This window comes from Streptomyces sp. NPDC049887, from assembly GCF_040656535.1.
Taxonomy (GTDB): Bacteria; Actinomycetota; Actinomycetes; order Streptomycetales; family Streptomycetaceae; genus Streptomyces.
Genome location: NZ_JBFAMM010000009.1, coordinates 34,812 through 148,416 on the forward strand (window position 1 = coordinate 34,812; position 113,605 = coordinate 148,416).

General features: G+C 72.0%; 97 protein-coding genes, 8 pseudogenes and 1 riboswitch (1 of these 106 running past the window's edge). Of the genes and pseudogenes, 51 read left to right on the plus strand and 54 right to left on the minus strand.

Annotation, left to right across the window (positions count from 1 at the left end; genetic code table 11):
* Positions 1-284: 284 nt before the first annotated feature.
* On the plus strand, positions 285-1,505 hold the full coding sequence (locus AB0J10_RS13500) for an IS110 family transposase (protein WP_363061031.1): 1,221 nt from the start codon (positions 285-287) through the stop codon (positions 1,503-1,505).
* Between the two features lie 283 nt (positions 1,506-1,788).
* Here AB0J10_RS13500 and AB0J10_RS13505 read toward each other — a convergent pair whose 3' ends face one another.
* The 4 genes and pseudogenes from AB0J10_RS13505 to AB0J10_RS13520 all read right to left on the minus strand — a co-directional run.
* Positions 1,789-3,438, minus strand: a complete 1,650-nt coding sequence (locus tag AB0J10_RS13505; protein ID WP_363061033.1) for an ATP-binding protein — start codon at positions 3,436-3,438, stop codon at positions 1,789-1,791.
* Positions 3,438-3,947, minus strand: coding sequence for a hypothetical protein (locus tag AB0J10_RS13510; RefSeq protein ID WP_363061035.1), 510 nt, complete (start codon positions 3,945-3,947; stop codon positions 3,438-3,440). The genes AB0J10_RS13505 and AB0J10_RS13510 overlap by 1 nt, the downstream gene beginning before the upstream one ends.
* A 913-nt stretch (positions 3,948-4,860) precedes the next feature.
* Positions 4,861-4,995, minus strand: a complete 135-nt coding sequence (locus AB0J10_RS13515) for a hypothetical protein (RefSeq protein ID WP_363061400.1) — start codon at positions 4,993-4,995, stop codon at positions 4,861-4,863.
* A gap of 92 nt (positions 4,996-5,087) precedes the next feature.
* A pseudogene (locus AB0J10_RS13520) lies at positions 5,088-5,607 on the minus strand (IS701 family transposase); the annotation flags it as partial.
* Between the two features lie 149 nt (positions 5,608-5,756).
* On the opposite strand from AB0J10_RS13520, the gene AB0J10_RS13525 reads away from it, so the two are divergent.
* Positions 5,757-6,305, plus strand: coding sequence for a hypothetical protein (locus AB0J10_RS13525; RefSeq protein ID WP_363061037.1), 549 nt, complete (start codon positions 5,757-5,759; stop codon positions 6,303-6,305).
* 46 nt (positions 6,306-6,351) lie between these two features.
* Here AB0J10_RS13525 and AB0J10_RS13530 read toward each other — a convergent pair.
* From AB0J10_RS13530 to AB0J10_RS13545, 4 genes and pseudogenes are all read right to left on the minus strand, one after another.
* Positions 6,352-6,721 (minus strand): annotated as a pseudogene (locus AB0J10_RS13530) (site-specific integrase); the annotation flags it as partial.
* A gap of 20 nt (positions 6,722-6,741) precedes the next feature.
* A pseudogene (locus AB0J10_RS13535) lies at positions 6,742-6,953 on the minus strand (replication initiation protein); the annotation flags it as partial.
* Positions 6,954-7,112: 159 nt separating this feature from the next.
* Entirely contained in the window at positions 7,113-7,523 is a 411-nt protein-coding gene (locus AB0J10_RS13540) for a VOC family protein (RefSeq protein WP_363061039.1), read from the minus strand.
* Positions 7,524-7,743: 220 nt separating this feature from the next.
* Positions 7,744-7,910 (minus strand): annotated as a pseudogene (locus AB0J10_RS13545) (haloacid dehalogenase type II); the annotation flags it as partial.
* Positions 7,911-8,509: 599 nt separating this feature from the next.
* Between AB0J10_RS13545 and AB0J10_RS13550 the strand changes: the two are divergent.
* The 3 genes from AB0J10_RS13550 to AB0J10_RS13560 all read left to right on the plus strand — a co-directional run bounded on the left by AB0J10_RS13550 (position 8,510) and on the right by AB0J10_RS13560 (position 10,612).
* Positions 8,510-8,887 (plus strand): hypothetical protein, encoded by a 378-nt coding sequence (locus AB0J10_RS13550; RefSeq protein WP_363061041.1) that lies wholly within the window; start codon positions 8,510-8,512, stop codon positions 8,885-8,887.
* A gap of 234 nt (positions 8,888-9,121) precedes the next feature.
* Complete coding sequence (locus tag AB0J10_RS13555) at positions 9,122-9,658, plus strand: hypothetical protein (RefSeq protein WP_363061043.1); 537 nt, start codon at positions 9,122-9,124, stop codon at positions 9,656-9,658.
* A gap of 51 nt (positions 9,659-9,709) precedes the next feature.
* Positions 9,710-10,612: a hypothetical protein gene (locus tag AB0J10_RS13560; RefSeq protein WP_363061045.1), complete on the plus strand. Its 903-nt coding sequence runs from the start codon at positions 9,710-9,712 to the stop codon at positions 10,610-10,612.
* 325 nt (positions 10,613-10,937) lie between these two features.
* On the opposite strand, the gene AB0J10_RS13565 is transcribed toward AB0J10_RS13560, so the two are convergent.
* From AB0J10_RS13565 to AB0J10_RS13585, 5 genes are all read right to left on the minus strand, one after another.
* The gene (locus tag AB0J10_RS13565; protein WP_363061047.1) at positions 10,938-11,591 is read right to left on the minus strand and encodes a potassium-transporting ATPase subunit C; all 654 of its coding nucleotides are present in this window, start codon (positions 11,589-11,591) and stop codon (positions 10,938-10,940) included.
* Positions 11,592-11,614: 23 nt separating this feature from the next.
* Positions 11,615-13,753: a potassium-transporting ATPase subunit KdpB gene (gene kdpB, locus AB0J10_RS13570; protein ID WP_363061049.1), complete on the minus strand. Its 2,139-nt coding sequence runs from the start codon at positions 13,751-13,753 to the stop codon at positions 11,615-11,617.
* Positions 13,750-15,414 (minus strand): potassium-transporting ATPase subunit KdpA, encoded by a 1,665-nt coding sequence (gene kdpA / locus AB0J10_RS13575; RefSeq protein ID WP_363061051.1) that lies wholly within the window; start codon positions 15,412-15,414, stop codon positions 13,750-13,752. Before kdpA ends, kdpB begins: the two co-directional genes overlap by 4 nt.
* 8 nt (positions 15,415-15,422) lie before the next feature.
* Positions 15,423-15,512 (minus strand): K(+)-transporting ATPase subunit F, encoded by a 90-nt coding sequence (kdpF, locus tag AB0J10_RS13580; RefSeq protein WP_363061053.1) that lies wholly within the window; start codon positions 15,510-15,512, stop codon positions 15,423-15,425.
* Between the two features lie 737 nt (positions 15,513-16,249).
* Positions 16,250-16,576 (minus strand): carboxymuconolactone decarboxylase family protein, encoded by a 327-nt coding sequence (locus tag AB0J10_RS13585; protein WP_363061055.1) that lies wholly within the window; start codon positions 16,574-16,576, stop codon positions 16,250-16,252.
* 468 nt (positions 16,577-17,044) lie between these two features.
* Here AB0J10_RS13585 and AB0J10_RS13590 point away from each other — a divergent pair, with 468 nt between their 5' ends.
* A complete protein-coding gene (locus tag AB0J10_RS13590; RefSeq protein WP_363061057.1) occupies positions 17,045-18,034 on the plus strand; it encodes a serine hydrolase in 990 nt (329 codons plus the stop codon).
* Positions 18,035-18,371: 337 nt separating this feature from the next.
* Here the strand turns inward: AB0J10_RS13590 and AB0J10_RS13595 are convergent, their stop codons facing one another.
* Both AB0J10_RS13595 and AB0J10_RS13600 read right to left on the minus strand, forming a co-directional pair.
* On the minus strand, positions 18,372-18,794 hold the full coding sequence (locus AB0J10_RS13595; protein ID WP_363061059.1) for an excalibur calcium-binding domain-containing protein: 423 nt from the start codon (positions 18,792-18,794) through the stop codon (positions 18,372-18,374).
* Positions 18,795-18,998: 204 nt separating this feature from the next.
* Positions 18,999-19,733, minus strand: coding sequence for a histidine phosphatase family protein (locus AB0J10_RS13600; RefSeq protein WP_363061061.1), 735 nt, complete (start codon positions 19,731-19,733; stop codon positions 18,999-19,001).
* A 711-nt stretch (positions 19,734-20,444) separates the two neighbouring features.
* Between AB0J10_RS13600 and AB0J10_RS13605 the strand changes: the two genes are divergently transcribed.
* On the plus strand, positions 20,445-22,520 hold the full coding sequence (locus AB0J10_RS13605; protein WP_363061063.1) for a sulfatase: 2,076 nt from the start codon (positions 20,445-20,447) through the stop codon (positions 22,518-22,520).
* A 709-nt stretch (positions 22,521-23,229) separates the two neighbouring features.
* On the opposite strand, the gene AB0J10_RS13610 is transcribed toward AB0J10_RS13605, so the two are convergent.
* Positions 23,230-24,021: a CDP-alcohol phosphatidyltransferase family protein gene (locus AB0J10_RS13610; protein ID WP_363061372.1), complete on the minus strand. Its 792-nt coding sequence runs from the start codon at positions 24,019-24,021 to the stop codon at positions 23,230-23,232.
* 115 nt (positions 24,022-24,136) lie between these two features.
* Between AB0J10_RS13610 and AB0J10_RS13615 the strand changes: the two genes are divergently transcribed.
* The 5 genes and pseudogenes from AB0J10_RS13615 to AB0J10_RS13635 form a co-directional block, all read left to right on the plus strand.
* On the plus strand, positions 24,137-25,117 hold the full coding sequence (locus AB0J10_RS13615) for a zinc-binding alcohol dehydrogenase (protein WP_363061065.1): 981 nt from the start codon (positions 24,137-24,139) through the stop codon (positions 25,115-25,117).
* A gap of 222 nt (positions 25,118-25,339) precedes the next feature.
* Positions 25,340-25,738 carry a 6-carboxytetrahydropterin synthase gene (locus tag AB0J10_RS13620; protein ID WP_363061067.1) on the plus strand — a complete coding sequence of 133 codons (399 nt, stop codon included), beginning with the start codon at positions 25,340-25,342 and terminating at the stop codon, positions 25,736-25,738.
* A complete protein-coding gene (locus tag AB0J10_RS13625) occupies positions 25,735-26,928 on the plus strand; it encodes a glycosyltransferase family 4 protein (protein ID WP_363061068.1) in 1,194 nt (397 codons plus the stop codon). Before AB0J10_RS13620 ends, AB0J10_RS13625 begins: the two co-directional genes overlap by 4 nt.
* Entirely contained in the window at positions 26,925-27,878 is a 954-nt protein-coding gene (locus AB0J10_RS13630) for a class I SAM-dependent methyltransferase (RefSeq protein ID WP_363061070.1), read from the plus strand. The genes AB0J10_RS13625 and AB0J10_RS13630 overlap by 4 nt, the downstream gene beginning before the upstream one ends.
* A 26-nt stretch (positions 27,879-27,904) precedes the next feature.
* Positions 27,905-28,855 (plus strand): annotated as a pseudogene (locus AB0J10_RS13635) (lysylphosphatidylglycerol synthase transmembrane domain-containing protein); the annotation flags it as partial.
* Here the strand turns inward: AB0J10_RS13635 and AB0J10_RS13640 are convergent.
* Together AB0J10_RS13640 and AB0J10_RS13645 are read right to left on the minus strand one after the other, a co-directional pair.
* Positions 28,796-29,710 carry a RibD family protein gene (locus AB0J10_RS13640; RefSeq protein WP_363061072.1) on the minus strand — a complete coding sequence of 305 codons (915 nt, stop codon included), beginning with the start codon at positions 29,708-29,710 and terminating at the stop codon, positions 28,796-28,798. The pseudogene AB0J10_RS13635 and the gene AB0J10_RS13640 overlap by 60 nt on opposite strands.
* The gene (locus AB0J10_RS13645) at positions 29,707-30,480 is read right to left on the minus strand and encodes a creatininase family protein (protein WP_363061374.1); all 774 of its coding nucleotides are present in this window, start codon (positions 30,478-30,480) and stop codon (positions 29,707-29,709) included. The genes AB0J10_RS13640 and AB0J10_RS13645 overlap by 4 nt, the downstream gene beginning before the upstream one ends.
* A 137-nt stretch (positions 30,481-30,617) precedes the next feature.
* Between AB0J10_RS13645 and ribA the strand changes: the two genes are divergently transcribed.
* The 5 genes from ribA (at position 30,618) to pstB (ending at position 35,925) form a co-directional block, all read left to right on the plus strand.
* A complete protein-coding gene (gene ribA / locus AB0J10_RS13650; protein WP_363061074.1) occupies positions 30,618-31,289 on the plus strand; it encodes a GTP cyclohydrolase II in 672 nt (223 codons plus the stop codon).
* A 926-nt stretch (positions 31,290-32,215) separates the two neighbouring features.
* Positions 32,216-33,193, plus strand: a complete 978-nt coding sequence (locus AB0J10_RS13655; protein ID WP_363061076.1) for a PstS family phosphate ABC transporter substrate-binding protein — start codon at positions 32,216-32,218, stop codon at positions 33,191-33,193.
* Positions 33,190-34,140 carry a phosphate ABC transporter permease subunit PstC gene (gene pstC, locus AB0J10_RS13660; protein ID WP_363061078.1) on the plus strand — a complete coding sequence of 317 codons (951 nt, stop codon included), beginning with the start codon at positions 33,190-33,192 and terminating at the stop codon, positions 34,138-34,140. Before AB0J10_RS13655 ends, pstC begins: the two co-directional genes overlap by 4 nt.
* Positions 34,137-35,036, plus strand: a complete 900-nt coding sequence (gene pstA, locus AB0J10_RS13665; protein WP_363061080.1) for a phosphate ABC transporter permease PstA — start codon at positions 34,137-34,139, stop codon at positions 35,034-35,036. The genes pstC and pstA overlap by 4 nt, the downstream gene beginning before the upstream one ends.
* 37 nt (positions 35,037-35,073) lie before the next feature.
* On the plus strand, positions 35,074-35,925 hold the full coding sequence (pstB, locus tag AB0J10_RS13670; RefSeq protein ID WP_363061082.1) for a phosphate ABC transporter ATP-binding protein PstB: 852 nt from the start codon (positions 35,074-35,076) through the stop codon (positions 35,923-35,925).
* Between the two features lie 70 nt (positions 35,926-35,995).
* Here the strand turns inward: pstB and pstS are convergent, their stop codons facing one another.
* Positions 35,996-37,084 carry a phosphate ABC transporter substrate-binding protein PstS gene (pstS, locus tag AB0J10_RS13675; RefSeq protein WP_363061084.1) on the minus strand — a complete coding sequence of 363 codons (1,089 nt, stop codon included), beginning with the start codon at positions 37,082-37,084 and terminating at the stop codon, positions 35,996-35,998.
* 268 nt (positions 37,085-37,352) lie between these two features.
* On the opposite strand from pstS, the gene AB0J10_RS13680 reads away from it, so the two are divergent.
* Together AB0J10_RS13680 and AB0J10_RS13685 are read left to right on the plus strand one after the other, a co-directional pair.
* Complete coding sequence (locus AB0J10_RS13680) at positions 37,353-38,123, plus strand: DUF72 domain-containing protein (RefSeq protein ID WP_363061086.1); 771 nt, start codon at positions 37,353-37,355, stop codon at positions 38,121-38,123.
* A 106-nt stretch (positions 38,124-38,229) separates the two neighbouring features.
* Positions 38,230-38,595, plus strand: a complete 366-nt coding sequence (locus AB0J10_RS13685) for a PH domain-containing protein (RefSeq protein ID WP_363061088.1) — start codon at positions 38,230-38,232, stop codon at positions 38,593-38,595.
* A 74-nt stretch (positions 38,596-38,669) separates the two neighbouring features.
* On the opposite strand, the gene AB0J10_RS13690 is transcribed toward AB0J10_RS13685, so the two are convergent.
* Entirely contained in the window at positions 38,670-40,016 is a 1,347-nt protein-coding gene (locus AB0J10_RS13690) for a phytase (RefSeq protein WP_363061090.1), read from the minus strand.
* 272 nt (positions 40,017-40,288) lie between these two features.
* Between AB0J10_RS13690 and AB0J10_RS13695 the strand changes: the two genes are divergently transcribed.
* From AB0J10_RS13695 to AB0J10_RS13705, 3 genes are all read left to right on the plus strand, one after another.
* On the plus strand, positions 40,289-40,840 hold the full coding sequence (locus tag AB0J10_RS13695) for a DoxX family protein (protein ID WP_363061092.1): 552 nt from the start codon (positions 40,289-40,291) through the stop codon (positions 40,838-40,840).
* A 121-nt stretch (positions 40,841-40,961) separates the two neighbouring features.
* Positions 40,962-42,128 (plus strand): magnesium and cobalt transport protein CorA, encoded by a 1,167-nt coding sequence (locus AB0J10_RS13700; RefSeq protein WP_363061094.1) that lies wholly within the window; start codon positions 40,962-40,964, stop codon positions 42,126-42,128.
* Between the two features lie 108 nt (positions 42,129-42,236).
* Complete coding sequence (locus AB0J10_RS13705; RefSeq protein WP_363061096.1) at positions 42,237-42,977, plus strand: protein phosphatase 2C domain-containing protein; 741 nt, start codon at positions 42,237-42,239, stop codon at positions 42,975-42,977.
* A gap of 109 nt (positions 42,978-43,086) precedes the next feature.
* Here AB0J10_RS13705 and AB0J10_RS13710 read toward each other — a convergent pair whose 3' ends face one another.
* Both AB0J10_RS13710 and AB0J10_RS13715 read right to left on the minus strand, forming a co-directional pair.
* Positions 43,087-43,617 carry a hypothetical protein gene (locus AB0J10_RS13710; protein ID WP_363061098.1) on the minus strand — a complete coding sequence of 177 codons (531 nt, stop codon included), beginning with the start codon at positions 43,615-43,617 and terminating at the stop codon, positions 43,087-43,089.
* Positions 43,618-43,916: 299 nt separating this feature from the next.
* Positions 43,917-44,330 (minus strand): STAS domain-containing protein, encoded by a 414-nt coding sequence (locus tag AB0J10_RS13715; protein ID WP_363061100.1) that lies wholly within the window; start codon positions 44,328-44,330, stop codon positions 43,917-43,919.
* 225 nt (positions 44,331-44,555) lie between these two features.
* Here AB0J10_RS13715 and AB0J10_RS13720 point away from each other — a divergent pair, with 225 nt between their 5' ends.
* The 4 genes from AB0J10_RS13720 (at position 44,556) to AB0J10_RS13735 (ending at position 48,534) form a co-directional block, all read left to right on the plus strand.
* On the plus strand, positions 44,556-44,957 hold the full coding sequence (locus tag AB0J10_RS13720; protein WP_363061102.1) for a hypothetical protein: 402 nt from the start codon (positions 44,556-44,558) through the stop codon (positions 44,955-44,957).
* 293 nt (positions 44,958-45,250) lie between these two features.
* The gene (locus tag AB0J10_RS13725; protein WP_363061104.1) at positions 45,251-45,991 is read left to right on the plus strand and encodes a hypothetical protein; all 741 of its coding nucleotides are present in this window, start codon (positions 45,251-45,253) and stop codon (positions 45,989-45,991) included.
* Positions 45,992-46,049: 58 nt separating this feature from the next.
* Complete coding sequence (locus tag AB0J10_RS13730) at positions 46,050-47,171, plus strand: sulfite oxidase (protein ID WP_363061106.1); 1,122 nt, start codon at positions 46,050-46,052, stop codon at positions 47,169-47,171.
* A gap of 79 nt (positions 47,172-47,250) precedes the next feature.
* Positions 47,251-48,534 (plus strand): phosphoribosyltransferase, encoded by a 1,284-nt coding sequence (locus AB0J10_RS13735; protein WP_363061108.1) that lies wholly within the window; start codon positions 47,251-47,253, stop codon positions 48,532-48,534.
* Positions 48,535-48,651: 117 nt separating this feature from the next.
* Here the strand turns inward: AB0J10_RS13735 and AB0J10_RS13740 are convergent, their stop codons facing one another.
* Both AB0J10_RS13740 and AB0J10_RS13745 read right to left on the minus strand, forming a co-directional pair.
* A complete protein-coding gene (locus AB0J10_RS13740; RefSeq protein ID WP_363061110.1) occupies positions 48,652-49,842 on the minus strand; it encodes an acetyl-CoA C-acyltransferase in 1,191 nt (396 codons plus the stop codon).
* A gap of 321 nt (positions 49,843-50,163) precedes the next feature.
* Positions 50,164-50,292 (minus strand): annotated as a pseudogene (locus AB0J10_RS13745) (succinyl-CoA--3-ketoacid-CoA transferase); the annotation flags it as partial.
* A 172-nt stretch (positions 50,293-50,464) separates the two neighbouring features.
* Between AB0J10_RS13745 and AB0J10_RS13750 the strand changes: the two are divergent.
* A complete protein-coding gene (locus AB0J10_RS13750; protein WP_363061112.1) occupies positions 50,465-52,102 on the plus strand; it encodes an IclR family transcriptional regulator C-terminal domain-containing protein in 1,638 nt (545 codons plus the stop codon).
* A 58-nt stretch (positions 52,103-52,160) separates the two neighbouring features.
* On the opposite strand, the gene AB0J10_RS13755 is transcribed toward AB0J10_RS13750, so the two are convergent.
* The 5 genes from AB0J10_RS13755 to AB0J10_RS13775 all read right to left on the minus strand — a co-directional run bounded on the left by AB0J10_RS13755 (position 52,161) and on the right by AB0J10_RS13775 (position 55,157).
* A complete protein-coding gene (locus tag AB0J10_RS13755) occupies positions 52,161-52,706 on the minus strand; it encodes a vitamin K epoxide reductase family protein (protein ID WP_363061376.1) in 546 nt (181 codons plus the stop codon).
* A gap of 472 nt (positions 52,707-53,178) precedes the next feature.
* Positions 53,179-53,682 carry a DUF5949 family protein gene (locus AB0J10_RS13760; protein WP_363061114.1) on the minus strand — a complete coding sequence of 168 codons (504 nt, stop codon included), beginning with the start codon at positions 53,680-53,682 and terminating at the stop codon, positions 53,179-53,181.
* A gap of 211 nt (positions 53,683-53,893) precedes the next feature.
* On the minus strand, positions 53,894-54,181 hold the full coding sequence (locus AB0J10_RS13765) for a hypothetical protein (protein WP_363061116.1): 288 nt from the start codon (positions 54,179-54,181) through the stop codon (positions 53,894-53,896).
* A 328-nt stretch (positions 54,182-54,509) separates the two neighbouring features.
* Positions 54,510-54,749 (minus strand): chaplin, encoded by a 240-nt coding sequence (locus AB0J10_RS13770; protein ID WP_363061118.1) that lies wholly within the window; start codon positions 54,747-54,749, stop codon positions 54,510-54,512.
* A gap of 168 nt (positions 54,750-54,917) precedes the next feature.
* Positions 54,918-55,157, minus strand: coding sequence for a chaplin (locus AB0J10_RS13775; protein ID WP_363061120.1), 240 nt, complete (start codon positions 55,155-55,157; stop codon positions 54,918-54,920).
* A gap of 453 nt (positions 55,158-55,610) precedes the next feature.
* On the opposite strand from AB0J10_RS13775, the gene AB0J10_RS13780 reads away from it, so the two are divergent.
* The gene (locus tag AB0J10_RS13780) at positions 55,611-56,708 is read left to right on the plus strand and encodes a glycosyltransferase family 4 protein (RefSeq protein ID WP_363061378.1); all 1,098 of its coding nucleotides are present in this window, start codon (positions 55,611-55,613) and stop codon (positions 56,706-56,708) included.
* A 176-nt stretch (positions 56,709-56,884) separates the two neighbouring features.
* Here AB0J10_RS13780 and AB0J10_RS13785 read toward each other — a convergent pair whose 3' ends face one another.
* The 3 genes from AB0J10_RS13785 to AB0J10_RS13795 all read right to left on the minus strand — a co-directional run bounded on the left by AB0J10_RS13785 (position 56,885) and on the right by AB0J10_RS13795 (position 58,629).
* Entirely contained in the window at positions 56,885-57,694 is an 810-nt protein-coding gene (locus AB0J10_RS13785) for a chaplin family protein (protein WP_363061122.1), read from the minus strand.
* A gap of 112 nt (positions 57,695-57,806) precedes the next feature.
* Positions 57,807-58,040, minus strand: coding sequence for a chaplin (locus AB0J10_RS13790; RefSeq protein WP_363061124.1), 234 nt, complete (start codon positions 58,038-58,040; stop codon positions 57,807-57,809).
* A gap of 178 nt (positions 58,041-58,218) precedes the next feature.
* The gene (locus AB0J10_RS13795; RefSeq protein ID WP_363061126.1) at positions 58,219-58,629 is read right to left on the minus strand and encodes a rodlin; all 411 of its coding nucleotides are present in this window, start codon (positions 58,627-58,629) and stop codon (positions 58,219-58,221) included.
* Positions 58,630-58,960: 331 nt separating this feature from the next.
* Here AB0J10_RS13795 and AB0J10_RS13800 point away from each other — a divergent pair, with 331 nt between their 5' ends.
* Entirely contained in the window at positions 58,961-59,371 is a 411-nt protein-coding gene (locus AB0J10_RS13800; RefSeq protein WP_363061128.1) for a rodlin, read from the plus strand.
* Between the two features lie 127 nt (positions 59,372-59,498).
* Here AB0J10_RS13800 and AB0J10_RS13805 read toward each other — a convergent pair whose 3' ends face one another.
* A complete protein-coding gene (locus AB0J10_RS13805) occupies positions 59,499-59,741 on the minus strand; it encodes a hypothetical protein (protein ID WP_363061130.1) in 243 nt (80 codons plus the stop codon).
* 201 nt (positions 59,742-59,942) lie between these two features.
* Between AB0J10_RS13805 and AB0J10_RS13810 the strand changes: the two genes are divergently transcribed.
* Positions 59,943-60,350, plus strand: coding sequence for a rodlin (locus AB0J10_RS13810; RefSeq protein ID WP_363061132.1), 408 nt, complete (start codon positions 59,943-59,945; stop codon positions 60,348-60,350).
* A gap of 120 nt (positions 60,351-60,470) precedes the next feature.
* Here AB0J10_RS13810 and AB0J10_RS13815 read toward each other — a convergent pair whose 3' ends face one another.
* From AB0J10_RS13815 to cobN, 3 genes are all read right to left on the minus strand, one after another.
* Positions 60,471-61,631 (minus strand): methyltransferase, encoded by a 1,161-nt coding sequence (locus AB0J10_RS13815; protein ID WP_363061134.1) that lies wholly within the window; start codon positions 61,629-61,631, stop codon positions 60,471-60,473.
* Positions 61,632-61,643: 12 nt separating this feature from the next.
* Positions 61,644-62,207: a DM13 domain-containing protein gene (locus tag AB0J10_RS13820; RefSeq protein WP_363061136.1), complete on the minus strand. Its 564-nt coding sequence runs from the start codon at positions 62,205-62,207 to the stop codon at positions 61,644-61,646.
* A 225-nt stretch (positions 62,208-62,432) separates the two neighbouring features.
* A complete protein-coding gene (gene cobN / locus AB0J10_RS13825; RefSeq protein ID WP_363061138.1) occupies positions 62,433-66,041 on the minus strand; it encodes a cobaltochelatase subunit CobN in 3,609 nt (1,202 codons plus the stop codon).
* Between the two features lie 36 nt (positions 66,042-66,077).
* Positions 66,078-66,213: riboswitch (cobalamin riboswitch) on the minus strand.
* A gap of 47 nt (positions 66,214-66,260) precedes the next feature.
* Here cobN and AB0J10_RS13830 point away from each other — a divergent pair.
* From AB0J10_RS13830 to AB0J10_RS13840, 3 genes are read left to right on the plus strand one after another with little or no spacing between them, the layout of a single operon-like run.
* Positions 66,261-67,583: a hypothetical protein gene (locus AB0J10_RS13830; protein WP_363061140.1), complete on the plus strand. Its 1,323-nt coding sequence runs from the start codon at positions 66,261-66,263 to the stop codon at positions 67,581-67,583.
* Complete coding sequence (locus AB0J10_RS13835) at positions 67,580-68,221, plus strand: precorrin-8X methylmutase (RefSeq protein WP_363061142.1); 642 nt, start codon at positions 67,580-67,582, stop codon at positions 68,219-68,221. Before AB0J10_RS13830 ends, AB0J10_RS13835 begins: the two co-directional genes overlap by 4 nt.
* Entirely contained in the window at positions 68,218-69,759 is a 1,542-nt protein-coding gene (locus AB0J10_RS13840) for a precorrin-2 C(20)-methyltransferase (RefSeq protein ID WP_363061144.1), read from the plus strand. The genes AB0J10_RS13835 and AB0J10_RS13840 overlap by 4 nt, the downstream gene beginning before the upstream one ends.
* A gap of 182 nt (positions 69,760-69,941) precedes the next feature.
* Here AB0J10_RS13840 and AB0J10_RS13845 read toward each other — a convergent pair whose 3' ends face one another.
* Positions 69,942-71,069 (minus strand): cobalt-precorrin-5B (C(1))-methyltransferase, encoded by a 1,128-nt coding sequence (locus tag AB0J10_RS13845; RefSeq protein ID WP_363061146.1) that lies wholly within the window; start codon positions 71,067-71,069, stop codon positions 69,942-69,944.
* Positions 71,070-71,080: 11 nt separating this feature from the next.
* Here AB0J10_RS13845 and AB0J10_RS13850 point away from each other — a divergent pair, with 11 nt between their 5' ends.
* The gene (locus AB0J10_RS13850) at positions 71,081-71,827 is read left to right on the plus strand and encodes a cobalt-precorrin-6A reductase (protein ID WP_363061148.1); all 747 of its coding nucleotides are present in this window, start codon (positions 71,081-71,083) and stop codon (positions 71,825-71,827) included.
* Positions 71,828-71,843: 16 nt separating this feature from the next.
* Here AB0J10_RS13850 and cobM read toward each other — a convergent pair whose 3' ends face one another.
* Entirely contained in the window at positions 71,844-72,593 is a 750-nt protein-coding gene (cobM, locus tag AB0J10_RS13855; RefSeq protein ID WP_363061150.1) for a precorrin-4 C(11)-methyltransferase, read from the minus strand.
* Positions 72,590-73,831 (minus strand): precorrin-6y C5,15-methyltransferase (decarboxylating) subunit CbiE, encoded by a 1,242-nt coding sequence (gene cbiE / locus AB0J10_RS13860; RefSeq protein ID WP_363061380.1) that lies wholly within the window; start codon positions 73,829-73,831, stop codon positions 72,590-72,592. Before cbiE ends, cobM begins: the two co-directional genes overlap by 4 nt.
* A 173-nt stretch (positions 73,832-74,004) precedes the next feature.
* Between cbiE and AB0J10_RS13865 the strand changes: the two genes are divergently transcribed.
* Together AB0J10_RS13865 and AB0J10_RS13870 are read left to right on the plus strand one after the other, a co-directional pair.
* Entirely contained in the window at positions 74,005-74,508 is a 504-nt protein-coding gene (locus AB0J10_RS13865) for a TrkA C-terminal domain-containing protein (protein ID WP_363061152.1), read from the plus strand.
* A 2-nt stretch (positions 74,509-74,510) separates the two neighbouring features.
* Positions 74,511-75,752, plus strand: a complete 1,242-nt coding sequence (locus AB0J10_RS13870; RefSeq protein ID WP_363061154.1) for a cation:proton antiporter — start codon at positions 74,511-74,513, stop codon at positions 75,750-75,752.
* Positions 75,753-75,851: 99 nt separating this feature from the next.
* On the opposite strand, the gene AB0J10_RS13875 is transcribed toward AB0J10_RS13870, so the two are convergent.
* Positions 75,852-75,992: a DUF6126 family protein gene (locus tag AB0J10_RS13875; RefSeq protein ID WP_363061156.1), complete on the minus strand. Its 141-nt coding sequence runs from the start codon at positions 75,990-75,992 to the stop codon at positions 75,852-75,854.
* Positions 75,993-76,132: 140 nt separating this feature from the next.
* Between AB0J10_RS13875 and AB0J10_RS13880 the strand changes: the two genes are divergently transcribed.
* Together AB0J10_RS13880 and AB0J10_RS13885 are read left to right on the plus strand one after the other, a co-directional pair.
* Entirely contained in the window at positions 76,133-77,242 is a 1,110-nt protein-coding gene (locus tag AB0J10_RS13880) for an LLM class flavin-dependent oxidoreductase (RefSeq protein ID WP_363061158.1), read from the plus strand.
* 2 nt (positions 77,243-77,244) lie between these two features.
* On the plus strand, positions 77,245-77,868 hold the full coding sequence (locus tag AB0J10_RS13885; protein WP_363061160.1) for an FMN reductase: 624 nt from the start codon (positions 77,245-77,247) through the stop codon (positions 77,866-77,868).
* A gap of 231 nt (positions 77,869-78,099) precedes the next feature.
* Here AB0J10_RS13885 and AB0J10_RS13890 read toward each other — a convergent pair whose 3' ends face one another.
* From AB0J10_RS13890 to AB0J10_RS13905, 4 genes and pseudogenes are all read right to left on the minus strand, one after another.
* Positions 78,100-78,954: an ABC transporter permease gene (locus AB0J10_RS13890; protein WP_363061162.1), complete on the minus strand. Its 855-nt coding sequence runs from the start codon at positions 78,952-78,954 to the stop codon at positions 78,100-78,102.
* Positions 78,951-79,937, minus strand: coding sequence for an ATP-binding cassette domain-containing protein (locus AB0J10_RS13895; RefSeq protein WP_363061164.1), 987 nt, complete (start codon positions 79,935-79,937; stop codon positions 78,951-78,953). The genes AB0J10_RS13890 and AB0J10_RS13895 overlap by 4 nt, the downstream gene beginning before the upstream one ends.
* Positions 79,938-80,110: 173 nt before the next feature.
* Positions 80,111-80,452, minus strand: a pseudogene (locus tag AB0J10_RS13900) (NAD(P)H-dependent oxidoreductase); the annotation flags it as partial.
* Between the two features lie 48 nt (positions 80,453-80,500).
* Positions 80,501-80,878 (minus strand): hypothetical protein, encoded by a 378-nt coding sequence (locus AB0J10_RS13905; RefSeq protein ID WP_363061166.1) that lies wholly within the window; start codon positions 80,876-80,878, stop codon positions 80,501-80,503.
* A 280-nt stretch (positions 80,879-81,158) separates the two neighbouring features.
* Between AB0J10_RS13905 and AB0J10_RS13910 the strand changes: the two genes are divergently transcribed.
* Complete coding sequence (locus AB0J10_RS13910) at positions 81,159-81,581, plus strand: hypothetical protein (protein ID WP_363061168.1); 423 nt, start codon at positions 81,159-81,161, stop codon at positions 81,579-81,581.
* Positions 81,582-81,983: 402 nt separating this feature from the next.
* On the opposite strand, the gene AB0J10_RS13915 is transcribed toward AB0J10_RS13910, so the two are convergent.
* The gene (locus AB0J10_RS13915) at positions 81,984-82,811 is read right to left on the minus strand and encodes an MBL fold metallo-hydrolase (protein ID WP_363061170.1); all 828 of its coding nucleotides are present in this window, start codon (positions 82,809-82,811) and stop codon (positions 81,984-81,986) included.
* A 283-nt stretch (positions 82,812-83,094) separates the two neighbouring features.
* On the opposite strand from AB0J10_RS13915, the gene AB0J10_RS13920 reads away from it, so the two are divergent.
* The 4 genes from AB0J10_RS13920 to AB0J10_RS13935 all read left to right on the plus strand — a co-directional run bounded on the left by AB0J10_RS13920 (position 83,095) and on the right by AB0J10_RS13935 (position 87,404).
* Positions 83,095-83,781 (plus strand): TetR/AcrR family transcriptional regulator C-terminal domain-containing protein, encoded by a 687-nt coding sequence (locus tag AB0J10_RS13920; protein ID WP_363061172.1) that lies wholly within the window; start codon positions 83,095-83,097, stop codon positions 83,779-83,781.
* Positions 83,782-83,928: 147 nt separating this feature from the next.
* Positions 83,929-84,387: a hypothetical protein gene (locus AB0J10_RS13925; RefSeq protein ID WP_363061174.1), complete on the plus strand. Its 459-nt coding sequence runs from the start codon at positions 83,929-83,931 to the stop codon at positions 84,385-84,387.
* A gap of 114 nt (positions 84,388-84,501) precedes the next feature.
* A complete protein-coding gene (locus tag AB0J10_RS13930; protein WP_363061176.1) occupies positions 84,502-85,455 on the plus strand; it encodes an endonuclease/exonuclease/phosphatase family protein in 954 nt (317 codons plus the stop codon).
* Positions 85,456-85,490: 35 nt separating this feature from the next.
* Positions 85,491-87,404, plus strand: coding sequence for an FUSC family protein (locus AB0J10_RS13935; RefSeq protein WP_363061382.1), 1,914 nt, complete (start codon positions 85,491-85,493; stop codon positions 87,402-87,404).
* A 190-nt stretch (positions 87,405-87,594) separates the two neighbouring features.
* Here AB0J10_RS13935 and AB0J10_RS13940 read toward each other — a convergent pair.
* Positions 87,595-87,966: pseudogene (locus AB0J10_RS13940) on the minus strand (RNA-binding S4 domain-containing protein); the annotation flags it as partial.
* Positions 87,967-88,123: 157 nt separating this feature from the next.
* Here AB0J10_RS13940 and AB0J10_RS13945 point away from each other — a divergent pair.
* Both AB0J10_RS13945 and AB0J10_RS13950 read left to right on the plus strand, forming a co-directional pair.
* On the plus strand, positions 88,124-89,599 hold the full coding sequence (locus AB0J10_RS13945; RefSeq protein WP_363061178.1) for an APC family permease: 1,476 nt from the start codon (positions 88,124-88,126) through the stop codon (positions 89,597-89,599).
* Positions 89,600-89,620: 21 nt separating this feature from the next.
* Entirely contained in the window at positions 89,621-90,583 is a 963-nt protein-coding gene (locus AB0J10_RS13950) for a hypothetical protein (RefSeq protein ID WP_363061180.1), read from the plus strand.
* Positions 90,584-90,661: 78 nt separating this feature from the next.
* Here the strand turns inward: AB0J10_RS13950 and AB0J10_RS13955 are convergent, their stop codons facing one another.
* Positions 90,662-92,728, minus strand: coding sequence for a PhoX family protein (locus AB0J10_RS13955; protein ID WP_363061182.1), 2,067 nt, complete (start codon positions 92,726-92,728; stop codon positions 90,662-90,664).
* Positions 92,729-93,044: 316 nt separating this feature from the next.
* Between AB0J10_RS13955 and AB0J10_RS13960 the strand changes: the two genes are divergently transcribed.
* Together AB0J10_RS13960 and metG are read left to right on the plus strand one after the other, a co-directional pair.
* Positions 93,045-94,733, plus strand: coding sequence for a VWA domain-containing protein (locus AB0J10_RS13960; RefSeq protein ID WP_363061184.1), 1,689 nt, complete (start codon positions 93,045-93,047; stop codon positions 94,731-94,733).
* Between the two features lie 402 nt (positions 94,734-95,135).
* Positions 95,136-96,752 carry a methionine--tRNA ligase gene (gene metG / locus AB0J10_RS13965; RefSeq protein WP_363061186.1) on the plus strand — a complete coding sequence of 539 codons (1,617 nt, stop codon included), beginning with the start codon at positions 95,136-95,138 and terminating at the stop codon, positions 96,750-96,752.
* A gap of 277 nt (positions 96,753-97,029) precedes the next feature.
* On the opposite strand, the gene AB0J10_RS13970 is transcribed toward metG, so the two are convergent.
* Together AB0J10_RS13970 and aspS are read right to left on the minus strand one after the other, a co-directional pair.
* The gene (locus AB0J10_RS13970) at positions 97,030-97,827 is read right to left on the minus strand and encodes a L,D-transpeptidase family protein (RefSeq protein ID WP_363061188.1); all 798 of its coding nucleotides are present in this window, start codon (positions 97,825-97,827) and stop codon (positions 97,030-97,032) included.
* Between the two features lie 368 nt (positions 97,828-98,195).
* Positions 98,196-99,983 (minus strand): aspartate--tRNA ligase, encoded by a 1,788-nt coding sequence (aspS, locus tag AB0J10_RS13975; RefSeq protein ID WP_363061190.1) that lies wholly within the window; start codon positions 99,981-99,983, stop codon positions 98,196-98,198.
* 188 nt (positions 99,984-100,171) lie between these two features.
* On the opposite strand from aspS, the gene AB0J10_RS13980 reads away from it, so the two are divergent.
* Positions 100,172-102,355 carry a SpoIIE family protein phosphatase gene (locus AB0J10_RS13980; protein ID WP_363061192.1) on the plus strand — a complete coding sequence of 728 codons (2,184 nt, stop codon included), beginning with the start codon at positions 100,172-100,174 and terminating at the stop codon, positions 102,353-102,355.
* Here the strand turns inward: AB0J10_RS13980 and AB0J10_RS13985 are convergent.
* The 4 genes from AB0J10_RS13985 to AB0J10_RS14000 form a co-directional block, all read right to left on the minus strand.
* Entirely contained in the window at positions 102,277-103,383 is a 1,107-nt protein-coding gene (locus AB0J10_RS13985; RefSeq protein ID WP_363061194.1) for an AI-2E family transporter, read from the minus strand. The two genes, AB0J10_RS13980 and AB0J10_RS13985, sit on opposite strands and share 79 nt — an antisense overlap.
* A 283-nt stretch (positions 103,384-103,666) precedes the next feature.
* Positions 103,667-105,118: a hypothetical protein gene (locus AB0J10_RS13990; protein ID WP_363061196.1), complete on the minus strand. Its 1,452-nt coding sequence runs from the start codon at positions 105,116-105,118 to the stop codon at positions 103,667-103,669.
* Positions 105,119-105,355: 237 nt separating this feature from the next.
* On the minus strand, positions 105,356-106,315 hold the full coding sequence (locus AB0J10_RS13995; protein ID WP_363061198.1) for a pirin family protein: 960 nt from the start codon (positions 106,313-106,315) through the stop codon (positions 105,356-105,358).
* Positions 106,316-106,531: 216 nt separating this feature from the next.
* The gene (locus tag AB0J10_RS14000; RefSeq protein ID WP_093653707.1) at positions 106,532-107,029 is read right to left on the minus strand and encodes an SseB family protein; all 498 of its coding nucleotides are present in this window, start codon (positions 107,027-107,029) and stop codon (positions 106,532-106,534) included.
* A 533-nt stretch (positions 107,030-107,562) separates the two neighbouring features.
* On the opposite strand from AB0J10_RS14000, the gene AB0J10_RS14005 reads away from it, so the two are divergent.
* From AB0J10_RS14005 to AB0J10_RS14015, 3 genes are all read left to right on the plus strand, one after another.
* On the plus strand, positions 107,563-109,389 hold the full coding sequence (locus AB0J10_RS14005) for an acyl-CoA dehydrogenase (RefSeq protein ID WP_363061201.1): 1,827 nt from the start codon (positions 107,563-107,565) through the stop codon (positions 109,387-109,389).
* A gap of 157 nt (positions 109,390-109,546) precedes the next feature.
* Positions 109,547-110,860 carry a M18 family aminopeptidase gene (locus AB0J10_RS14010; protein WP_363061203.1) on the plus strand — a complete coding sequence of 438 codons (1,314 nt, stop codon included), beginning with the start codon at positions 109,547-109,549 and terminating at the stop codon, positions 110,858-110,860.
* A 110-nt stretch (positions 110,861-110,970) separates the two neighbouring features.
* Positions 110,971-111,201, plus strand: coding sequence for a DUF6458 family protein (locus AB0J10_RS14015; RefSeq protein ID WP_363061205.1), 231 nt, complete (start codon positions 110,971-110,973; stop codon positions 111,199-111,201).
* A gap of 605 nt (positions 111,202-111,806) precedes the next feature.
* Here AB0J10_RS14015 and AB0J10_RS14020 read toward each other — a convergent pair.
* Positions 111,807-113,605 carry the 3' portion of an NHL domain-containing thioredoxin family protein gene (locus AB0J10_RS14020; RefSeq protein ID WP_363061207.1) on the minus strand. Its footprint extends 19 nt past the window's final position, so 1,799 of the gene's 1,818 nt are visible here — the last part of the coding sequence; its start codon lies beyond the right edge, outside the window; its stop codon occupies positions 111,807-111,809.

A 113,605-nucleotide genomic window follows, 5' to 3' on the forward strand; every position in this document is an offset into this window, starting at 1 on the left:
GGCCGGTCCGCGCTCATGCCTTCGTCCCGCGCGGACCGGCCCCACCACCCCCGCTCGCACACAATCAGCGGCATCGTGGACTCTCGTGGTCCAAGCCCCCGCCAGGGAACACCTCTCACCGCTCGGCGAACGCCCCAGTTCCGCAGCTGACCGAGACCCCTGACGACCGCTGGGATTGCGAACGGCTAATCGGATGACGGGCCCCGAGCCCTGCCATTAGGGAGACGCGCAACCCCGCCACGGCGACGACCTCACACCACTGCCACCCACCCGAGGACACCCCTATGACCAGCGTGTTCTGCGGCATCGACTGGGCCACCGACCACCACGACATCGCACTGCTCGACGAGGCCGGCACCCTCCTGGACAAGCTCCGCATCGACGACACCCCGGAGGGCCTGGGCCAGCTCCTGCAGCTGCTGGCCCAGCACGGCGACAGCCCAGAGAACCCGATCCCGGTCGCCATCGAAACCTCCCACGGACTCCTGGTCGCCTGCTTACGCGCCACCGGCAGAGCCATCTACGTGATCAACCCGCTCACAGCGGCCCGCTACCGCGACCGCTACGCCCTCAGCCGCAAGAAGTCCGACCACCTCGACGCCAAGGTCCTGGCCCACATCTTGCGCACCGACCCCGCCGAACACCGCCCCCTGCCCGCGGACAGCCACCTCGCCCAGGCCATCACCGTCCTGGCCCGAGCCCACCAGGACGCCGTCTGGGACCGCGTCCAAACCGGTAACCGGCTGCGCTCCCACCTGCGCGAGTACTTCCCCGGCTTCCTACCCGTCTTCCGCCACTTCCGCGAAGGCCTCGCCTCACCCGTCACCCGCACCCTGCTCGCCGCAGCCCCCACCCCCACCCAGGCCGCCCAGCTCACCCGCCCGCAACTGCGAGCGATCCTGAAGAAGGCCGGACGCCAACGCGAGATCACCGGAGAAGTCGAACGTCTCCATGCCCTGCTCCGCGAACCACAGATGCACCAACCACCCCTGATCGAGCAGGCCATGGGCACCAAGACGCTGGCTCTGCTGCAGCAATTCGACGCGGCCTGCGCCAGCGCCGACGACCTGGAAACAGCCACCACCACGGCATTCGCCACCCACGAGGACGCCGAGATCATCGCCAGCTTCCCAGGCCTTGGCGCTCTGACCGGAGCCCGAATCCTGGCCGAACTCGGCGACGACCACACCCGCTTCACCACTCCACGTGCACTGAAGGCCTACGCCGGCTCCGCCCCCATCACCCGGTCCTCCGGACGCAAGACCACCGTCCTGGCCAGGCACATCAAGAACCAGCGTCTCGCCTCGGCCGGCTACATCTGGGCCTTCGCCGCCCTCACCGCATCCCCCGGAGCACGCGCCCACTACGACCGCCGCCGCGCAGCCGAGGACCGACACGTCGCAGCCCAGCGCAACCTCTTCAACCGCCTACTCGGATGCCTGCACCACTGCCTCACCCACCGCACCCCCTACGACGAGGAGACCGCCTTCCCCAACACCGCTTGACTGATCAACCGCATCGGATGTCTGTCTCCGCCCCGCTCCGGGCCCCGGCTCCGCCGGCCGCGCGGCTGGAGCGAGCACACCTGATGCCGTGGACGGTAGCCCGCTGTGGCTGGGACCGGTCGGCTCCACGGCTTTAGGCAGCCACCATGGGGCGAGCCTCGAAGATCGGGGCCCACATCGGGCTATTGCGGGCAGGTCCAGAGACTGCCCGATTCGCTGACCAGCGTACGGGCCCCAATCTCTCGCCCCATGGCAGCTCCAGCCCAAAGCCGTTCCGCCGACCTCACTTTGTGTTCAAGCCAGCATGTCGTCCAAGCGCTTCTAGATCAAGCACAGGCGATCGCCGCAACTCGTCCCTAAAAAGAGTGCTTTTCAGTTTCTTGAGCGTATTCGCCTTGCCGCTCAGCCTGAATGTCCACTGACCGTCCTCAAGATCAAGTACATGCAATCCTCGCTTCAAGCGCACGTCTGAGTACTGACTCAGATCGAGAATATACGCCTCATACTTCACTCCCTGACGGTGCTGATCAGAGAGCGTAGCCTGAATCAGGTGCGCGAACCGGAGATCAACAAGGCGGGCGAGAGTTTCATATGCACGATGTGACTTCTGAGCGACATCGACCCGGAAGTAGGTGTACCCCTCACCCCGGACATACGAGGAGAGATAATCGAGGGCCGAAGTAAGGGGAGAAGCGCTGTCCGCAGAAACATCCTGCTCCAGATCCCTCAACTTCCCTCGCGCTGCCTTGCCGGCGGCATCCGCGACATCTTCTTGCCCAACCTCACGAGCGTTAGTGCGAGATCTAGCCGCCACAATGGAAGAGGCGAACAGGTTTAGATAGTCCCTAGGGACTCCACCTGAACCGAGAATAAGCCTGCCAAGCGCCGCACTGCGGGTGATGCTCGACGGCTTAGCAATTCCCACAGTTTCAGTGTAGTTCTTGAGCACGGACTCCAGAAACTTCTGCGTGGCTCCGGGATCCTCCAAGGTTACGTCGAGATCAATCTTCGACGCATCGTGTGGAATCTCAACGCCGATTCGAGATGATGGCTCGAAAGGCCGTGTCAGGCGTTCGATGCTAGTAACCTTCAGCCATCCATCACAGTCGCGCAGCATACTGGCCAGGTAGTCAAGCAAGTGAGGCTGCGACGAAATAGGGAAAAGATAGAAGTCGTCGAGATAGAGGTAGAGGCGGACGATACCTGCCCGCAGAACTGTTCGCAATGCCTTGTTCAAATCGGCAATTGTTTCACCGAGTACCGCATCCCCGCCGGTGGCTCGGAGAGACGCCACTATTTCGCTGAGCTCCTTCAGGCGAGCGAAAGACTCACCCTGAGAAGTACCTGCGTACTGAGACAACGAGGTCAGCACACTTTCGGCGATCGTAAGGAAAGCGGTAGAGGCACTCATCAGCCGTAGGGTATGAGCATTAACCCAGGCTGTGACATGCCCATCCCTCTCGGCGAGACGCTTTGCCTCCAGAAGGAGTGCTGTCTTCCCTACGCCACGACGGCCGTATACGAGATGGTGGCGTGACGCTCCAATAGCGGCGAGGCTTGCTCGCGGGTCTTCCATGTACTTGAGACTGGGAAGTGCGTCAGACGTGCGCGACCTAGCTTCCAATAGCTGGATCAGTTGATCAACCTTAGAAGAAGCCAGGGTACTGTTCGACGTGGGAGTCCGGGGCTTTTCGACCTCGGTACGATGCGGCCTAAAGGTGACGACAAGTGACTCGTTTTCCGTTTCGTGGACGGAATTTAGTTCCTGCTCAATAGTTCCAGCCAGACTCTGAGCTGCGGCTATCGAGTCTTCGACCACCCAAACGAGGAACCACCGTTCACCCGGGAATGCCCTTTCCTCGACGCGCACAATGGAGATATCCGCATCGTTGAGCACCCGAGCGATACGCGATACATAATCGCTTGCCGACATCAGATATATCCGTTCGATAGAGCGAAAGCTTCACACATCTGGACGAAGTTCGCTGCCGTTGCAGAAAGCGCCCGGGCGTCGCCCTCCCAATCCGATTCTTTGATTGGGTAGACGTCGTAGTCAGCCTGGTTCCGCAGCAGGCGGGCATCTACGAGTTCAGCCTCACGCGCGGTCGGGCTATCGATGTTTGCCGGAAGTCTTCGCGGCAAGACATTGTGGCGCTCGTGATCATCGCCCTTGGTTTCTGCGAAAGTTATAGCACGAGCGGCCTGATACATTGCGTAGTAGAACCGGCTGATGGCAGATCTGTATTGCGACGTAAAGAGAAGGGCATCACCGGCTCGGAGGTGCCCACCCGCTAGAAGCAGGCGATCTGAGACGACCTGTTGCAGCAGCTGAGTCGTGGGGAAAGGATACTTACTTCCGCTAGTTGGAAGAGCGGAGATCGTCGCACTCTTGCTGGTGGAAATATGCAACAGCATTTGATCGGCAAGCGTGACTGTCGGCATGTAATCTGCGCTACCCCCCTGCGTAACCCTCGCCAGGGTCGCAAGGATAGTCGGCCATGACTCTCCGCACTAGCCAAACGCATCGACGTGCGCCCGCGCACACTCGATAGTTTCGACGCGCGCCTTCCCTGCCGACAGGAGCTGAGCCACGGTTCCTAGAGCTTCACGTACTGCGTGGCGAGACCGGAGGGGGAGGCAGCGTGGCGAAGTGTGGCGCCCCGACCAAGGCGGGTAGACGGTGCCAGCGAACCGTAGTGACCGGAACATCCCGGTGCCCGGTTCACCAGGGGCCTTGGTCCGCGTACGGTACGGCGCAGCGCAAGGAGAAGGAAGCCAAGGAGAAGAAGCGCAAGATCCGGAAGAAGCGGTAGCCCTGGCTGACATCCACGGGTGACATCAACAGCACCGGGCATGGGCACCATGCACGGTTCGGCACGTCCGACCCGACCGCGCGCTGACGCCACCGGGCCTCACTTGGATCGAACCTACAAAGCAGGTGTCAGCGGCAGCTCGCGTGCCAGATGCGTGCCAGAACGAGCGGTCAGCCACGGTCAACCGCGGGACGACAGAACGCTTCGCCGCAGTGGTCATCCAAGGACTCCGTCCTGCTCAGCGGCCCGATGGTGCCGATCCAGTCGGTGATTCCCAAGCTCAGAGCGCGGGTTCGATTCCCGTCACCCGCTCCAAAGAGAAGCCCCAGGCCATCGGCCCGGGGCTTTGTTGTTGTCTAGCACTCCAGCTGTAGATGACAATCATGCCTTGCCCGCGGCTTGGCGGCCGTAGTGGCTGGCGCGGGAACGGGCTTGGTGACGGCTCCGCCAGTGGGACCATCCGAGCCAGTGCCCGGCCTCATGGATGGGCCGGGCGATGAGGGCGATGAAGAGGTGCTGGATTTCCTTGCAGGTCAGCGAGGTCAGATCCTTGGGACCTGGGCGGAGGCGGTGCTCGTCGGCGCGGACAACTGCCAGGCCCGCTTGGGGAGCTTTTTGGCCAGGGTGTCCGCGCAGAACTTCCCCGCCCCGGCGGCGACCTCGTGGGTGCGGGCCACCGCGAGCGCGTATCCGGTGGCCAGGCCCTCCAGGGCGGCGCGAAGTGCGGGTTGCCGCCGTAGACCTCGTCCCCGGCCACCCAGGGGGCCCGGTGGCCGGAGTCCAGGAAGCGGGTGATCATGCGGGTGGCCAGCTCGGGCTTTGTGGCGAAGACGGTGTCCTGGTCGAGTCCGGCGGCCCGGCAGCGGTCGGGCTGCTTGGTCCACGAGCGTGGGGCGTAGAGCTCGAGGTCCACTGCTGCATGTCCTCGCCGGCTTGCGTAGGCGAGATAGACGGCGACTTGGGCGTTTGCGGTTCTGCCCGCGGTGCCGGTGCTGCACGCCGACGGTGTGGCTGCCCTTCTTCACATCGCCGGTCTCATCGACCACGAGCACCGCCTGGTCGTCCTGCAGGTGCTCGACCACGTAGTCGCGCAGGTCGTCGCGTACGGCGTCGGCGTCCCACTCGGCGCGGCTGAGCAGGTGCTGCATGGCGTCGGGAGCGGCCTCGCCAGCCCATGCGGCGATGGTCCAGCAGTTCTTCCGAGGCAGGTCGGCGAGCAGTCCCAGGACCAGGTGCCGTATTCGCCGTCGGGGTTCGACCCGGGCGAACCTGCCCGCGATGCGGCCCATCAGACCCTCGAACGCTTCTGCCAGCAGGAGGCTTCTACGCTGTGACCTGTAGTCACAGCGTGAATCGTTTGCCTTCACGCACTTGATGATCAACGGTGACCGCACCTGCCAGTGCCAGCAGGGTGGAACGGCTCGTCGAAGGAGACGCGGTGCTGGGATTGCTGGGCTTCTACGACGAACTCGTCGCCCGACCGGGCCAGCCGAACGGAGCGATTCGCGACGCCGTCCAGCCCGTCGGCGAGCCAGACGAGGCGGACCTGGTGACCTACCTGGACGCCGGGCACGTTCTTATGGACGTCATGGAAGGGGGCCACGACGTCATCACCGGCAGCGGCCATCGACACTCTGCGGGATGCTCGTCCCTGTTGACCGATGGTTCGTGGCTGTGGCGCCAGGACTTCCCGCATTACCTGGAAACCCACCATGTCTCACTGCCCCAGACGTTCCTCGAACACGTCCGAAGTCTGAACTACCAGATGCCCGCCATCGCCGTCGCACAGTTCGCCCCGCACTACGACCAGACCATGCCCCTGGTCGGTTGGGCCTCGGCCGTCCCGTGGCGATCGACGGCGACCATGCTCCTACCCGAACCACGAGCAGTGACCAGCAAGGCCCAATTCGACGCGGCGATGCTGGCCCGGGACCGAATCCGACCGCAGGGCAGATGGCACAAGCGGCGCAAGCCACGGAAGGCGTAGGTGCCAGCAGCTCAAGAGCAATCTACAGCTGGAGTACTAGACCGGGTCAGGTGTCGCGTGCCCGTTCCGTGCCCGATGGCTGCTCGTCGGGCAGGTCGGCAGCCTTCTGCCGCTCGGCGCGCACACAGGCGTCGATAGCGCGGCTACTTCTCTCTGCCGCTCCAGGTTGGAATGCTGATAGATCAGCGCGGCCCGCTCGGTCGACTGCCCGGCCCGCACCATCGTGTCCTTGAGCGTCGCACCGGAGCGGGTCGTCAGGGTGTGTCCGGTGTGACGAAGATCGTGGAGGCGGAAGTCGTCGGGAAGACCCGCCTTGGTACGAGCCGTGCGCCCCTTCCAACCGAGGTCGACCGACGGAACGGCTTGCCCTTCTCCCCCACGAACAGGAGTCCGTCCGGGCTTTTCTTCGCTTACCAGACCCAGGCCCTCAGCCGCCTTTCGGATACGCGGCGGCGAGGTCGCAGCACGCTTCGACGAGGCGGCGCGGGTAGTAGTCGGGGACCTCGAGGAGGACCAGGACCTCACGGTTGCCGATGCGGCGGTCCACCGTGCCGGTCATCTCGCGGCCTTGGTCACCTACTTGGCGACACAGGAGGCGACCGCCTGCTCCGTGATGGCGGTGCCGGTTTCGAAGGCGCCGGCAGGTCGGGGCCTTCGTGCGGCCGTCCGAGGGTGCCAACGGTGACAGACGACGACAGCGGCCGACCTTGAACGCGCGGGCCAGAGGTGGGCCGCTGTCGTGTGCGCAGGTCGGCGGCGGACGGGAGAGATCTGGGAGGAGTGGTGGGTGCGGAAGCGGACGGCCAATTAGTCGCGCTTGGGCCAGATCGGTCCCTGGTCGGTCCAGATGACGCCCCTGTTGCGGCACAGGCAGAAGGGGTGGCCGATCGGGTCGGTGTAGACCTGCCAGCCGTAGCCGTCAGGGCCGATGAAGTCCTGCCTGAGCGTCGCGCCGAGGTCGAGGACGCGGCGCTGCTCGGACTCGAACTCGTCCACTTCGAAGTCAAGGTGGAACTGCTTGGGGTGCTCGCTGTCGGGCCACTGCGGAGCGCGATAGTCGTCCACCCGGATGAACGCCAGCTCGATCTCGCCGAACTGGATGCCGGCCCAGTCCTCGGAGCTGCCTTCCTTGATCGGACGGCCCGTCACCTCGGAGTAGAAAGCCGCCAGCTTCAACGTGTCCGGGCAGTCGATGATGAAGTCGGTGAGTCGCAGCATCCCGCGATCCTGTCACAAGCTGCCGCTTCGAACAGGCCCGAACATCGAGGGACGATCCATCGAGGCCCAGAGCGAGTTGGTCGACGTCCACGCCCCACATGATCGGCCTGACAAAGACGGGGCAGGCCGCATCCGATCCTGAGGCGGAGCTAAGTGCCCCCGCCTTACAGCATCGGAGTACAGCAACCACGGTGGCCGCAGCTGCCCTCTGCTCACAGTCACGTTGCTCGCGGTCGATGTGCTGCTGCCACAGCGTCAAGAGCCGGTCGATTTGGATTCATGGAGCGACGGAACGAGTTCCCGAATGCCGGCGCGGATGCCCGCGGGTTCGTCGACGTGTGTTCCGAGCACATCGAACACGACGGCGTCGATCTCTGGCTCTGACATGGAGAGGTCTCCTGGACGAAGCGCGGGCGTGGTGGTGGTGGGACGAACGCGGGGGGGGAAGCCCCACTGATTCCCGGCACGCACCCCGAAACCGAACCGCGACGAGTCCGACGCGGAAGTGGGCTGGGGCGTCGACACCGCCTCGGCATACCGAACCCGCGCGCCGGCGGACCGTGAGCCTCGGGCGTCCCGAATCGCGTCCTCCGGCCCGCCCGCGTGAGTGGTGGTCGCCTCCTCCGGCCCGTGTGAGCGGCGCATGGAAGCATCTCGGCCTCTCACGGCATCGTCGCCGGAGGCCCCATGCCTTCGGTGCGTGTGCACGCCATGGTGGACGCGACAGGCGGCACCGTCGTGTCCTTCTGCCCGTGGGGACGTTTGACTTCTGTGTCGTCGCCGACCGGACGGAGCGGCCGGGAGCGTGAGGGTAGGAGGCTGCACTGAGTCCCCTGAGCTGGCCTGACGCGGTGGAGAAGGCGTTCGGTGTGGTGCTCACCACCGGAGGCCTCACGCTGGCGGTGTCCGGCGGTGCCGCAACCGCAGAGTCCTCACAGGCACCGTATGCCGCCGCGTCAGCGGTGTTGCGGCAGCAACCGATCACCATGTCCGATCTCACGCCTGGCTTCCAACTCGACGGTTCGCCCAATCAGGTGGTGTTCCGCGAGGGAGCCGTGACCCTGAGGGTACGCACACCCGATCGGGACGGTTACAGCGTCAGCGTGCGTGCCGAGAACGCGGCCATGAGGCCGGTCCGCGGTGGCAACCCCGACCGGATCCCGGTTGACCGACTCGCCGTGAGGAAGACGGGGACGGAGCCGTTCCAGCCGCTGAGCAGCAGCTCCGCCGTCACCGTACATGCCCAGTCCACACGTTCCGCTCCGCGGGGAGACGACATCAGCACGGACTACCGCGTGAGCATCCCGTTCGTGCGGTCCGACACCTACCGCGTCATCCTGACCTACACGGCCACCACGCGGTGATGCCGCAGTCGGCAGTGCCTCCTCCTCGATGACGAGTTCCTGATCGGCGCCGCGCTGTGCTCGGACCCTCGGCCGTCGCACCCGTCGGCAACGGGAATTCGCTCGAGGCGCCGGGCAAGGCGCCAGGTGGGTGAAACGCGCTGAGGCCCGCGTCTCCTTCATCGGTCCTCAGGGGAAGGAATGCCTTCTAATTGCGAGAACGACGAGTGAGCCCGAAATACAGGTGGTTGAGCGATGAAGCAGCGGTGGTACCGCCTCAGTGCCAGGCCCCTGGTGGCTGCCGTCCTCCTTGCTGCCGGTGGTCTGACCGCCGCTGCGGGTGACAACCGGGCAGCGCATGCGGACGAAGCGAGCGACACCGTGCAGGCCAACGTGAATGTTGCCTCCGCGATCTCGCTGACCGTGCACACCGAGGCGTTCACCCTCAGCGGTCCGCCGAACACCACGGTCACGGAGCCGAACGCCATTTCCTTCACGGTGACCACGAACAACGCCGGCGGCTACACGGTCGGTGGGCGCTCGACGCAGGCCGCGCTGCAGCCACAGGACCCGGAGAATCCCGACGTGATCCCGATCTCCAGACTCGAATTCCGTCCGAGCGGCGAGACGCTGTGGGTGCCCATGACAACGTCGCACCAGGTCACACGGAACGTGGACGGTCCCTCGGCCCCCGACGGAGACGACTTCTCCACCGACTTCCGCGTGCACATCCCGAACGTGCGCTCGGACTCCTATCGCACCACCCTCATCTACACCGCAGCCACCAAGTAGATGGTCTCGGTCGTCACACTCAGGCGAGCGACGCGTCGAACCCAGCGTCTCGTGGCCACCGCGTTGGCCATCACCCTGATTCCCCTGCTGGCTGCCGCCTCCGAGCCCGGCCGGGCAGCGCCACGGGCCGACGAGCCCATGTCCCTCACCGTATGGCCGGCTCGCACCGTGCTCCCCTCCACCACCCGGAGTCATCACCGCGTCGTCCACGTGGTGAACGGCACCTCGTCCCCCCAGCGCATCGACACGGAGCAGGCCGAGTTCGGCCAGGCCGCCGACGGGCGGATCGACTTCCGCCCCCCGGGACCGCTCTCTGCCGCCTCCTGGGTCACCGTCAGTCCATCGGCCTTCCGTCTTGGGCCCCGGGAGAGCAAGAGGGTCCGGGTCGATGTCAGGGTCCCCGACCGGCCAGAACCGGGCGAGCGGTACGTCGGGGTCCTGTTCAAGACGCAGCCAAAGCCGGCACGGGGAAACGTCCAGGTGGCGGGTGCACTGGCCAGCCAGTTCTTGATCAGCGTGCCGGGCAGAGCCACCCACAGGATCATCGCGAATGAGATCCGGGCACCCCGCTTCGCGTTCTGGGGGCCTATCCGGCTGACCCTCCCCATCCGCAACGCCGGTAACGTGCATCGCAGCTACACCGGTCCCCGGCGCGTCGTGGCGAAGGTGGGCAACGACAGCCTGGCTTTCCCCGAGTTCACGATCCTGGGAAACTCCCGGCGGACCGTGACCTCCCAGTGGGTCGACCCGCCGCTGTTCTGCTTCTGCACCGCGTCGGTGACGCTGGCGACGGGGGACGGAACGTCGGTCACGAGGACCGCCCGCATCGCCGTCATCCCGCTGCCGCAGATGGTCGGCCTGCTCGCCGCGGCACTCGGCCTGTTCCTGCTGACCCGCAAGGCAGTGCGCTATCAGCGTGCTCTGCTGGCAGCCGCACGCCGTGGGCGACATTGAGCGAAGGCGTCCGCCTGCCCTCGGTGCCAACGGCACGCCCGCGTGTCAGGTCCGTGCCGTGACAAGCGGTCGCCCACCGTCAGTGGCACTTGAGGACGCACACACCGGCCGGCAGGGCGGCACCACCATCGGGCCGCGACCGGAACACCGGCTGGTGCGGGTGCGCAACGGGCCTGCAGAGCCGTGTTGTCGCGGGGCTGGCCCCCATACGGGCCGGTGCGGCGGGGCCCACTGCCGGCCGATCGAGGCAGGCCGGGCGGGTACGGGAACCGCGGGGCGGGACAAGTCCCGGCCCGCGGTTCCCAGTCGTCTTGCGATGGGACCGTCAGTGCGCGGCCAGGTCCTTCAGCGCGAGATTGAGCCTGAGGACGTTGACGTGCGGCTCGCCGAGGAAGCCGGCCGTGCGGCCCTCGGTGTGATCGTCGACCAGCCCGCTGACCTGCTGCTCGGTCAGGCCGTTGGCCTGGGCCACCCGCTTGATCTGGATCTCCGCGTACTTCGGGGAGATGTGCGGGTCGATCGCGGAAGCCGAGCCGGTGACCGCGTCCTTGGGGACCTCGGACTCCGGTACGCCGTTGAAGGCGGCCACGGCCCTCCTGGTGTCGCCGACCAGCCTGGTCAGCGTCGGATCGGACGCGCCGAGCTGGCCGGAGCCGGTGGACAGCGGGTCGTAACCGCTGTTGGACGGGCGCGGCTGGAACCACTTCGGGTCCGGCCGCGCGACCTCGTCCTCGGCGTCCCCCGTCGCTGCGTCGGATGCCGCCCTCTTCGGCAGGTCCCAGGTCTGGCCGATGAGCTCGGAGCCGACCTCCCTGCCGTCGGCCTGCACGATCGAGCCGTTGGCCTCGTCGCGGAAGAGGGCCTGGGCGATGCCCGTGACCGCGAGGGGGTAGAGGACGCCGGTCACGACCGTGAGGACGAGCAGCATGCGCGCCGCGGCCCAGGCCAGGCGTCCCGTGTTCGCCACGGAGTTGTTCATAGCCGATCAGTACGCTTTCTGGGTTATCGAAGCCCGGGGACGAGGGAGAGGAGCAGGTCGATGAGCTTGATGCCGACGAACGGGACGACCAGGCCGCCCAGGCCGTAGAGGGCGAGGTTGCGTCGGAGCATCCTGTCGGCGCTGGACGGCCGGTAGCGGACGCCCTTCAGGGCGAGCGGGACCAGCGCGATGATGATCAGAGCGTTGAAGACGACCGCGGAGAGGATCGCGGACTCCGGCGAGGCCAGGCCCATGATGTTGAGCTTGTCCAGGCTCGGGTGGGCGACCGCGAACATCGCGGGGATGATCGCGAAGTACTTCGCGACGTCATTGGCGATGGAGAAGGTGGTCAGCGCGCCGCGGGTGATGAGCAGTTGCTTGCCGATCTCGACGATCTCGATGAGCTTGGTCGGGTTGGAGTCGAGGTCGACCATGTTGCCGGCCTCCTTCGCCGCCGACGTGCCCGTGTTCATGGCCACGCCGACGTCCGCCTGGGCCAGCGCCGGGGCGTCGTTCGTGCCGTCGCCGGTCATGGCGACCAGCTTGCCGCCGGCCTGCTCCCGCTTGATGAGGGCCATCTTGTCCTCGGGGGTGGCCTCGGCGAGGAAGTCGTCGACACCCGCCTCCTCGGCGATGGCCTTGGCGGTCAGCGGGTTGTCGCCCGTGATCATGATCGTCTTGATGCCCATGCGGCGCAGCTCGTCGAACCGCTCGCGCATGCCGTCCTTGACGACGTCCTTGAGGTGGACGACTCCGAGGACGCGGGCGCCCCGGGCGTCCTCGGCGGCGACGAGCAGCGGGGTGCCACCGGCCTGGGAGATGCGGTCGGTCAGGTCGCGGACGTCGCTCGCCACGGTGCCGCCCTGCCTCTCGACCCAGGCGATGACCGAACCGGTCGCGCCCTTGCGGATCCTCCGGCCGTCGAGGTCCACGCCGGACATCCGCGTCTGTGCGGTGAACTCGATCCAGTCCGCGTCGGCCAGTTCGCCCTGGTGTCGTTCGCGCAGCCCGTACTTCTCCTTGGCGAGGACGACGACGGAGCGGCCCTCGGGCGTCTCGTCGGCGAGTGAGGAGAGCTGGGCGGCGTCGGCGACCTCGGCCTCCGTCGTCCCGCGTACGGGGACGAACTCGGCGGCCCGGCGGTTGCCGAGCGTGATGGTGCCGGTCTTGTCGAGCAGCAGGGTGGACACGTCACCGGCGGCCTCGACGGCCCGGCCGGACATCGCGAGGACGTTGCGCTGGACCAGGCGGTCCATGCCGGCGATGCCGATCGCGGAGAGCAGCGCGCCGATGGTGGTCGGGATGAGGCAGACGAGCAGGGCGGTCAGCACGATCATCGACGTCTGCCCGTCGGCCCCGGCGTAGACAGCGAAGGGCTTCAGCGTCACCACGGCGAGCAGGAAGACGATCGTCAGCGAGGCCAGGAGGATGTTGAGGGCGATCTCGTTGGGGGTCTTCTGCCGGGCGGCGCCCTCGACGAGGTTGATCATCCGGTCGATGAAGGTCTCGCCCGGCTTCGTCGTGATCTTGATGACGATCCGGTCGGAGAGGACCTTCGTGCCGCCGGTGACCGCGGACCGGTCACCACCGGACTCGCGGATGACCGGGGCCGACTCGCCGGTGATGGCGGACTCGTCAACGGACGCGACGCCCTCGACGACGTCACCGTCGCCGGGGATGATGTCGCCCGCCTCGCAGACCACCAGGTCACCGATCCGCAGCTCCGTACCCGGAACCCGCTCCTCGTCCTCACCGATGACCCGGCGGGCGACGGTGCCGGTCCTGGCCTTGCGCAGGGTGTCGGCCTGCGCCTTGCCGCGGCCCTCGGCCACCGCCTCGGCCAGGTTGGCGAAGATCGTGGTCAGCCACAGCCAGACGGCGATCGCCCAGCCGAACCAGTCGCCCGGGTTCCCGACCGCGAGCATGGTGGTGACCACCGAACCGACCAGCACCACGAACATGACCGGCGACTTGACCATCACGCGAGGGTCGAGCTTGCGCAGGGCGTCCGGGAATGACCTCAGGAGTTGCTTCGGGTCGAACAGACCCCCGCCGACCCGTCCGCCACCGGGCTTGTGCCCGGTGGGCACGTCCGAGTGCGGCGCCGGGAGCGTGGTCGTGGTGGACATGGCGTCCTCGTGCTTCTCTACGTCGATGGTCATGCCGCGAGCCCTTCGGCGAGCGGGCCCAGCGCGAGGGCCGGGAAGAACGTCAGACCCGTGATGATCAGGATGGTGCCGACCAGAAGCCCGGTGAACAGCGGCTTCTCGGTCCGCAGGGTGCCCGCGGTCTCGGGGACGGGCTTCTGCTCGGCGAGCGAACCGGCCAGCGCGAGCACGAACACCATCGGCAGGAACCGGCCGAGCAGCATGCACAGGCCGAGCGCCGTGTTGTGGAACCCGGTGTTCGCGCCGAAACCGGCGAAGGCCGAGCCGTTGTTGTTCGATGCGGAGGTGTAGGCGTAGAGGACCTCGGAGAAGCCGTGCGCGCCCGTGTTGGTCATCGACGACTCGCCGTTGCCGGTGGCCATCGCTGTCGCCGTGCCGATCAGGACGAGCGCCGGGGTGATCAGGATGCAGCAGGCCGCGTACTTCATCTCGCGGGTGCCGATCTTCTTGCCCAGGTACTCCGGCGTGCGGCCGACCATCAGACCGGCGATGAACACCGCCACGACCGCCATCATCAGCATGCCGTAGAGGCCGGAGCCGACACCGCCGGGCGCGATCTCGCCCAGCATCATGCCGAGCAGCAGCACACCGCCGGACAGACCGCTGAAGGAGTCGTGGAACGAGTTGACCGACCCGGTCGACGTCATGGTCGTGGAGACCGCGAACAGGGAGGAAGCCCCCTCGCCGAACCGCTGCTCCTTGCCCTCCATCGCACCGCCCGCGAGCTGCGAGGCGGAGCCCGGGTGGGCGTACTCGACCCAGGTCACCAGGACCACGCCGACCAGCCAGAACGTGGCCATCGCGCCGACGATCGCGTAGCCCTGCCTCACGCTGCCGACCATCTTGCCGAAGGTGCGCGGCAGCGAGAACGGGATGACCAGGAGCAGGAAGATCGTCAGCAGGTTCGAGAAGCCGTTGGGGTTCTCGAAGGGGTGGGACGAGTTCGCGTTGAAGTAACCGCCGCCGTTCGTGCCCAGGTTCTTGATGGCCTCCTGGGAGGCGACCGCGCCGGGGCTGATGGACTGCGTCCGCCCGGTGAGGGTGGTGATCTCGTGGATGCCGGCGAAGTTCTGGACGGCGCCGGCGGCGACCAGCAGGATCGCGGCGATCACCGAGATCGGGACGAGGACGCGGACGACACCGCGGACCAGGTCGGCCCAGAAGTTTCCCAGCTCACCGGTGCGGGACCGGGCGAAGCCGCGGACCAGGGCCACGGCCACGGCGATTCCGACTGCGGCCGAGACGAAGTTCTGCACGGCGAGTCCGGCGGTCTGGGCGGCATGGCCCATGGACGACTCGCCGGAGTACGACTGCCAGTTCGTGTTGGACACGAACGAGGCGGCCGTGTTGAACGCCTGGTCCGGCGTGATCGCCGCGAAGCCCAGCGACCCCGGCAGATCGTCCTGCATCCGCAGGACCAGGTAGAGGAACAGCACGCTCACCGCGGAGAACGCCAGGACGCCGCGCAGGTAGGCGGGCCAGCGCATCTCCGTGTCGGGGTTCGCTCCGACGGCGCGGTAGATCCACTTCTCCACTCGCAGGTGCTTGCCGGAGGAGAAGACGGCGGCCATGTGGTCGCCGAGGGGGCGGTGCACAAGGGCGAGCGCGCCGATCAGCGCGGTCACCTGGAGCACGTCGGCAAGAGCGGGGCTCATATCCGTACTCAGAACCTCTCCGGCTTGACGAGGGCGAGGACGAGATAGCCCAGCAGGGCGACGGCCACGACGAGGCCGACGACGTTCTCGGCGGTCACAGCTGCGCCACCCCCCTGGCGATGAAGACCACCAGCGCGAACACCGCGACCGTGGTGACGACGAAGGCCATGTCGGCCATCGCATGCTCCTAGGAAAGGGTCGGAGAGGAACGGACACCATGAGCGAAACTCACCCCTGGCGCGAAACCGACCCCGTTGACGACGCCCTTACGCCGCCGACGGCCGCCTTGACGGCATCCATACGCCGCAGTGCCCTGCGTCACGTCCGCGGCGGGCGGCTTCGGCCCGGCCGTCCATGAGCTGCTGCGTGCCGCTCTCGGCTGCGGCTACGCGACCGAGGCGGGCCCGGTCCGTGTCACATGGGCGAGCGAGACGGGCAGGCGGGCTACCGGCACATCGTCCGGCGCGTCCGTGCAGGCGCACTCGCCGGCGCTTCCTCGAACGCCGGGCGCGGGCCCGGCGCGAGCGGGACCGCGACGGTTGCGGTTCGACCGCGGGGCGTCCTGGACGCCGGCAAGTGGTTGCCCGGGCAGGGGGCGACGTGGGGCTGCTGCGAGCGCCGTCTGGTCGCCGACGGGCCGCGCACGCCGGTGAGGACACGGCGGGCGCGATCACCCTGCTGCGGCGCTGAGGAGGCCCCGCGAACGAGCCCCGATGCGAGGTCCGCGGCGCGGCCGGCCCGTGGAGCCAGGCGCGCCGGACCATTGGTGCCGGGCGCGCCTGGTGGCGTCGGACTGGGTGCGGTTCCTGAGCTCCGGCCCTGGCCGGAGCGGTTCCTACGCTCCGGCCTGGGCCGCGGCTTCGGCGACGGCGATCTCGATGCTGAGCGCCTCGGCGATGTTGCCGGCTGCCGTCATGACGCGCGCCGTGCCGACGATGGGGGCGATGGCGACCAGGACGTCCTGCAACTGGTCGGCGGTCAGGCCGGTCTGGAGGGCGGGGTCGATATGGGCGACATAGGAGATCGGCGGAGCGTCCGAGGCGGCGAGAGCGGCGATACGGGTCAGCATGAACATGTCCGGGGCCAGTCCGCACCGCTCGATCGAGTCGACCGTCATCGCGGCGAGGGTGTCCAGTACCGGGGTTTCGGATGCTGTGGCCATGGCAGGTCGTCTCCTGACGGTGTCGTGACGAGGATCGGCCGGGGCGGAGGCGCGGCAGGGCTCCGCATCTCGGTGCAGCGTCCTCCTGCTCGACCGTAAGTCGGATTGCCGCGGATCGCCCGTCGGGGTGGCCTCACAGGGGCAGGGCGGGCCGGCGAGGCGGTCACGACAGCGCGCCGGGAGAGGGGCCGGCAGGCGCCCGAACGGGCGGCCGGCTGCTGCCGACCCAGCGGCACCCCGCCCCACCCCACGATGGGGCCCCGCCGCCCCCTGCTCCGGCCTCCGGAGAGGGGTCGTACGCCTATTGGCCGGTCCCGCGAGCAGGGCGCGGCGCGGGCTTGTAGCGTCGGCGCACAAGCAGTGATCAATCGGATCTTCCCACCAGTACCGGCGGCGCCCGGAGAGGCCCGGCCGGTGAGGGCGCAGTGCGGTGTCCACACCCGTGGAGCGGTGCGGAGAGGAGGCGAGTTGGCACGCCGCAAGGCCACATCGATGGCCGCGTTCGGGCTTGTTGCCCTTGCGATCGCCGTCAACCCCGTGATCCCGATCGTCCCGAAGGGCGCCCCCCAGCACGCCCCCAGGACGGAGCACGCGACCCAGCGGTTCAAGGGTCGGGCCGTCGAATGCACCTCGGGAAAGCCCAAGCTGGCGGCGACGCTCGTCCGGCACATGGTGAACTCGCTGGAGCGGCGGTCCAGTCGGGTCTCGATCGCGCTCTACGACCGCACGTCCCGGACCTCGTGCACATACCGCGCCGATGTGCACTACGACTCGGCCAGCACGGTCAAGCCGATCGTCCTGGGCGCGTTGCTGCTGGCCAGGGGGACCGACCTGTCCAGGGAGGAGAGGTCCCTGGCCAGGGAGATGATCGTGAACTCGGACAACGACGCGACGTACGCGCTGTGGGACCTGCTGGGCGAGGCGAAGATCCAGGACTTCCTGGACAAGGCCGGGTTGGAGGACACCGACCTGAACGACGCCGGCTTCATGGGGCTGACCCAGATCACCGCTCGCGAACAGGTGAAACTGCTGCAACTGCTCACGGGGGAGGACGAGTCCGTGCTGAACTCCCGGGAACGCGCCTACGTTCTGCGGCTGATGCGGGAGGTGCAGGACGACCAGCGCTGGGGCACGCCGGCGGGTGCTCCGTCGGACGCCGTCGTCCAGGTCAAGAACGGATGGCTGCAGCGTTCCGAGGTCGGGGTCAAGAGCCGCTGGGACCGCGGGGACTGGAAGGTCCACAGCATGAGCGCCGTCACCGGAAGCTCCTACGACTACGGTCTCGTGGTCCTGACCGAGAACAACCGCGTCCCCGAGGGTGCGTCACCCGAAGTGGGCTGCGACTACGGGATGGAGACGATCGAGCGGGTGGCCAGGGCGATCCACCGCGACCTGTATCCGGAGGGGACACCCGAGGTCCGCCGGGCGTCACGGCCGCTGGTGAGTGCCGCGCGATAGGGCACGCATCGGGATGTTCCCGACCACGGGCTCGGCCTCGGGCTCGGCCTCGGGCTCGACCTCGGGCTCGGGCTCGGCCTCGGGCTCGGGCTCGGGCTCGGCCTCGGGCTCGGGCTAGGGCTCGGCCTCGGGCTCGGGCTCGGCCTCGGGCTCGGCCTCGGGCTCGGGACCATGGTCGGGGTGCGTCCGGCCGGCTTACGGCGCCGGGACCGTGGTCGGGTTGTGTCAGAGGTCCCGGCTCACGAGCCCGGGACCGCGATCGGGTGTGTCAGGTCCCGGCCCGCCCCGGGGCCGGGCGGCCCGGCGACCTCGGGACAGCCCGGCGGTTCTCGGGCGCTCAGCCCCAGTCGCAGCCGATGCCGTCGTTGTCGCGGTCGAGGTGGCTGCCGTAACCGGGCTCGCCGCGGCGGACGGGTGCGGCACCGGCGGCGCGGGCCGCCGCGCAGTTCTCGTAGTGGACGTCCGCGGAACCTCCTCCGCCGCCGCTCGCACTGCCGCCGTCGCCGCCCGACCCGCGCACCTCCACGGTCCTGGTCCTGGTGACGGTGACCGTGGGCCCGGGCTCGGTGACCGTCGCCGAGGGCGCCTCGGGGGTCGCGGTGACCGTCGCCGTGGCCGTCACGGTGGCGGTGACCGTCGGGCCGGGGCCGGCCTCTGCCGCCGCGGAGGCCGGACGCCCTTCCCCGGACCCGTCCGCGGCTCCACCGCAACCGAAGCCGATCGCCATGAGGAGCAGGCCGCCGGCATAGGTGCGCTTCATCCTCCACAGCGGCCGATGCCTTCCCGAGGGCTGCGGTCCGGGCTGCGGAGAGATGGTGTAAGGATTGCTCAAGGCCCCCCCTTGTGCAGATTCAGTGAACGATGCGTGGTGACACGGTAGTGTCAAGTTCCGGCCCCGGGGAGGGAAGTGACAGACATTCCGCTTCCGATCCGGGACCACCCCGCGTCCCCTTCGGCCGTCCGCTCAGCCGGTCGCGTTCACATCGTTCCGTTCCGCGCCCGCACGCGCCCCGGAGGCGATCCTGCGTCGTGCGGCGCTCCTCACCTCCGTAGCCCGTGCGGCGCCGACGTGCTGGACGACGGCGGCGACGTCCGCCACGCCGGAGACGCCCCAGCCCCCCGGGCCGGGGTGGCAGTGGACGGGGAGGCGGCCGGGCCGGACGGCCCAGCGGCCGTCGCGCGCCGGGAACGAGATCGTGCACAGCGCTGGTGCGTCGAGGCGCCAGAAGGCACGCGCCGGTGAGGACAGGGCGTGGACGAGCAGGGCCCTGACGGTGGCAGGTTCGGCGATCACCAGGGCGCGGCCGGTGTCCGGCGGGAGGCCGTCCAGCCAGTCGGCGGTACGGCGGCACAGCCGGCGTACGGACTCGCCGCCGTGGGGCGTGGCGTCCGGGTCCCTCAGCCAGGCGGTGTAGCCGTCGGGGTCGGCCGCCGCGACCTCCTGGACCGTACGGCCCCGCCAGGCGCCGTAGTCGATGTCGCGGAGCACGGACTCGACCTCGGGTTCCAGTCCGAGGGCGGCGGCCACGGTCGCGCAGCGCGCCGAAGGCGCCCGGAGGGAGGGCAGGTACGAGGGGAGGGCCGCCCTGGCCGCCCCCGCGTCCCGCAGGACGCGCTCGCTCGGGGGCCCGTCGCCGAAGACAGTGCCTCGGGTGCCGTCCCCCGCAGCCGCGCAGAGAAGCGTCAGGCGGACCGTCATGACGACCGACCTCCTTCCGGTCCGGCGAGTGCGCCGGACTCCTGCCGCCGGTCAACTGATCAGCGGACGGGTGGGTGGCCGCGTGCAGCAGGTGCGCGAGCGGCCCGGTCGGAGACCCGACCGGAACGCGGTCATGCCGAGGACCGCCGGGTCGGACACGGCCCGGCCGCGCGAGGACGCCTCCCGGCGAGCCGGGCCGTCGGCGGTTCCGGCGGACGGGAGGCGTCCGCAGGAACCGCGGCAGCCGCCGGGGCTGCCTCGGACATCACGGCCTGCTGTACCTCGGGCCTCATGTGCTCCAGAGTCCGCCACGGCGTCCGGGGCCGACCATCCGGCAGGTGTCCGGACCACCCCCGCCGACCGGCCGGAGGGCTGTGTTGGGGTGGTGGTGCAAACCCTGGGACGGGCACCCGCGGGACGGGGCAGTCACAGGGCATGACCGTGCCGGTACGTGGTGGGGCCGCGTACGGCCGTACTGTGCCCTTGCCCGTGCCTTCCGTGCTGTCCTCCTGCCTGCCGGGCCCGTGCACGGCCGCCCGCGGTCGTGCACCCGAAGCCGCGGGCCGGCCGAGGCGGGGGCGGGGCGTGATGCCGTGGCCCGCCGGCACCGGCGCTTGAACCGAATCCGGCGGCGGGCCGTACAAGTGGACGCCGGCGTGGCGGCCCCCGTCGTCATGCCGATCACCGGCCCTGCGCGGAAGGAACCTACGGGTGGCGCTCTGGACACGCTCAAACCGGCTGCCGGCCCAGGCCACGGCTCCGGCCGTGGAAACCGGGACGGATGCCGGAACGAACGCCGGGGAACGGCCCGTGCCCGACGGCTCCCGGAACCGCCCCTCGGCCCACCGCCCGGACGGCGGCACCGAGGCGGAGGGAGGCGCCCACCGCGCCGGCGACGGTCAGGACGTCCCCGGGACGGACGACGGGGACGCTTCCGCCGGCGCCGACGTGGACGCGAACACCCGCCTTACCGCCTCCGACGCCGGAGCAGGCGCCCGCACCACATCCGGCACCGACAACCCCTCCGGCACCGGCACCGAAACCGGCACCGAAACCGGCACCGACGCCCGCGCCGACGGCGAGACGGACCGCCCGGTGGGACCCGGCACCGGGGACCGTCGTGGCCTTCGCCCGTTCGCGGCACGCGCGGTCCACCACGGCGCCACCGCCATGGCCGCCCTGGTCGTCCTCGCCGCGCTCCTCCTGCCGACCAAGCTCGGGCATCTCACCGCGCCCATGTTCCTCCGCATACCGGTGGAGGGGATCTTCGGCGTCGCCGTGCTGCTGCTCCTCGGACCGGGCCGGAGCGGCCGGGTGAGGCGCCTCGTACCGGCGTTCGCCGGCTCGGCGCTCGGCCTGATGGTCGTGCTCAAGCTGCTCGACATCGGCTTCGACGCCGTCTACAAACGGCCGTTCGACCTCGTGCTCGACTGGATCCTCCTCGACGACGGCCAGTCCTTCCTCCGCGACTCCATGGGCCCGGCGGGCGCGATCGGCGTCGTGGTCGGGGCACTCGTCCTCGTACTGCTGCTGATGGTGCTCCTGACGTGGGCCGCCGTACGGCTGAACCGGGTCCTGGCGCGTCACGGCGCCGCGGCGGCCGGAGGCACGCTCGTGCTCGGGACCGTGTGGATCGTGTGCGCCGCGCTGGGTGTGCGCAACACGGCGGTGCCCGTCGCGGCGGGCGGTTCGGCCGAGTTCCTCCAGGACCGGGTGCAGCAGTTGCGTGCCGGGCTGCGGGACAAGGAGGAGTTCGCCGGTGAGTCCGCCGGCGACGCCTTCGCCGGCGTACCCGCCGACCGGCTGCTCACCGGACTGCGCGGCAAGGACGTCCTCTTCGCCTTCATCGAGAGCTACGGGCGCAGCGCGGTCCAGGACCCGGAGATGGGGCCGCGGGTCTCGGCCTTCCTCGCGGACACGGACCGCCGGCTGCGGGCGGCCGGCTGGTCCTCCAGGAGCGCGTTCCTCACCTCCCCGACGTACGGCGGCGGGAGCTGGCTGGCCCACTCCACCTTCAACTCGGGCCTGTGGATCAAGAACCAGCAGCGGTACCGCAACCTCACCTCCAGCGACCGTATGACTCTCACCAGTGCGTTCCGCAAGACGGGGGCCTGGCGGACGGTCGGCATCATGCCCGGCGTCACACGGTCCTGGCCGGAAGGGAAGTTCTACGGCCTCGACCACGTCTACGACTCGCGCAGCATGGGCTACAAGGGCCCGAAGTTCAGCTGGACGCCGGTGCCCGACCAGTACAGCCTCTCCGCGTTCGAGCGCCTGGAGCACGGAAAGCCGGGCCGGGGGCCGATGATGGCGGAGATCATGCTCGCGTCGAGTCACAACCCGTGGGCGCCGATACCGCGAACACTCGGCTGGGACGAGATCGGTGACGGATCCGTCTACGACGCCGTCAAGGAGGAGGGCAAGGACCCCGAGGAGGTCTGGAAGGACCCCGCGCAGGTCCGTACGGAGTACCGACGCGCGATCGAGTACTCGCTGACGAGCCTCATCACGTACGTGGAGAAGTACGGCGACGAGAACACCGTGCTGGTGTTCCTCGGCGACCACCAGCCCGTGTCCACGGTCACGGATGACAAGCTCGGCCGGGACGTGCCCGTCACGATCCTCGCCCGCGACCCGGATGTCCTGGACCGGATCTCCGACTGGGGCTGGCAGCCGGGCCTCAAGCCCGGCCCGGACGCCCCGGTCTGGCGTATGGACGCCTTCCGCGACCGGTTCCTCTCCGCCTACGGGGACCGGCCGGGGGCGGCGCCGTCGAAGGGGCGCTGAGCGGACGCGCATACGGGCGGGGCCCTCCCCGCGGGCCACGGCATCCACCGGACTGCGGTGCCCACCCGGCCGGAAGCCCGTACGCCGCCTGCCCGGGAGCACGTGGGCCGGGAGCACGTGGGCATGGAAGACGTGGGCCGGGAAGACGTGGGGCGGGAGGACGTAGGCCGGGAAGACGTAGGCCGGGAAGACGTAGGCCGGGAGCACGTGGGCCGGGAAGACGTAGGCAGGGAGGACGCCCCGCTCGGGCGGGCACCTTCGGCGCCCTCCCCGAGGGCGTCGCACCGCCCCCCGAATACGCCCGCTCCTTCTCCGGGAGTCTCCGGCTCGGTCTCCCCCGCGTCCGCCGACCGCGCACGAGCCGTCGGGCCGCGGCCTGGCCGACGGCCCGGACCGCCGGAGGCCCGCTCACACCCCGGGCCCGTTCCCCGGCCTCCCCGCCGAACGGCCGCGCAGACCAGGCGACCACGCGACCACGCACATGTGTCCCCGGCCGAGCGGCCCCACCGGACGCGCCCGCGGGAGGTTCCGTCGCAGTCCTCCGGACTCCCCGGCCCACCCAGCCCACCCAGCCCACCCAGCCCCCCGAGCAACGCTCGTCCGGCCCCATGCGAATGGCCCCGGCCCGTCCCGGCCGGGGCACCCGCCGCACCGGCCGGGACGGTGGCGGGCCCCCCGTGCCCGCCGCCCGTGGCCCGACCGGCGGGTCTCAGACCCGCTCGCCCGCCGGCTCCCGTACCGCCGCCGTGCGGGGCCGGGACGTACGCGCGACGGGAACGCCGTCGCGGGCCCTGACACACCAGAGGCCCCTGATGTCACGACCGAAGGACCAGACGAGGGACGCCAGTGCGCCGAGGACGAGCAACCAGGCGGCCAGGAAAGGCAGTAGGCGGGTCGCGGCGAGGAGCAGGACGATGCCCTGGAGCGCGGCCACCGTCTTGCGGGCCATGCTCGGCGGCAGCGGGCCGTTCAGCCACGGCAGTATCCGCGCGGCGGCGACGAACACGTACCGCATCGCGCCGATCAGCAGTACCCAGGCGCCCAGCGAGGCGGCCACGTGGACGCTGAGCACCAGGATGAGGAACGCGTCGGCCTCCATGTCGAAGCGCGCGCCCAGCGCGGACTCCGTCCCGGTGCGCCGGGCGACCTGGCCGTCGACCGCGTCGAGTACCAGCGCCACCGTGGTCAGCGCGACCAGGGCGGTGATGCGGGGTCCGCTCGCGAAGGACTCGGCGACCAGCGCGGTCACCCCGCCGACGAGCGTCGTACGGACCAGTGTGACGGCGTTCGCGGGACCGAACGGCCTCGGTGGCCACGACCGGTGCAGGGCGCGGGTGAGCAGCGCCCACGTCGCGACCGTGAACACCGCGCCCGTCAGCCAGCCGGCCGCGCCGAGTCCGGTCGCCGCGTCCAGCAGGACCAGCAGGACCGTCTGCGCGCCGGCCCCTGCCACCGTCTCCGGGCGCAGCAGCCGAGTCTCGTAGGTGCCGATCAGGGCCACCGCGGTACCACCCTCCGGACGTGTGACAGAGTCGACGAGTGCCGCGTACGGTGTGCGCGGTCTCATGATTTTCAGAACGTAAACCGTCGCGGGAGTGTTCAGCGGGAGGTCGTGAATGGAGCGCGTCGCACGCGCCTTCTGGCTCAATTCCCCAGGTCAGGGCGAGATTCGGGATGTTCGTCTGAAGGAGCCCGACGAGGGCGACGTGGTCGTGCGCAGCCTCTGCTCCGGGGTGAGCCGCGGCACTGAGAGCCTCGTCTTCCGGGGCGGCGTGCCGGAGAGCCAGTACACGGCGATGCGGGCGCCGTTCCAGGAGGGCGAGTTCCCCGGACCGGTCAAGTACGGCTATCTCAGCGTCGGCGTCGTCGAGGAGGGCCCGCCGCACCTCCTCGGCCGGACGGTGTTCTGCCTCCACCCGCACCAGAGCCACTACGTCGTTCCGGCGAGTGCGGTCACCCCGGTTCCGGACACGGTGCCCGCCGGACGGGCGGTGCTGGCGGGGACGGTGGAGACCGCGGTGAACGCCCTGTGGGACGCCGCGCCCCTGGTGGGCGACCGGATCGCGGTCGTCGGCGCCGGGATGATCGGCGGCTCGGTCGCCGCGCTCCTGGCCGGGTTCCCGGGCGTACGGGTGCAGTTGGTCGACGCGAACCCGGAGCGGGCGGCCCTGGCCGAGGCGCTGGGCGTCGACTTCGCCCTCCCGGAGGAAGCGCTCGGCGGCTGCGACCTCGCCGTCCACGCCAGCGCCACCGAGGCCGGCCTGACCCGCTCGCTGGAACTCCTCGCGCCGGAGGGCACGGTGCTGGAGCTGAGCTGGTACGGCGACCGGCGGATCAGCGTGCCGCTGGGCGAGGCGTTCCACTCCGGCCGGCTGGTCCTGCGCGGCAGCCAGGTGGGGCGGGTGGCGGAGGCCCGGCGTTCGCGCCGCAGCTACGCCGACCGTCTCGCGCTCTCGCTGGACCTGCTCGCCGACCCGGTGTTCGACGCACTGATCACCGGCGAGTGCGCCTTCGAGGAACTGCCGTCGGTGATGCCGCGGATCGCCTCGGGTGAACTCCCGGGCCTGTGCCACCGGGTGGTGTACGACGCTTCGTAGCCGGCGCCGGGTCGCCGCCTCCGCGGCCCCGTTTCGGCTCCCCGCCGCGCCGGCCCTCCCCGGCCCGGCACGTCCGCCGCCGGTGAGACACCGCCGTGACGTGCCCGATCCCCGCGGAAATCCGAACGACCTGCACCTTTGAACACGCAGTACTCTCCGGCCGTACTGATGGACACGGCCGCCCGCCGGCGGCCGAGCCGTACGACCGGGAGGTCACAGCCGTTGTTCAGCGTCACCGTCCGTGAGCACCTCATGATCGCTCACAGCTTCCACGGCGAGGTCTTCGGGCCCGCGCAACGTCTGCACGGAGCGACGTACCTCGTGGACGCCACCTTCCGCCGTGCCGAGCTGGACGCCGACGGCCTCGTCGTCGACATCGGCCTCGCGACCGCCGAACTGGGCAAGGTGGTCGGCGAGTTCAACTACCGCAATCTCGACGAGGTGCCCGAGTTCGCCGGGACCAACACGTCAACGGAGTTCCTGGCCAAGGTCATCGCCGACCGGCTCGCGGACCGGGTCCACTCCGGGGCGCTCGGCGAGGGGGCGCGCGGACTGTCCGGCGTCTCCGTCACGCTGCACGAGTCGCACATCGCGTGGGCGAGCTACGAGCGGGATCTGTGAGAGCGGGCTCCGTGAGCACGCGTCCCGAGGAGTGCGGTACCGCGGCCGCGCCCGAGCGCGCGGTCCGGTTCGTCATGCCGGGGGGCGTGGACGACCCGGCCGCGCCGAGCGGCGGCAACGTCTACGACCGCCGGGTGTGCCGGGAACTGCCCAGGATCGGCTGGCAGGTCCACGAGCACGCCGTCGCGGGCGAGTGGCCGCGGCCCGGCGCCGGGCCGCGGTCCGAACTGGCCCGGGTGCTGCGCGAGTCGCCCGACGGCAGCCTGGTCCTCCTCGACGGACTCGTCGCGTGCGGGGTCCCGGACCTCGTCGTGCCCGAGGCGGAACGGCTGCGGCTGGCGGTGCTGGTGCATCTGCCGCTGGGCGACGAGACCGGGCTCGCCCCGGCGGTCGCCGCGGAACTGGACGCCGCGGAGCGCATGACGCTGCGGTCCGCGGCGGTCGTCGTGGCGCCCGGCGAGTGGGCGGCTGGACGGCTGGTGGAGCACCACGGCCTCCACCCGGACCGGGTCCACGCCGCCGCCCCCGGCGCGGATGTCGCACCGCTCGCGCCCGGCACCGCGACCGGGGCACCCGTCCTCCCAGGACGGGGTGCCGCGCCGGACGCCGTGGGCCCCCGGCTGCTGTGCGTGGCCTCCGTGACCCCGCGCAAGGGGCAGCACCTCCTGGTCGAGGCCCTGGCATCCGTCGCCGGACTGCCGTGGACCTGCGAGCTGGTGGGCGGAACCGGCCATGACCCCGGCTACGTCGCCCGGCTCCGGGAGCTGATCGCCGAGCACGGTCTGGAGGGCCGGGTGCGCCTCGCCGGGCCCCGCTCCGGTCCCGACCTGAACGCGAGCTACGCGGCCGCCGACCTGCTGGTGCTCGCCTCGCACACCGAGACGTACGGGATGGTCGTCACCGAGGCTCTCGCACGCGGTGTCCCCGTCCTGGCGACGGCCGCGGGCGGACTCCCGGAGGCGGTCGGGCAGGCACCCGACGGCAGCGTGCCCGGCGCGCTCGTGCCGCCGGGGGATCCGGCGGCGCTCGCCGAGGCACTGCGCCGCTGGCTCTCCGAGCCCGGCGAGCGGCACCGCTCGAAGACGGCCGCGCGACGGCGGCGCACCGCACTGGCCGGCTGGGAGGCGACCTCCCGGAGCCTGGCCAAGGCGCTGGAACAACTCCGGCAGAATCCCCTGGAGGCCGTGTGAGTACGACAGATGTCACGCGTTACGCACCGGAGTGGCTGGCGCTGCGGGAGGCCGCCGACGCGGCGGCCCGCGCGCCCGAACTCCTGGAGCCGCTGCGGCTCCGGCTGCCCGGTTCCGGCACGGCTCCCGCGGACCGGCACGGCCGCGTCGCCCCGCTGGTGATCCGGGACCTCGGGTGCGGCACCGGTTCGATGGGGCGCTGGCTGGCGCCCCGGCTGAGCGGACGCCAGCACTGGATCCTGCACGACCACGACCCGCGGCTGCTCGAACTGGCCGCGACCCGGCTGCCCCGTACGGCAGCGGACGGCAGCCCCGTCACGGTCGCGACGGAACGCGGTGACGTCTCCCGGCTGACGGCGGAACGCCTCAAGGGCACCTCGCTGGTCACGGCGTCCGCGCTGCTGGACCTGTTCACCCGGGAGGAGCTGGACGGGCTGGTCGCGGCCTGCGCCGGGGCCGGCTGCCCGGCGCTGCTGGCGCTGTCGGTGGTGGGGCGGGTGGACCTCTCCCCCGCGGACCCGATGGACGCCGAGATCACCGATGCCTTCAACGCCCACCAGCGGCGTGAGGAACACGGCCGCCGGCTGCTCGGGCCCGACGCGGTCGCGGCGGCCTCCGTCGCCTTCGCCCGCCGGGGCATGACCGTGCGGGTGCAGACCAGCCCGTGGCGGCTCGGCGCCGGGTCGGTGGACCTCCCGGACACATCGGCGGGCCCGGCCTCCGTCGGCGGTGCCGGCCGCACGCCGGACGGGCCGTTGTCGATGCAGCTGGCGGCGGAGTGGCTGCGGGGGTGGGTCGGCGCGGCGCGGGAGGAGCGGCCGGACCTCGCCTCGCGCGCCGACGCGTATCTGCGGCGCCGTCTGGAGGCTTGTGAGACGGGCGAGTTGAGCGTGGTGGTCCACCACAGCGATGTGCTGGCGCTGCCCGGACGGACGGGCGGCGCCTCGTGATCAGGGCGGTCCGGGGGCGTCTCCGGCTGCTCGCCGGGGCGGCACGCAGGGCGGTCCGGGGGCGTCTCGGCCTGCTCGCCGGGGCGGCGCTGGTCGCGGCGACGCTGTGGTGGCAGGGCACCGGCGCGTTCGTGGACGGGCTGCGTGGTGTCGACGGGTCCACCCTCCTGGCCGCCCTGGGCATCGGCCTGTTCACGACGGTGCTGAGCGCGTGGCGCTGGTGCCTGGTGGCACGGGCGCTGGACATCCGTCTGGCGCTCGGCCCGGCCGTGGCCGACTACTACCGCTCCCTGTTCCTGAACGCCGCGCTGCCCGGCGGGGTGGCCGGTGACGTGCACCGCGCGGTGCGGCACGGGCGGCGTGAAGGCGCCGTGGGCCGGGGGGTTCGCGCGGTCGTCCTCGAACGCGTGGCGGGGCAGGCGGTGCTGGTGGCCGTCGGTGCCGTGCTGCTGGTGGTGCATCCGTCGCGGCCGCTGGAGCGGGCCGGCGGGGCCCTCCGGGAGTTCGTGCTGACGCCCGCCGCGGCCGTGGTCGTCGCAGTGGCGGCCACGCTGGTGGCCGTGGGCGCCGTGCGGCGGCCGGGCGGGCGGACCGGCTCACGGTGGGGCCGCACGGTCCGCGGCTCGCTGGCCGAGGCGCGGGTGGCGTTGCTCGGCCGGCGTCACGGTCCCGGGGTGCTGGTCTCTTCCGTCGCGGTGCTGGCCGGGCATCTCACGATGTTCCTCCTCGCCGCCCGGGCCGCCGGATCGACGGCCGCCGCCGTGGAGTTGCTGCCCCTGATGGTGCTGGCGCTGCTCGCGATGGCGCTGCCGCTGAACGTGGGCGGCTGGGGGCCCAGGGAGGGTGTCACCGCCTGGGCCTTCGGAGCCGCGGGCCTGGGCAGTGCCCAGGGGCTGAGCACTGCCGTGGCCTACGGGCTACTGGCGTTCGCCGCCGCCCTCCCCGGTGCCGCCGTCCTCGCCGTCCAGTGGTTCGCCGGACCGCGGCGCGCGCAGGTCGAGTTCGAAGAGGGTGTCCTCGCCGAGGAAGGCGCGGCGCACGGGAGGTCGGAGCGCGTCCCGCATCACGTCGGGGCCGGGGAAGGCGAGGCCCGGCACGCCGTCGCCGATCAGCACCGGCGCCACGGTGACGTACAGCCGGTCCAGGGCGCCCTCGTGCAGGAAGCGGGACACGGTCACGCCGCCGCCCTCGACGAGCACCCGGCCGAGTCCCCGGCGCGCGAGCTCGTGCACCAGGCGGCGGGGGGCGAACGCGGCGGTGTCGGGCAGGACCAGTACGTCCGCTCCGGTGCCCGCCGTGCCGTCCGCTGCGGCCCGCCCCTGCTCGCTGCCGGCACCGACCACCCACAGAGTGGGGGCCGCGCCGTCGGTGAACACCTGCCGGGTCAGCGGCACCCGGCCGTGCGGGTCGAGGACGACGCGCACCGGGTGCGGGCCGGGGCAGGCGCGAACCGTCAGCCGGGGGTCGTCCGCGACGGCGGTCCCGGCGCCGACGACCACCGCGTCGGCCAGCGCGCGCAGCCGGTGCAGGTGTTCGCGGTCCTCGGGGCCGGTGACGTAGTCGGCGTCGCCCTTGCGGGTCGCGATGAACCCGTCGAGGCTCTGGCCGAGCTGGGCGAAGGTGAAGCGGGGGCCGGCCAGGCAGAGCGGCAGATAGCGCTCGGCGAGGAGCTCCGCCCCGGCGGAGGCGTCGTCCGTCCACCGGTACCGCCCGTGCGCGTCGCGGCGCAGTCCGGCGGCCTCGGCGTCGACTTCGGTCCGTACGTCGAGCAGGCGCTTCCAGGCGCTGGGCGCGTCGAGCACGACCGGGCGCCCGGGGGGAAGTCCGTTCACCGGGCTCCCTCCCCGGACGGGGTGGCGGAACGTTCCGCCCCCAGCAACGAGAAATACGCGCCGAAGGAATCGGCGAGGGCGGCCAGCAATTCCTTGCCCTTCTCCGCCGATGCCAGGGAAGGCCGGCCCACCACACCGGTCTCCGTGTAAGGGCGCAGACCCAGGGTGAGCAAATGCTCCCGGTCGTCGACGAGGAAATCGGAGGTCATATGGCCGGGGCGTACGAGTTCGGGATGGTCATGCAGCAGAATCGAAGTCTCCACTTCACCCGCGTGCATATCGCTGTGGGACGGGGTCTCCACACCCGCGCGTTCGCGTGCCGCACTCCAGTCGGCCGAACCCGGGAAAAGCGCCATGCGGGTGCCGGTGCCCACGGACTCCTGAACCACGTTGCGCAGCACGTAGTTTCCGCCGTGCCCATTGACGAGTACGAGATTCCGGACGCCGGAGCGCCGGAGCGATTCGGCGATGTCCCGCACCACGGCGACGAGCGTCGTGGCGGAAATGCTGACGGTGCCCGGCCAGGCCGAGTGCTCGTGCGAACAGGAGAACGTCAGCGGCGGCAGCCGGTGCACCGGGTACGCGGCTGCGACCTCCCGCGCGACGGCACAGGCGATCAACGTGTCGGTGACCAGGGGGAGATACGGGCCGTGCTGCTCGAAGCTGCCGATCGGCAGGACCGCGACGTCCGCCCGTCCGGCATCCGCGTCCCGGGTCGTGTCCCACGGCAACAGGCCGAGTTCCGGCGGCCGTACCTGCGGGTCGGTCATCTTCCCGCCCCTTTCCTTACGCGCAATTTCTGCGTTCCATGAGATGCGGCCGATCGGAACCGGTGCATTGGCCCGGTCAGTCGAGATCTCCACACCGAAGACAACTCCCGCCAGAGGCTACCCGATAGGATCCGGCCATGACAGACAGCGATGGCACTCTCCGCATGGACGCTCGCGCCAAGAACACCGAGCGCATGGCAACTGTCCAACTGTCCACCAAATACGGTGTTTTCCGCGCCATCGGCTACCTGGATCGTATTCGCGGTGACGAACAAATCGCCTTGGTATACGGCGACATCACGGGAGAGGACGTTCTCGCCCGGCTGCATTCGGAGTGCCTGACCGGTGACGCCTTCGGTTCACGCCACTGCGAGTGCGGGGACCAACTGGCCGCAGCACTGAGGGCCATCGTCAACGAGGGCCGCGGAGTCCTCGTGTACCTCCAGGGGCACGAGGGGCGCGGTATCGGTCTGCTCGCCAAACTCCAGGCGATGCAGCTCCAGGCGGAGGGCATGGACACGGTCGAGGCCAATCTCGCCCTCGGCCTCCCCGTCGACTCCCGCGACTACGGAGTGGCGGCGGACATGCTGCACGACCTCGGCGTCCGGTCGGTGCGGCTGATGTCGAACAACCCGCTCAAGCGGGAGGCGTTGCTGCGGCACGGCATCGAGGTCAGCGAGCAGGTGCCGCTGCTCACGCAGCCCTGCGAGGAGAACATCTTCTATCTGCGGGCCAAGCGGGAGCGCATGGGCCATCTGCTCCCCCATCTGGACCGCCCCCCGCTGGACCGCACGGCGGACCAGCCCTGAGCGCCCACCGCCCGACGGGCCGACCCCGAGCGCCCACCGCCCGACGGGCCGACCCCGAGCGCCCACCGCCCGACGGGCCGGCCCTGTGCACGCGCGCACGGCCGACCGGTTCTGCAGACGGACGGCACGGCGAACCGGCTCCCGGCGCAGCGGTGGCCCGCGTGCCGCGCCCGCGAGACCCCTCACCGACCGGTGAGGGGCCTCGCGCGTGCCCGACCCCGAGGCGTCCCTGAGATCTCCCCCCTACGACCCTGAGATGTGTCAGTTCTCTTTGACGTAGTTGCGGCCGCCCCCGGCGAGCGCGGCGACGATCCGCAGCCGGTGCGGATTGCGTGGAGCGCACGTCCCGGGCGCTCGGCAGGGCGGTCGGGCCCGGCCGCGGGCACCGGGAGCACGCCCCCTCGTCACTCCGCCCGGCCGGGCCGGACCGCCATGGAGTCCGGCCGTGGCTCCCCCTGCCGGACCCGGCCCCCCGGCGCGGCAACCCCTGCCGGACCTCTGCTCATCCGGCCGCCCTCTGCGTCCGGACCTCCGCCTCCCCCAGCCGGACTCCGGTCGGGTGACCGCGGCCCGCGGCCCGTAGCAAGGGCCGCGGTCACACGGCCGGCCGTGGCCGCCCCTCCTCCGGCCGCCTCCGCAACCGGTCGCCCCCTTCTCCGGCCGCCTCCACAACCGGCCACCCCCACCACCGGCACCCTGCACCGACCGGTCGCCTCCACCGGCGGTCACCCTCGGCCGCCGGTCCGTGCCCCCGCCGCCGAAGCGCTCCCCGCCGGCCCGCCGCCCCCGGCCGCGCTGCCCCTCGTCGGTCGCGCCCACCACCGGTCGTTCGTAACCTTATGGGGTACTTTGTCGCTTATGGCGGCCGACGGGCGTGCTCCGGCACCGACGACCGGCGAGTGCGCAGACGAGGATCGAGAGCCGACGTGAACATCCCCCGTTCCCCTCGCCGGGCCACGGCGCGCCTGGCCCTGGCCGCCGCCGCCGTGATGGCCGCGGGCGCCTGCGGCGGTGCCGACGCAGGCTCCGGGGACGGTGGTGGCGACGGCCTCTCCGGCACGATCCGGGTGGACGGCTCCAGCACGGTGGCTCCGCTCTCCACGGCGGCGGCCCAGCTCTTCCAGCAGCGCAACCCGGGTGTACGGATCACGGTCGGCACGTCCGGCACCGGGGGCGGCTTCGAGAAGTTCTGCAACGGCGAGACGGAGATCGCCGACGCCTCGCGGCGGATCACCGCCGAGGAGCATGCCCGGTGCGCGGGGAAGGGCGTGAAGTACGAGGAGTTGCGGATCGCCAACGACGGCATGTCCGTCGTGGTCAACAAGGACAACGACTTCGCCGACTGCCTCACCGTCGAACAGCTGAGGAGGATCTGGGAGCCCGGCTCCCGGATCGACAACTGGAACCAGGTCGACCCGGACTTCCCGGACGTCGAACTGGAACTGTTCGGCCCCGGTACCGACTCCGGCACCTTCGACTACTTCACCCGGGCCGTCAACGGCGAGGAGGGCCGGTCCCGCACCGACTACTCCCCCAGCGAGGACGACAACGTCACCGTGCAGGGCGTCTCCGGGTCCAGGGGCGGCATGGGCTACTTCGGCCTGTCCTACTACGAGGAGAACAAGGACAAACTGAAGGTCCTCGAGATCGACGGGGGGAACGGCTGTGTCGCGCCGTCTCAGACCACCGTCCAGAACGGCACCTACCGGCCGCTGTCCCGCCCCCTGCTCATCTATCCGAGCGCCGCCGCCCTCGACCGGAAGGAGGTCGAGGCGTTCGTCGAGTTCTACGTCGAGAACAGCGCCGACATCGCCAGGGCCGCCCAGTTCGTCCCGCTCAGCCCCAGCCAGGAGGACGAGCTGCGGCAGGACCTGACGAGGCTGCGCGAACGGCACGCGCCATGACCCCGCGGGCAGTGCGCCGACGGGCCGCTCCGGGAAGCCCCGGCTTCCTGAGGCGGTCGCAGCCGCGCTGGACCGAGCGGTCGATCAAGGTCCTGCTCGTGGCCGCCGCACTGGTCTCGGTGCTGACCACGGTCGGCATCGTCGTCGCCCTGATCCCGCCGGTGGTGGAGTTCTTCGGCAAGGTGGACCTCGGGGAGTTCATCACCGGCACCGACTGGTCGCCCCTGTTCGAACCGCCGCACTTCGGTGTCCTGCCGCTGGTGACGGCCACCCTGGTGGTCACGGTCATCGCGCTGTTCGTGGCCGTCCCGCTCGGTCTCGGCGCGGCCGTCTATCTGAGCGAGTACGCGAGTCACCGCGTCCGCGGGATCTTCAAGCCGGTGCTGGAAGTCCTCGCCGGCATCCCGACCGTGGTCTACGGCTTCTTCGCACTCAAGGCGATCACCCCGTCCCTGCAGCGGTTCTGGCCCGGGGACGACCCACCGGAGGTCTTCAACGCGCTCTCGGCGGGGTTCGTCATGGGCATCATGATCATCCCGACGATCGCGTCGCTGGCCGAGGACTCCATGGCGGCCGTGCCCCGCTCGCTGCGTGACGGCGCCTACGCCCTGGGCTCGTCGCGGATGCAGGTCTCCACCAGGGTCGTGTTCCCGGCGGCCCTCTCCGGGATCGTCGCCGCCGTCGTCCTCGGGGTCTCCCGCGCCATCGGGGAGACGATGATCGTGGCCATCGCGGCCGGCGGACGCCCGAACCTCACCTTCAACCCGCTCGAGGGCATGCAGACGATGACCGCGTTCATCGCCGCCGCCGGCATCGGCGACCTGCCCACCGGGTCCACCGGCTACCAGACGATCTTCGCCGTGGGCCTGCTGCTCTTCGCCATCACGCTGGTGATGAACCTGATCAGCATCCGGCTGGTGCGCCGCTACCGCGAGGTGTACGAATGATCCCCACCGCGGTCACCTCCGACCCGCCCGAGGTCCCCCGCCTCAGTGGGCGGGGCACGCCGCTGCGCGAGCAGTTCTTCCGGCTCAGTCTGTGGGCCTCGCTGGCGATCGGAGTGGTCTTCCTGGCCGGCCTGCTCACGTACGTGGTCGTCGAGGGCTGGCCCCGGCTGGACTCGAAGCTGTGGACCAACTTCCCGGACATCATCGACCCGTCGAACGCCGGCGCCCAGTCGGCGATCACGGGCACGATCTGGGTCATCTCCTTCACGGCCCTGTACTGCCTGCCGACCGGCGTACTCACCGCGATCTACCTGGAGGAGTACGCGGACCGCGGCCGGTGGTGGAACCGGGCCGTCGAGATCAACATCCAGAACCTGGCGGCCGTCCCCTCCATCGTCTACGGCATCCTGGGCCTGGGCGTGATCTCCCGCGGGCTGGGCTTCGGCCAGACCGTGCTCACCGCCGCACTCACCCTGTCCCTGCTGGTGCTGCCCATCGTGATCATCTCGTCCCGGGAGGCGATCCGGGCGGTGCCCCAGTCCATCCGCCAGGCCTCCCTCTCGCTGGGCGCCACCCAGTGGCAGACCATCTGGCGCCAGGTGCTGCCCGCCGCCGTGCCCGGCATGGCGACCGGCTCGATCCTCGCGCTGTCCCGCGCCATCGGGGAGGCCGCGCCGCTGCTGCTGCTCGGCGGACTGACGTTCATCACGTTCAACCCGACCGGTGTGCACAGCCAGTTCACGGTGCTGCCGATCCAGATCTTCAACTGGATCAGTCAGTCCCGCGCCGAGTTCACCGCGCTCGCCTCCGCCGCGATCGTCGTCCTGCTGGTGATCCTGCTGGTGATGAACTCGCTGGCGATCTGGCTGCGCAACCACTTCACCCGCCGATGGTGACTGCCGTGCCACCGAAGACCCCGTGTGAGGAAGCACCATGACCACCCCTCCCGGCCACGGACCCGGCGGCACCAGGCCGCCCCAGCCGGCCCGCAGCGTCACCCCGCAGCCGTCCGAGACGGTCTTCGAGGTGGGCGGACTGTCCGTGTTCTACGGCGACCACGAGGCCGTGCGCGACGTCAACATGACCATCGGAGCCCGCCAGATCACGGCGATGATCGGCCCTTCGGGCTGTGGCAAGTCGACCGTCCTGCGCTGCTTCAACCGGCTGAACGACCTGCTGCCGGACGCCCGTGTGGTCGGCAAGGTCCGCTACCACAACGAGGACCTCTACAGCCGCGAGGTCGACCCCATCGAGGTGCGCCGCCGCATCGGCATGGTCTTCCAGAAGCCCAACCCGTTCCCCAAGTCCATCTACGACAACATCGCCTACGGACCCCGGGTCGGCGGCTTCAAGGGGAGCCTGGACGACCTGGTGGAGGAGACCCTGACCCACGCGGCCCTGTGGGACGAGGTCAAGGACAAGCTCAAGACCTCCGCACTCGCGCTCTCCGGCGGACAGCAGCAGCGGCTGTGCATCGCCCGGACCATCGCGGTCGAGCCGGAGGTGATCCTCATGGACGAGCCGTGCTCCTCACTGGACCCGATCGCCACGGCGAAGATCGAGGACCTCATGGAGCACCTGGCCCAGGAGTTCACCATCATCGTCGTCACGCACAACATGCAGCAGGCCGCCCGGGTGTCGGAGCGGACCGCGTTCTTCAGCTCGGAGATCGACCGGAACGGCGTGCGCCACGGCCGGCTGATCGAGTTCGACGAGACGGGCACGCTCTTCAGCAATCCGTCCGACCAGCGCACGGAGGACTACATCTCCGGCCGCTTCGGCTGAGCCCCGGCACGGTGGCGGTGGGGCCCCCGGTACACGAAGGCATACGGCGTCAGGCGTCAGGCGTCAGGCGTCAGGCGAGCGTGGCGATGATCTTCCGTACCCGGGTGGCCACGCTGTCCGGCAGGGGCGCGTAGTGGATCGCCGGCAGCAGCTTCTGCCCCTCCTCGCCGGCGGTGTACGCGAGGAAGGACTTCAGCGCGGGGAGGCTCGCCGGGTCGTTCCCCGTGTCGCAGACGACCTCGTACGTCACGAGCACGATCGGGTACGCGCCGTCGGCGGAGGTCCCGTGGTCGAACTCCAGCTTCATGTCGTCGCCCCGGCCGACGACCTCGGCCTGGGCGATGCCCCGGGACGCGCTCTCCGCGCTGGGCGCGACGGGCGCGGCCGCGCCCGTGTCGATGCGTACCGTGTCGATCTTCTGGGTGGCGGCGAAGGACAGCTCGAAGTAGCCGATGGCGCCCTGGGTACCGGCCACCGCCGCCGCGACCCCGTTCGAACCGGCAGCCGAGTGGCCGCCCTCGGCCTGCCAGACCTTCTTCGCCTCGTACGGCCATTCGTCCCCCGCGGCACCCGACAGATAGGCGTTCAGGTTCTGCGTCGTGCCCGAGTCGTCCGAGCGGTGCACGGCGGTGATCGCGAGGGCGGGGAGACGTGCGCCGGGGTTGAGACGACGGATGTCGGGATGGTTCCAGGCGGTGATGCGGGAGTCGAAGATCGCGGCCAGGGTGGGGGCGTCGAGCACCAGGCCGTCGACGCCCGGAAGGTGGTAACCGAGCGCCACGGGCCCGCCCGCCATGGGCAGGTCGATGGCCCGGCCGCCCGCGCAGAACGTCCGGGAGATCTCGACGTCCTGCGCCCCCAGCGCGCTGTCCGTGCCGCCGAAGGCGGTGGCTCCCCGCAGGAACTGCGCCACTCCTGCGCCGGAGCCCACGGGGTTGTACGCGATTCGCACACCGGGACAGGCACGCTGGTACTGGTCGATCCAGTGCTTCATGGCGTTCTGCTGGGCGGTCGAGCCTGATCCCTGGACCTTGCCGGAGCCGACGCAGTCGATGTCCACGGCGGCGGGCGGTGGGCCGGTCTCGGCCCCGTGCTCCATGGGGCCCTCCCCCGCGCAGCCGGCCACTGCCAGTGCGGCCGCGGTCACGGCCGGGCGCACCCATCGGTTCGTACGTTTCACGCGTCCCATGGCTCTGCGCCCGCCCCTTTCCTCCCCCCTGGGATCGTCGTCGATCCCGCCCCGGGATGGGTGACGTCCGGGCGAACATCAGTCGACGTGCGACCGACCCCCGTGCGGACACGCATCGGGGGACCTCCTCGCGTGGGGTCCTGGCGTTCCGGTCCGCCCCCGAGCCGCCGGGTCCGCGTACGGGTGTCCGCCTCGCGCGGGCGGTACGTCCGGCAGCGGGCCGGGCACGGATGGCTCCATGCCCATGCTCGTCGGAACCTCGGGGTGGCAGTACAAGGACTGGCGCGGCGGCCTCTACCCGCCCGGGGTGCCGCAGCGGTTGTGGCTGGAGGAGTACGCCCGGCGGTTCGCCACGGTGGAGAACAACAACGCCTTCTACCGCCTCCCCGCCCGGGACGTCTTCGCCTCCTGGCGGGAACGCACGCCCGGGGACTTCGTCATGGCGGTCAAGGCGAGCCGCTATCTGACGCATCTGAAGCGGCTGCACGACCCCGGGGAGCCGGTGGCGCGGCTGGTGGACCGGGCCGAGGCGTTGGGCGACCGGCTGGGGCCGGTCCTGCTGCAACTGCCGCCGAACTTCCGTGAGGACACCGCGGCGCTGGACGCCTGTCTGCGCTGCTTCCCCCGACGCGTCCGGGTCGCCGTAGAGCTGCGCCACCCCTCGTGGTGGGAGGCCGAGCGGGGACTCCGGAAGGTGCTGGAGCGGCACGGCAGCACGCTGTGCTGGGCGGACCGGGGGTCCCGCCCCGTCACCCCGCTGTGGCGCACGGCGGACTGGGGCTATCTGCGTCTCCACGGCGGGCTCGCCCAGCCCCCGCCGCGCTACGGCCGCCGGGCGACGACGGCCTGGGTGCGGCGTCTGACCGACTGCTGGCGGGACGAGGACGACGTGTACGTCTACTTCAACAACGACACGGGAGGCGCTGCCGTCGTGGACGCCGTGGGGTTCGCCCGGTCCGCCGCGTCGTCTGGCCGGACCGTGACCCGTACGCCCGACGTCGCGGGCTGACCCCACTGCCCCGGACCGGCCCGGATCCGTCCCGAACCTCCGCTGTACGGTGCGAAGGTCGTGCCACCGGGATGACGCGACGACTTCGACGAATGGGGGGCCTCCCATGGCGCTGTTCGGGAACGCGCACACGGTCGATCCGGCCAAGGCGCAGCAGGACTACGCACGGCTGCTCGGGCAGGGGGAGCAGGTGCACGCCGCGTTCCTGCTGATCCGCGACACCATCCTGTTCACCGACCGCCGGCTGCTGCTGGTCGACAAGCAGGGCATCACCGGCAAGAAGGTGGAGTACCACTCCGTCCCCTACCGCAGCATCACGCACTTCGCGGTGGAGACGGCCGGCATGTTCGACCTGGACGCGGAACTCAAGATCTGGATATCGGGGAGCACCGAGCCGATCCAGAAGACGTTCACCAAGGGCGTCGACGTCTACGAGGTGCAGGCGGTCCTCACGCAGTTCGTCGCCCGGTAGGCCGGGCCGCGAGGGCGCCCCGGCGGTCCTCGCCGGGGCGCCGTGCGGTTCGTGCGGCTTCGGCGGCCGTCGCGTCAGCGGTCGACGCGCTCCATGACGGTGCCGAGGTCCACGAACTTGAAGCCGGTGGCCTCGCGGTCTCCGTCGCCCGGGGTGTCGTGCCCGTCCTGCACGACGAGCAGGCCCTGCGGGTACCTGGCGCCGAGCGGCGCGTTCAGCACGGCCGCGCCGTCGCACTCCTCGGAGCCGTCGAGGGCGGACGAGGCCGCGGTGACGCGGAAGCCGCCCTCGTACTCGTTGCGGTCGCGCACCTCGCGGTCGTACAGGGCGAAGGTGTCGTCTCCCTGGCTCGACGCCAGGACGTATCCGTCGCCGTCGGGCTCGGTGAGCAGGGTCAGCCCCTCGACGTCGGCGGACAGGTGCTCGCCGCCGAAGCCGGGGTCCGCGCCCGCGACGCACTCCTCGGTCCTCTCGTCGTAGTCGGCGGGGACGCCGAACTCCCTGACCTTGTCGACGAGCCGGGGCGTGCCGGTGAGATCGGCCCGGACGCGCCAGATGCCGACGTCCTCCTGGCCCGCGTAGAGCATCCCGTTCGCCGGGTCGACGACCATGCCCTCGACCTGCGGCGCGTCCCCGGGCTCACCGCACGGCGTCCATGAGGTGCCGTCGGGCAGCCGGAAGGAGGACGGCAGCTCCAGGGTGCGCACCGTGCGGTAGGTGACCGTCCCCGAGGCGGTCGGGCGCAGCTCAAGCAGCGCGACCTCGGTGCTCGCACGCCGGCTGACCAGGGCGTAGGAGCGGCCGCCGGCCGGGTCGGTCCAGGTGGCGAGGCCGTAGGCGGTCCGCTGGCCGTTGATCTCGTCCTGGTTCCGGGAGAAGACCGGCGGCGCGGCGGGGTCGGTGACGTCGGTGAGCGGGCCGCCGGGGCGTGCCCGGTCGATGCGGTGGATGCGCAGCCGGTCGTGGCCCCGGTCGGTGGTCACGGCGAGGTCGGCGCGTCCGGACGGCAGTCGCAGCCCGTGCACGAGATCCACGTTGTTGAAGCGGCCGGGCGCGTCGCCCGGGCGGGCGGGGCCGGGCGCGGCGATCGACTGCACCGGCCGGGCGTCGAGGTCGTACACCCGCAGTCCGCCCTCCTTGGCCGTCGCTATCACCAGGCTGCGGCCGGGGTCGGCGGTGTTGCGCCAGATCGCGGGGTCGTCCGCGTCGGCGTTGCCGCCCGCCTCGTCGTCGTACAGCGTGGGTGTCTCTGCCGCGGGGGTGACGGCCGGCAGGGCGGGGGCGGTGGGTCCGACCGGGTCCGGGTTCGCCGCGGCGGCCGGGAGGGCGGCGGACACCACGAGGACCAGGCCCAGTACGGCGGTGGCCGGCCGGACGGACCGGACGCACCGGAAGGGCCGGAAGGGCAGGGGTCCGTTCACGAAGCACTCCTCCATGTCGGGAACATGACGACCTCCCGTCCGAGGGTGGAAGCGGCGGATGACGGCCCGGCGTCCGGGACACGGTGCCCGCGTGTGCACGCCGTGAACTTGGCCGACCTACGCCGGGAAGCGCAGTATCGAATGATGGGGCGCGATCCACCGGTCCGTGCCCCCGCACCCAATTCTCCGCCTGACCGCGCCGTCGCCCCGCCCCGGACACCGCACTGCGGCGCCCCCGGGGACCTGCGTACGGCGCAGGAGGTGACACCACCATGAAACTCCCGACCGAGCGTGCCCGACACTCCACGGGCCCTGACGGGGGCGCCGCGCCCGTCGCGGTCGGCGCGGCCGACGCGGGCGTGCTGCTGCTCCGGCTGGCCGTCGGACTGATCCTGGCGGGGCACGGGGCCCAGAAGCTGTTCGGCTGGTTCGGCGGCCCCGGACTGGAGCCCACGGGCAGGGGCTTCTCGCAGCTCGGCTGGGACCCGGGCGTCTTCTACGCCGGACTGGCCGGGGTCTCCGAGTTCCTGGGCGGTCTGGGCCTGGCCGTCGGCATGCTCACCCCCCTCGCCGCGGCGGCCTGCACAGGGGTCATGGTCAACGCCATGGCGATCGCCCCCGAGATCGACCTGTGGTCCGCCGCGGGCACCGCCTTCGTCTACCCGATGCTCCTCGCCGTCGGCGCGCTCACCGTCGCCGCGGTGGGACCGCTCCGGCTCTCCCTCGACGCGCGTTTTCCGTGGCGGGACGGCGGCTGGCTCCCGGCGGGGTTCGCCCTGGTCCTGGGTGTCGTCGGGGCGTTCGTCATCCTGGCGCTGAAGTAGCCGGGCGGCCCCGGCCGGACGGCAGTGATCGCGGCCGCGGCGATCGCGAAATAGTCTGTTTCGTGCTGGTTTGTTAGGCGGTACGGCAATCGAGCGACCCCCGTCAGACGAGGTGCAGGCGATGTCCGACAGGCGTCCACGCGCGGTACGGGCGGGCAGGTGGCCGCTCCGGGCCGCCGGTCACGGCCGGCAGCCGACCGACCCCGCCCCCGAGCACTCCATGGACCCGCGGGCGGAGCACGAGTCGCAGGAGCCGGCACCGCTGGAACGCAGCATCGTGGACGCCGCGCTCTACCGCGACGGACGCCGGATGGAAACGCCCACCTCGCTGGCGGGGATCTACAACCGCCTCCCCGGAGAGCCGGGCACGATGGCCTGGATCGGCCTGTTCCGGCCCTCCCCCGCCCAGCTGTGGGAGGCGGCGGAGCAGTTCGGGCTGCACGAACTGGCCGTGGAGGACGCCATCGTCGCCCATCAGCGCCCCAAGCTGGAGCGGTACGGGAAGACGCTCTTCGTCGTGCTGCGCCCGGCCCGGTACCTGGACGAGGCCGAGGAGGTGGACTTCGGCGAGATCCACGTCTTCGTCGGCCCCGAGTTCGTCCTCACCGTGCGGCACAGCCAGACCCCGGACCTCGCGGTCGTCCGCAGCCGGCTGGAGGCCGACCCGGATCTGCTGGCCCTCGGCCCCGAGGCGGTGCTGTACGCCATCCTGGACGCGGTCGTCGACGGCTACGCCCCGGTGATCGCGGGCCTCCAGCACGACATCGACGAGATCGAGACCGAGGTCTTCCGCGGCGACCCGAAGGTCTCCCGGCGGATCTACGAGCTGTCCCGCGAGGTGGTGGACTTCCAGCGGGCCACCCGGCCGCTGCTGGCCATCATGAACGGGCTCCAGGCCGGCTTCCAGAAGTACGGCACGAACGAGGAGCTCCAGCGCTACCTGCGGGACGTGGCCGACCACGCCACCACCGTCGCCGAGCGGGTCAACGGCTTCCGGCAGGCGCTCGGCGACATCCTCACCGTCAACGCCACCCTCGTCTCCCAGGCGCAGAACGAGGAGATGAAGATGCTCGCGGAGGCCGGCCACGCCCAGAACAACGAGATCAAGAAGATCTCCAGCTGGGCGGCCATCCTGTTCGCGCCGACCCTGATCGGCACCGTCTACGGCATGAACTTCGTCCATATGCCCGAACTCGACTGGCGCTTCGGCTACCCGTTCGCCCTCGCGCTGATGCTGCTGGTGTGCATCGGCCTCTACCTCGTCTTCAAGCGCCGTGACTGGCTCTGACCCGACCGCGTCCGGCCGTCCGGCGCCCGCCGCCGGACCCCGCGGAGGGCTTCGCGCCACAATGGGTGGTGAGGACAAGCCGTCCACAGCGGTGAGGCGGGACCAAGGATGCCCTACATAGCCGTGACCGCCCTGAGCGACGTCGGGCTGATCCGCGAGCACAACGAGGACAGTCTCGTCGCCGGCCCCTGGACCCTGTGCGGCACCGTCACGGAGAACCCGCAGACGCTGCTCTTCCCGCTGGGCACCCCGCTCGTCGCCGCCGTCGCCGACGGGCTCGGCGGGCAGCCCGCCGGTGAGGTGGCCAGCGCGCTCGTCGTACGGCAGCTCGCCGCGCTCGGCCCCGCACTGGACGACGAGGACGCCGTCAACGAGGCGCTGAACATGTGCAACCACATGGTGTACTCGGCCGCCGACGACAACCCCGACCTGCTCACGATGGGCACCACGATCGCGGGCGTCGTCGTCCTGCGCGGCTCGCTGACGGTGTTCAACGTCGGGGACAGCAAGGTCTACGCCGCGGCCGAGGACGGGATGCGGCAGCTGAGCGTGGACGACAGCCCGCCGCCGGCGCCGGGACGGCGCGTCACGACGGCGGTCACCCAGACCCTCGGCGGCGGCCCCTCCTACACCCCCGTCACGCCCCATGTCACGACCACCTCGCTGTCCCCGGGCGGTCGCTGCCTGGTGTGCACCGACGGCCTGACCGACCCGGTGCCGGACGAGGAGCTCCACGCCCTGCTGCGGGTGCACGACGACGGCAGGGCCGCCTACGAACTGTGGAAGGCCGCCATCGAGGCGGGTGGACCGGACAACATCACGCTGGCGCTGGTCCGCATCGGCGAGTAGCACGCGGGCGGCCGCCAGGGAACGACGGTGCCCCGGAGCCGAAGCTCCGGGGCACCGTCGTCGTGCGCGGGTGGGGCGTGCATCCGGTGCCTCACCGCGTCACTCGGGACTACTCCACGTCGTGGCAGACCGCGAAGGCGGTGATCGTGCCGCCTGCGACGACGACCTCCGCGGACGCCCTCCATCCGGTGGCGGGGCCCGTGCCGACGAACACCGGCGCGCTGTCCTCGACCTCGATCGAGGCGAGGTCGCTGGTGTCGAAGCCACCGCCGATGGCGATGTCGTTGCCGAGGCAGAGGGCCGTCGACTCGACGTCCGTGCCGGCGATGTCGCTGGTCGCGACCAGGCCGGTCACGACGTAGGTGTCGAGCTCACCCTCGGGGCCGGCCGGCCCGGGAGGGCCCTGCGGACCCTGCGGGCCACGCTCGCCACGCTCGCCACGCTCGCCGCGCTCACCACGGCGGTCGTCGTCGAAGCTCATCACCAGGGCGCCTGAGCCCGGCATCGCGACGCTCTGCCCGGAGGGCAGCGTGTCGGCCACGGCAGCGGTGCTCGGGACGACGCTGAGCAGGGCGGCGACGGTGCCGGCCGAGACCAGCATGGCGGTCTTCGTGCGGGAACTGCGGATTGTACGGCTCACCAGAGAACCTTCCTCGCGGAACTTGGAGTGACCGAACCACCGGCGTGCACGCACTCGGCAGTGCGCTTCGTCCGCCTGAGCGTCACGCAGTGCGTGGTCACGGGCCATAGTCTTCACTCTCCGCGACCGAAGAATTGCGGATCGGCACGTGTCGTGGATGCAATCACCCGTGCGGCTGCGAAACCCGGCAGCCCCGTACTCATTTCGGACCTCTCACGTTCCGCGCGCCCGCCTGGGGCCGGGGAGCGAAGAACTTTCACCTTGCACAGGACCGGCCGGCCATTCGGCCGGGCCCGCCTTCAGCACTCCATCAGATCCAGTGCGTGCTTGACCGAGAGGGCGCAGAGAAAGAGCCGACGGGAAATCTCGGCGGCAATCAGATCGCGTACCGGGGAGGACGGGTGGACCAGGACGATGTTCCGCTCGTGGCGCTTCCAGGAAAGAAGGAGATCCAGCAACTCGTTGTCGCACTCGGTGATTTCCGCGCAGTCGACCACGAGCCGCGAGTACCCGGACTTCACGGCGACGGTCAGCATCAGCCGCAGGGGGTAGACGCTCTCGCGATCGACCACTCCCCGGAGGGCGATGACCAGCGTGCGGTCGATGGTCCGGCAGTAGGAGATGGCCGGTGGGTCGTTTCGCCGCCCGGGAGTGCCGCAGGGGCCAGGGTCCGCGGTATCCGAATGCACCGCGACCGACGCTGCGACTGTCATGCTGCTGTACCCCTTCGCGGTGTGCCGCCCGAATGCCGCTCTACAACTACCGCAAAAGTGCCGGGAACTGCACCCGGGGAACGATCCATACGGGTGACGGCGGCCGGTTCCGTCGGACCGCGACGGAGATCTGTTTTCCGTATCAACCGGCATCGCCGGCATCCCGGCGATGCCGCGCCCCGGGCACCGACGTGTCCATCGGCGCGGGAAATCGTTTTGTCATCGATGAATTCTTCCAGCGCTTCGCCGCCCCCCGGGTCCTCGGACCCACTGGCCCCACCGGCCCCCCACGCCGGAGTCCTGGCGTGGGAGCGCCGTCCCGGCTCCGAGCGGTCCGGCCCCCGTCACCGCGGCCTGGGCGAACTCGCCCTGACACCGGTGTACGGGCAACTGGTGTCCGAGTGGCGGGCGCGCGGGGCGATGCTGCCGGGCGCTCACGATCCGCAGTGGGACCGGCTCGTCTCCCTCCGCGCGTTCGAGGAGGACACCCGGCGGACGCTCCGCATGCTCCGACTGGAGCGGGATCCGCTGCCGCTCCTGCCCGACGCGGAGGCGCGGCTGACCGCCGGGGGCGCCGGCCACCCGGCCGCGCCGGGCGCGGTCGCGCACCTCCCGGGGCCTCGCTGAGGGCCGTCCCGCAGGTCCCCCGGACCGACCGGCCCGGCTCCGCCCCGCCGAACCGGCACCGTCCGTCCTCGTGGCTACGACCGTGAACCGTGAAAACTTGAGCCATTGGAGCTCATCGTGTGAATTCTCGGGCGAGTGCGAGTCCAGGACCCGGGCGAAGCGTTTGTGCGTATGTGGAACCGCGAGAGTTGTGGGAAAGAAATACAGTCCTTGCGAATGCCTTCTGCACCAGCGACGACCGGGTGCGGCTGGCCCAGAGCGCACTCGACGAGGCTCAGGCCGACCGTACGAGGATGCTGGCCGCATTCGCGGTGGTCGTCGGCGACGACGGCACCGTCGCCGGCATGATGGGCTTGCCGGAACGCGAGGTCAGGGTTGCCCGCAGGACCGTCGGCCGGGAAGGCGCGCGTACCGTCGCGGCAAATCTACTGACACGAATGTCGGATCAGTCCGCCGATACGGTCGGGGAACCCGTGCAGACGGCCGGGGAGACCACGGCGTCTTTTCCCCGGGCGGAGCCGGCCGCGGTGCCGGTCTCGGTTCCGCCCGTGTCCCCGTACACCACCGCACAGCCGTCCCAGCAGACCGGTACCTATTCGGTACCGGTGGTCGAGGAACAGATCTGGACCGAGCCCGTCCCGCCCGTCCAGCCCGTTCCGTCCACGCAGCCCGCAAGTCCCGTCTGGTCTCCCTCGATGGATTCCGTTCTGGTGTGGAGCTGGCACTCCGGGCTGGATCTCCAGGTCGTCGCGAACGAACTCGGTCTGGAGCTGCGAACGGTTCTCCAGCGCGTACAGACCCTCGCGGCGGACGGCCAGCTCGTGAAAGCCGACCAGGTCGCGCCACGGGACTGGGCCACTGGCTCACGGGACCATTCGGTCCCGTCGAGGGACTACGCGAACGGTTCGAGGGAGTACGCGACCGGATCGAGGGAGTACTCGGGCCGGCACCGGCGGCACGAGGAGCCGATGGAGTTCTCCGACACCGGATCGTTCGGACTGGGCGGACTGTTCTCCAGCGCCTCCTGGTCCTGAGCGCCTACTGCCGCTCGCGTGTGCTGCCGCCCGGCGACGGGCGGCGCACGATGGAGGCATGGACCGCGACCTCGCGGCCGTCAGCCCTCCCGGGCGGGTCGCCGGACCCGGCGAGGGGGTCAGCCCTGAGGAGCTGGCCCTCGCCGCCCGCAACCACGGAATGCCGCTGGAGGCACTCCGGTACGGGCTGACGCCCCCGGGACTCCACTACGTCCTCGTCCACTACGACATCCCCGCTGCCGAGGCCGCCGACTGGCGGATCGGCGTCGGCGGGCTGGTGCGGACACCCCTGCGGCTGGACCTCGCGGACCTCAGGTCGTACCCGTCCGTCACGCTGCGCGTCACCATGGAGTGCGCGGGGAACGGGCGGGCCCGGCTCACCCCCCGGCCGGTGAGCCAGCCGTGGCTGGTGGAGGCGGTGGGCACCGCGGAGTGGACGGGCGTACCGCTGCGCACACTGCTGCGGGAGGCCCGAGTGGAGCCCGGTGCCGTCGAGGCGGTGTTCACCGGCGCCGACCACGGCGTGGAGCGCGGGGTCGAACAGGACTACCGCCGCAGCCTGCCGCTGCGCGTGGCCATGGGCGACGACCCGGAGGTCCTGGTCGCCTACGCGATGAACGGCGGTCCGCTGCCGCCGCAGCACGGCCACCCCGTGCGGCTCGTCGTCCCCGGCTGGTACGGCATGGCCCAGGTGAAGTGGCTGTGCGACATCAACCTGACCGACACCCCCTTCACCGGCTTCCAGCAGTCCGTCGCGTACCGCTACCGGCAGTCCGCGGACGAGCCCGGCGAGCCGGTCACCCGCATCGCCCCGCGCGCCCTGATGATCCCGCCGGGCTTCCCCGACTTCATGTCCCGCACCCGGGTGCTGCGCCCCGGCCGTACCGGGCTGGAGGGCCGCGCCTGGTCCGGCCACGCCCCGGTCGAACGGGTGGAGGTCAGCAGCGACGACGGGCGGAGCTGGCACGACGCGGCGCTCGACGTGCCGGAGGGCGGCACCTGGGCCTGGCGGCACTGGCACACCGCCTGGACGGCCACCCCCGGCAGCCATGTGCTCGTCAGCCGCGCCACCGACGCCGACGGCCGCACCCAGCCCCTCGTCCAGCCGTGGAACCGCGGCGGCTTCGGGAACAACCTGGTGCAGCGCATCCCCGTCGTGTGCCTGCCGGAGGGCGTCTGAGGCGCGCCCCGGCCCGACTTGCGAAGCGGCCCCCCATGGGGTTGGTTCGAAGGAGAACCCCTGTTGGGGGTGAGCCACAGTGCTGTTCACCGATCGCGTCGACGCGGGGCAGCGCCTCGCCGGGGCACTCGGGCATCTGCGGGAGGCCGATCCCGTCGTCCTCGGGCTGCCGAGGGGCGGGGTGCCGGTGGCCTACCAGGTGGCAAGGGCACTGGGCGCACCGCTGGACGTGATCGTCGTACGCAAGCTGGGCGTGCCCTACCACCGGGAGCTGGGGTTCGGCGCCATCGGCGAGGGCGGAGTCAGGGTCATCAGCGACGACATCGTCCGCCGGGGCCATGTGTCCGAGAAGGACGTCGCGTCGGTGGAACGGGCCGAGGCCGCCGAACTGACCCGGCAGGCCGAGCGGTTCAGGGCAGACCGGCCGCGCGTCGACATCAAGGGCCGGACCGTGATCGTCGTGGACGACGGTATCGCGACCGGGGCCACGGCCGCCGCGGCCTGCGAGGTCGTGCGCGCGCAGGGAGCGGCCCGGGTGGTGCTCGCCGCCCCCGTCGCGCCGCCGGACGCGGTGTCCTGGCTGCGCACCGAGGCGGACGAGGTGGTGTGCCTGTCGACACCGAAGGCGTTCTCGGCAGTGGGTGAGTGGTACCAGGACTTCTCGCAGACCCCGGACGAGGAGGTCGTCGCGCTGCTGGCGCAGTCGGCCGCCGACCCGCCGCGACCCGCCGAGCCCGAGGACGTCGAGGTGGCGGCGGGCGGGGTCCGGCTCGCCGGTGAACTCGCCCTGCCGGAGGACGCCGCCGCGGTGGTGATGTTCGCCCACGGCTCCGGGAGCAGCCGGCACAGCCCGCGCAACCGGACCGTGGCGGCGGCCCTGAACGCCGCCGGTCTCGGCACCCTGCTGTTCGACCTGCTCACCGAGCCGGAGGCGGCCGACCGCAGGAACGTCTTCGACATCGAGGTGCTGGCCGAGCGGCTCTCGGGGGCCACCGCGTGGCTGCGCACCCGCACCCCCGTCCCCATCGGCTACTTCGGTGCGTCGACCGGTGCCGCCGCGGCGCTCCGGGCTGCGTCGAGTGCGGGTCCCGAGGTCGGTGCCGTCGTCTCGCGCGGTGGCCGTCCCGACCTGGCCGGGTCATGGCTGCCGGGGGTGCGCGCCCCGACGCTGCTGATCGTCGGGGGCCGTGACACGACGGTCCTCGACCTCAACCGCCAGGCGCAGTCGGAGCTGCGCTGCGAGTGCCGTCTGGTGGTCGTCCCGGGTGCGACGCATCTCTTCGAGGAGCCGGGGGCGCTCGACGAGGTGGCCGATCTGGCCCGCGACTGGTTCACGCTGCACATGACCCCGCGGGAGCCGTAGGGCCGCGATCGCCCGTTGCCCGGCTCCCCGTTCTTCGCCGCTGCCGTGCGCCACCGCGTTCTCCGCCGTGAGCCGCTCCCGGCCGGCACCCCCGCGCCTGTCCCCGGTCCCGCCGCCTCACCTCTCCAGGACCAGGGCCAGCCCCTGCCCGACACCGATGCACAGCGTCGCGAGGCCCGTGCCCGAGCCCGCGGCCGCGAGCTGGTGCGCGACGGCCCCGGTGAGCCGGGCCCCGGAGGCGCCGAGCGGGTGGCCGATGGCGATGGCACCGCCGCGCGGGTTGACGCGGGCCGCATCGAGGTCAGGCCACTGGCGCAGGCAGGCCAGCGCCTGGGCTGCGAACGCCTCGTTGAGCTCCACCGTGCGCAGCTCGCCGAACTCGCGGCCGGCCTTCTTCAACGCACGCCGGGCGGCCTCGACCGGGCCCGCGCCGAAGTACTGCGGCTCGATACCGGTGACGGCCGAGGCTCCGACGCGGGCGAGCGGCTCCCGGCCGGTGGCGCGCAGCCCGTCCTCGTCCACGAGCAGCAGCGCGGCGGCGCCGTCGTTGAGCGGCGAGGAGTTGCCCGCGGTGACGGTGCCGCCCTTGCGGAATACCGGCTTCAGCGCGGCCAGGGCCTCGGTGGAGGTGGTGTCGCGGATGCACTCGTCCCGGGTCAGCTCCACCCCGTCGACGGGGACCACCTCGCCGTCGTACAGCCCGTCGGCCCAGGCACGGGCCGCGTTGCGATGACTGGCCAGGGCGAACGCGTCCTGTTCCTCGCGACCGATGCCGTACCGGTCGGCCAGCAGCTCTGCGCCCTCGCCCAGGCCCACCGTCCACTCCTGCGGCATCCGCGGATTGACCATGCGCCAGCCCAGCGTGGTCGAGTGCAGCTGCTGGTGGGCGGCGGGGAAGCCGCGTTCGGGCTTCTGCAGCACCCAGGGCGCGCGGCTCATGGACTCGACGCCGCCCGCGACGGCGATGGACGCGTCGCCGACGGCGATGGCGCGCGCGGCCTGGATGACGGCCTCCATGCCGGAACCGCACAGCCGGTTCACGGTCGTGCCGGGCACGGTGACCGGCAGGCCGGCGAGCAGCACGGCCATCCGCGCCACGTCCCGGTTGTCCTCGCCGGCGCCGTTGGCGTCGCCGAAGAAGACGTCGTCGATCCGGGCCGGGTCGAGCTCGGGCGTGCGGGAGACGAGGGCGCCGAGCACCCCGGCGGCCAGGTCGTCGGGCCGCACTCCGGCGAGGGCGCCGCCGTACTTGCCGATGGGGGTGCGGACGGCGTCCACGACGTAGACGTCACGGAGGCGGTCGGTCATGACGGCTCAGCTCCTGTCCTGTCTCGTACCTCGTCGGGGGCCCCGGGGCGGTGTCGACGAGGGGCGGGCCCGGCGGCGGTGGTGTCCGGCACCCGTGGTCGGTGACGACCCGGTGCACGCACGCCCGGCCCGTGAGGGGGAGCGTGCGGGTCCGGACGGGTCTCGGGGAGCCGTCCCGGGCGGTGCGGTCGGTGACGACGACCCGGCGGGCCCCGTGAACGGGGCCCATGGCGCCTCCCGTGCCCCCGCCATTCTTCCGGGTACGGCCCGGTCGGCGAGGTCCCCCCGCCCGGGGACCTGCACGGCTCCCGGCACCGCGGCGCCGCGGCGGTCCCCGCGGACGGCCCGCACCAGGGCGAACCCGGTGGTGGTGGTGCCGTGCTCGAGGACGTGGTCGCGGCCGTCACGGGCTCGGACCGCCTTGGGCGGAGACGCGTGGGCGACGCCGCCGACGGCGAGCGGCGCATGGCCCGCGACGTCGCCCACGCCCTCGGCGGCGGGCCGCCCGACTCTGTCCATGGAGACTTCCACTCGATCCGTTCGCCAGGTGAACTACAGTTCATCCATGGCTCGCCATGAGTCTGCGTGCACCCGGCACACATGTCAACGCCCCGGAGAACCGATGCCAGCCGATCCACCCGCAGAGGCCGTGGCTCCGCTGATGCGCGGTATCTCCGTGCTGCGCGCACTCAGCGACGCGGGCGGCCGGATGGACCTCAGCGACCTCGCGCGCTCCACGGGACTGGCCCGCTCGACCGCCGACCGCATCGCGGCGACGCTGGCGCGGATGGGGTACGTACGCCTCCGGGCCCACGAGGTCCGGCTCGCTCCACGGCTCATGGAACTGGGCAACTCCTACCTCGCCGCGCTGTCCCTGCCGCGCCGGCTCGGCCCGCTCGCCGAGCGCCTCGCCGACGAGTTGGACGAGCCCGTCTCGCTCGCCGTCCCCGACCGCGACGGCGTCCGCTTCGTCCACCAGACCACCCGGCGGCGGGCCATGTCGCCCACCTTCCGCATCGGCGACCTGCTGCCGTACGAACGCACCGCCGCGGGCGCGGTGTTCGCGGCCGGATGGACGGACGGCACATGGACGGCGCGAAGCGGTGAGATCCCCGGGGCCGAGGACCGAGGCACGCCCGGTGCGGCCGGGAGGTCCACGGGCGGGGAGGAGGCGTTCCGGCGAAGGGCGGCACGCTCCGGCGCGGCCGGCTGGGCCGTGGACGACCAGCTCATCGAGCCGGGACTGGTAGCCGTCGCCCTGCCCGTGCACGACCGCGAGGGCTCCGTCGTCTGCGCGGTGAGCGTGGTCGGCCACACCAGCCGGCACACCGCGGACTCGCTCGGCCGCACCGTGCTGCCGGCGGTGCGGGAGACCGTAGCCGCGATGGAGGAGGAGCTGCGGCGGGACCGCCCGGCCGCGGGGGCACCCGCGCCGAACGGCCTCGCCCACTGGACCACGGCCTCCAAGCAGGAACTCGGCGCGGAGTTCGTGGAGTCGCTGGCCAGGGGACTCACCGTGATCACCGCTTTCGGGGAGGGCCGCCCGGAACTGTCCCTCACCGCGATCGCCGAGGCCACCGGCCTGGCCCGGGCCACCGCCCGCCGTGCGCTCATCACCCTGGAACACCTCGGCTACGTCAGGTCCGGGGACCGCGTGTTCCGGCTCACTCCGCGCGTGCTGTCCCTCGGCCGCCCCGCGCTGTCCCGGACGACGCTCCCCGACATCGCCCTCCCGCACATGGCCGAACTGGTGCGCCGGGTGAACGACTCCGCGTCCCTCGCGGTCCTCGACGGGGACGACATCCGCTACACCGCGCGCGTCGCCACCGAGCGGATCACGAGTGTCGACATCACCGTCGGCACCCGCCTCCCCGCGTACGCCGCCTCCATGGGGCGGGTCCTGCTGGCCGGGCTCCCCGCCGGGGAACGTGCGGACCGTCTCGCCCGCACCGCGCTGCGCCCGCTCACCTCACGTACCGTCACCGAACCGGCGCGCCTGCTCGGGCTCCTCGACCACGTCCACGACGAGGGGTTCGCACTGGTCGACGAGGAACTGGAGGAGGGACTCCGTTCGCTGGCCGTCCCTGTGCGCGACCACGCGGGCCGCACCGTCGCCGCGCTGAACGTCGCCATGCACACCGCCCGCCGCACGACCGGCGAGTGCCTCACCGAGGTCCTCCCCCCTCTCCGCGCCACGGCCGCCGCGATCGAGTCCGACCTCCGCATCGCGGGCCGATTCGCCCGCGTCCCCGAGGTCTGACCCCGGCCGGCCCCCGGCCCCGGGGGACTCAGCCCGGCCGGACCCCGGCCCCGGGGACTCAGCCCGTCCAGAAGTCCCACCAGCGAGTGAGCACCAGCATGCCGATGGTCCCCGTCCACGCGACCGGCGCCAGCCAGCCGAACTCCCGCAGCATGTCCCGCAGCCCGGCCGGCGCCGGCAGCATCCGGTACCCGACGGTGTGCCGCGTCACCCTGCAGAACAGGACGATCGTGGCTACCCATGCGAGACAGCACCACAGGCAGAGGGCGCCGATCCGGTACAGCGACTGGAACTGAAGCCAGGTGCAGAAGGCGACCCCGAGGAGCGCTCCCCCGTTGAGGGCCAGCCAGAACCAGCGCCGGTAGCGGGCTCCCGCCAGCAGCCCCGCCCCGACGCCGATCACCACCGCGTACGAGACGAGCCCCAGCATCGGGTTGGGGAAGCCGAAGGCGGCCGCCTGCTCGCTCTTCATGATGCTGCCGCACGACACGACGGGGTTGAGGCTGCACCCAGGGGTGAAGCCCGGGTCCTCCAGCAGCCGGAACTTGTCGAGCGTGATGGCCCAGGAGGCGAGCAGCCCCGCCGCGCCCGTGACCACGAGCATCAGGGCGAAGCCCCGGCTCGCGCCCACCCCGGCCGCGGGGGCGTCGACCGGTGCCGTCACGGGACGCGCGACGCGCGTTCTGGCTCGTGTCCCCATGTCTCTCCAGACTCCCTCTCCGGCCGGATCCGTCCGGCCGATTCCCCGGCCCTCCGTCACCTGGGCCGATGCGCACACGCAGTAACCGCCGCCCCGCTCGACACGACGGATCGTCAGATCCGGACTAACGTCGCGGGTGTCCGCAACCCCTCTGACAGGAGGCCACCGTGAAGCTGACGCTTCCTCACCCGGCGGCGGCCGCCGCCGGGTGCACCGGAATACGATTCAGGCTCGCCGGGACAGCCCGGGCGGACGCGCACAGCGCGCCCTCCCGCCCGGCGAGCGGTGTCCGGCAGCTCTGACCAGCAAGGTGTGAACCAGGCCCGGCCGGCGGTCCTACCGCCGTCAGCCGGGCCTCTTGCCGCCCGGTGACGGCTCAGCCACGCAGCTGACGGACCGGCAGCAGACAGTGCGCCGCCGTCGACAGCACGGCCTCGTCGCCGACGAACTCCCGCAGCACGCCCTCCGGGACCGGAACCCCCGGCGCGGCCTCCGGCCAGGGCCGCGTCGCGAAGATGAAGTACACGTGCCCACGGTCCCGTACCGCGGCCAGCCACTCCTGCGGCACCGTGCACTGCGCGGTGAGATGAGGCATCGTCAGCACCGCCTGGCCGGCCTCCACCAGCAGTGTGACGGGAAGTCCGGCGGACTCGGCGGCGTCCACGAACTCGCCCCCGACCGGCAGTCCCACGTCGTCGAGCAGCTGCCGGGCCGCGGCCTCGGCCCCCTCCGGTCCGCCGTCGCCGTCCCCGAGTGCGTAGGCCAGCAGGAAGGGCATGTCGCGCTCGTCGTCGGGGTGCTCCCCGCTCCAGGCGAGGACGACGAGGGTGCCCAGTCGGGCCGGGCGGAAAGCGCGTAGCGCGCCGCGGGTTGAGGTCACGTTCGGGACCATAGCGACTTACCGGAACCCTCCGGGCACCCTTGTCACACGCGCGGGGGAGCCCACCGGCCGATTAGCCCGAAGGGGTCGCGCTCGCTCATCCGTGCGCAGCCCCGCCACCCCGGCGGACCGGCGACGGCGGGCCCCGGACGCGGGGAGGCCCGGCGGAAGACTTCCGCCGGGCCGTCCGGGACCGCGCCGGGGACGACGCTCAGGCGCCCAGGGGAAGCCCGCCGAGGAGCTGCTGCGGGGCGGCCGCCTTGCTCCTGTTCAGGTCGTCGGCGGTGCCCTGGACCGTGTTCAGCAGCGAACCGTCCCGCTCCGTGTCCAGCGTCCTGTTCGTGAGTGGCTCCACGGCGCCCGCGGTCTCCCCCGCGACGGTACCCAGGGCGCCGTTCAGACTGGTCGGAGCGAGCTCGGAAGCGGCGAAAGCCGGGGCCGAGGCACCCGCGGCGACCAGCGAACCGGCGACGACCGCAGCGACCTTCATGGGCTTCATCAGTGAATCTCTCCTTCGGCGACGCGTGTCGCGCGCACAAGTGGCGGAGGCTTCGGGCACATTGCGGATGCCCGGCATGCCCTGTCGTGCTGTTCTGTGCTGTTACGTGTTCTGTAACGATCCGTCACCCGGGCCGGAAACCCCGAGAACCGGGGATTCTCCCGGCCCACCCGAATGAAGCTCCCCGTTCGGATGTTCCTATCGGACCCCTCTCGCCGGTCACGGGCGGGAAAGGCGGCCGGTCCGGGTTCCGGGAGCGTGCTCGGCACGAGAAGGCCGCCCCTCCCGCCGTGGCGGGAAGGGCGGCCCGAGGCGCCCGTGCAGGCGATCAGTCGTTGACGCAGGCGTTGCCGAAGGACGGGTTCAGCAGACCGACGACGTCGGCGGTGTTGCCGCAGGCGTTGACCGGGACGTGGACCGGAACCTGGCCCACGTTGCCGGAGAGCACGCCGGGCGAGTTCGCCGCTGCGGCCTCCGCGCCGCTGTCGGCGGCGGCAATGCCGGTGGAGCCCGCAACAGCGGCGGCGGCGAGGGTGGACAGGACGAAAGCCTTCGCGGTACGCGACATGGAGAAGCACTCCTTGGTCAAAATGTTCAGTGGCCGTGCGTGACTGCCCGGTCCGATGGTTCAACGGCAGCGAGGTCTGCCAGGTTGTGCGGCCGAAGGAGTGAACAACCGGTCGGCCCACAGGGTGGTGGGCGTCCGGCGGCCTGCGCCGCCGGACGCCCGCACGCGTCAGTCGTTGGCGCAGACGTTGCCGAAGGACGGGTTCAGCAGACCGACGACGTCGACGGTGTTGCCGCAGACGCCCACCGGGACGTGGACCGGAACCTGGCCCACGTTGCCGGACGCGACGCCGGGCGAGCCCTCGGCGGCACCGGCCGCGCCGCTGTCCGCGACGGCCATGCCCGCACCGCCCATGATCAGGGCGACGCCCGTGCCCGCAAACACGACCGACTTCGCGATTCGCTTCATTATTTCTTCCTTCCGGGGGGTTTGTGATGCGGCGCAAGCAACAACGAGGGCACCCGAAGTCCGGACACGGAGGAACGCCAAAAGGATTAATCCGCACTCCGGCACCCCGGCCCGGACGGGAAAGAGCGGTCCGGCGCCGGAAAGAAATAGGGCTAGAGTCACCTCTCGCGCCGGCTCCGCGAAGAGCGCACGAAGCCGCCCCCCACCGGCCCGCTCATGTGAATAGCCTTGGATATGAACCGGAATCGACGATCCGCGCAGCATGCTGAGTCCCGGCAGCAGCCGGATCACTTTCCAATGCCCCGCGCACCGGAATTCCCGCCGGCTCTTCCGCCCGGAGAGGGCCCCGACCCGGTCCGGCGCACCGTCCAGCGCCCGCCGTCAGGCCCGGGCGCGGCCCCGCGTGCGGGCCGGACGGTCGTGCTCCACGTCGTCCAGCAGGCCGACGGCGGGATGGCCCGGGTCGTCCTGGACCTGGTGGCCCATCAGGTCCGCGGAGGAACCCCGGTGGCGGTGGCCTGCCCGGGCGGGGGCATGCTCGCGGACGCCGCGCTCGCGCTCGGCGCCGGTGTCCACCGTTGGCGTGCCGGGAAGAGGGCCGGCCCGCTGCTGCCCCGCGAGGTGGGACAACTCTCCAGGATCGTCGCCGCCGCGGGCCCGCGGCTCGTGCACGCGCACGGGCCCAAGGCCGGGCTCGCCGTCCGGCTCGCGCTGCGCGGCCGGATCCCCACCGTCTTCCAGCCGCACGTCTGGTCGTTCGGTCCGGCCGGCGGCGTCCTGGCCGGACCGGCCCGCCACTGGGAACGCTACGGGGCTCGCTGGGCGGACCGGATCGTCTGCGTCAGCGAGACGGAGCGGCGCAAGGGCGCGGCGGCCGGTGTCGAGGCGCTGTGGACCGTCGTCCCCAACGGCGTCGACACCGAGCGCTTCCGGCCCGCCGCGGACGGAGCGCGGCGGGACCTTCCGCCGCTGGTGGCCGACCTGCCCGCGTCCGCTCCGCTCGTGGTGTGCGTGGGACGGCTGTGCCGGCAGAAGGGGCAGGACGTGCTGCTGGCGGCATGGGAGCAGGTCCTGCGCAGACTGCCGAACGCCCGCCTCGTGCTGGTCGGGGACGGCCCAGGGGCCGACGCGCTGCACGCGTCGGCCCCGGCGTCCGTCCGGTTCGCGGGCGACCAGCCGGACTCCGCTCCCTGGTACCGGGCGGCCGATCTGGTCGTCGTCCCGTCCCGCTGGGAGAGCATGGCGCTGACGCCCCTGGAGGCGATGGCCTGCGGCCGGCCGGTGGTGGTCACGGATGTCGCGGGAACGCGGGAGAGCCTGCCCCCGGGGCACGCGCTGTTCTGCACGACGCCCCCGCAGGATCCGTACGCCCTGGCCACTGCCGTGGGCGACCTGCTGCTCAACGGCCCGCTGCGCAGGACGCTCGGCCGCCAGGGCCGCCAGCACGTCCTCGCCGCGCACGACGTGCGGCACAGCGCCTCCGCGATCGCGAACGTCTACCGCGAGGTGTCGGCCGCCCGGCCCGCGATCGGCGGCGCGACCGGGGACTGACGACCGCGCCCGAGCACGCCGGCCCGTCGGCGCGGCCGTCGTGCTCGGGCGCGGTCACCCGGGCGAAGGCCCGCCCCGACCCGTCGCCCGCCGGACGGGTCCGCCAGGAAGAGCCACGGCCGGGAGAGTCCGATGAGGGACTCTCCCGGCCGGGTTCACACGGGGAGCGCGGGCGTTCAGCGACGCGCGGCGGCCGTCCCGCGGCGGTACAGCAGGGCGCCGCCGGCCAGCAGGCCGACCGCGGCGGCACCGGCCGCCAGCGTGCCGGCGTTGCCGCCGGTCTGGGCGAGCTGCTCCGTCGTCGAGGAGTCGACGACCCGGTCGTCGACCGGGGTGTCCACCACGGGGACCAGGACCTCGGGCACCTCGGGAACCTCAGGCACCTCCGGGATCTCGGGGGTGACCGGGATCTCCGGCGTCTCGGGCGACTCCGGCGTCTCAGGCGTGACCGGGGTCTCCGGTGTCTCCGGCGTGACCGGGGTCTCGGGGACCTCGGGGATCTCGGGGATCTCCGGCGTCTCCGGCGTGACCGGGGTCTCCGGCGTCAGCGGCGTCTCGGCCGTGCCGTTGCCGCAGTTGTTGCCGCCGGCCGGGTTCAGGGCGCCGATGACGTCGATGGTGTTCCCACAGGCGTTGACCGGGACGTCCACCGGCACCTGGACGTTGTTGCCGGAGGCGACGCCCGGGGAGCCCACAGCGGCACCCTCCGCGGACGCGCCCCCGGATCCGGCCGCGCCCTCGTCGGAGGCGTTGACGCAGGCGTTGCCGAACGCGGGGTTGAGGACCCCGACCACGTTCAGGGAATTGCCGCAGACGTTGACCGGTACGTGCACGGGGGCCTGGACGTTGTTGCCCGACAGTACGCCGGGCGAGTTCGCGGCCTCGGCGTCGGCCTGGGAGTCGGCGCTGGCGTACACACTGGTCAAGGACAGAATCCCGGTGGCCGCCGCGGCCGTCAGAATTCCCTTGCTGATGACCTGTCGCATGTTGTTGTTCTTCCCGCTTTCGCTTCGCGAGCCGATCCCGGGGCGGTGCCGCAGGGCACGCCCCAGGACCGACGGAAAACGACCCTTCAGGGCTGTATGCGAGGACTGGATGTCAGTCGTTCACACAGAGGTTGCCGAACGCAGGGTTCAGCACGGCAATGAGATTGACGGAGTTGCCGCAGGCATTCACCGGAACGTGTACCGGAATCTGGACGACGTTCCCGGAGAGCACTCCCGGCGAGCCGGCCGCGACACCGGTCGCACCGGAGTCCGCGAGCGCGGGCGAAGCCATTCCCATGGCCATCACAATTCCCGCCAGCACCGTCGTGGTCCTTCTGAACTTCATATCGGATTTTCCTTCTGTTCGGCGGTCGGGGTGAGTGCCGTGGAAAAGCACGGGCAATGCCACGACGCCCTGCCAACGAGCCGTGCCGACCGAGGAAACCCTTCTGCGGTCCGGGCCTCCGCTCAATTCACTCGAATGCCCGGACGGCCGAACCCGACGACCGGGCCGGAACGGGTGCTCAGCCGTTGCCCTCGCCGTTGCCGGAGAGCACCGGGATGTCGGAGAGGATGTGCGACAGGGCCTCGTCGCCCTTGGCCTGGGTCGAGTTCTCGGCGCACTGCTGGTTCTGCGGGTTGGCCAGGACGTTGAGGTCCTGGACGCCGACCGGCACCAGACCGACGAGCGAACCGGCGTTGGCCTTGGCGGGCAACCCCACACAGGGCTTGTTCAGCGAACCCTGGACCAGGGCGAGCTGCGGGCTCTGGGCACCGTAGGTGGCCGAGTTGCCGAACACCTGCGAGGCACCGACGCCACTGGCGGACGTCGTACCGGTGTCGTCGCCGATGGCCAGGGCCTGGGGGGCCGCGGCGGCCGAGGCACCGATTACGGAGGCCGTGACCGCAGCCGCAGCCATAACCTTCTTGATCATCACTTGCTTGCCTTTCTGCAGGAACACTCCAGCTCGTCTGCGCACCGAATCAAACTGGGCGGAGGACGTTTGGTTGCGGGGCTTCACCCGAACAGCCCTCATGGCGCGTCGCTCGCGACGCGCGCCCCTCGGCCGTCGGCGGGTAAGGAAAACCCCTGGCCGAACGGCACGGCGGCGGCCACGGGCACCGTCCTTTGGAGTGAAGCGGAGGAACCAAGTCCGCTGGTCCGAGTTGGTCAGGAGGCTCCGGGAAACGGGCACCTCAGTCCCCTCTCAGAACCCCGGGAACCGGAACCGCAAAGAACCCTGAACCCAGGAAAGGGATCAACTCGTGCTGAAGAAGGCTATGGCGGCTGCGGCCGTCACCGCGTCGGTCGTCGGCGCCTCGGCCGCGGCGGCGCCGCAGGCCCTGGCCGTCGGCAATGACACGGGCACCACGTCGGCCAGTGGCGTCGGCGCATCTCAGGTGTTCGGCAACTCCGCCACGTACGGCAACATGAGCCCGCAGATGGCGCTCGTCCAGGGTTCGCTGAACAAGCCCTGCGTGGGCCTGCCCGCCAAGCTGAACGCCAGTTCGCTCGTCGGCCTGGTGCCGGTCGGCGTCCAGGACCTCAACGTCCTGTCGAGCCCGCAGACCCAGCAGTGCACGGAGAACTCGACCCAGGCCAAGGGCGACGAGGCCCTGTCGCACATCCTCTCCGACATCCCGGTGCTCTCGGCCAACGGTCAGGGCAACGGCTGACCGTCGTCCACGCCGGCCGGGCCGGGCCGTTCGCGGTGCTCCGCGGCGGCCCGGCCCGCTCGCGTGGGCGCCCGCCGGCCGTGTCGCCGCGCCGCCATACCGCACCGCCCGTGGGAACGGCGGGCGCTCACCAGCGGGGCCAGGACCAGGAGGCGAGGTCGGACCACTCGCGATCGTGGACGCCGGGGACGGTCCTTCCCTGGGCGTACCAACTGGCCATGAGGGACGCGTAGATGGGCTCCACCGAGCGGTCCGCGACCGGTCGGGCCGCCGGCCCGACCCGGTCCACCGGCTCCCTCGCGCTTTCCGGTTCCCTGCGACTCGCCGGAATCAGCCCCTGCCGTTCCCAACGGCCCTTGTGCTCCGCCATGCCCCCAATATCCCGTACCGCCCGGGCTCGTTGGTGCGAAAGAACCGAACGTCCCGAACAGCGCCCTCCGCGCTGGGCCGATCGGGTTACAGGCCGCAACCGGGGCGCGGAGGCCGGTGTTGATCACCGCGTACATCACTCACCGGTGGAGTGCGTGTCCCGACGCCCCGAACATCGCGAACCTCCCCGAAGGGAATCACCATGAAGAAGCTGTGGGCAGCAGCAGCCGTGACCGCGTCCGTGGCCGGAGCCGCGCTGACCGCCGCCCCGCAGGCCCTGGCCATCGGCGACGACGGCGGCACCACGTCGCTGAGCGGCAACGACGCCGCGCAGGTCTACGGCAACTCGGCCACCTACGGCGCCCAGAGCCCGCAGCTCAGCGCCGTTCAGGGTTCGCTGAACAAGCTGTGCGTGGGCCTGCCCGCCAAGGCCAACGCCGGTTCGCTCGTCGGTCTGGTGCCGGTCGGCGTCCAGGACCTCAACGTCCTGGCCAACCCGCAGGACCAGCAGTGCGCCGAGAACTCGACCCAGGCCAAGGGCGACGAGCCGCTGTCGCACGTTCTGGACGACGTCCCGGTGCTCTCCGGCAACGGCGTCAACAACCACTGATCCCGTACACACCAAGGTTCAGGGCCAGAGGCCCGGCTCGGCGGACCGCTTCTCGCGACTCGCCCGGCCGGGCCCCGGCGCGTCGGGACCGGACCGGCTTCCGGCTCGGCGTCCCGCCCGTCAGCCGCGCTTCACCGCGCGCAGGACCACGAACTTCGGATTGCTCGCGACGGTCTCGCAGTTACCGAAGATCCGGCGCAGTTTGACGTGGTAGCCGAGGTGCCGGTTGCCGATCACCCACAGCTCGCCGCCGGGGCGCAGGGCCCTGCGGGCGCCGGTGAACATGCGCCACGAGGTGCTGTCGGTGAGCGCCCGGTGGGTGTGGAAGGGGGGGTTGTTCAGCACCAGGTCGACGGACTCGCGCTCCGTCCCGGACAGCGCGTCGCCGACGACGAAGGCGGCGTCGGCGGACGGTCCGGTGTTCGCCCGGAAGGTGGCCTCGGCCGAGGCGACGGCCTGGAACGACTCGTCCGTGAACACCACCTCGGCCTCGGGGTTGGCGACCGCCACGGCCGTGCCGACGACGCCGTTGCCGCAGCCCAGGTCCACGACGCGGAGCGGGCCTCGGCGGTCGGGGAGGTGCTCGAGGAAGAAGCGGGTGCCGATGTCCAGGCGGTCGGCGCAGAAGATCCCCGCGTGATTGGTCACGGGACGTCCCGACATGGCCCCGATGCCGGCCGGCAGCGTGTGGCTGCGAGGCCAGGGGGCGTCCGGGACCGCCGCGCTCCCGGTGCGGTCCGGTTCGGGTGCGCAGTGGATGAGCCTGGCCTTCTTGACCGCCAGTGACGTGCGGGTGGGGCCGATGATCCGCTCGAAGAGCTTCAGCGTGGAGGTGTGGATCTCCGTCACCATGCCGGTGCCGACCACGAGCGTGTCGGCGGTCAGCCGGGGCGCGAGCCGCTGGAGCTGGTCCTCGAGCAGGGCGAGGCTCTTGGGGACGCGGACCAGCAGGACGTCGATCCGGTCCGGCGGGGTGTCCTGGGTCGACAGCAGCCGTACGCCGTCGGCCTCCGCGGCGGGGCGGTTGCGCACGAGATTGGCGCGGGTCGCCCGCTGGGTGAGAAAGGAGTCGGTGATCTGCACGGGCCGGTGCGCCGACAGTGCCGTGACCAGTGCCCCCCAGCGGTCGCCCACCACGACCACGGTGCCGCCGAGCTTCTCGCCCTCCAGATGGCGCAGCAGGTACTCGTCCGAGGCGTCCCAGGCGCGGAGCCGGTCACGGGGGTCCTCGGGGAAACGGGTGAGCCCGAGGTCGCCCCATGACGTGGTGAAGATGTTCATCGTGCTCTCAGGCTACGCGGCCGCCTTGGCGAGTTCCGCGGCGCCGAACGAGACGTCGAAGCGGTCGCACCAGATGGTGACGCTGGTCAGGCGGTTGAGATCGGCGTCGGCGGGCAGCGGGTAGTTCTGGTCGCCCTTGTTGCCCTTCAGCTTGCCGAGGCTGACGTACTGCCCGTCGTCGAAGACGTGCCAGCCGTCCTTGCCCTCCTTCACCGGCGCGTCGGTGAGCCAGACGCGCAGGTCGGGGCCGCTGCTGGTGTCCAGGCCCTCGATCCGGAGGGTGCGGGAGCCGTCCGCGAGCCGGACGATCTTCACACTGCCGTTCGTGGCGTGCTCATGACTGATGAAGCTCCCGGTGGCCAGCACCTCCGGCGCGGACGGGACCGCCGGCGCCGTGTCCGCGGACGCCCCCGGTCCGTCCGGCGAGGCCGGGGCGGCCGCGGGCAGCTCCTCGCGAACGGTCTCGTCCACCCAGAGCTTCCAGGGCTGGAACCAGTACAGCCCGGCCACGGCCACCACCGCGACCACCACCAGCCCCACGATCACCACAGGTCTGCGTACCACCGATGTCCTCATGGCTTCATTCAAGTCGCACGGGACGGCGAAAGGAACGTTTCCGGTGGTGACGGAAGTCTTACGCCCGCCGTCCGCCCCGCCGGTCGAGCCGGGTCACCAGTCCCCTGGTGCACGGCTGCCTCAGGCTCACCGGGCAGCCCGGAGGGCACATGGGACGACCCATCCCACACTCCGGTGTGAACCTGGTGCCGTGCACGGCACTCGGGATGTCCCGGCCCCACCGCGTCAGCCGTCGCCCTCCAGGTCGCCCTCCGTCTCGAGGAAGACCTGGCGCAGGGCGTCGACGACCGCCGGGTCGGGCTTCTCCCACATGCCGCGGGACTCCGCCTCCAGCAGTCGCTCCGCGATGCCGTGGAGGGCCCAGGGGTTGGCCTGCTGGAGGAACTCGCGGTTCTCCGGGTCCAGGACGTACGCCTCGGCGAGCTTGTCGTACATCCAGTCGGCGACCACGCCGGTCGTGGCGTCGTAGCCGAACAGGTAGTCCACGGTGGCGGCGAGCTCGAAGGCGCCCTTGTAGCCGTGGCGGCGCATCGCCTCGATCCACCTGGGGTTCACGACGCGGGCCCGGAAGACGCGGGAGGTCTCCTCGACGAGGGTGCGGGTGCGGACCGTCTCCGGGCGGGTGGAGTCGCCGATGTACGCCTCGGGCGCGGTGCCGCGCAGGGCGCGCACGGTGGCGACCATGCCGCCGTGGTACTGGAAGTAGTCGTCGGAGTCGGCGATGTCGTGCTCGCGGGTGTCGGTGTTCTTCGCCGCGACCGCGATCCGCCGGTAGGCCGTCTCCATCTCCTCGCGCGCCGCGCGGCCTTCGAGACCGCGGCCGTAGGCGTAGCCGCCCCACACCGTGTAGACCTCGGCGAGATCGGCGTCGGTGCGCCAGTCGCGGGAGTCGATCAGCTGGAGCAGTCCGGCACCGTACGTGCCCGGGCGGGAGCCGAAGATACGGGTGGTGGCGCGTCGTTCGTCACCGTGCTCGGCGAGGTCGGCCTGGGCGTGGGCGCGTACGAAGTTGTCGTCGGCGGGCTCGTCGAGCGCGGCGGCCAGCCGGACCGCGTCGTCGAGGAGGCCGATGACGTGCGGGAACGCGTCGCGGAAGAAGCCCGAGATGCGCAGTGTGACGTCGATGCGGGGGCGGCCGAGCTCGGCGAGCGGGACCGGTTCGAGGCCGTTGACGCGGCGGGAGGCGTCGTCCCAGACGGGACGGACACCGAGCAGCGCCAGCGCCTCGGCGACGTCGTCGCCGGCGGTGCGCATCGCGCTGGTGCCCCACAGGGACAGTCCGACGGACGTCGGCCAGGAGCCGTTGTCGGTGCGGTAGCGCTGCAGAAGGGATTCGGCCAGGGCCTGGCCGGTCTCCCAGGCGAGGCGGGAAGGCACGGCCTTGGGGTCGACGGAGTAGAAGTTCCGGCCCGTCGGAAGGACGTTGACCAGGCCGCGCAGCGGCGAGCCGGACGGTCCGGCCGGGACGAAGCCACCGTTCAGCGCGTGGACGGTGTGGTCGAGTTCGTCGGTGGTGGCGGCGAGGCGCGGCACGACCTCCCGGGCGGCGAAGCCGAGGATGTCGGCGACGGCCTTGCCGTGGCCCTCGGCCACGGAGGCGACGGCGGCCTGGTCCCAGCCGGCGTCCTCCATGGCTTCGACCAGGGCGCGGGCGCGGGCCTCGGCCTCGTCGGCGGTGGTCCGCGTCGCGGCGGACTCGTCGAGGCCGAGCGCCTCGCGCAGTCCGGGCAGGGCGGTCGTGCCGCCCCAGATCTGCCGGGCCCGCAGAATCGACAGGACGAGGTTGACGCGCTCCGGGCCGGTGGGCGCGCCGCCGAGGAGGTGCAGTCCGTCGCGGATCTGGGCGTCCTTGACCTCGCACAGCCAGCCGTCGACGTGCAGCAGGAAGTCGTCGAAGCCGTCGTCGTCGGGGCGGTCCTCCAGGCCGAGGTCGTGGTCGAGCTTCGCCGCCTGGATCAGGGTCCAGATCTGGGCGCGGATCGCCGGCAGCTTCGCCGGGTCCATAGCGGAGATCTGGGCGTACTCGTCGAGCAGTTGCTCCAGGCGCGCGATGTCGCCGTAGGAGTCGGCGCGGGCCATCGGCGGGACGAGGTGGTCGATGAGGGTGGCGTGGACGCGGCGCTTGGCCTGCGTGCCCTCGCCCGGGTCGTTGACCAGGAACGGGTAGACCAGCGGCAGGTCGCCGAGCGCGGCGTCGGGCGCGCAGGCGGCGGACAGACCGGCGTTCTTGCCGGGCAGCCACTCCAGGTTGCCGTGCTTGCCGAGGTGGATCATCGCGTCCGCGCCGAACCCTCCTTCGTCCTGCCGGGCGGCGATCCAGCGGTAGGCGGCGAGGTAGTGGTGCGAGGGCGGCAGATCGGGGTCGTGGTAGATCGCGATCGGGTTCTCGCCGAATCCGCGTGGAGGCTGGATGACGATCAGCAGGTTGCCGCGGCGCAGGGCGGCCAGGACGATGTCGCCCTCCGGGTTGCGGGAGCGGTCCAGGAACATCTCGCCGGGCGCCGGGCCCCAGTGCTCCTCGACGGCCTCGCGCAGTTCGGAGGGAAGGGTCGCGTACCAGCGCCGGTAGTCGGCGGCCGGGACGCGGACCGGGTTCCGGGCGAGCTGCTCCTCGGTGAGCCAGTCCTGGTCGTGGCCACCGGCCTCGATGAGCGCGCGGATCAGTTCGTCGCCGTCCCCGGACGCCAGGCCGGGGATCTCCTCGGTGCCGAAGTCGTAGCCCTCGTCGAGCAGCCGGCGGAGCAGGGCGACGGCGGAGGCCGGGGTGTCGAGGCCGACGGCGTTGCCGATGCGGGAGTGTTTCGTCGGGTACGCGGAGAGGACGAGCGCGAGGCGCTTCTCGGCGTTCGGGATGTGCCGCAGCCGGGCGTGGCGCACGGCGATGCCGGCGACGCGGGCGGCGCGCTCGGGGTCGGCGACGTACGCGGGGAGGCCGTCCTCGTCGATCTCCTTGAACGAGAACGGCACGGTGATGAGGCGGCCGTCGAACTCGGGGACGGCGACCTGGCTGGCGGCGTCCAGCGGGGACAGCCCCTCGTCGTTCTCCTCCCAGGCGCTGCGCGGCCCGGTCAGGCACAGGGCCTGCAGCACGGGCACGTCGAGCGAGGCGAGTGCGCCCGCGTCCCACGCCTCGTCGTCCCCTCCGGCCTGGGCCTCGGCGGGCCGGGTGCCGCCGGCGGCGAGGACGGTGGTGACGACGGCGTCGGCGTCGCGGAGCCGTTCCAGCAGTTCCGGCTCGGGGGCGCGCAGCGAGGCGACGTACAGCGGGAGGGCCCGGCCGCCGGCGTCCTCGACGGCGTCGCACAGGGCGCCGACGAAGGCGGTGTTGCCGCTCATGTGGTGGGCCCGGTAGTAGAGCACGGCGACGAGCGGGCCGCTGTCGCGACGCGGGGTGCGCTCCATCTCGCCCCACGTGGGGGCGGGCGCGGGCGGCGCGAAGCCGTGGCCGGTGAGCAGGACGGTGTCCGACAGGAACCGGGCGAGCTGCTCCAGGTTGTCCGGGCCGCCGTGGGCGAGGTAGGCGTGGGCCTCGGCCGCGATCCCGATGGGGACGGTGGACGTCTCCATCAACTGGGCGTCCGGGGCCTGTTCGCCGGTGAGGACGACCACCGGCCTGCCCTGCGCCAGCAGCGCGTCGAGGCCCTCCTGCCAGGCGCGGATGCCGCCGAGGAGGCGCACGACGACCAGGTCGGTGCCGTCGAGGAGCTCGGGCAGCCGGTCGAGGGGAAGACGGGAGGGATTCGCGAAGCGGTACCGGACCGGGCCCTCGGCGGCGCGGGCGCTGAGCAGGTCGGTGTCGGAGGTCGACAGCAGCAGGATCGTCGCGTGCGTCATCGCGTGCGCAGGCCTTCCTCGGGGTTTCCGCGCCCCGGGTGGTCGTGGTCGGCGGGAGTTCCTGACTCACCGGACCCCGTCGCCGGGACCCGGTTCACAGTGGCGGGACCGCGCCGGATTCCCACCGGGCTTCCTCCCTAGGGCCCTGGGACCCTGTGCCGTTCTGCATAGTAGAGGCTGCGGCCCGCCGGCAGGGCGGCCACCTGGAAGGACGTGGGTATGCTCGCCGCCATGCCGCCCACACCGACAACCCCTCCGGACCGGGGCGAACGCCGCATACGGGACCGAGGTGACGCCTGCCCGGGCGCGCTGCGGCTGCATGCGGCGGACGACGGGCTGCTGGCCCGACTCCGCCTTCCCGGCGGCTTGTTGACGATGCATCAGTTGTGCGCGCTGGCCACCGCGGCCGAGCGGCTGGGCGACGGGGCGCTGAGCGTCACCTCCCGGGGGAACGCCGAGCTGCGCGGCCTGACGGACGGCTGCGGGGCGGAGCTGGCGGAACTGCTGCGTGACGCCGGGCTGCTGCCCTCCGACACCCATGAGCGGGTGCGCAACGTCGTGGCCTCGCCGCTGGCCGGACTGGACGGACTCGGCAGCGCCGACGTGCAGTTGTGGGCCCGGGAGCTGGACGCCCTGCTGTGTGCGAGCGACCGGGCCGCGGGTCTCTCGGGCCGGTTCCTGTTCGCCCTGGACGACGGCCGTGGCGATGTCGCCGGACTCGGCGCGGATGTGACGTTGCTCGCAGGGGCGGACGGACGGGCGGTGCTGCGGGTCGGGCGCCACGCCTTCCGGGTACCTGCCACCGACGCGGCACGCGCGGCGCTCGCCGCTGCGGAGGCGTTCCTGACCGCCGGCGCGGGCACGGGGGCGTGGCGCGTGCGGGAGCTGCCGGAGGGGCATGAGATCGGCGTGGACGAGTCGCTGGAGCGGGCGGGGGTGGCGGCGGAACCGCTCCCCCATGTCACCGGAACGGAACGCTCCGCCCCGGGTGCGGCCCCGGAACCGCCCGAGGATCGGCCCGAGGGACCCGGCACCGGACCGCTGCCCGGCGTCGTTGCGGGACCGGACGGCTGGACCGTGTCCGTCGCCGCTCCGCTCGGACGGCTCACCGCCGCGCAACTGCGGCAGCTGCTGCCGGCGCCCGCGAACGAGGTGCGGCTGACCCCGTGGCGCGGGGCCGTCGTCCCGGGGTTCGCGGACCGCGGCACGGCGCGGGCACACCTCGACGCACTCGGGCGGGCGGGTCTCATCACCGGCACCGACTCGCCCTGGTGGGGGGTCGGCGCGTGCACCGGCCGGCCCGGATGCGCCAAGTCCCTGGCCGACGTGCGGGCCGACGTGACCCCCGGCCGGGGCGGACTGCCCGTGTACTGGTCGGGCTGCGAGCGGCGCTGCGGCCGTCCGCAGGGGGAGTACGTGGACGTCGTGGCCACCCGGGACGGCGCGTACCGGGTGACCGCCCACGGCACCCCCGTACCCGTGCCGTCCCGCGCCGAACTCGAAGGCACCATCGCCACAGCCCGAACCCGTACGACGAAATGAGCGACAAGACCGTGTTCGACTACGAGAAGGACGGGGCGGAGATCTACCGCCAGTCCTTTGCCACGATCCGCGCAGAGGCCGCGCTCGACGCGCTCCCGGCCGACGTCGGCCAGGTCGCGGTGCGGATGATCCACGCCTGCGGCATGGTCGACCTCGTCCGCGACCTCGCGTACTCGCCCGGGGTGGTGGCCCGGGCGCGAGAGGCGCTGCGCTCCGGGGCCCCGATCCTGTGCGACGCGCAGATGGTGGCGAGCGGCGTCACCCGCAAGCGGCTGCCCGCGGGCAACGAGGTGATCTGCACGCTGTCCGACCCGTCCGTGCCGGAGCTGGCCGCCCGGCTCGGCACGACCCGCAGCGCCGCCGCGCTCGAACTGTGGCGGGACCGCCTCGAAGGTTCCGTGGTCGCCGTCGGCAACGCCCCCACCGCGCTCTTCCGGTTGCTGGAGATGATCGACGAGGGGGCACCCCGCCCGGCCGCCGTCATCGGCGTGCCGGTGGGCTTCATAGGCGCGGCCGAGTCCAAGGACGCCCTCGCCGCGCACGGGGGCGCTCCGGAGTACCTGGTGGTGCGCGGCCGACGCGGCGGCAGCGCCATGGCCGCGGCCGCGATCAACGCGATGGCGAGTGAGGCGGAGTGAGCACACAGCGGACCGGCAGGCTGTACGGCGTCGGGCTCGGCCCCGGGGACCCGTCGCTGATGACGCTCCGGGCGGCCCGGGTCGTCGCGGAGGCGGACGTCGTGGCGTACCACTGCGCCCGGCACGGCCGTTCCATCGCCCGCTCGATCGTGGCGGAGCACCTGCGCCCCGACCACATCGAGGAGCGGCTGATGTACCCGATCACGGTCGAGACCACCGACCATCCCGGCGGCTACCGGGGGGCGCTCGACGACTTCTACGAGGAGGCCGCGGCCAGGCTCGCGGCGCATCTCGACGCCGGGCGGACGGTGGCCGTGCTCGCGGAGGGCGATCCGCTCTTCTACGGCTCCTACCAGCACATGCACAAGCGGCTCGCCCACCGGTACCCGACCGAGGTGATCCCCGGCGTGACCTCGGTGAGCGCGGCGGCCGCGCGTCTCGGGGAGCCGCTGTGCGAGGCGGAGGAGGTGCTGACGATCGTCCCGGGCACGCTGCCCGAGGAGGAGCTGGCGGCCCGTCTCGCCGCCACCGACTCGGCGGTGGTGATGAAGCTCGGCCGGACCTTCCCCGCCGTGCGGCGGGCACTGGAGCGGGCGGGCCGGCTGGAGGACGCGCGCTACGTGGAGCGCGCCACGATGGCCGGCGAGCGCACGGAGCGTCTGGCGGAGGTGGACCCGGAGTCGGTGCCCTACTTCTCGGTGGCGGTGCTGCCCAGCCGGATCGACGAGGTGCGGCCCGAGGCGCGGCCCCGGGGCGAGGTCGTCGTCGTGGGCACCGGACCGGCCGGACCGCTGTGGCTGACGCCCGAGACCCGCGGCGCGCTCGCCGCCGCCGACGACCTGGTCGGCTACACGACCTATCTGGACCGGGTGCCGGTGCGGGCGGGGCAGCGCCGTCACGGCTCGGACAACAAGGTGGAGTCCGAGCGGGCGGAGTTCGCCCTCGACCTCGCCCGGCGCGGCCGCCGGGTGGCCGTGGTGTCGGGCGGCGACCCCGGGATCTTCGCCATGGCCACGGCCGTGCTGGAGGTCGCGGCGCAGGAGCCGTACGCGGACGTGTCCGTGCGCGTGCTGCCGGGCCTCACCGCGGCGAACGCCGCCGCGGCGCGCGCCGGGGCACCGCTGGGGCACGACTACGCCACCATCTCCCTGTCCGACCGGCTGAAGCCGTGGGAGGTCATCGCGGAGCGGCTGTCGGCGGCGGCCCGTGCCGATCTCGTCCTGGCCCTCTACAACCCCGGTTCGCGCAGCCGGACCTGGCAGGTCGCCAAGGCCCGTGAACTGCTGCTCGGCCACCGTGCCCCGGACACCCCGGTCGTCGTCGCGCGCGATGTGGGCGGTCCGGAGGAGAGCGTGCGGATCGTGCGTCTCGGCGAACTCGACCCGGCGGTGGTGGACATGAGGACCCTGCTGCTGGTCGGCTCGTCGCAGACCCGGACGGTGCGCCGCGGTTCGGGAGAGGAGATCGTCTGGACCCCGCGCACATACCCGGCTGCGGACAGCGTGCTCGAACCCGCGGGCGACTCGTTCCCGGGGTGAGACCGCGCCGGGCGAGGTCCGGCGGAGGGTGCGGGACCCGAATGCGTGGGGGCTCCGGTCCGGGTCCGAGCGCGGTCCGGGCGCGGGCGGCGTACGGGAAACGGAGGACGGAGGACGGAGGAACGGGGACGGAGGGCCCTTCGACCCGGGCCCCCTGAGATCCGCCTCCGGGGCCCTCCCCGTCAGGGGCCCTTCGGCGCCGAGCGGCCGACCACCGTGCCCGCGCGGTCGACGCACACCACGTCCACCGTGACCGGCGCACCCCGCAGCACCTCCAGTGCCCGGTCGCGGGCGGTCACGGCCACGAGATCGCCCAGCGGGACCCCGCGGGCCGCGCACGACTGCAACGCCGCGAGACCGGTGTTGGCGGCGGCGACCTCGGCCGCCAGTGTCTCGTCCGCCCCACCCCGGCGAGCCAGCTCCGCGAGGAAACCCTTGTCCACCTGGGAGCGGGCCGAGTGCAGATCCATGTGGCCCGCCGCCAGTTTGGACAGCTTCGCGAAGCCGCCGCAGACGGTGAGGCGGTCCACGGGGTGCCTGCGGACGTACTTGAGCACCGCGCCCGCGAAGTCGCCCATGTCGAGCAGCGCGTCCTCGGGAAGCCCGTACAGGGCGACGACCGTCTTCTCCGACGTCGAGCCCGTGCACCCGGCGAGATGGGTGCGTCCTGCCGCCCTTGCCACGTCCACGCCACGGCGGATCGAGTCGATCCACGCCGAGCAGGAGTAGGGCACGACGATGCCGGTCGTGCCGAGGACGGACAGTCCGCCGAGAATGCCGAGCCGAGGGTTCCAGGTGGAGCGCGCGATCTCCTCGCCGTGGTCGACGGAGACCGTGATCTCGACGTCGCCCGAACCGCCGTACCGGGCGGCGACCTCCGTGACGTGGTCCCGCATCAGCTGCCGGGGCACCGGGTTGATCGCCGGCTCTCCGACGTCCAGTGGCAGCCCGGGGCGGGTGACGGTACCGACGCCCGGTCCGGCACGGAACACCACCCCCGAGCCGGCGGGCAGGACCCGCACGGTCGCGCGGATCAGCGCGCCGTGCGTGACGTCCGGGTCGTCACCGGCGTCCTTCACCACGCCCGCCGTCGCGTGCCCGTCCGCCAGTTCCTCCACGGCCAGCGCGAACGCGGGCCGCCGGCCCCTGGGCAGCGTGATCGTCACCGGGTCCGGGAACTGCCCGGTGAGCAGCGCGGTGTACGCGGCGGTCGTCGCGGCGGTGGCGCAGGCCCCGGTGGTCCAGCCGGGCCGGAGGCCGGTGTGCTTGAGTTGGGCGCTGCGTCCGCCCACGGGCGCCGGTTCACTCATGGAGGTCCCCCGTGCACGTCCTGGTCCTCGGCGGTACGACGGAGGCGCGCGCCCTCGCCGAGTCGCTGCACGCGCGGGGCGAGCGGGTGACCACGTCACTCGCGGGACGGGTCGCGGCGCCGAGACTGCCGCGGGGCGAGGTGCGGATCGGCGGCTTCGGCGGCGCGGCGGGCCTCGCAGCCTGGCTGCGCGGGCACCAGGTGGACGTGCTCATCGACGCCACCCATCCTTTCGCCGGGACGATCAGTTTCAACGCGGCGCACGCCGCAGACCAGGCCCATGTTCCCCTGCTCGCGCTTAGGCGGCCCGGGTGGGTCCCGGTGGCGGGCGACGACTGGCACCCGGTCGACTCCCTCGCGCAGGCGGCCGAGGCGCTGCCCTCGCTGGGGCGCCGGGTCTTCCTGACGACGGGCCGCATGGGCCTGGGGTCCTTCGCGCACCTGGACGACCTGTGGTTCCTGGTCCGCTCCGTCGACCCGCCCGAGCCGCCGCACCCCGCGCGGATGCGGGTGCTCCTCGACCGCGGCCCCTTCACCCTCGACGGCGAACGTGCGCTTCTCGCCGACCACGGCGTCGACGTCCTGGTGACCAAGGACAGCGGCGCCGCCGCGACCTCGCCCAAGCTCACCGCGGCCAGGGAGGCGGGCCTTCCGGTCGTCGTGGTCCGCCGCCCGCCCGTGCCCGGGAACGTTCCCACGGCGACGGGGGTGGCGGAGGCGCTGGCATGGGTGACGGCACTGGGGCCGTTGCCGGGGTAGGCGGGCCGGTGTGCCGTCAGCAGACGTGCCGGTCCCGCGCCGGGTCGTACAGGTGGCTGTCGCGGAACTGGGAGGCGGCCAGGGTGCGGCCCACCAGGATGACCGCCGTCTTCGTGACGCCCGCCTGCTTCGTCAGCCCGGCGATCTCGTCGAGCGTGCCCCGGAGCACCAGTTCGTCCGGGCGACTGGCCATGGCCACCACCGCCGCGGGGCAGTCGGGCCCGTAGTGCGGCAGCAGTTCGGCGGCCACGCGGTCGACATGGCGGGCGGCGAGGTGCAGGACGAGCAGGGCGCCGCTGCGGCCCAGGGTGGCCAGGTCCTCGCCTTCGGGCATGGGGGTGGCCTGCTGGGCGACGCGGGTCAGGATGACCGTCTGGCCGACCGTCGGTACGGTCAGCTCCCGCTTCAGCGCGGCCGCCGCGGCCGCGAACGCCGGAACGCCGGGGACGACCTCGTACGGAATACCCGCCGCGTCGAGCCGCCGCATCTGCTCGGCCACCGCGCTGAACACGGACGGGTCGCCCGAGTGCAGGCGGGCCACGTCGTGCCCCTCCTCGTGGGCGCGGACGAACTCGGCGGTGATCGCGTCCAGATCGAGGTCCGCCGTGTCCACGAGGCGCGCCTCCGGCGGGCATTCGGCGAGGAGCTCGGCCGGGACGAGCGAGCCCGCGTAGAGGCAGACCCGGCACGACGCCAGCGTCCGCGCGCCGCGCAGGGTGATCAGATCGGCCGCACCGGGTCCGGCGCCGATGAAGTAGACGGTCATGAGCGTTCTCCTGCGGGGGGTTTGGTGACGGACCATTGCGTGACGGGCATCGCCTGCCGCCAGCCGGTGAACCCGCCCACCGGTACGGCGTGCGCCACGGCGAGCCGCACCAGCTCGCCGCCGTGCCGGCGGCGGCGTTCGGCCAGCAGTGCCTCCGACTCGAGCGTCACGGTGTTCGCGACCAGCCGTCCGCCCTCCGGCAGCGCGTTCCAGCAGGCGTCGAGCAGTCCCGGCGCGGTGAGCCCGCCGCCGATGAACACCGCGTCGGGCAAGGGCAGTCCGGCCAGACCGTCCGGCGCCGCCGCCGTGACGACCCGCAGTCCTGGCACGCCGAGGGTCTCCGCGTTGCGCTCGATGCGCCGTGCCCGATCCGCGTCCCGCTCGACGGTGACCGCCCGGCACGAGCGGTGCGTACGCATCCACTCGATCCCGATGGAGCCGGAGCCCCCGCCGACGTCCCACAGCAGTTCGCCGGGCGCGGGCGCGAGGGCGGCCAGCGTCGCGGCGCGCACATGGCGCTTGGTCAGCTGGCCGTCGTTCTCGTACACCTCGTCGGGCAGCCCGGGTACGGCGCCGAGCCGGGGCCCGCCCGGCTCACGGACGCAGTCGACTGCGACGACGTTGAGGGGGTCGCCGGGCGGCCGGTCCCAGCCGGAGGCGGTACCGGTGACCAGGCGTTCCCGCCCGGAGCCGAGTTGCTCCAGCACCCGCAGCGGGCTGGGGCCGAAGCCCCTCGCGGCCAGTAGTTCGGCCACCTCCGCCGGGGTCGCGGCGCCGGCGCTCAGCACCAACAGCCGCCGGCCGTGGTGGAGCACGGCGCCGAGCCCCGCGACGGGCCTGCCGACCGTCGTCACGACCTCGGTCTCCTCGACCGGCCAGCCGAGGCGGGCGCAGGCGTACGAGACGGCGGACGGATGCGGCAGCACGCGCAGGGCCTCGGGGCCGGCTATCTCGGTGAGCGTGCGGCCGATGCCGTAGAACATCGGGTCGCCGCTCGCGAGGACGGCGAGGCGCCGGCCGGCGTGCTCGGTGAGCAGCGCGGGCACGGCTGGGCGCAGCGGCGTCGGCCACGCCACGCGCTCCCCCGGGCACTCGTGGGCGGGCAGCAGGGCGAGCTGGCGTGGGCCGCCGACGAGTACGTCGGCGGCGCGCAGCGCGGCGCGGGAGGTCTCGGGCAGTCCGTCCCAGCCGTCGGCACCGATCCCGACGACGGACACGGCGGGGCGGGGGTCGGGCATCACGGACCGGACTCTACTGTCCGCGCAGATGGTGCCTGATCCGCGGGGGACCGGAGACCGGTCACCGGCGCGCGGACCCCCCAAGATCACGTAATACTGAAGTGGAGAACGAGTCCCTGGTCCCGGCCCCGCCACGCGCGCCTCATCGTCCGACTCGGCTCCGGGAGGCAGCCATGGCCACTCGACGCACTCCCCTGCCGGGCGTCGGTACGCAGTACGACATCACCTCGGAGAGCGGTCACCGTCTCTCGCTGGTCGTCCACCAGGACGGGCGGCGGTTCCTCGGCTTCTACTCCGCGGACGATCCCGACGAGTGGGCGGCCTCCGTGCCGCTCACACCCGAGGAGGCCGGCGGGCTCGCCCGACTGCTGGACCCGACCCCCGTCGAGGGCGTGCGCACCGACGGACTCGACCTGGTGACCGAGCACATCCCGGTCCCGGCCCGTTCCCCGTACTCCGGACGGCCGCTCGGTGACACCCGGGCCCGTACCCGCACGGGCGCCTCGATCGTCGCCGTCCGGCGCCCCAGCAGTGTGCACCCCTCGCCGGGACCGGGCTTCCGGCTGATGATCGGTGACACGCTCGTCGTCGTCGGCACCAGGGAGGGCGTGGACGCGCTCGCCGGGATCATCGAGGGCGCCGGCGACGAACCTGACGGCTCCGGGGCCGGAGGCTGACCGTGCACGGCACGACGATGCTCCTGGTCGAACTCGGGGCGATCATCCTCACCCTGGGGCTGATCGGCCGGTTCGCCGGACGCCTCGGGCTGTCCCCGATCCCCCTCTATCTGCTGGCCGGTCTCGCCTTCGGCACGGGCGGGCTGCTGCCGCTCAGCGCCAGCGGGGGCTTCATCGCCGTCGGCGCCGAGATCGGCGTCATCCTGCTGCTCCTGCTGCTGGGCCTGGAGTACAGCGCCTCCGAACTGGTGACGAGCCTGCGCACCCAGTACCCCTCGGGCCTCGTGGACTTCCTGCTCAACGCCCCGCCGGGCGCGGCGGCCGCGCTCCTGCTCGGCTGGGGACCGGTGGGGGCGGTGGCACTGGCCGGCGTCACCTGGATCTCGTCGTCGGGCGTGATCGCCAAGATCCTCACGGACCTGGGACGGCTGGGCAACCGCGAGACCCCGGTGATCCTCGGCGTCCTGGTCATCGAGGACCTGTCGATGGCGGCCTACCTGCCTCTGCTGACCGCGCTGCTCGCGGGACTCGGCCTGGCCGGCGGCAGCATCACCCTGCTGATCGCCGTCGGCACGGTCTCCCTGGTCCTCCTCCTGGCGGTCCGCCACGGCCGGCACCTCAGCCGGGCGGTCTCCTCCGACGACCCGGAGATGCTGCTGCTGGTCGTCCTGGGCCTCACCCTGCTGGTCGCGGGTGCGGCGCAGGAGCTGCAGGTGTCGGCGGCGGTGGGCGCGTTCCTGGTGGGCATCGCGCTGTCGGGCGAGGTCGCGGAGGGGGCCAGACGCCTGCTCACCCCGCTCCGCGATCTCTTCGCGGCCGTGTTCTTCGTCTTCTTCGGGCTGTCGACCGACCCGACGACGATCCCGCCGGTGCTGCTGCCGGCACTGCTGCTGGCCGTGGCCACCAGCCTGACCAAGATCGCGACCGGCTGGTACGCGGCCGGTCGCGCCGGAATCGGCCCGCGCGGCCGCCTCCGGGCGGGCGGCACCCTCGTACCCCGTGGCGAGTTCTCCATCGTCATCGCCGGACTGGCGGCCTCCACCGAGCCGCGCGTCGTGCCGCTGGCCACCGCGTACGTGCTGATCCTGGTGATCCTGGGCCCGCTCGCGGCCCGCTGGACCGAGCCCGCGTTCCACACCGTCCGCTCCTGGCTCGGCCACATCCCGCGGCCGCGGCCTCCGGGAGGCGCGGAGCGGGGGGCGTCCGCGACGGACGGGGCGGTGGCCCCGGCGGCGGGCGGCTGATCGTTCCCGGGCCTCACGCGCGGGCCACGGTGGGCCGCGGGCACGGTGGGCGGCGGGGCCCCGGGGCGCTCCTCGACGGCGTCGGCCGACGGGCGCCGATCACTTCTGGGCGTTCTGCCCGACGTAGAAGAGGAGCCAGACGAAGCCCGCGAAGGCATGTGTGGCGAAGACGTACACGAAGACGCGCAGCGCGACACCGCGCTCCTTCCAGCGCTCGCTCTCACGCGCGGTCTCGCTCATCGGTGGCATCCTCCCGGACCCGGACCCGGGCACGGTGCTCCGGGGACTCCAGCGTACGGCGGGCGGAATAGTTCAGGGGTGGCGTCCGTTCCAGCTGACAATTTAAGATTCAACCAACTGGCTCCTGGAGGCGAGGCCCGATGCAGTTCGGAATCTTCACCGTCGGCGACGTGACCACCGATCCGACCAACGGTCGCACCCCGACCGAGAACGAGCGGATCAAGGCGATGGTCGCCATCGCGCTGAAGGCCGAGGAGGTCGGTCTCGACGTCTTCGCGACGGGCGAGCACCACAACCCTCCCTTCGTGCCGTCGTCCCCGACCACGATGCTGGGGCACATCGCGGCGCGCACGGAGAACCTGATCCTGTCCACCTCCACGACGCTGATCACCACCAACGACCCGGTGAAGATCGCCGAGGACTACGCGATGCTCCAGCATCTGGCGGACGGGCGCGTCGACCTGATGATGGGCCGCGGCAACACCGGACCGGTCTATCCCTGGTTCGGGCAGGACATCCGCCAGGGCGTACCGCTCGCCATCGAGAACTACTCCCTCCTCCACAGGCTGTGGAGGGAAGACGTGGTCGACTGGGAGGGAAGGTTCCGTACGCCGCTGCAGGGCTTCACGGCCACGCCGCGGCCGCTGGACGGTGTCCCGCCGTTCGTGTGGCACGGCTCGATCCGTTCACCGGAGATCGCCGAGCAGGCCGCGTTCTACGGCGACGGCTTCTTCCACAACAACATCTTCTGGCCGGCGGAGCACACCAGGCGGATGGTCGCGCTCTACCGGAAGCGCTACGCCCACTACGGACACGGCACCCCGGAGCAGGCCGTGGTGGGCCTCGGCGGACAGGTGTTCATGCGCAGGAACTCCCAGGACGCGGTGAGGGAGTTCCGCCCGTACTTCGACAACGCGCCCGTCTACGGGCACGGCCCGTCGCTGGAGGACTTCACCGAGCAGACGCCGCTGACCGTCGGCTCTCCGCAGCAGGTCATCGAGCGGACCCTCGGCTTCCGTGACGTCGTCGGCGACTACCAGCGCCAGCTGTTCCTGATGGACCACGCGGGACTTCCGCTGAAGACCGTCCTGGAGCAGCTCGACATCCTCGGCGAGGAGGTCGTTCCGGTGCTGCGCAAGGAGTTCGCCGGCCTGCGCTCCGCCGGGGTGCCGGACGCACCGGTCCACCCGGCCGTGGCCGCCGCCCGCGGCACCGGCGGCGACAACACCGGCACCGGTGAGGAGGACTGACCATGGCCCAACTGAAGCTCGTCGCCGTGTCGGCGGGGCTGAGCACTCCCTCGTCGACCCGGCTGCTGGCCGACCGGCTGGCCGAGACGGCCCAGCAGCGGCTGGCGGAGCAGGACCGGAAGGTGGAGGTGCAGGTCGTCGAGCTGCGTGAGCTGGCCACCGCCATAGCCAACAACCTGGTGACCGGCTTCCCCTCACCGACGCTGGGCGCGGCCGTCGACTCGGTGACGACGGCGGACGGCGTGATCGCCGTGTCCCCGGTCTTCACGGCCTCGTACAGCGGACTGTTCAAGTCGTTCTTCGACCTGGTGGACCCGCGGGCGCTGACCGGCAAGCCCGTCCTCGTCGCCGCGACCGGTGGCACCGCACGGCACTCCCTCGTCCTCGACCACGCCATGCGGCCGCTCTTCGCCTATCTGCGGGCGCTGGTCGTGCCGACCGCCGTGTACGCGGCGTCGGAGGACTGGGGTTCCGGCGGCGACGAGTACACCGAGGGACTGCCCACCCGGATCCGCAGGGCCGGCCGGGAACTGGCCGAGCTGATGGCGAGCCGGCCCGCCCGCGAGGAGGGGCCGGACGAGCTGACGGAGTTCGAGCAGCAGCTCGCGGACCTCCGCTTCGACTGATGACCCCGCGTCGCTGAAGCTGCTCGAACTCGCGGCGCAGCCCGCCTGGTCCGGGCGGCTGCTGCTCGTCGCGTCCCAGGTCCGGACGGAGGTCCTGTGTCACCGGCGAGAGTTTCGGCGCCCCGGGACCCCGACCCGGTCCGCGGCTCCCGGAGCCGGCCCTCCCGCCGCCACCGGCCGGCCGCCGTTCAGCAGCCGTTCCGGCAGCCACCGGCACCGGCCGGGCCGGGCTCAGCGGCGGTTGTACAGACGCATGGTGATGGCACCGAAACCGACCACGAGCAGCGCTGCCCAGCCCAGGGTCCAGGCGATGTCGGCGGCCGGCCAGTTGCCCGCCATCAGCTCCCTCACGGCCGTGGCCAGATGGGTGACCGGGCTGTTGTTGACGAACGCCTGCAGCCAGCCCGGCATCGTCCTCGGCTCGACGAAGACATTGCTCAGGAAGGTCAACGGGAAGATCACCATCATGCTGACGCCCATGACGGACTTCTCCGTGCGCAGCAGCAGCCCGAACATGGTCCAGATCCAGGAGAAGGCGAAGGAGAAGACCAGCAGCAGGGCCACGCCGAGCAGGACTCCGGCCGGCCCGCCCTCCGGCCGATAGCCGATGATCATGCCGACCGCCAGCATCACGGCGGAGGCCATGACATAGCGGACGGCGTCGCCGAGCAGATAGCCGACCATCGGCGCGGGGCGCCAGATCGGCAGCGTGCGGAAGCGGTCGAAGACGCCCTTGTCGATGTCGGTGTTGAGGGCGACGCCCGTGTACATCGTGATCATCACGACGCTCATCACCAGGATGCCGGGGAGCAGGAACTGGATGTAGGCGTCGACCGACCCGGCCAGCGCCCCTCCGAAGAGGTACGTGTACATCAGCACCATCATGATCGGGAAGGCCGTGACGTCGAAGAGCTGTTCCGGCACGTGCTTGATCTTGAGCATGGCGCGCCAGCCGAAGGTCACGGACGCCGCGAGGGCGCTCGGCCGCGCCGGACGCTCCCTGGCGACGAGCAGGGCCGCCAGGGACTCCGCCCTCGGCGCGGTGAAGGTGAGGTCCTCTGCTTCCCGGGTGGCTGCGGTGCTCATGCGACGGCTTCCTTCTCGGTGACGGGAGTGTGATCGGTGAGGGCGAGGAAGACCTCGTCCAGGCTGGGCTGGCCCAGCGCGAAGTTGTCGACGGTGATCCCCTCGCGGGCCAGTTCCGCCAAGGCGCGGGCGGCCTGCTCCGCCGCGCCGAGGTCCGTGCCGTGACCGTTGACCCGGGCCGTCAGCGCGACGGGGTCGGCCTCGAGCTGGACCGTGGCGTTCAGCGCGACGGTCAGGACGCGCTCGGCGTCCGGGCGCCGGTCGGCGTCGCGCAGCCGCACATGGACGGCCCCCGCGCCGACGGATGCCTTCAGTTCCCCCTTGGTGCCCTCGGCGATCACCCGACCGTGGTCGATGACCGCGATCCGGGCGGCCAGTTGGTCGGCCTCGTCCAGATACTGCGTGGTCAGCAGGACCGTCGTGCCCTGGGCGACGACGGCCCGAACGATGTCCCAGACCTGGTTGCGGCTGCGCGGGTCGAGACCGGTGGTCGGCTCGTCCAGGAACAGCAGGTCCGGCGTGTTGAGGATGGACGCGGCGATGTCGATGCGGCGCCGCATTCCGCCCGAGTACTTCTTCACCTGGCGGCCGGCGGCTTCCGTGAGCCCGAACGCTTCGAGCAGCTGTACTGCCCGTTCGCGGGACGCCTTCCTCCCGTGGCCGAGGAGCCGGCCCAGCAGGACCAGGTTCTCCGTGCCGGTCAGGTCCTCGTCCACCGAGGCGTACTGCCCGGTGAGACTTACCCTGCCGCGCACCGTGTCGGCGTCCTTCAGCACGTCGCTGCCGAAGACCAGCGCCTCGCCGCCGTCCGGTCTGAGGAGGGTGGCCAGCATCTTCACCGTGGTCGTCTTGCCGGCGCCGTTGGGCCCCAGGAGGCCGTAGACGGTGCCGGCGGGCACACGGAGATCGACGCCGTCGACGGCCCGGTCGTCACCGAACACCTTCACCAGGCCGTGCGTCTCGATGGCCAGATCTGTACTCATCGTCTAGTTCCTTCGGTTCCTTCGCAGTGGCGGTCGCGGTCCGGGGCCGCGGTCCGGTCGGGATGGCGGGACGGCAGGGACGGTCGGGGCAGGGGCGGTCCGGTCGATTCGGTGGGGGCGTTCGGGTGGGCGGGGGCGTTCGGGTCGGTGGGCGTCAGGGTCCGGGAGGGGCGTCAGGATATGTACGGCCGGGCGGCACGCACATCGCGGAGCGCGAGGCCCCGCCGGGCGAGCTCGTCGAGCATCGGTCCCACGGACCGGTGCCGGTCCTGCTCGAAGAGGTCGTCCAGGAGGTTCAGACCGACGCCGTGGCGCAAACTCACCGCATGCAGCTCGGTGAATACGGACCGCAGCTGTTCGACCGCGTACAGTCCGCGCGAACCGTGGCCGTGGCTCACCGATGCGACCGGCCCGGCCCGCCATGCGTCGGGCGCGTGGTCGACGGCCTGCCTGAGCGAGGCCGGGAGCGGGCGGTTGCACTCCGGCGTGACGACGACGAACCCGTCGGCGTGGGAAGGCGGGGCGCGAAGGCGCCCCGCGAGGTGCCCCGGGGCGGGGGGAGATCAGTCCTCGTGCACGTAGAAGGTGTAGAACATCACGCAGAACGTGGCCGCCGCGATGATCACGGACAGCACGACCGACGTGAGGATGCTGTCGCCGGACAGGCTGTTGAGGTAGCCGACGGAGCAGCCGACGAGTGCCGCGTACGCCACCGCGCGCAGCTCCCGGGGGAGGTTGTGCTGGTAGCGGCCCAGCGCGTAGCAGAGCCCGGCGATCACCAGGCAGGAGATGAGCCCGATCGCGAACTGCGCACCCGCGGACTCTCCGGACATGCGGGCGATGAAGGACGTGTAGAGGCCGTAGATCACGCCGATCACGGCCGGCAACACGATGCCGAGGGTGGTGCCGTGGTGCCGCTCGGGCACCGCCGCGTGGACCATGGCAGAGCTCCTTCCGCTGCCCCCGGTTCCCCTTCCCACCAGCGCACACCCGGGTGGCGGGTGCGGCAAGTGGATCAGGCGGGAGCGCCGGGTCCCCGACCCGGGACCGGTGGCACGCCCGCCGCCCCCCGGTGCAGCCGGCGCGGACGGGACCCGCGCGGACGGGACCGGACCTCCGACGGCGCGGGGCCTCCCGCCGGGTTCCGCCGCCGCCCGCGTGCGTACCACGAACGGCTCATCAGAAATGTCCGTGATCGACCGTCCGGCCCATGCTGACGCCATGAGCCAACACACTGCACGGAGCACGCCCGGAGCGGGTCCGGACGCCGGCTGGGCGGCAGGGGGCACGCTCTTCGCCGGCGTCCTGATGATGGTCACGGGCATCATCAGCATCTTCGAGGGGATTGCCGGGATCGTCGAGGACGAGGTCTATGCCCGGGTGGGCAGCTACGTCTTCTCCTGGGACCTCACCGCCTGGGGCTGGGTCCATCTGGTCCTCGGGATCCTGGTGGCGGTCACCGGCTGGGGGATCCTCAAGAACATGGAATGGGCGCGCTATCTGGGCGTCGCCCTGGCATCGCTGAACATCATCGTCCAGTTCCTTTTCCTGCCCTACCAGCCGGTGTGGGCGATCTTCTCGATGGCCATCTCGGTGTTCATCATCTGGGCGCTGGTCACCACGGAGTCGCGCACCGCGGCCTGACCGGGCGATCCGTCCGTTGGATGGCTGCCACGGACCCCGAGAGGACCGAGGTGCCCGGCTTCACACACCGCGCACCACGCACCGCGCACCGCGCACCGCGCACCGGGAGCCTGTCGTGCCGCCGTGGCGCAAGTACCGGCCGCGGACGGAACGCGCCACGGGCACGAGTACCGGAACGGGCACGGGCAAACACGCCGAGGGGGCTCGAACACTCCGAGCGCCCCCTCGGCGTCCCCCCGCGTGTCGGCGCCCGGGGGAGCGGGCGCTTCCGCGGACCGGCCGTCGGTCAGGAGCCGGCGTGCGAGGGCGAGTCGGGGCGTGGTGGCCCGCCGGGTGCCGTGCTCCAGCCGGTCGTGGCCGTCCACCGCCCTGGGCCCCGAATCCGGGGTCCCGCCCGGTTCATCAGCCGCCGTTCGCCATCAGCTCGAACTCGAACGGGTCGTGCGACGAGAAGATCCGCACGAGCCGTGGATGGGCCCGGCGCAGTCGCGTCAGCCGCTCCAGCTGACCCAGGCGCATCTCGTGGTCGTCGGCGACGAGCCGCTGGTGCAGCGCGAGCGGCCGGGGGCAGCGCGGGCGGCGCAGGTCGATCTCGCCGTGGAAGAAATAGGCGTCGCCCGCGTGCAGCAGCCAGCGGTCCGGCTCCTGGACCGCTACCGCGCTGTGGCCGCGGGTGTGGCCGGGCAGCGGCACCAGCAGGATGTCGGGGGCGCGCAGCACCCGGGAGGCCGGGAAGCCCATCCAGTCCGAGTCCGCGTGGTCGTGGACGACCCAGTCGACGCCGTGCGCCCACTGGGCGGGCAGGTAGCGGTTCGCGTCGAGGCGGGTGTCGCGGCGCATGGCCGCGCGATACTCGTCGGCCATCACGTGGACCCGGGCGTGCGGGAAGTCCGCGAGACCGCCGGCGTGGTCCAGGTCGAGATGGGTGATAACGATGTCCTTGACGTCGTACGGGTCGTAGCCCAGTGCCCGGACCTGGTGGACGGCCGTGCGCGACAGGTCCAGCTCCGGCCGCATCGTGCGGCGGAAGAGAGTGCCGAGCCGCCGGGGATCGGACACCTCCGCGGCGCCGAGGCCGGTGTCGACGAGCACGAGCCCGCTCCCGGTCGCGATCAGCAGGCAGTGCGCCACGAGCGGGCCACCGCCCAGGGGGCGCATCGGCGCGCAGTCGAGGTGGTGGATGGTGATGGCCGAGCGCCGCTGACGGGTCGGGGTCGTACGCACAGACATCTGTGCCTCCTGCTCACAGGGGGATACCCGGCGCGAGGCGGCCGGGCTGGGAGAGGATGGTGGCCGTGCTGTTGTGCTCGGCGGACCGTTCGCTCGTGGCTCCGGTCCCGGAAGGCGCTCATACGGACGGCCGCGTCGTGCGCGGCCGTTCCGTCTTGCATCTCGCCCTGCCTCCACAGCAGTTGCGCCACTTACACCGTAAGTACGAGACAGGAGCGAAGCACTTACGCTGTAAGTCGTCAAGCGTTACCGCACGTAGCCACCCGAAAGAGGAGCCTCGTTCATGGCCCGAGGAGCACGACCTGAAGTCCCCGGACCTCGCGAGCCGTTGAGCCGGGACCGGATCGTCGGGGCGGCACTGGTGATCATCGACGAGGAGGGCGTGGAGGCGCTGTCCATGCGCCGTATCGCGGCCCGCCTCGGCGTCCAGGCCATGTCCCTCTACAACCACGTGCGGAGCAAGGACGACATCCTGGACGGGGTGACCGATTTCATCACCACCGACATGCGGATGCCGCGCCGGGTGACGGGTGGCTGGGAGGAGGGCATCCGCGACATCGCGTACGGCTTCCGCAGGGCGTCCCTGCGCCATCCGCGGGCCTGTGAACTCGTGCTGATGCGGCAGTTGTCCACCCCCACCGCGCTCGCGCCGGTGGACACGATGATCGCGATGATGCTCGACCACGGCTTCGACGAGGAGATCGCGGTGCATGTGCTGCGGCTGTTCATCTCCTTCCAGGTCGGCACCCTTCTGCAGGAGGTCCGCAGCGCACCGGGATCGGGCCGCGAGAGCCGGGGCCCGGACGAGAGAGTGGCCACCCGCACCGCCTACTTCGCCGGCTCCGGTTTCCCCGCCGTCGCGAAGGTCGCACCGATCCTGGCCGTGAACGACCACGAGGCCGAGTTCGCCTTCGGCGTCGAACTGCTCATCTCGGCACTGCGCGGACTGGCCCCGGTGGCGCAGGACTGACGCGGCCGGCCGGCTCCGCGGGCCACGGCCCGCCACCGGTCCCACGGCTCGGCAGAACCCGTGCCGGCGCAGGCGGGAGCCGCGGTCCGGCCCCCGCACCGGTCCACCGAGTGGCCGAACCCGGGCCGGGGGCGCACTCTGGTGCGTATGAGATCGAGCCATGGCACACGGAACGCCGTCATGGCCGCCGCGGCCGCCGTCGCGCTCGCGGCAGGGATGACCGGCTGTTCGAACGACAGTGGCGAGACGCCGAAGTCGGTGGCGTCCAAGGCGGGTGAGGCCGTCGAGTCGGCGACGGCGGCAGCGGCCTCCGAGATGGCGAAGGTCAAGGGCGGTCTGAACGCCAAGGCCGATGTCAAGGCCGGGCCCACGGAGGCCGTGAACAACCGCCTCACCAACGAGATCACCGCGACGAACCCCACCGACAAGGCCGCCGACTACACGGTCCTGGTCAACTGGAAGGACAGCAGCGGGAATCTGCTCGACGCGACCGTCGTGTCGATCGACGCGGTTCCGCCCGGCGGCACGAAGTCGGCGACGGCGCAGACCCATCGGGACCTGTCCGGTACACCGCCGGCCGAGATCGGGCAGGCGGTCCGGCACTGAGGGCCCGGCACGCGGCTCCGGGTCCCGTAGGCCGACCGGACCGGCGGGCCGCCGTCCCGTGCCGAACTCTGCCGGGCAGTTGCGCGTTGGCCCGACATGGAGCCGGGAATCGCAGTGCGGAGCGCCGCCGCGTGGACCGCGGGAGCACTGCTCGCCGTGGTGTCGGTGGTCGTCGGCTGCCGGGCGCTCGACGTCGACGGCCCCACGCCCGTGCCGCAGTTGCTCGCGTTCCTGCCGTGGCTGCTGCTGCCGGCCGGACTCGCCCTGCTGCCGGCCGCGTTCGCCCGTCGACCGGTGCTCCTGGTCTGGGCGCCGGCCGTGCTCGCCGTCACGGGCTGGTTCGTGCGGCCCTACGGCCCGGAGCCCGGACCGCCGCGCGGGCCCGTCGTCGCCCGGCTCGACGTGCTCACCGCCAACGTGGAGTTCGGGCGGGCCACCCCGGACCTGATCGCCACCGTCCGGCGCGAGCGCCCCGACCTCGTCTTCGTCCAGGAATGCGACCGCGGCTGCTCCGCCTCGCTCGCGTCGGGCGTCCCGCGCCGGGACTACCCGTACCGCCGGATCGTGGAGGGCGACCTCGCGGCGGGCTCCGCGATCCTCTCCGTGTATCCGCTCAGCGGCACCGCCGGGATCCCGGGCACGCTCGCCATGCCGGGCGCCGAGACGCCCCTCGGCGGGCGCACGGTCCGGCTGCAGCTCGCCCACCCGCTGCCGCCCGTCCCCGGCAGACTCGGCGCCTGGCGGGCGGGCCTGGACCGGGTACGGGCCTGGGCGTCCGGCAGCCGGGGAACCCCGGCCATCCTCGCGGGCGACTTCAACGCCGGCCAGGACCACGCCGCCTTCCGCCGGGTCCTCGACGCGGGCGGGCTGCACGACAGCGCCCGGCTCGGCGGCGCATTCCGCACCCCGTCCTGGCCGGCCGCCGCACCCCGACCGCTGGGCACACAGATCGACCATGTGCTGGTGAGCGATGATTTCGGCGTACGCGGCGCGCGGTTCCTCGACCTCAGGGGAACGGACCACCGCGCGCTGCTCGTCGCTCTCGACCTGCACAAGGGGGGACCGTGAAGGAGCGGGTACGGCTGACGCCGCCGGCGTGGCTGGTGTCGGGGCTGCGCCCGCAGCCCACACCGGTCAACCGGGCGGCGGTCGCCCGCGCCGCCGTGGCGCTGTCGGCTCCGCTGGCCCTGGGCTTCGCCGTGGACCGGCCGGTGTACGGGGCGCTGGTGTCGATGGGCGCCCTCTCGGGAGTCATCGGCGACACCGCCGACGCCTACCGGATGCGGATCTTCAACATCGCCGTGCCCCAGGTCTTCGGAGCCGTCGGCGTCACACTCGGCACGCTGGTGTACGCCCAGGGGTGGGTCACCGTCGCCGTCCTCACGATCGTGGCCCTCGTCTCCGGAATGATCTCGTCGATCGGCGCGGTCGCCTCGGCCTCCGGACTACTGCTGCTGCTCAACGCGGTCATCGGGTCGGGACTGCCGCTGCCCCGGCCCTGGTGGACGGCTCCACTGCTCCTCGGGCTCGGCGGTCTGTTCGTGCTCGCGCTGGCCCTGCTCGGCTGGCCGCTGCGCGGTGGCGCGCCCGAGCGGTCGGCGGTCGCCCGCGCCTACCGGGCGGTCGCGGACCTGCTGGCGGCGGCCGGCGGGAGCACGTACGACGAGCGCCGCCGGGCCGTCACGCAGTCGCTCGACGACTCGTACGACCTGATCCTCGCCCGCCGCGCCCGCGACCACGGCCGCAATCCCACGCTGGTCCGGCTGCTGGCGCAGCTCAACGCCCTGGTCCCGGTGGTCGAGGCGGCCCCCGCCGCACACCAGCGCGGCCACCCGCTGCCCGCCGCGATCCCCGCGGCGGTACGGACGCTCGCAGACGCCGTCGAGCACGGCCGCACGGGCCCGTACGAGCCGCACCTGCCACGGCCCGCCACACCCACCGAGCGCGCGGTCGACCACTCGCTGCGGCACGCGACGACCGTCGTCCTGGGGCCGGACCCCGATCCCCACAACGTCGACGACCGCCTCGGCAGACCCGCCGCGCTCGGGATCCGCGCCCGCCGCACGGCGCGCGACGTGCTGTTCTCCGAGGCGTCCTGGCACTACGGGCTGCGCCTCGCGCTCTGCATCGGCCTCGCCCAGGCGCTGGTCTCGATCGTGGAACTGGACCGGTCCTACTGGGTCGCCCTCACCGTCACCTTCGTCATGAAGCCGGACTTCGGCTCGGTCTTCTCCCGCGCGGTGGGACGCGGGCTGGGGACGGTGGCGGGCCTGGTGGTCGCGGCCGCCGTGCTTGCCGAGGTGCCGCGCGGCTGGTGGGACGTGCCCGTCATGTTCCTCCTCGGCGGCCTCATCCCCGCGTTCTCGGCGAAGGGGTACGCCTTCCAGACGGCGGCGATCACCCCGGTGATCCTGCTGCTGTCCGACCTGCTCAACCGCCAGGGCATCGGGCTGGTACGGGCACGGCTCGTGGACAGCCTGATCGGCTGTGCGATCGCGCTGGTCGCGGGGTACCTCCTGTGGCCGGAGAGCTGGCACAGCCGCATCGGTGACCGGCTCGCGGACTCCGTCGACCACGCCGCGAGCCATGTGGCGCTGGCGCTCGGCGCCGACGCGGACCGGGGCGAGCGGGCGCGGTCCCGGCGACGGCTGTACCGGGACCTCTCGGCCGTGCGCTCGGAGTTCCAGCGGGCGCTCACCGAGCCGCCGCCCACCGGCACGCGAGCCGCCGCGTGGTGGCCGCTCGTCGTCGCCGTCGAGCGGATCGCGGACGCGACGACCGCGGCCCGGGTCAGGGTGGACCACGGCGCTCCGCCACCCACGCGGAACGAGGTCGACGAGGTCGTGCGGAACCTGCGCGAACTCGCCGGTGACATCCGCTCCCGGGAGGAGCCGTCCGTGGTGCGGGCGCCGCTGGAGGGCGACGACTCCGGCGTCCTCGAACCGCTGCGCCAGGAGGTGACGGCGGCCCGCACGATCGCGTCGCCCTCCCCGGCACCCGATGCCCCCGGTCCCTGACGTCGTGGGCGGACGGCCCGGACGGGAGCCCCCGGCGCCGCGCCCGTGCCACGGCGACCGGTGAGACGCACCACCCCCACGGCCGGACCGCCGGCGGCACCGCGACCTAGTGCCGGGCGCCGAACCGCGATGCCTCACCCCGCCGGGCGCAGGCCGAACCCGGCACCGACCGGCGGCGTCCCCCTCCCCGTCACCGGGACGGGTGGCCGCGGCCGTGGAGGCGCTCCATCTCCCGCCGGTCGCGCTTGGTCGGCCGGCCCGCACCCCGGTCCCGCACGCCCGTCGGTGCGGTGAGTTCGCGCGGCGGGGGCGGCGGGCTGTTGTCCACGTAGCACTGCACCGCGGCGGGCGCCCCGACACGCTTGCGGATGATGCGGGAGACCACCACGATCCGTTCCCGGCCCGCGTGGAGGAGGCGCACCTCGTCCCCGGACTTCAGCGCGTGCGCGGGTTTGACGCGCTCCCCGTTGACCCGGACGTGCCCTCCACGGCAGGCCGTCGCCGCCTGGGAACGCGTCTTGGTCAGCCGCACGGACCAGATCCAGCTGTCGACCCGCACGGTGCCTTCCGCGGCCCCCGGGGCCCCTGTGCCTTCCGCCATACCACCGAGGGTACGGCGGACGACTACGATGCGCTCCGTCCCCCGTCGCGGAACCACCCCTTCAGCGCGGCCGAGACCCTGATCCATCGCCACATGCCCTGCCATACAAGGACATTCGATGAGCAGCAACCCCGGCAGAGGGCTCCAGCCCAACGTCCTCGGTACGTTCGACACCATCGTGATGGCGGTCGCCGGCAGCGCCCCCGCCTACTCGCTCGCCGCGACCACCGCCGTGCTGGTGGGCGCCGTGGGCCTGGCCGGTCCCGCCGCACTGCTGTACTGCGCGATACCCATGCTGGGCATCGTCCTGGCCTTCGGCCGCCTCGGCCGGATCGACGTCAACGCCGGGGCCAGCTACTCCTGGGTGGGCCGCACGCTCCACCCCTTCCTCGGCTTCCTCTCCGGCTGGGCCCTGGTCGTCTCCGCGACGATCTTCATGGTGGCCGGCTCCCTGCCGGCCGGTGCGATGACCCTCGCGCTCTTCGACCCGGGCCTCGCCGACGACACCGGGCCGGCGGCCCTGGTGGGCGCCTGCTGGTTCCTGGTGATGCTGCTGGTGGTCCTCGGCGGGGCACGGCTGACCGTGCGGGCACAGTTGCTGATGACCGGCGTCGAGGTGCTGGTGCTGGTGCTGTTCCTGCTGGCCGCACTCCTGCACAAGGGTTCAGCGGTCGCCTTCGACTGGTCCTGGCTGGGCTTCTCGCACTTCGACGGTGCCTCCGGGTTCGCCTCGGGCGCGCTCATCGCCGCGTTCTACTACTGGGGCTGGGACGTCACCAGCAACCTCAGCGAGGAGACGCGCAACAGCCGCAGGACGGCCGGTGTCGCAAGCCTCGTCGGCGTCGGCGTGGTGCTGCTGCTCTTCGTTGCGTTCACGGTCGCCGTCAACGTCATCCTCACCTCGGAGCAGATCCGGGCGGGCAGCGGCAACGTCCTCGGCGTGCTGGGCGACGAGATCTGGCCCGGCGTCGGCGGCAAGTTGCTGATCGTCGCGGTGATGCTGTCGACGGTGGCCACCCTGGAGACCACCCTGATCCAGGTCACCCGCTCCCTCTTCGCGATGGGCCGGGACCGCACGATGCCCCCCGCCCTCGGCACCGTGCACGAGCGCTGGAACACCCCGTGGGTCGCGATCGCCGTGGTGGGGTCGGTCGCGCTGGTGATGCTCTTCGCCGCGACGGCGCTCGGCTCGGTCGGCGACGTCCTCGCCGACGCGGTGAACGCCATCTCCCTGCAGATCGCGGTGTACTACGGACTCGCGGGCATCGCCGCCGTCGCCGCGTACCGCGGCATGGTGCTGACGTCGGTGAAGAACTTCCTGCTCGGCGGGGCGTGGCCGCTGCTCGGCTCGGCCTTCATGTTCTGGATCTTCTTCGAGTCGCTGAGCGAGCTGAGCACCGCCTCGATCGTGATCGGCCTCGGCGGGCTGGCAGCCGGGGTGGTCCCGATGCTCTGGTACTGGCGACAGGGGAGCACGTACTACCGGCCCGCCAGGCTGGACGCGGCACGGGCCATCGAGGCGGAGGCCGCGTACTCCGGTGCCGGCTCCGCCCGGCACGACGGTCCTCGCGACGCCATGGCGACGGACTTCTGACCGAAGAAAGCAGGCTGGGACATGGTTGCTGCTCGCCGCCGCTTCGAGCCGGTCCTCGACCCGGACTTCGGTGACCGCGCGCTGACGGAGGCCCGCCACGACATCGTGATCGGGCGCTGGCAGGGGGTGCGCGACCTGCTGCACGCCACCGGGCCGGACTGGCCACTCCGTACCCACCGGCTGCGGCAGCTCTCGCACGCCGCGGCTGGGTCCTCGGCCGTCGAGGCCTGGTGGGCGGCCGAACCGGAGAACCCGGACGCGGCCGTGCTGCGCGCCGCGACCGCGGTGGTCCGGGTCTTCGAGGACGCCATCGCGCGGGGCCGGGGCACGGCCGTGGACCGCGACCGGATCGACGTGGCGGTGATGGCCTGCATCGGTGCAGCCGAGGCGGCGCCCGCGGACCCGATGCCCTGGGTGTCGCTGCTGACGGTCGCCCGGCTCTACGACGGCGGTGTCGGACGGCGTCAACTGCGTTCCTGGTGGGACGAGTTGCGACGGCGCGACCCGGACAACATCGAGGGCCACGTGCAGTTGCTGCGCTACTGGTCGGCGCGCTGGCACGGCACACACGGCTCGATGTACGACGTCGCCCGCGACGCGGCGGGCGCGGCCCCGCCCGGCTCCCCGCTGCCGGTGCTCGTGCAGATCGCCCGGGTGGAGGAGTTCCGTTACGTGGCGGAGGGCTCCCGAGGCCGGGCCCCGGTCCGCGACTTCGGCCGGCACTGGAAGCACGAGCTCGCGGTGACCGAGGTGCGGCGCACCTGGGAACGCTGGATCGGCGGCCGGCCGGCTGGCCCGGTCCTCCCCGAGGAGGTGGGCGAACTCAACCACCTCACACACGCGGCCTGTTACGCGGGCGAGACGGACGTGGCGCGCCGGCTGTTCGCGATGCTGGGCACGCGGGCGGCACGGGTCCCCTGGTCGTACACGGGCGATCCCGCCGAGCAGTTCGCCCGGTTCCGCGCGGCGACCGCCGCGGACTGACGCCTCCGGCCGGCGCGGGAGCCCGGCCTCCCCCGTGGGCCCGGCGGGAGCGGCCGGGACCCACGGGGCTCACCGGGGTCAGACGCCGATGCCGCGGCCGTCCTTGCGGTAGACGGCGACGACCGACGGGCGCACGAGGCGGCCCGGTCCGTCGGGCCACACGGAGGCGGGCTTCTCGACGGTCGCCCCGTCGACCTCTCCCGGGTGCTGGACCGCCACGATCACCCTGCGGTCCTGGATGATCGGACCGCAGGTCTCGGCGCCCTTCGGCACCGTGAGGAACTGCTTCAGCTCACCCCGGCGCTCACCGGTCGTCGCGACGCCGAACAGGCCGTCGTGCGAGCCGAGCTGGGCGCCGTCGGTGGATATCCACAGATTGCCGTGCGGGTCGAAGGCCACGTTGTCCGGGCAGGAGATCGGGCTGACCTTCTCCTTCGGGTAGCCGGCGAAGTACGTGGCCGGGTCCTCCGGGTCGCCCGCGACCAGGAACAGCCGCCAGGCGAAGCCGTCGGAGGAGGGGTCGTCCCAGTGCTCGGCGAGCTCCAGGATCTGGCCGTGCTTGTTGAGGTTGCGGGGGTTGGCCTCGTCCGCGCCCGGCTTGCCGGCCTTGCCCCGGTCGCCGTTGTTGGTCAGGGCGACGTACACGCGGCCGGTGCGCGGGCTCGGTTCGACGTCCTCGGGGCGGTCCATCTTGGTGGCGCCGACCTTGTCGCCGGCGATGCGGGTGAAGACGTACACCTCCTCGGCGGTCATGCCCGGGACGTGCGAGACGTCGCCGGTGGCCAGCGGGATCCACACGCCGCTGCCGTCGAACTCGCCGTCGTTCGGGAGCTTGCCGGTGCCGTCGATGTCCTGGGGGGAGTCGCCGGTGAGCTTGGCGACGTACAGCGTGCCCTCGTCCAGCAGCGTCAGGTTGTGCGCGCGGGCGGCCCGGCTGTCGCCCTTCTTCATCCGCTTCGACGAGACGAACTTGTAGAAGTAGTCGAAGCGCTCGTCGTCGCCCATGTAGACCACGGGGCGGCCGTCCCGGGTCAGCCGGGGCTGCGCGGCCTCGTGCTTGAAGCGGCCGAGGGCCGTGCGCTTGCGGGGCGTGGAGTCCGGGTCGTACGGGTCGAGCTCGACCACCCAGCCGAAGCGGTGGGACTCGTTGGGCTCCTGGGCCGCGTCGAAGCGCTTGTCGAAGCGCTCCCACTTGCGCTCGGTGGCACCGGAGGTGAGGCCGTAGCGCTTGTCGGTGGCGCTGGTGCCGTTGGCGAAGTACTGGTTGAAGTTCTCCTCGCCGTGGAGCGTGGTGCCCCAGGGGGTCGTGCCGCCCGCGCAGTTGTTGAGCGTACCGAGGACCTTGGTGCCGGTCGGGTCGGCGGACGTCTTGAGCAGGGCGCTGCCCGCGGCGGGGCCCGTGAGGCGGAACTCGCTCGTGGCCGTCAGACGGCGGTTGAGCCAGTGGCGGGTGACGGGCGTGAGCTTGCCGCTCCTGCGCTCCTCCTGGACGACGACCACGGAGAGACCGTGCGCGGCCCAGGCGATCTCGACCTGCTCGCGGGTCGGGTTGGCGGCGTCGTAGCCCTTGAACATCAGCTGCTCGTCCGTGTACTCGTGGTTGGCCACGAGCACCTGGCGGCCGTGCTCGCGCAGCGGCAGCAGGCTGAGGAAGTCGTTGTTGTAACCGAACTGGCCGGCCTGTGCCCTGGCCGTCTGCCGGTCGGCGTCGAACGCGGGCGCGCCGCGCAGGATCGGCTCGCCCCAGCGGATCACCACGTTCTGGGTGTAGCCCTCGGGAACGGTCACCTTGTCGGCGGTGTTGGGCTCGACCGGGGTGAAACGCAGACCGCGGGCGCCTTCGCTCGTGCCGCCTCCGGGTCCGCCGTGACGGGCGTCACCGGCGGCGGGCACGGCGGCTGCCTGCGCGGACGGCGCGTTCTGCGCGACGACGGCGCCGCCGGCGGCGGTGGCGACGGTCACGACAGCGGCGGTGCGCATCATCGAACGCCGCGACAGCGTCCCGGCGATGACATCACCGGCGTACTCGTTGTCGCTGGTGTTCGGCACCTCGTGGAAGCAGGCGTCACCACAGCGGTACCGGCAGGTCAGAGCGGAACGACCGCCCGCGTGGTTCGAGCTCAGGAGCGGCAGCATTCTGCGCACGTCTTCACCAATCCCCTCGGCGCCCCGCGCCGACATCGTGTCGGAATGTCTCCGGCCGCGACGGTAGGGGCACATGTGTGCAGTGCGGCGGCAGCCAGGTGAACGGGGGATGAATCCGGAGCGACCGGGGCGCTCTTGACGCGGGAGGGGCTTGCGACCGTACGGAAGAGGCGGCCGCTAACCTTACGTGTCCGCGCCGGCCGGAGCTGCGGCGTTGCCACAGCCGGGCCGGACAATGCCGGAAAATGCGGACATTGATCGCACCCAATTCACGCGAAAGGCCTCGCTCATGGGCATTCGGAGCTTGCTGCGAAAGGTGTTTGGACGCGAGCGTACGGAGTCGTCCTCACCGGCCTCCACGACGACCCCCACCGTCCCCGCCTCCGTCCCGCCCCAGGCCGAGGCCCCCAACCCGCAGGACCGTGCGGCGGATCTGGTGGCGGCGGCGTTCGACACTCCCCCGGGCACACGCCCGACGATCCCGCCGGCCCGGACGCCGTCCACGACGGACGCCGCCGCGGCAGGCGAGAAGGCGCCGGACGCGACCGCGGGGACGGAACCGGCCGGTGCGACCGAGCAGGACGAGCCTGCCGGGGACGGTCCCACCGCGACCGCCCCGGCTGCGGTCTCGGTCCCCGCGACCGCCCCGGCTGCGGGGACCGAGGCCGCCCCGGCCGGCGACCCGGGGTCAGCCGCCGCCGAGACGCCCGTGGCGGAAACGCCCGCGGCGGACGCGGAGACGAAGCCGGCCACCGAGGACGCGGACGGCGCGGTGCCCGAGACCGCCCCGGCCGATGCGGCCGTCTCCGCCGGGGCGGCGACGGCCGGGACGACCGTGGACGAGCCCGCTCCCGCCGACGCCAGCACCGGCACGGGGGAGGCCGAGCCCGTTTCCGGTGCGACGACCGCCGGGACCGATCCGGCGGCCGGGGCGGGCACGGACGCCGACGCAGCGGTTGCGAGGCCCGCCGAGGAAGACGCGGCCGAGGCCGCAGCGGACACGATCAGCGACGCCGTGGAGCCGGCCACCGGAGCGGACACCGCGACCGGTACGGCGAAGGCGGAACCCGCCGCCGCGGTCGCCTCCGAGGCGGACACCACCGCGGGCGACACCGCTCCCGCGACGCCCGAGCCCGCCGCCGACGGCGCCGAGACAGCCCCTGCCCCCGACGGGGCCGCGGGCAAGCCCGAACCCGCCGCCGACGCGGACCCGGCCCCCGCGGCTGACGCCGCCGTCGGGGCCGAGGCGAAGTCCGCCGACGCGGCCGGCACCACCACGACCGCCCTCACCAGCGACGACACCGCTGCCGCCAACGGCAAGCCCGCCTTCTCCCTCGCGCGCGTCAAGGCGCGCGCCGCGGCGCTCGTCGGTGCGTACAAGGCGGCCGGGGCGGTGCTCAAGGAGGCGGGGGCCACCGGGGCGCGGGCGAAGGTGTACCTCGTGCTGGACCGGTCCGGGTCGATGCGGCCGTACTACAAGGACGGCAGCGCACAGCAGCTCGGTGAGCAGACCCTCGCGCTCGCCGCCCACCTCGACGAGGACGCGTCCGTCCACGTCGTGTTCTTCTCGACGGACATCGACGGCACCGGCGAGCTGACGCTCGCCGAGCACGAGGGCCGCGTCGACGAACTGCACGCCGGCCTCGGACGCATGGGACGTACCAGCTACCACCGGGCCGTCGAGGAGGTCGTCGCGCACTTCGAGAAGTCCGGTGCCGACGGCCCCGCGCTCGTCGTCTTCCAGACCGACGGCGCGCCCGACGCCAGGCAGCCCGCCAGGCAGGCGCTGGCGGAGGCGGCCGGGAAGCCGCTGTTCTGGCAGTTCGTGGCGTTCGGGGAGTACGACGCCAAGGGCTTCGACTTCCTGCGCAAGCTCGACGCCGACGCCTCCGTGGAGAACGCGGCGTTCTTCCACGCCGGCCCGGACCCCCGCGAGCTCACCGACGAGGAGCTGTACGAGGGTCTGGTGGGCGCGTTCCCGAAGTGGCTGGACCGCCGCGGCTGACCGTCATGTCCCCGCCGGGTCGGCCGGAAGGCCGCACCGGCGGGGACGGGCCCGCGCCCGCAGCACACCCTGACCTGCCCCCACCGAGATGCCCCCACGCCTGCGGGCCCGGGTGGGAGAGAGGGTCGTCCCCGATCTGGGCGGTGCCGACGGCGAGACCCGCTCTCCGCAAGCCGGTGGCGCCGCCGGGACCTCCTCGCCCTCCGCGCCTCCGCGACCGGCACCCGCCTCCCCCCTTCCCGCCGGAACGGTCGTTCCGGTGGGATCTCCACCAGCGGAGCGGCGCCTTCCGCACGGGGCCGCGGGAGGCGCGGTCCGATGGGCGGCCCACCCCCGCCCGGATCGGGTGGACGCGACTTATGCGTGTGAGTCGATCTTCCGGCGGCCGTTAGGATTTCGACCATGGCGGCCACTGGATCCGAGAAGCAGGGGGCGAAGGCGTACTACGTCTCGACCCCCATCTACTACGTCAACGACGCTCCTCACCTGGGCCACGCCTACACGACCGTCGCAGGCGACGTGCTCACGCGCTGGCACCGTCAGCGCGGCGAGAAGGTGTGGTACCTCACCGGCACGGACGAGCACGGTCAGAAGATCATGCGCACCGCGGAGGCGAACGGCGTCACCCCGCAGGAGTGGTGCGACAAGCTCGTGGAGGAGGCGTGGAAGCCCCTCTGGGAGCACCTGGAGATCGCGAACGACGACTTCATCCGCACGACCGAGCGCCGGCACACCGACCGCGTCCAGGAGTTCGTGCAGGACCTGTACGACAAGGGCGAGATCTACAAGGGCGGGTACGAAGGCCCGTACTGCGTGGGCTGTGAGGAGTACAAGCTCCCCGGCGAGCTGCTGGACGGCGAGGGGGAGTACGCCGGCGAGAAGCTGTGCCCCGTGCACAAGAAGCCGGTGGAGATCCTCAAGGAGGAGAACTACTTCTTCAAGCTGAGCGAGTACGGTCCGAAGCTGCTGGAGTTCTACGAGGCCAACCCCGGCTTCATCCAGCCCGAGTCCGCCCGCAACGAGGTCGTGAACTTCGTCAAGCAGGGGCTGCAGGACCTGTCGATCTCCCGGTCGACGTTCGACTGGGGCATCCCGATCCCGTGGGACGAGAAGCACGTCATCTACGTGTGGGTCGACGCCCTGCTGAACTACGCGACGGCGGTCGGCTACAACGAGAACCCGGCGAAGTTCGCGGACACGTTCCCCGCGGACGTCCACCTCGTCGGCAAGGACATCCTCCGCTTCCACGCGATCATCTGGCCCGCGATGCTGATGGCGCAGGGCCTTCCGGTGCCCGGCAGGGTCGCGGCCAACGGCTGGCTGATGGTCGGCGGCGAGAAGATGTCGAAGTCGAACCTGACCGGCATCAAGCCCCAGGACCTGACCTCGCACTTCGGCGTGGACGCGTACCGCTGGTACTTCCTGCGCGCGATCGCGTTCGGCCAGGACGGCTCGTTCTCGTGGGAGGACTTCTCCGCCCGCTACACCAGCGAGCTCGCCAACGACTACGGCAACCTGGCGTCGCGGGTCGCCGCGATGGTGGGCAAGTACTTCGGCGGCTCGCTGCCCGGGGCCACCGCGAACGGCGAGGCCGAGAAGGCGGTCCAGGAGGGCCTGGCGAAGGCCGTGGCCGAGGCCGACCGCAGGATCGGCGAGGAGCTGGACTTCCAGGGCGGCATCCTGGCGGTCTTCGACTTCGTGAAGCAGGTCAACGGCTACATCACGGAGCAGGAGCCCTGGAAGGTCGCCAAGGACGAGTCCGAGGAGGGCCGCGCCCGTCTCGCGACCGTCCTCTACACGGCGGCCGAGTCGCTGCGGGCCGTGGCCGTGCTGCTGAACCCGGTCATGCCGGACACCTCGCGGAAGCTGTGGGACTCCCTGGGCGCGGAGGCGTCGCTGGGCGCCCTGGCCGGCCAGCGGGTCCAGGACGCCGCGGAGTGGGGCCGGCTGCCGGCCGGCTCGACGGTGACGAAGGGCGCGGTGCTCTTCCCGCGTCTCGAGGAGCCCAACAAGTCCTGAACAGCCCGGGAGGGCTCCGGAGCCGACGCGCCGGGTGCGCACCCGCACCCGACCGTCCCGCCGGACCGCCGACCGCGGCGCGTCCGAGCGCATGGCAGGGCCGGGGAGACACGGTTTCCCCGGCCCGTCCGCGTATCGGCCCGTGGCGTGTCCGCGTATCGGCCCCGCGGCCCGTCCGCGTATCGGCCCCGCGGCGTGTCCGCCCGGCAGCGGGCGGACGGGGCGACGGGCGGGCACGCCACCCGGTCGGCGGTCCCGACGTCGGCCCGCGGACCGGTCAGCGCGCCAGTGAGGCGCTGTCGCCCATCACGACCACCGGCCGCTTGTCCGGATCCAGCCGGCGCAGCAGGTCGGCCATGTGGTCCAGCCCGAGCGAGACGCAGCCCTGGGTCGGACCGTCGTGGTCGACGTGGATCCAGACGCCTCCGCCGCGGTCCCAGCCCATCGGCCGACGCTCGTCGAGCGGGGTGAGCCCGGATTCCCGGTTGTAGTTGATCGCGACGACGTAGTCGAAGGAACCCCGCAGGGGCTCGCCCCGGAAGCCGGTGCCGACGGCCACGAACTCCTCGGACTGGTGGTAGGGGAGTTCGGTGCCCGGGTCGGGCAGCCGGCCGCCGGCGTCGGTGAGCCCGAAGACGCCGATCGGCGAGCGGTGGTCCCCGGCCCAGTGCTCGTCGGTCCACCCCTTCAGGGCGTTGCGCGCGGGCCACGGACCGGCGACGGCCTTCCAGCGCCCGTCCTCGTCGCGCTCGTAGAGCGTGGCCGTGGACTCGCTGGAGTTCGTCGACCTCCCGCTCACCAGGAACGCCTGGCCGGTGGCGTCGGGAACGAGTTCGCTGGTCCTGGGCCCGAGCCCGGGGAGCCGGGCGGGCCCCACCCGATCGGCGGCGGGCGGGCCGGCGTGCGGCGCCGCGGGGGAACCGGCCGGTGGGCCGGCGTGCGGCGCTCCGGCGCCCGGCGCCGCGGGGAGTGGGCCGGCGGCGGGGGGCGGCGCCGAGGGCTTCGCGCAGCCCCCGAGCAGCAGTCCGGCGGCCAGCAGTGGCAGCGCTGCTCTGGTCATTACGGTGCTGAGCACTCCGCGATGTCCTCTCGTGATCCTCGCGCGGTGCGATCGGCCGGGCGGTCCGGGCGGTTCACACGGCGCGTGCGGTCCGGGCGGCCCCTGCGGCGTCCCGCGCCTGGCGGCCGGGTCCCGGTGGGCCGTCGACGGCTCCTCGCGTGCATTCCCGCTGCCGTGCCGCCGGTCGTCGGCGCGGCGCCGTGAACGACTCGGAAGGAGCACGAAAACAACGCGGAAGGGCCCGGAACCGGGGGACGCCGTGTGGCTGTGCGTCCTCGATGGTTCCGGGCCCTCGCGCGATCACTGCCGCGCCGGCGCCGGTCCTGCTTCGGGCCCGCGGAACGGGCCCGTCCCTCACCGGGCGGGCGGGTGCGGCACCGGCCTCACTTGGTGGGCTTGTACGGCGTCGGCTTCGCCGGCCCCTTGTAGATGCCGATGTGCAGCTCCTTCAGACGGGCTTCCTCGACCTCCGCGGGGGCGCCCATCAGCAGGTCCTGCGCGTTCTGGTTCAGCGGGAACGCGATGGTCTCGCGGATGTTCGGCTCGTCGGCCAGCAGCATCACGATGCGGTCGACGCCCGGGGCGATGCCGCCGTGCGGCGGGGCACCGTACTGGAAGGCGCGGAGCATTCCGGAGAACTCGCGCTCGACGGTCTCACGGTCGTAGCCCGCGATCTCGAAGGCCTTGAACATGATGTCGGGCTCGTGGTTCCGGATGGCACCGGACGACAGCTCGACGCCGTTGCAGACGATGTCGTACTGCCAGCCGAGGATGTCCAGCGGGTCCTGGGTCTCCAGGGCCTCCAGACCGCCCTGCGGCATGGAGAAGGGGTTGTGCGAGAAGTCGAGCTTCCCGGTCTCCGGGTCCTTCTCGTACATCGGGAAGTCGACGATCCAGCAGAACCGGAAGACGTTCTCCTCGAAGTGGCCGGAGCGACGCGCGGCCTCGACCCGCACCGAGCCCATGATCTTGGAGACCTCGTCGAACTCGCCGGCGCCGAAGAACACCGCATGACCGGGCTTGAGGCCCAGACGCTCGGTGAGGACCTTGACGTTCTCCTCGGTGAGGAACTTGGCGATCGGGCCGGAGAGCGTGCCCTCGTCACCGACGCGCACCCAGGCCAGGCCCTTCGCGCCCTGCTCCACGGCGTACTCGCCGAGCTGGTCGAAGAACTTCCGCGGCTGGTCCTGGAGGGCCGGTACCGGGAGGGCGCGGACGTGCTTGCCGGCGAACGCCTTGAACTCCGAGCCCTCGAAGACGTCGGTGATGTCGACGAGCTCCAGCTGCGCCCGCAGGTCCGGCTTGTCGGAGCCGTACTTGAGCATCGCCTCGCGGAACGGGATCCGCGGGAACGGCGAGGTGACGTGGCGGCCGCCGCCGAACTCCTCGAACAGCTCGGTCATCAGCCTCTCGACCGGCCGGAAGACGTCCTCCTGCTCGACGAAGCTCATCTCGATGTCGAGCTGGTAGAACTCGCCGGGCGAGCGGTCGGCGCGGGCGTCCTCGTCGCGGAAGCAGGGCGCGATCTGGAAGTAACGGTCGAAGCCCGCGATCATCAGCAGCTGCTTGAACTGCTGCGGCGCCTGCGGCAGAGCGTAGAACTTGCCGGGGTTCAGCCGGGACGGCACCAGGAAGTCACGGGCGCCCTCGGGGGAGGTCGCGGTGAGGATCGGGGTGGCCATCTCGTTGAATCCGAGGGCGGTCATCTTGTGCCGGATGGCGGAGATGACCGCGGTGCGCAGCATGATGTTGCGGTGCATGCGCTCGCGGCGCAGGTCCAGGAAGCGGTACTCCAGGCGCCGCTCCTCGTTGACGCCGTCGTCCGTGTTGATCGTGAAGGGCACCTGGGCCGAGGAGCCGAGCACCTCGACGTCGGTGACCTCGATCTCGATCTCACCGGTCGGCAGGTCCGGGTTGACGTTGTCCGTGCCGCGGGCGGAGACCTTGCCGTCGACGCGGACGACGGACTCCTTGGACAGGTGGCTCAGGGCCTCGTTGGCCGGGGTGCCGGGACGGGCGACGAGCTGGACCAGACCGTAGTGGTCGCGCAGATCGATGAAGAGGATGCCGCCCAGGTCTCGGCGATTGTGCAGCCAGCCGCTCAGCCGGACGTCGGTGCCGACGTCAGAGGCGCGGAGCTCGCCGCAGGTGTGGGACCTGTACCGATGCATCGTCGTTCATCCAGTCTTCGCGGTGGGGGATGTGGGCGGACCCACCCAGGTTACCGCCCGGCCCGTGCTCGCCCTCCCGGATTACGGCGCGGTGCCGGGGGCCGCGGCGGCACCACGGACCCACCGCGACCGGCCGGACCCTCCGACCCAGCGGGTGTGGGCCGGAGCAACCTGAATACAGTAGGAAAATGCGCACCGAGGACGTCCTGGCCGCGATTGCGACCGGCCTGTGGCGCTGGGACAACACGGCCGGGACCGTGAGCCTCGACGCGGAGGCCGCCCGGCTGCTCGGGCTGCCCGGCGGGGGCGGCACGTACACCACCTCGGCCGTGCGCTCGCGTCTGCACCCCGTCGACTGGAACGAGGTCAGCGGCATCATCGGACTCGCCGTGGCCGAAGGGACCCTCGCCGAGTCCCGGGTGCGGGTCGTCGACGTGGAGGGACGGGTGCTGCGCACCGTGCGCAGCCGGTCCAGGCCGGTGGTGGAGGGCGACGGCTACCACCTGTTCGGCACCATCCAGGAGGTCCCGGAGCCGCAGCCGGGCACGAGCGCGCACACCCCGGTCACCGGCGACTGGCGACGCTCCCGCGAGGCGTTCCTGCTGGACGCGGGACGGGCGCTGGCCGAGGCCCGGTCCACCGCCGAGGTGCTGCGGGTCGCCGCGTCGCTGTCGATGCCGGGCTTCTCCCCGGACGGGCTCGCCGTCTTCGGCGTCACGGCGGACCGGCTCAAGGTGCTCGGGCAACACGGCTACGACGAGGTCGGGCCGCTCGCCGACATGCCGCTCGACACCGAGTACCCGGCCGCCGAGGTCATCCGCACCGGACGGGCCCTCTACGTGCCGACGCCGGAGGACTACCGGCACCGGTACCCCACGATGTGGCCGCTGATCGAGGTCTACGGCAGGCAGTCGTGGGCCTTTCTGCCGCTGATCGTCGCGGGTCGCACGATGGGCACCTGGATGGCCGCGTTCAGCCATCCCGTCGCCTTCACGCCCGACGAGCGCTCGGTCCTGACCACGGTCGCCCGGATGCTGGCGCAGGCGCTGGCCCGCGCCGGGGTGGCCGAGAGCGAACGGGAGCTGTCGCGGGGGCTGCAGCGCTCGATGATGCCGTCGCTGGGGCCGGGCATCCCGGGCATGTCGGTGGCGGCCCGGTACGTGCCGACCGGCGGCGGACTCCAGGTCGGCGGCGACTGGTACGACCTGATCCCGCTGCCCGGCGGCTCCCGTGCCGAGGGAGCGGGCGGTGGAAGGATCGCCCTGGTCATCGGCGACGTACAGGGCCACGACGTACGGGCGGCCGGGCTGATGGGACAGTTGCGGACCGCCCTGCGCGCATACGCCTCCGAGGGCCACCGCCCCGACGCGGTGCTGGCCCGGGCCTCCCGCTTCCTGGCCGGGCTGCACGACTACACGGAGAGCGAGGCGTACGACGACGGCGACCCCGTGGGCGGCCACACCGCCCCTCGCTTCGCGACCTGCCTCTACCTCGAGTGCGACCCGGCGACCGGCACTATCGAGATCGCCCGGGCGGGGCACCCCGATCCGGCGATCAGGATGGCCGACGGCACGGTGATCATGCGGCCCACGGCCGGCGGTCTGCCGCTGGGTATCGACCCCGACTCCGACTACCCGACGACGCAGATCGTGCTGGAGCCCGGCGAGACGATCATGATCTGCACGGACGGGCTGCTGGAGACCGGCGGTCACGACCTGGACAGCGGATGGGAACGGATCCGGTCCGTGCTGGAGGAGCACCGGGACGAGGCCGGCTCGCTGGAGAAGCTCGCGGACGCGCTGGTGCAGGCCGTGCACGGGCCGGCCTCGCACCACACGACCGGTCCGCTGTCGGACCGCCGCGAGGACGACATCGCGGTCGTGCTGCTGTCCCGGCACGGCAGGCCCGCCCGCCGGGCCCCGCGGCGCACGGTCCTGACCGTACGCCAGGCCGAGCCGGAGCGGATCTCGGTGGCGCGGCGCCAGATGCGGGACCTGCTGTACGACTGGGCCGACGACGAGCAGATCGACTCGGCGGTGCTGATGGTCTCCGAGATGGTCACCAATGTGCTCGTGCACACCGACGGGGACGCGCTGATGGTGGCGGAGGCGGCCGGGGCGCACGGCTGCCGGCGGCTGCGCGTGGAGGTCTCGGACACCAGCGACGAACTGCCGCACAAGCGGCGCCCGGGCGAGCTGGCGTCGTCCGGCCGGGGCCTGGTGCTGATGGAGATGCTGGCCGACATCTGGGGCGTGGACCCGAGGGGTGAGGGCAAGGCGATCTGGTTCGAGCTCTACGAGCCCGGGCCGGGCGAAGGACCCCCGGAGGCGGTGCCGCCGGGGCCCTGCGTGGGCTCGCCGACGGCCTCGTAGCGGCTGCGCAGCTCCCCGACGATCCCGAACGCGGCGGCCGTCAGCGGCACGGCCAGCAGCATCCCCAGGATTCCGGCGATGCCCGCGCCCGCGGTGATCGCCAGCATCACGACGGCCGGATGCATCTGGACGGTACGGCTCTGGATCATCGGCTGCAGCACATGGCCCTCCAGCACCTGTACGGCGAGGACGACGCCGAGCGCCCAGAGCGCGATCACGAAGCCCCGGTCGGCCAGCGCCACGAGCACGGCCATCGATCCGGAGATGAAGGCCCCCAGGTAGGGGATGTAGGCGAAGACGAAGACGAGCGCGCCCAGTCCGACCGCCCCGGGCACCCGCAGGATCAGCAGGCCCACGGTGATGCAGACGGCGTCGATCAGTGCGATGAACGTGGTGCCCCGCATGAAGCCCTCGACCGCCCCGAACGCCCGCCGTCCCATCGCCTCCGCCATGTCGCCGGTCGACCGCGGCACCAGGGAGCGCAGGGTGGACACAGCACGGTCCGAGTCACGGAGGAAGAAGAAGATCAGCAGCAGGGCGAGGACCGCGATGGCGATCATCTCGCCCACGACGCTGATCCCGGAGATCACCCCGGACGCGGCGGTGCCGCCGAACTTGGAGATCAGCTCCTTGGAGTTGGTCGCGAGGTCGTCCAGCGAGGTACCCGCGGCGCCGAAGTGCCTGGCGAGATCCGCCGCGGCCCGCCTGAGGGAGGCGATGATCTGGTCCCCGGACTCGATCAGCGCGTTGACGACGATGTACATCGCCCCGCCGACGACCGCGACGACGGCCGCGCAGGTGATCCCGGCGGCGAGGGAACGCTGCACCTTCATCCTGACCAGGCGCCGGTGCAGCGGGCCGAGCAGCGCGGTGCCCAGCAGCGCGAGCAGCAGGGGCGTGACGGCGGTCTTGAACTCGACGATCAGCCACACGCCGACGGCGGCGACCCCGGCGACGAGCAGCGCGACGGCGCACCAGGCGGCGAGACGCTGCACGGTCCGGGGGAGAAGGGTCTGCGGCGGCGGCACGGCTCCAGCCGATCACGCCCGGAGCGGCCCGTCCCGTCCGTGGGGTCCGGACGGGTGACGGCTCGTCAGGGATGCGGGGCGGCGGCCGCCCCCGGGGGGAGGAACCGCCTCGGGGAGCGAACCGCCCCTCGGGGAAGCAGCCGTCCCGCCCCTCGGAGAGAGGACCGCCCGTCGTCGGGGAGGGAACCGCCTCGGGGGTGTCCGGCGGCACGGGCTGCCCCCGATCAGCCCGTGCCGGCCGGTGCTCCGCGGCGGAGCGCCACGGTCGGCCGGAGTGCCGGGCTCAGCCGGTGCAGCCGGGTACGGCTCCGGGCGGGGCGCAGTTGTCGGGGGTGTTGTCGGTGACCGCGGTCTGGTTGAGGGTGACGGTGCTGCCGGGCTCCTCGTAGATGCCGCCGCCGCTGGTGGCCTCGTTCCTGGTGACCTTGGAGCCGGTCAGGGTCGCGGTGCCGTCGCCGTTGTACAGGCCGCCGCCGAGGGCGCCGGCGGTGTTGTCCCTGATGGAGGTCTTCTCGATGTCGAGGGTGGCGAAGTTCGCGATGCCGCCGCCCCCGCCCACGTCACCGGGAGCCGTGTTCCCGCTGACGCGGCTGTCGCGAAGGGTGAGGTTGCCGCCGTTGAGGATGCCGGCGCCGAGCGGTGAGATGTCGGCGAGTGTGTTGTTGCCGACGTGGGTGGACTGCAGGGTGACGGTGCCGCCGTTGTTGAAGATGCCTGCGCCCAGGATGATGCCGGTGTTGCCGTTGATCTCGCTTCGCCAGAAGGTCGTGACGACGCCTTCGCCGGCGAGGATCGCGATGCCGCCGCCGGTGATCGCGCCGGTGTTCCGGTTCACCTGGCTGCGAATAAACGTTGCGGGGGCGTTTTCGGCGAGGATACCGCCCCCCACCCCGCTACGGGACGTGTTCTGGTTGACGGTGCTGTCGGTGAGGGAGAGGCTGCCTCCCTCGGTGTGGATGCCGCCCCCGTCGTCGCCGGCGTTGCCGTTCACGCTGCTCCGCTTGAGGGACAGCGTGGTCCCGTCGCTGAAAATGCCCCCACCGTGGTCGCTCGCGGTGTTGCCGTCCACATGGCTGGAGGTGGCGGTGACGGTGGCGCCGTTCTCGGCGTGGACCGCGCCACCGTTGTCGGCGGCGTTGTTGCCGGTGAGGGTTGTGCACTTCAGGGTCAGGCTACGGTCGTCGTCGACGAAGACGGCGCCGCCGTCGTCGGTGCTGCTGCCGCCGCGGACGGTCAGACCCGAGCCGCTCCGGCAGTCCGGGTCGTCGCGGTCCCGATCGCGGTCCCGATCGCGGTCGATGCCGCCGAGTACCGAGGCGGCGCTCCAGCCGTCGCCGCGGCCCTTTCCGCGGCCGGTGCCGTCGAGGGTGAGGGCGCCTGCCGGGCCGGTGACCTCGAAGACGCGGAACTGGGGAGCGGTGGCGGCCCGTTCGATGACCGTGTCCTTCCCGCCCTTGAGCGTGACGGGTGTGGTGATCAGCGGCAGGCCGTTGGGGTCGCCGCCGGGACCGGTGTTGTCCACTGCCGTGAGTGTGTAGGTGCACCTGGAAGGCAGCCGGATCGTGCCCCCGCCCGCGGCGTTGGCGGCGACGATGGCCGCCTTCAGGGCCTCGACGTCACAGGCGATGGCGTCGGAGGGCCGGGACGGGTCGGCCTGCGCCGGCAGTGCCGGGACGAAGGCGAGGCCGAGGGCCAGGACGGCGCAGACGCCGCCCGCTCTCGCAACGGATCTCATGGCAGCTCCATAGGCGTGGGGACCAGCACCGTAGGCACCACCCGGACGACTCCACCGCCAACACACCACAGGAGCGAGGCGGCGCCACACCGATGCCACACCGAACCGCGCCACCCGGGCGGCCGGGCCCTCCACGGAGACGGAGCGGGCTGACCTGTGCCGCCGCACGCCCCGCCCGGCCCCGGGGCGGGCGGCGTCGACCGCACGCCCGCCGGGTCGCGAACCCGGGCCCGGGACTCACATCCCGTGGACGGCCGGGATGGTGCCGAGGCGGCCCTTCTGGAAGTCGTCGAACGCCTGCTGCAACTCCTCGCGGGTGTTCATGACGAACGGCCCGTAGTGCGCCATCGGCTCCCGGATGGGTCGGCCGCCGAGCAGCACGATCTCCAGGTCACCGGTGCCGACGGCGTCCTGCTTGTCGTCGGCCCGCACGGTCAGCGCGCCGCCCTCGCCGAACACCGCCGTCTGTCCCTTGTGGACGGGCCGGCGCTCGGTGCCGACGGAGCCGCGTCCGGCGAGCACGTACGCGAGGCCGTTGAAGTCCTCGCGCCACGGCAGGGTGATCTGCGCGCCCGGCCGCAGGGTCGCGTGGATCATCGTGATCGGGGTGTGGGTGATGCCCGGCCCCTGGTGGCCGTCGAGTTCACCGGCGATCACCCGGAGCAGCGCGCCGCCGTCCGGGGAGGTCAGCAGCTGCACCTGGCCGCCGCGGATGTCCTGGTAGCGCGGGTCCATCATCTTGTTCGCCGCCGGGAGGTTCACCCAGAGCTGGAGGCCGTGGAAGAGTCCGCCCGACATGACGAGGTCCTCCGGCGGCGCCTCGATGTGGAGCAGGCCCGAACCCGCGGTCATCCACTGGGTGTCGCCGTTGCGGATCGTCCCGCCACCGCCGTTGCTGTCCTGGTGGACGAAGGTTCCGTCGATCAGGTACGTGACGGTCTCGAAGCCGCGGTGCGGGTGCCAGGGCGTGCCCTTCGGTTCGCCCGGCGCGTACTCCACCTCGCCCATCTGGTCCATCATGATGAACGGGTCGAGGTGCTTGTAGTTGATCCCGGCGAACGCGCGGCGCACCGGGAAACCCTCCCCTTCGTACCCCTGGGGCGCCGTGGTCACGGCCAGCACGGGCCGCTGGACGGCGTCGTCGGCCGCGGTGACGCGCGGCAGGGTGAGCGGGTTCTCGACAGTCACTGCAGGCATGGGGGCCCTCCTTGTGCGTCCAGATTAGTTGAATCCTGAACTTCTCGCCACCCCCAACACGGATCTCTTCGGACGAATTCCCGGAGACCCCGCGAACGGGCCCCCCGCCGTCCGGGGACGGCCCCGCGCACGGACGACCCCGCACACAGACGACCGGCGAGCACCACGGGGGGTGCTCGCCGGTCGCCGGAGAGAGGGAGGGAGGGGCTGCGGGGACTACCCGTACATACGCCGCATCGCGAAGTCGACCATCTGCTCGACGGCCTTCGCGTCGAAGACCATCCGGTGCTCGCCCTCCATGTCGAGGACGAAGCCGTACCCGGTGGGCAGCAGGTCGATCACCTCGGCACCGGTGATCACGAAGTACTTGGACTCCTTGCCCGCGTAGCGGCGCAGCTCCTTGAGCGAGCTGAACATCGGGATCACCGGCTGCTGCGTGTTGTGCAGCGCAAGGAAGCCGGGATTGTCCCCGCGCGGGCAGTACACCTTCGAGGTCGCGAAGACCTGCTGGAAGTCCTCCGCGGAGAGCGACCCCGTCGTGAAGGCCCGAACCGCGTCGGCGAGCGAAGGGGGCGACGGCTCGGGGTACAGCGGCTGCTCACCGTAGCCCGCTCCGGGCATCCCGGCTCCGGGCATGCCCGCGCCCGACATCGGCTGCTGCGGCGGGGGGCCGTAGTGCTGCTGACCGCCGGGGGTCTGGTCGTAGCCGTACATGGGCGCAAGCCTACCGAGGCTCCGCCGGGAGCGGGCCCGGCCGCCGGTCACGCCTCAGCGGGTGAACTCCCCGGACCCGATCGCCCCGACGAACGCCGCATGGGTGCCGTATCGCCGGAACTCCAGCTTCCCGTCAGCGAGTTGCCGACGAAGATGATCACCCATCTCGGGGAGGGGACGCCCGTCACCGTGAGCGTCCAGGACGCCGGCGACGCCCGGACGCGGGTCGCGGTCACCGAACCGTGTCCGCTGCGGCGGCCCGTACCGCGCCCCGCGGGAACCGACGAAGAGTCCGGAGGGGGCCTCGCCCCGCCGGCGGCGACCGGTCTGCGCCGGGGTGTGGACCGGAGCCCGGGCAGCAGGACAGTCTGGTGCGAGCCGCCCGGCCCGGCGGAGCCGCCGGATGCGGGGCGCGTCACAGATGCCGGTGGGGGGTTGCTTCTTATTACCGACGGGTAGCATCATCGTAGCTACTTGCTGGTAGATGTACGAGGAACCCTGCCTCCTCCCCGATCCGTTACGGAGCCGTCGCCATGGGGCACTACAAGTCGAATCTCCGCGACATCGAGTTCAACCTCTTCGAGGTCCTCGGGCGCGACAAGCTGTACGGCACGGGCCCGTTCGCGGAGATGGACGTCGAGACCGCCAAGAGCATCCTCGACGAGATCGCCCGCCTCGCGGAGAACGACCTCGCCGAGTCCTTCGCCGACGCCGACCGCAACCCGCCGGTCTTCGACCCCGAGACCAACACCGCCCCGGTGCCCGCCAGCTTCAAGAAGAGCTACAAGGCCTTCATGGACTCCGAGTACTGGCGCCTCGGCCTCCCCGAGGAGATCGGCGGCACCACCGCGCCGCGCTCCCTCGTCTGGTCCTACGCCGAACTGCTCCTCGGTTCGAACCCCGCGATATGGATGTACTCCTCGGGCCCGGCGTTCGCAGGCATCCTCCACGACGAGGGCAACGAGGCCCAGAAGAAGGTCGCCCGGATCGCGGTCGAGAAGCAGTGGGGCTCCACCATGGTCCTCACCGAGCCCGACGCGGGCTCGGACGTGGGCGCCGGCCGCACCAAGGCGATCAAGCAGGACGACGGCTCCTGGCACATCGAGGGCGTGAAGCGCTTCATCACCTCCGGTGAGCACGACATGGAGGAGAACATCCTCCACTACGTCCTCGCCCGCCCCGAGGGCCACGGCCCCGGCACCAAGGGCCTGTCCCTCTTCCTCGTGCCGAAGTTCCACTTCGACTGGGAGACCGGCGAGCTGGGCGAGCGCAACGGCGTCTACGCCACCAACGTCGAGCACAAGATGGGCCTCAAGGCGTCCAACACGTGCGAGATGACCTTCGGCGACAAGCACCCCGCCAAGGGCTGGCTGATCGGCGACAAGCACGACGGCATCCGCCAGATGTTCATGATCATCGAGTTCGCCCGCATGATGGTCGGCACGAAGGCGATCTCCACGCTGTCGACGGGCTACCTCAACGCGCTGGAGTACGCCAAGGAGCGCGTCCAGGGCCCCGACCTGGCCAACTTCATGGACAAGACCGCGCCCAAGGTCACCATCACCCACCACCCCGACGTGCGCCGCTCGCTCATGACGCAGAAGGCGTACGCGGAGGGCATGCGCTCGCTCGTCCTCTACACCGCCGCGGTGCAGGACGAGATCGCGTTCAAGGAGGCCGCGGGCGAGGACGCCAAGTCCCTGCACGGCCTGAACGACCTGCTGCTGCCGATCGTCAAGGGCTACGGCTCCGAGAAGGCGTACGAGCAGCTCGCCCAGTCGCTGCAGATCTTCGGCGGCTCCGGGTACCTGCAGGAGTACCCGATCGAGCAGTACATCCGCGACGCCAAGATCGACACCCTCTACGAGGGCACCACGGCGATCCAGGGCCAGGACTACTTCTTCCGGAAGATCGTCCGCGACCAGGGCGCCTCGCTGAACCTGCTGGCCGAGGAGATCAAGAAGTTCCTCGCGGTCGGCACCGGCGGCGACGAGCTGGCCGGCGCCCGCGACGCCCTCTCCAAGGCCGCCGTGGACCTGGAGGCGATCGTCGGCCGGATGCTCACCGACCTCACCGCCACCGGCGAGGACGTCAAGAACATCTACAAGGTCGGCCTCAACACCACCCGCCTGCTGCTCGCCTCCGGCGATGTCGTCGTCGGCTACCTGCTGCTGCGCGGTGCGGCCGTCGCCGCCGAGAAGCTGGAGACCGCCTCCGCCAAGGACAGGGCCTTCTACCAGGGCAAGATCGCGGCCGCGAAGTTCTTCGCCGCCAACGTCCTGCCGGGTGTCTCGCTCGCCCGCGAGATCGCCGAGGGCGTCGACAACGACCTGATGGAGCTGGACGAGGCGGCCTTCTAGTCCGCGCTCGCACCACACCGCCGCGAAGGCCCGCTCCCGTCCCGGACGGAGCGGGCCTTCCGCCGTACCGCAGCCACCACCCCCGCTACCGCGCCGCGGACGGCCCGTCCCACCGGGCGGACCGGGCCCTCGGGGAACGCTCGTTAAGGTGAACACCATGAGCAGCCGTGCAGCCTCCCCGTCACCCGCCGCCTTCGACCGCGGCCACACCGAGGACATGATGTCCTTCCTGGCGGCGAGCCCCTCGCCCTACCACGCCGTGGCGAACGCCGCCGAGCGGCTGGACAAGGCCGGCTTCCGGCAGGTCGAGGAGACCGACGCCTGGGACGGGACCAGCGGCGGCAAGTACGTGCTCCGGGGCGGCGCGATCATCGCCTGGTACGTGCCGGAGGGCGCACCGGCCCACACCCCCTTCCGCATCGTCGGCGCGCACACCGACTCCCCCAACCTCCGCGTCAAGCCCCAGCCGGACATGGGGGCGCACGGCTGGCGGCAGATCGCCGTGGAGGTCTACGGCGGGCCGCTGCTCAACTCCTGGCTCGACCGCGACCTCGGCCTCGCCGGACGGCTCACGCTGCGGGACGGCACCAGCCGCCTGGTCAGCGTCGACCGGCCGCTGCTGCGCGTGCCCCAGCTCGCCATCCACATGGACCGCTCGATCTACGAGAAGGGGCTGCAGCTCGACAAGCAGAAGCACATGCAGCCCATCTGGGGCCTCGGCGGCACCGTCCGCGAGGGTGACCTGATCTCGTTCCTGGAGGAGGAGAGCGGACTCGCGCCCGGCGAGGTCACCGGCTGGGACCTGATGACCCACGCCCTGGAGGCCCCCGCGTTCCTCGGCCGCCACCGCGAACTCGTCGCCGGTCCGCGGATGGACAACCTCCTCTCCGTGCACGCCGGCACCGCGGCGCTCGCCGCCGTCTCCGGCCGGGACGGCCTGGCGTACATCCCCGTCCTCGCCGCCTTCGACCACGAGGAGAACGGCTCCCAGGCCGACACCGGCGCGGACGGCCCGCTCCTCGGATCGGTGCTGGAGCGCTCGGTGTTCGCCCGCGGCGGCACCTACGAGGACCGCGCCCGGGCCTTCGCCGGCACGGTCTGCCTCTCCTCGGACACCGGCCACGCCGTGCACCCCAACTACGCGGAGCGCCACGACCCCACGCACCACCCCCGCCCCAACCGCGGCCCCATCCTCAAGGTCAACGTCAACCAGCGGTACGCCACGGACGGCAGCGGCCGGGCCGTGTTCGCCGCCGCCTGCGAACGCGCCGGCGTGGAGTGGCAGACGTTCGTCTCCAACAACGCGATGCCGTGCGGCACGACGATCGGCCCGATCACCGCCGCCCGCCACGGGATCCGCACCGTCGACATCGGCGTCGCGATCCTCTCCATGCACAGCGCCCGCGAACTCTGCGGCGCCGACGACCCGTTCCTGCTGGCCAACGCACTGGTGGCCTTCCTCGAAGGCTGACCCTCGCGGCTCTCCGCCGTGTGCCGCGCGGACGTCGTGCCGGCTTTCCCGCGTAGGTGCCGCCCGCCGGGGTACCCGGAGGTCCTACATCGACACGGGAGGCGGAGATCATGGGCCTGGGAGGCTGCATCCTGCTGATCGGCGCGGGGGCGATTCTCACCTTCGCGACCGACTGGAACACCGAGAGCGTCAACCTCGATCTGGTCGGCCTGATCATGATGGCGGTCGGCATCATCGGCGTCGCCACCTTCACCAGCATCGCGCGGCGCCGCCGGGCAATCGTCTCCCCGGTCGCCCCGACCGTGGTGGAGGAACCCCGGCGCAGCGGCTACGAGCGCTGACGCGGTACCGGCCCGCGGCACTCCGCGGACCGGGCGCCGGCCGCACACCGCAGTCGGCGTCCGCCGGGGCCGGCCGGCGGCGTCGCGACGACGCGCGCCGGCCACCGGCACCGCACGGCGGCGTCCGCCGTGCCGCTGACGTCCGCTGACATCCGCGAAGCACCCTGCCGGGCACGGTGCTTCGCATGGTCCTCCTGGGACAGGGACGGCCCTCGTGCGACATCGCGGTCCCTCCCGGAGGAAGCGCGCCGCCCTGCTCGCCGCGGCGGCCGCGGTCGTCGTCGCCCTCGCCGGACTGCTGAATGCGCCAGTACGACGACCGTCCCTCGCGGGCCGACGACGTCGCCCACGAAGGCGGCCACCTGCTCGCCAACCGCATCCGGAGGGCCGACGTCTCCGGGGAGGGGACGTCTCCGGGGAGCGGACGAGGGAACTCCTCCACGGAGGCTGCCCCCGGCTGCTCCGGGCGGGTGCCGGAGGCGCCGGGACACCCACAACCCGGTTCCGTGGGCGGCCGGTTGCCTCGACGCCGCCGCGGGACGCGAGCCCGGCGAACAGGGCCTGCTCCACTGACGCCCGCCCGCCGGGCCGCACCCCGGAACCGGCTACGCGTCGTCCATGCCCGCGAGCACCAGCGGCAGCCGGGCCACCCCGTCCGGCGACACCCGGACCGGAACACCCCAGTCCTGCTGGTGCACATGGCACGCCGGATACTCTCCCCCAGTCTCCGACCGGGAGGTGCCCCCAGCCGGATCGTCGCAGGAGGCCGCCATCGCCGACACGTGCAGCACGCCTTCCGTCACCGCCGGATTCAGCTCCAGCTCCCGGAACAGGTCCGTTCCCGCACCCTCGCCCGCGGCCAGCAGCTCCGGCGGGGTCGACGACACCAGCAGCCTGGTCGACGGGCCGTAACGGGTGTCGAGCTTCTGCCCCTCGGGGGCCTGGAAGACCACGTCGAGCCGCAGCCTCCCCGGCGCCACCTCGGTGGCCGCACGCTGCGTGCGGTGTGCCACCGCCTCCACCCGGACTGCCTCCTCGGGCAGCCGCAGCCTCGTCAGCCGGTGCCGCGCCGACTCCACGACGACGATCTCCTCGCCGTCCAGCACCGCGCCGGACGGCTCGCGCAGATCGGTCGCGAGTGTCGTCACCGCGCCGGTCGCCGGATCGTAGCGCCGGAGCGCGTGGTTGTACGTGTCGGACACCGCCACCGAGCCGTCGGGCAGCGCGGTGACGCCCAACGGGTGCTGGAGCAGGGCCTGTCCGGCTTCCCCGTCCCGGTGCCCGAAGTCGAAGAGACCGGTGCCGACCGCGGTGTGCACGACACCGTCGGTGCCGATCCAGCGGAGCGCTGACGTCTCCGAGTCCGCGATCCACAGCCGGTCCCCGGCCGAGGCCAGCCCGGACGGCTGCGCGAACCACGCCTCGGCCGCCGGCCCGTCCACCAGGCCCTCGTTGGTGGTGCCGGCGACCGCCTCGACCGTGCCGGTCTCCGGGTCGTACGTCCACAGCTGATGGACGCCGGCCATCGCGATCCACACCTTGCCCTGCCACCAGGCCACGTCCCACGGGGAGGACAGGTCGACCTCCAGCGCCGGCCCCGACGTCGGCGACCCCTGCCACCACTGCCGCCCCGTCCCCGCGACCCGCTCGATCTCACCGGTCCCGGGGTGAAACGTCCGCAGGGCGTGGTTCACGGTGTCGGCGACGATCACCTTCCCCGACGGCAGCAGCGCGAGACCCTGCGGCTCCCGGAAGTCACCGTCGCCGATCCGGCGTACGACGGTCTCGCCGTCCGGCTCCAGCTCGACCAGCTGGTGGCGGGTCGAATCGGAGACCAGGAGCCGCCCGGACGGCAGCCGCACGGCCTTCCCCGGGAAGCGCAGATCCGTCGCGACCGGCTCCGGCGGCACATACGGCCCGTCCCCGCGCCGCAGCGTCCCCTTCGCCTCGTGCTCGATCTCCAGCTGCTCCACGAGCCGCTCGATGGCGTGCGCGTGGCCCTCACCGGCGTGCTGGGCGACGACGTACCCTTCGGGGTCGATCACCACGAGCGTCGGCCAGGCCCGTACCGCGTACTGCTTCCAGGTCGCGAGCTCGGGGTCGTCGAGGACGGGGTGGTGGACCTCGTACCGCTCGACGGCGTCGGCGACGGCCTGGTGCTCGGCCTCGTGCACGAACTTGGGCGAGTGGACACCGATGATCACCGTGGTGTCGCGGTGCTTCTCCTCGAGCTCGCGCAGCTCGTCCAGGACGTGCAGGCAGTTGATGCAGCAGAACGTCCAGAAATCTACAACAACGCACTTGCCTCGCAGGTCGGCGAGGGTGAGCTCGTTGCCTCCGGTGTTCAGCCAGCCACCCTTGCCGATCAGCTCGGGGGCGCGGACACGGGCACGTCGGCGGGGCG

Bases quoted from the DNA above. Each gene is read 5' to 3' on its own strand.
- AB0J10_RS13995 (WP_363061198.1), bottom strand. From the start codon at position 106,315: ATGCCTGCAGTGACTGTCGAGAACCCGCTCACCCTGCCGCGCGTCACC.
- cobM (WP_363061150.1), bottom strand. From the start codon at position 72,593: ATGACCGTCTACTTCATCGGCGCCGGACCCGGTGCGGCCGATCTGATC.
- AB0J10_RS13595 (WP_363061059.1), bottom strand. From the start codon at position 18,794: ATGAAGCGCACCTATGCCGGCGGCCTGCTCCTCATGGCGATCGGCTTC.
- AB0J10_RS13910 (WP_363061168.1), top strand. From the start codon at position 81,159: ATGAGCCAACACACTGCACGGAGCACGCCCGGAGCGGGTCCGGACGCC.
- AB0J10_RS13645 (WP_363061374.1), bottom strand. From the start codon at position 30,480: ATGACCGACCCGCAGGTACGGCCGCCGGAACTCGGCCTGTTGCCGTGG.
- AB0J10_RS13945 (WP_363061178.1), top strand. From the start codon at position 88,124: ATGAGCAGCAACCCCGGCAGAGGGCTCCAGCCCAACGTCCTCGGTACG.
- AB0J10_RS13615 (WP_363061065.1), top strand. From the start codon at position 24,137: ATGGAGCGCGTCGCACGCGCCTTCTGGCTCAATTCCCCAGGTCAGGGC.
- AB0J10_RS14015 (WP_363061205.1), top strand. From the start codon at position 110,971: ATGGGCCTGGGAGGCTGCATCCTGCTGATCGGCGCGGGGGCGATTCTC.
- AB0J10_RS13815 (WP_363061134.1), bottom strand. From the start codon at position 61,631: ATGAACATCTTCACCACGTCATGGGGCGACCTCGGGCTCACCCGTTTC.
- cobN (WP_363061138.1), bottom strand. From the start codon at position 66,041: ATGACGCACGCGACGATCCTGCTGCTGTCGACCTCCGACACCGACCTG.
- AB0J10_RS14010 (WP_363061203.1), top strand. From the start codon at position 109,547: ATGAGCAGCCGTGCAGCCTCCCCGTCACCCGCCGCCTTCGACCGCGGC.
- AB0J10_RS13755 (WP_363061376.1), bottom strand. From the start codon at position 52,706: ATGCTCGTGGTCACGGGCGCGGCGGGGCTGCTCGCCTCCTGGGCCATC.
- AB0J10_RS13680 (WP_363061086.1), top strand. From the start codon at position 37,353: ATGCCCATGCTCGTCGGAACCTCGGGGTGGCAGTACAAGGACTGGCGC.
- AB0J10_RS13795 (WP_363061126.1), bottom strand. From the start codon at position 58,629: ATGATCAAGAAGGTTATGGCTGCGGCTGCGGTCACGGCCTCCGTAATC.
- AB0J10_RS13875 (WP_363061156.1), bottom strand. From the start codon at position 75,992: ATGAGCGAGACCGCGCGTGAGAGCGAGCGCTGGAAGGAGCGCGGTGTC.
- AB0J10_RS13980 (WP_363061192.1), top strand. From the start codon at position 100,172: ATGCGCACCGAGGACGTCCTGGCCGCGATTGCGACCGGCCTGTGGCGC.
- AB0J10_RS13750 (WP_363061112.1), top strand. From the start codon at position 50,465: ATGCCAGCCGATCCACCCGCAGAGGCCGTGGCTCCGCTGATGCGCGGT.
- AB0J10_RS13830 (WP_363061140.1), top strand. From the start codon at position 66,261: ATGCTCGCCGCCATGCCGCCCACACCGACAACCCCTCCGGACCGGGGC.
- AB0J10_RS13740 (WP_363061110.1), bottom strand. From the start codon at position 49,842: ATGACCGACCGCCTCCGTGACGTCTACGTCGTGGACGCCGTCCGCACC.
- AB0J10_RS13715 (WP_363061100.1), bottom strand. From the start codon at position 44,330: ATGACAGTCGCAGCGTCGGTCGCGGTGCATTCGGATACCGCGGACCCT.
- AB0J10_RS13865 (WP_363061152.1), top strand. From the start codon at position 74,005: ATGGCCACTCGACGCACTCCCCTGCCGGGCGTCGGTACGCAGTACGAC.
- AB0J10_RS14000 (WP_093653707.1), bottom strand. From the start codon at position 107,029: ATGTACGGCTACGACCAGACCCCCGGCGGTCAGCAGCACTACGGCCCC.
- AB0J10_RS13505 (WP_363061033.1), bottom strand. From the start codon at position 3,438: ATGTCGGCAAGCGATTATGTATCGCGTATCGCTCGGGTGCTCAACGAT.
- AB0J10_RS13565 (WP_363061047.1), bottom strand. From the start codon at position 11,591: ATGAACAACTCCGTGGCGAACACGGGACGCCTGGCCTGGGCCGCGGCG.
- AB0J10_RS13845 (WP_363061146.1), bottom strand. From the start codon at position 71,069: ATGAGTGAACCGGCGCCCGTGGGCGGACGCAGCGCCCAACTCAAGCAC.
- AB0J10_RS13770 (WP_363061118.1), bottom strand. From the start codon at position 54,749: ATGTCGCGTACCGCGAAGGCTTTCGTCCTGTCCACCCTCGCCGCCGCC.
- aspS (WP_363061190.1), bottom strand. From the start codon at position 99,983: ATGCATCGGTACAGGTCCCACACCTGCGGCGAGCTCCGCGCCTCTGAC.
- ribA (WP_363061074.1), top strand. From the start codon at position 30,618: ATGACAGACAGCGATGGCACTCTCCGCATGGACGCTCGCGCCAAGAAC.
- AB0J10_RS13895 (WP_363061164.1), bottom strand. From the start codon at position 79,937: ATGAGTACAGATCTGGCCATCGAGACGCACGGCCTGGTGAAGGTGTTC.
- AB0J10_RS13685 (WP_363061088.1), top strand. From the start codon at position 38,230: ATGGCGCTGTTCGGGAACGCGCACACGGTCGATCCGGCCAAGGCGCAG.
- pstA (WP_363061080.1), top strand. From the start codon at position 34,137: ATGATCCCCACCGCGGTCACCTCCGACCCGCCCGAGGTCCCCCGCCTC.
- AB0J10_RS13990 (WP_363061196.1), bottom strand. From the start codon at position 105,118: ATGAGATCCGTTGCGAGAGCGGGCGGCGTCTGCGCCGTCCTGGCCCTC.
- AB0J10_RS13905 (WP_363061166.1), bottom strand. From the start codon at position 80,878: ATGGTCCACGCGGCGGTGCCCGAGCGGCACCACGGCACCACCCTCGGC.
- AB0J10_RS13540 (WP_363061039.1), bottom strand. From the start codon at position 7,523: ATGCTGCGACTCACCGACTTCATCATCGACTGCCCGGACACGTTGAAG.
- AB0J10_RS13730 (WP_363061106.1), top strand. From the start codon at position 46,050: ATGGACCGCGACCTCGCGGCCGTCAGCCCTCCCGGGCGGGTCGCCGGA.
- AB0J10_RS13880 (WP_363061158.1), top strand. From the start codon at position 76,133: ATGCAGTTCGGAATCTTCACCGTCGGCGACGTGACCACCGATCCGACC.
- AB0J10_RS13555 (WP_363061043.1), top strand. From the start codon at position 9,122: ATGAAGCAGCGGTGGTACCGCCTCAGTGCCAGGCCCCTGGTGGCTGCC.
- AB0J10_RS13835 (WP_363061142.1), top strand. From the start codon at position 67,580: ATGAGCGACAAGACCGTGTTCGACTACGAGAAGGACGGGGCGGAGATC.
- AB0J10_RS13510 (WP_363061035.1), bottom strand. From the start codon at position 3,947: ATGCCGACAGTCACGCTTGCCGATCAAATGCTGTTGCATATTTCCACC.
- AB0J10_RS13765 (WP_363061116.1), bottom strand. From the start codon at position 54,181: ATGAAGCCCATGAAGGTCGCTGCGGTCGTCGCCGGTTCGCTGGTCGCC.
- kdpB (WP_363061049.1), bottom strand. From the start codon at position 13,753: ATGACCATCGACGTAGAGAAGCACGAGGACGCCATGTCCACCACGACC.
- AB0J10_RS13550 (WP_363061041.1), top strand. From the start codon at position 8,510: ATGTCCGATCTCACGCCTGGCTTCCAACTCGACGGTTCGCCCAATCAG.
- AB0J10_RS13810 (WP_363061132.1), top strand. From the start codon at position 59,943: ATGAAGAAGCTGTGGGCAGCAGCAGCCGTGACCGCGTCCGTGGCCGGA.
- AB0J10_RS13585 (WP_363061055.1), bottom strand. From the start codon at position 16,576: ATGGCCACAGCATCCGAAACCCCGGTACTGGACACCCTCGCCGCGATG.
- AB0J10_RS13790 (WP_363061124.1), bottom strand. From the start codon at position 58,040: ATGAAGTTCAGAAGGACCACGACGGTGCTGGCGGGAATTGTGATGGCC.
- AB0J10_RS13915 (WP_363061170.1), bottom strand. From the start codon at position 82,811: ATGTCTGTGCGTACGACCCCGACCCGTCAGCGGCGCTCGGCCATCACC.
- cbiE (WP_363061380.1), bottom strand. From the start codon at position 73,831: ATGCCCGACCCCCGCCCCGCCGTGTCCGTCGTCGGGATCGGTGCCGAC.
- AB0J10_RS13725 (WP_363061104.1), top strand. From the start codon at position 45,251: ATGCTGGCCGCATTCGCGGTGGTCGTCGGCGACGACGGCACCGTCGCC.
- AB0J10_RS13805 (WP_363061130.1), bottom strand. From the start codon at position 59,741: ATGGCGGAGCACAAGGGCCGTTGGGAACGGCAGGGGCTGATTCCGGCG.
- metG (WP_363061186.1), top strand. From the start codon at position 95,136: ATGGCGGCCACTGGATCCGAGAAGCAGGGGGCGAAGGCGTACTACGTC.
- AB0J10_RS13705 (WP_363061096.1), top strand. From the start codon at position 42,237: ATGCCCTACATAGCCGTGACCGCCCTGAGCGACGTCGGGCTGATCCGC.
- pstB (WP_363061082.1), top strand. From the start codon at position 35,074: ATGACCACCCCTCCCGGCCACGGACCCGGCGGCACCAGGCCGCCCCAG.
- AB0J10_RS13890 (WP_363061162.1), bottom strand. From the start codon at position 78,954: ATGAGCACCGCAGCCACCCGGGAAGCAGAGGACCTCACCTTCACCGCG.
- AB0J10_RS13780 (WP_363061378.1), top strand. From the start codon at position 55,611: ATGGCCCGGGTCGTCCTGGACCTGGTGGCCCATCAGGTCCGCGGAGGA.
- kdpA (WP_363061051.1), bottom strand. From the start codon at position 15,414: ATGAGCCCCGCTCTTGCCGACGTGCTCCAGGTGACCGCGCTGATCGGC.
- AB0J10_RS14005 (WP_363061201.1), top strand. From the start codon at position 107,563: ATGGGGCACTACAAGTCGAATCTCCGCGACATCGAGTTCAACCTCTTC.
- pstC (WP_363061078.1), top strand. From the start codon at position 33,190: ATGACCCCGCGGGCAGTGCGCCGACGGGCCGCTCCGGGAAGCCCCGGC.
- AB0J10_RS13785 (WP_363061122.1), bottom strand. From the start codon at position 57,694: ATGCGACAGGTCATCAGCAAGGGAATTCTGACGGCCGCGGCGGCCACC.
- AB0J10_RS13925 (WP_363061174.1), top strand. From the start codon at position 83,929: ATGAGATCGAGCCATGGCACACGGAACGCCGTCATGGCCGCCGCGGCC.
- AB0J10_RS13885 (WP_363061160.1), top strand. From the start codon at position 77,245: ATGGCCCAACTGAAGCTCGTCGCCGTGTCGGCGGGGCTGAGCACTCCC.
- AB0J10_RS13500 (WP_363061031.1), top strand. From the start codon at position 285: ATGACCAGCGTGTTCTGCGGCATCGACTGGGCCACCGACCACCACGAC.
- AB0J10_RS13600 (WP_363061061.1), bottom strand. From the start codon at position 19,733: ATGACGGTCCGCCTGACGCTTCTCTGCGCGGCTGCGGGGGACGGCACC.
- AB0J10_RS13720 (WP_363061102.1), top strand. From the start codon at position 44,556: ATGAATTCTTCCAGCGCTTCGCCGCCCCCCGGGTCCTCGGACCCACTG.
- AB0J10_RS13775 (WP_363061120.1), bottom strand. From the start codon at position 55,157: ATGAAGCGAATCGCGAAGTCGGTCGTGTTTGCGGGCACGGGCGTCGCC.
- AB0J10_RS13820 (WP_363061136.1), bottom strand. From the start codon at position 62,207: ATGAGGACATCGGTGGTACGCAGACCTGTGGTGATCGTGGGGCTGGTG.
- AB0J10_RS13700 (WP_363061094.1), top strand. From the start codon at position 40,962: ATGTCCGACAGGCGTCCACGCGCGGTACGGGCGGGCAGGTGGCCGCTC.
- AB0J10_RS13695 (WP_363061092.1), top strand. From the start codon at position 40,289: ATGAAACTCCCGACCGAGCGTGCCCGACACTCCACGGGCCCTGACGGG.
- AB0J10_RS13920 (WP_363061172.1), top strand. From the start codon at position 83,095: ATGGCCCGAGGAGCACGACCTGAAGTCCCCGGACCTCGCGAGCCGTTG.
- AB0J10_RS13950 (WP_363061180.1), top strand. From the start codon at position 89,621: ATGGTTGCTGCTCGCCGCCGCTTCGAGCCGGTCCTCGACCCGGACTTC.